This is a genomic window from Thalassospira lucentensis, from assembly GCF_050516545.1.
Taxonomy (GTDB): domain Bacteria; phylum Pseudomonadota; class Alphaproteobacteria; order Rhodospirillales; family Thalassospiraceae; genus Thalassospira; species Thalassospira lucentensis_C.
Genome location: NZ_CP191544.1, coordinates 3659354 through 3773768, shown reverse-complemented (window position 1 = coordinate 3773768; position 114415 = coordinate 3659354). Strand labels below are relative to the sequence as shown.

The window sequence follows — 114415 nt, the reverse complement described above, 5'->3', positions numbered from 1 at the left end:
ACTGCGTTGGCAAGGAAATGAATGTGCTGTTGGAACGGTTTGGCAAACTTGAAGGCCAGCTTGTTGGTAAAAGCCCTTATATGCAGCCGGTTCATGTCAGCGGATTGCCGGAATCGGCAATGGGCCAGATCGTGCGGTTGAAAATTACTGAAGCGCTGCCTAATTCCCTTGGTGGCGAACTGGTCGATACCCCGAAAAGCGACCAGAAATCTGAAAGGAACGTTGCGTGAGCGGCACTTCTGCGAAAACCACCAAACCAAAAGTCGCGACCAAAAAGCCCACACCGAAAAAGATTGCGACCAAAGACCAAGATAAAATTGAGTTTTCAGATAATGCGCTTGCGCAAATCCTTTATGGACCACAGGCCGAGAACCTGACCCGCCTTTCTGAAGGAACCGGGGTGCAGGTTTCAAGCCGTGGCTTGGTTGTGACCTTAACCGGTGACGCCCAAAAAGTTGCCCAAGCCAAAAAGGTTCTGGCACAGCTTTATGCGCGTCTGCGGGAAAAGGAAATTGATCTGATTGATGGTGAAACCGTCGATGGCGCGATCCGTTTGTCCGAGCCCGATGATGAAGATCCATGGAACGGCCAGACCAAAGATATGTTTGGCGGATCACGACTGACCATTCAGACCAAAAAACGCCGGATTTCGCCGCGCTCCAAACGCCAAAAAGATTATGTCGAGGCGATCCTTGATAACGAGCTGATCTTTGGCATTGGTCCGGCTGGTACGGGTAAGACCTATTTGGCGGTCGCCATGGCCGTTCAGGCCTTTATCCTTGGCCAGGTGGATCGCATTATCCTGTCGCGTCCGGCGGTTGAAGCTGGCGAGCGGCTTGGTTTCTTGCCCGGTGATTTGAAAGACAAGGTCGATCCGTATCTTCGTCCGCTTTATGACGCTTTGCATGACACGCTTCCGGGCGATGTCGTGATCAAGCGCATGGAAAGTGGCGAGATTGAAGTCGCCCCGCTTGCTTTCATGCGCGGACGAACGCTTGCACATGCTTTTGTCATCCTTGATGAAGCCCAAAACACCACGCCGATGCAGATGAAGATGTTTCTGACCCGTCTGGGCGAAGGATCGCGGATGGTGATTACCGGTGATATGACGCAGGTCGATTTGCCCGACGGGACAAAGTCGGGTTTGCGCGATGCACTTGAAACCATTGGTGACGTCAAAGGTGTTGCGACGATCAAGTTCGATCAGCGCGATATTGTCCGTCACCATTTGGTGACCAAGATCGTTCAGGCCTATGACGCGGCGGACGAATTGCGCGAACGGCTGAAAAAAGGCTATCGCGGCAAAAAGGACGATGCCAACAAGGATGCGGACAATGACGGCACCGCTTGATCTTGATCTGGATGTCGAAGCCGGTGCTTGGCAAAAGGCCGAGATTGACGCGATAGAAGCGGCCGTGATTGCCGCCCTTGATGGGGCGCTGGCCGACGGTGCGCTTTGGGATGAAAATGCCGTTCCAACCGATGGCACGGCTGATGAAGGCGACGGTGCGTCGCTTTTATCTGTTGCCCCGGTGGTTGAAGTGGGCGTGCGTCTTTCTGATGACGCATCGGTGCAGATCCTGAACCGGGATTACCGCGATAAGGATAAACCAACCAATGTGTTGTCCTTTGCCGCCCTTGAAAGCGCGGATGATGCCGATGCCTTCATGATGGCACCTGATATGCCTTTGATGCTTGGTGATATTGTCATTGCGCGTGAAACATGTGCCCGCGAAGCGATCGAGCAGAACAAGTCTTTGAAAAATCATCTTGTTCATCTTGCCGTTCATGGCACGCTACATCTTGTCGGTTACGATCATATGGTTGATGATGAAGCCGAAGAGATGGAAGAACTTGAACGACAAATTCTTGCAGGCCTCGGGATTGATGATCCCTATGCCCCGATTGAAGATGAGCCGGTTTAGATAGGCCGGTCTAGATACAGCGTTCGTTTGAATTAAAGGATGTCGAACCCGACCCATGAACGATACCAGTCAACGCGACGACGACCACGACAGTATGCGCCCTCGCACTGGCGAGGATACAAATCAGGACGCCGAAACAGGCTCCTTATGGGGTAATATGGCCTCGGCACTGGGGTTCAAGCGTGGCAAGTCCCGCAATGGCGAAGCATCGCTGAGCGATACGCTTGAAGAACTCGCCGAGCGGACCGAAGAAGACGACGAGCCGGTTTCGCTCCACGAACGGTCCCTTTTTGAAAACATCATTGCCCTTCGCGACATGACGGCAGAAGACGTCATGATCCCGCGTGCCGATATCGTGGCGGTTGCCAAAACCATCGAACTTGAAGAACTGGTCGAGGTGATGGTCAAGAAGGCGCATTCACGTCTGCCGGTCTATGGCGATACGCTTGATGATATTGCCGGCATGGTTCACATCAAGGATGTGTTGGGTTGTGTTGCAGCGGGACGGGAATTTAGTCTGCAGGCGCTGTTGCGCCGGGTCTTGTTTGTCTCCCCGGCGATCCGTGTTTTGGACCTTTTGTCGGAAATGCGGTTGTCACGCACGCATATGGCGCTTGTCGTTGATGAGTTTGGCGGCATTGATGGTCTGATCACGATTGAAGATCTGGTCGAGGAAATCGTTGGTGAGATTGATGACGAACACGACATTGATCAAACGCCCAAACTGATCCGTCTTTCAGATGGATGTTACATTGCCGATGCGCGCTATGAGGTCGAAGACCTTGAAGAAAAGCTGTCCTTTGGCTTGCTTGACGAAGATGAAGACGAAGATATCGACACGCTTGGCGGGCTTGTCTTCTCGCTTGCCGGACGGGTTCCGGCCCGCGGCGAGCTGATTGATCATCCAAGTGGTATCCAGTTTGAAGTGCTTGATGCTGATCCGCGCCGAATTCGCAGATTGCGCATTCATATGGTGCGTCAGGACACGCTCACCCCGGCGGATGAACATAGTATTCAGGCAATTCAGGAAAAATTGGATGATTAAGACGGTGGCGACGCGTCTGGCCGGTCTTTCTGGCTGGCGCAGGCGTTTTGTCTGGTTGATCGCCGGGGCGGTTGCGGTGTTGGCGCTGCCGCCTTTCTTTTTGATCCCCGTTTTACCGGTCTGCTTTGCGATCCTGCTTTGGAGCCTTGAAGGTGTCCGGTGCAACAAGGGTGCGTTGTCGGCAGGGTGGTGGTTTGGCACCGGACATTTTGCCGCAGGGTTTTACTGGATCAGTCATGCCTTTTTGGTTCAGCCGGAAATTTACGGCTGGATGATCCCGTTTGCCTTGCTTGGGCTTGGCGGCGGACTTGCGATTTTTCCAATGTTGGCCGTTTGGGCAAGCTGGCGTTTGACAGATGGTCTGGTGCGGCGCGCCGTGTTGCTTGCTGTGTTTTGGGCGGTTTCTGAATATTTGCGTGGTCATATCCTGACCGGGTTTCCATGGAACCTGTTGGGTCATATCTGGGCAATTGATCCAGCCCCGATGCAATTTGCATCCATTGTCGGGGTCTATGGATTGTCATTCGTCACGGCATTGTTTGCGACCCTGCCTGCGGCGATGATTTCGGGAAAAGGGGGGCGAATTGTCGCCTTTTCCGGTGTTTTGATTGCGGCGATGCTTTGGGGTGGCGGGGCCTTGCGGTTGTCACTTGTTGGTCCGGTTGGGTCAGACGTTGCACTTTCAGAGCTGTCCCCGGACGTGCCGGTGGTTCAGGTTGTTCAGCCCAATATCGCGCAACGTGACAAATGGCGCCCGGAACTGCAAAACCAGCATTTCACCAAGCTTATTGAAATGTCGCAACGCCCTGAGGGCATGAGCCCGTCCCAAAAACGTATTGTCATCTGGCCAGAAACGGCAGCGACCTTTTTCGTTGAAACCCAAACGACGGCCCGAATGCAGATGGCAGAGACGTTGGGACCAGACGATATCCTGATTACTGGCGCACCCAGAACCTATCCCCGTGATACGGATGAATACAAGGTGTGGAACGCCATTCAGGTGATCGATGCCAGTGGCGAGATTGTCGCGAGTTTTGACAAATTCCATCTGGTGCCGTTCGGCGAATATGTGCCGTTCCGATCCATTCTACCCCTGCCAAAATTGACAGCCGGCGGGACAGATTTTTCAGCCGGTCCAGGGCCACAGACCCTTTCGGTCAACGGGATGCCCAGCTTTTCGCCGCTGATTTGTTATGAAATCATTTTCCCCGGAAACGTAGCGGATGATGAAAATCGACCCGATTGGCTGTTGAATGTGACCAATGATGGTTGGTTTGGTGACAGTGCGGGCCCATATCAGCATATGGCAGCAGCGCGTTTTCGCGCGGTCGAAGAAGGGCTGCCATTGGTAAGGGCGGCCTATACCGGTGTGTCGGTTTTCTTTGATCCGTATGGGCGTAAACTGGCCGACCTGCCCTTAAGAACAAGGGGGGTAATGGTTCACCCCCTTTTGAGTGATAAAAACCATACTACAGTATATTATTTGTGGCGGGATATTCTATTTTACGGTATTGTTACCTTCTTCGCCGTTCTCGTTATGGGATATAACCGGGTGTCAAAATCCCTCTAGACGGCTGTGAAACGCACCAAACCGTCCAGAGATTGTCCCATCTCAATAAGGACGGGTAGGTCGGAGTGAGAGAAGGAACAACTTTATGTCGCCCAAGGATGAAAGCACGATGGTGAAAAACACACGTGGTCGTGGCCGTGGCCGGACTGCAAGTGGTAAACCAAATCCTGTCGATATACATGTTGGTGCGCGTGTGCGCCTTCGCCGAACCCTGCTTGGCCTGAGCCAGGAAAAACTGGGTGAGGCAATTGGCCTGACGTTCCAGCAAGTCCAGAAATATGAACGTGGTGCCAACCGTGTTGGTGCATCGCGTCTTTATGATTTATCGCGTGTTCTTGAAGTGCCGGTATCGTTCTTCTTTGACGATATGCCTGACGAAATTTCGTCGAAATCGGTCCATGAACGCCGCGAAATGTCCGAAAGCCCGGATCCGTTTGACAATGATCCGATGAATAGACGCGAAACGCTTGAACTGGTGCGCGCCTATTACCGGATAACCGATCCCAATCAGCGCAAGAAAATTTTTGAACTGGTCAAGTCAATGGGTGCTTTGCAAGCAACTGATTCTGATCAGAAATAAATTTCCCGTGCAGCAGGTTAATCAAAGACGCATTTCGTAGGTTACGAAATGCGTCTTTTCTTTTGGCGCAACATGGCCGCCTAGCTATGCAATTAGTCGGTTACGAATTTGCGACGATGATGCTTGACCTTCAAATTGTGATCAGGCAAAAGCGACATGCAGTTTGAAACATAGCTGCATCATGTGGACGGATTTGGACCGCTTGCCACCACACAAAAAAAGGCTAAGTGGGCGCTATCGATACATTAGAATGTATCGGGAGCCCTCCGGTCCAGTTTTGGAAACCCATTACCGGAGAAGGTCTTAATGTCTCTTTCCGAATATCTTTTTACCAGTGAATCCGTCTCGGAAGGTCATCCGGACAAAGTCTGTGACCGCATTTCCGATTCCATCGTTGATGCATTCCTTGCTGCGGATGAAGATTCGCGCGTTGCTGTTGAAACGCTTGCGACCACCAACCGTGTGGTTCTTGCCGGTGAAGTACGTGGCCCTGAAAGCGTGACCAAAGAGGTCATGATCGAAAAGGCACGTGAAGCCATCCGCGCAATTGGCTACGAGCAGGAAGGCTTCCACTGGAAGACCGCCGAAATCGAATGCCATGTGCATGAACAGTCTGCCGATATCGCGCAGGGCGTTGATTCTGCTGGCGAAAAAGACCTCGGTGCTGGCGATCAGGGTATTATGTTTGGTTACGCTTGTAACGAAACCGATGAATTGATGCCTGCCCCAATTCAGTTTTCGCACCGTATTTTGCGCGCAATGGCTGAAGACCGTCATTCGGGCAAATCTGCCCAGTTCGGTCCGGATGCCAAAAGCCAGGTAACCCTGCGCTATGTCGACGGTAAGCCGGTTGGCGCGACGTCGGTTGTGGTTTCGACCCAGCATGCTGATGGCATGAGTCAGGATGATGTACGTGCACTGGTTCTGCCTTACATCGAAGCGGCCCTGCCAGAAGGCTGGTTGCCGTCGGCTGATGAGATTTACATCAACCCGACCGGACGTTTCGTTATTGGTGGTCCCGATGGGGATGCTGGTCTGACCGGCCGTAAGATTATTGTTGATACCTATGGTGGTGCTGCACCGCACGGTGGTGGCGCATTCTCTGGTAAAGACCCGACGAAGGTTGACCGTTCGGCTGCTTATGCTGCGCGTTATCTTGCGAAAAACGTGGTTGCAGCCGGTCTTGCAGAACGTTGCACGATTCAGGTGGCGTATGCGATTGGCGTGTCCAAGCCGTTGGCACTCTATGTCAACAATCACGGCACGGGTAATGTTGATGAAGTGAAACTTGGCGGCGTTTTGCGTCAGTTGATGGATCTCAGCCCACGTGGCATCCGTGAACATCTTTCGCTGTGCCGTCCGATTTATGTTCCGTCCTCGGCTTATGGTCACTTTGGCCGTCAGCCGCAGGAAGACGGTCAGTTCTCTTGGGAACGTGCCGATCTTGTTGGCGAACTGAAATCCGCATTCGGCGCCTGATCATAAGGCAGCTGCATTGCAAAAGTGCGATTTGCCAAAGTCGCATGACGTGATATGAGGCGGGCGGCCCAGAAAATTGGGCCGCCCGCTTTGATTTTGTCGGTATGGCCATCTCGTTGGCGATGCTGCAATGACCGATTTGTCCCGACTCTGACCGGCTGATACGACCATGCGCAATAAAGACCGCCCGATTCCAACACCTGATCGTCCGAACTTTTATGGCCGCCGCGGCAGCCGGCCGCTGAAAGATTCGAGGAAGGCGCTGGTAGATGCCATGATGCCAAGCATCGGGATCAGCTATCCGGATGTTGAAGGTGTCGATCCCAACAGCTATTTCGATGGCAAACCTGATCAGGTGTGGCTTGAGATTGGCTTTGGTGGTGGAGAACATCTTGCGGGTCAGGCCGAAGCCAATCCAAATATTGGAATAATTGGTGCAGAACCGTTCATGGATGGTGTCGGCAGTCTGATGCGTCACCTCAATGAACGCAATCTGACTAACGTCCGGGTGGTCGCAGATGACTCGCGTCCGTTGCTCTATAAGATGGTTGATGCCTGTTTTGATCGCGCGTTTCTGTTGTTTCCCGATCCTTGGCCGAAAAAACGCCATTCAGAACGGCGCTTTATCGGGCCCAAGAATCTTGCCTTGCTTGCCCGTATTCTAAAAGACGGGGCCGAGTTCCGGGTGGCCAGTGATGATATGCAATATATCTCCTGGACCTTGCAGCATATGCACAACCATCCTGATTTCGAATGGCTGGCCGAAAGGCCCGATGACTGGCGTTTGCAGCCTGCCGACTGGGTTAAAACCCGCTATGAGCAAAAGGCGCTGGGTCAGGGCAAGAAATGCAATTATCTCCGCTTCCGCCGCAAACCGCGTCAGGCTTGATTGCCTTCTCAAACCGGTTTGACTGGTTTGGGCCGGGGAGTCGGTGTGATTGAGCCGTTTTGTGCAAGATGACGCACAAAACGGATGGTTCAGGGCAGCCGTGCGATCAGGGCATGGCTTATAATCGCGGTTTATGTGCGTCTTTATCGTTTCGTAAAGAATTCAGCCGATTGATGCGCAATGTCGCAATCCTTTGCATTTGAGGCGGGTGATGTTTGCCGATGTCGGTGGATTAACACCAGAAAACCAACGCTTTGCCTATGGCGGCGACATCCCGGATCGGGAATGTGGTTTGCGCATTCACGCCGAGATTCGGCGCGTAAGGCAAGGTGAAGTGATCAGGATTGCTGTCTTGTGCAGAATCCTTGGGTTGAATGGCTTGGTCCGCCTGTATCCCGACTTGATTTCTGCGCAAACCGACTGTATAAAGCGGCCAAGCTTTTTGTAAATTCTGACAAAGAGTGGGCCTTGCGCCCGCTCTTTTGTGCTTTTTGGGGTATGGCATCGCTACATGGCTGAGCTGATTGGACAAATGTTAAGAGACCCTTTGATGGCGAAAGTCACGGCAATTATCGAGCCGTCGATCAACGCGCTGGGTTTTGAACTGGTCCGTGTTTCCATGACGGGACAGGACCATAATATCCTGCAAATCATGGCAGATCGCCCGGGCGCGAAAGGCAGCATCAACGTTACTGAATGCGCCGAAATCAGCCGTACGGTTTCTGCCCTTATGGATGTCGAGGACCCGATTTCAGGTGCTTATCACCTTGAAGTCAGTTCCCCGGGGATCGACCGCCCGCTAACCCGTGCCACGCATTTCGATGTGTGGAAGGGTTTCGAGGCAAAGGTCGAACTGGTGATGGCTATTAATGGTCGTCGCCGTTTCAGCGGTTTGCTGGATGGGATTGAAGATAGTGCGGTCGCCCTGATTGTTGATGGCGAACGTGTCTTGTTGCCGCTGGCCGATATCGCAAAGTCGAAATTGGTTCTGACGGATGAATTGATCGCGCACGTCACCGGTGAACGCCGCGCTGACGACAACGCAGAATAGAGGTTGGATATGGAAGCCACTTCGGGAATGCCGCGGCCGGAACTTTTGCAGGTCGCTGATGCCGTTGCCCGTGAAAAGGGCATTGATCGTGACGAGGTTCTTGGCGCGATGGAACAGGCCATCCAGAAGGCTGGCCGTTCCAGATATGGTCATGAGCATGATATTCGTGCCCACATCGATCGTAAAACCGGTGAGATCAAACTCGCACGTTTTGTCGAAGTTACGGATGAAATCGAAAACGATTTTACCCAGATGTCACTCGAACAGGCGCGTATTCGCAACGAAAACATCAATCTTGGTGAATTCCTGATTGATCCGCTGCCGCCGATTGACTTTGGGCGTATTGCTGCCCAGACCGCCAAACAGGTCATCGTTCAGAAGGTTCGCGACGCAGAGCGTGAACGTCAGTTCGAAGAATATAAAGACCGTGCAGATGAAGTCATCAATGGCGTCGTCAAACGTGTCGAGTTCGGCAATGTTCTGGTTGATATCGGCCGTGCAGAAGCCATTCTGCGCCGTGAAGAACTGATCCCGCGCGAAACCGTGCGTCAGGGGGATCGCGTTCGTGCGTTTATCCTTGATGTCCGTCGTGAACAGCGTGGCCCGCAGATCTTCCTGTCGCGTACCCATCCGACTTTCATGGCAAAACTGTTTGCCCAGGAAGTTCCGGAAATTTACGACGGCATTATCGAGATCAAATCGGTTGCCCGTGATCCGGGTTCGCGCGCCAAAATCTCGGTTCTGTCTTCGGATACCTCGATTGACCCGGTCGGTGCCTGCGTCGGTATGCGTGGTTCACGCGTACAGGCCGTTGTTGCCGAACTTCAGGGCGAGAAAATCGACATCATCCAGTGGTCGGAAGACCCGGCAACCTTTGTTGTGAACGCATTGGCTCCGGCCGAAGTCACCAAGGTTGTGATTGATGAAGAAACCAACCGTATCGAAGTTGTTGTTCCAGACGATCAGCTGAGCCTGGCCATTGGCCGTCGTGGCCAGAATGTCCGTTTGGCATCCCAGCTGACCGGTTGGGATATCGACATTCTAACCGAAGAAGACGAAAGCGAACGTCGTCAGGAAGAATCACGCAAGCGCGCGGAAATGTTCATTACCGCCCTTGATGTTGACGAAGTTGTTGCACATCTTCTGGTCGCCGAAGGCTTTACCTCGATCGAGGAAGTCGGTTATGTGCCGCTGGCGGAACTGGCTGAAATCGAAGGTTTCGAAGAAGAAATCGCCGAAGAGCTGCGCACCCGTGCACGTAACTTCCTGTCGGAAGAAGCCGAACGTCTTCAGACGCGTCGTGAAGAACTTAAGGTTGCTGATGATCTGGTCGAATTTAACGGCCTGTCGTTGGGTGTCGTTGTTCGCCTTGGCGAGAACGAGGTTAAAAACCTTGAAGACTTCGCCGATCTGGCAAGTGACGAGCTGATCGAATATGTCGGTGATGCCGACAACATGACCATGGATCAGGCCAACGACCTGATTATGGCAGCCCGTCGCAAGCTTGGCTGGTTCGAAGGTCTTGAAGAAGAGACCGAAGAAACAGCTGAAGAAGCGGTTGAAGGCGAAGAGGCTTAAGGCCGATCGGAGGACACCATGTCGCACCGTAAAGGCGACAAGGTAGCCGAAGTTCCGGAGCGCCGGTGCATTGTCACCGGCGAGGTCCGGAACAAGGAAGATCTTCTTAGGGTTGTAATCGGACCGGATGGTTCGGTTGTTCCCGATCTTGAAGAACGGCTACCGGGGCGGGGATTATGGTTGTGCCCGTCGCGGGATGTGGTAAATACCGCCTGTGCAAAGAATACCTTTGCCCGGGCGGCACGGCAAAAAGTCGTGATCGACCCCGCGCTTGCTGACCGGATCGAGCAGCTGCTAACGCAGAAATGTCTTGATCTGCTGTCGCTTGCGCGACGTGCCGGTCAAGCCGTTGCCGGTTTCGAAAAAGTCCGGGCCCAAATAACTGAGGGCGCGGCAATGATATTGGCAGCACGCGATGGTGCTGCAGACGGAAAATCCAAGATCGAGGCCAAGGCCCGGTATCTGCCGATTTATTCCGTTCTGGATGCTGCTGAACTCGGCGCGGCTTTTGGTCGCGAAAAAGCAGTACATGTGGCCGTTGCGCCAGGAGGTCTGGCCACGCGGCTGGGTCGTTCCTTGACGCGGCTTGAAGGATTTCGCGCAGTCTGAGATCAGACATGCGCCGGACGGACAGGACAGGATCGGCATATAGGCTTGATCCCGCAGGAAATGAGGAAGTTGGACGGATTATGAGTGATCGCGATCAGGAGAAGAAACCGCTGAGCCTCAACAGATCGAAACTTGAATTGAGCAAGACGGTCGAGGCAGGGCAGGTTCGCCAAAACTTCTCGCATGGACGGTCAAAATCTGTGACCGTCGAAGTGCGTAAGAAGCGTACATTCGAAAAAAACGAATCCGGTCGCTTCCGTGAAGTGAAAAAGGATCTCGTTGCTGAGCAGGCAGCGGTAGAAGCACCAGCACCGGAAGTAAAGCCGGAGCCGGTTGAAAAGCCGAAGCCGAAACCGCGTCCGGTTGTTGAAGATCATGGCAACCTGACTGACGGGGAACGCGCTGCACGTATGGCTGCTTTGAAGGCTGCTGAAGAGCGCCGCAAGCAGGACGAAGCAGCTGCTGAAATCCGTGCCCGCGAAGACGCTGCACGCAAAGTCGAAGAAGACGCCCGCAAAGCAGAAGAAGCCAAAGTTGCTGAAGCTGCCAAGCAGGACGAAGCACCGGCCAAGGATGATTCTGAATCCATGTCGGTTGAAGAAGTCGAGAAAAAGCTCGCTGCTTCGACGGCAAAGGGCAAACCGTCCAAGCCAAAACCGGTTTCCAAACCGAAAGCTGTCGAGAACGTCATTCAGGGTGAACCAGCCGAACCGCTGGTCCCGGAAGAACGTCGTCGTACAGCACCGGCTGATGCGAAAGCAAAAAGCCGTAAGGAAATCGACGAAGAAACAGCGCGTCTTGCTGCGCGTAAGCGCGCCGAAGAGGAAGCAAATGGTGCCGCACGTGCCAAGACCAACGATGGTCGCCGTCGCGGCAAGCTTTCGATCAATAATGCAATGAGTGGTGATGAAGGTGGCCGTCGTCGTTCGATGGCATCAATCAAGCGCCAGCAGGCAAAAGCAAAGGCCCGTGCACAGGGTCCGCAGAAGCCAAAAGAAAAAATCGTACGTGATGTCATTATTCCTGACGTAATTACCGTTCAGGAACTGGCCAACCGTATGGCGGAACGTGCAGCTGACGTGATCAAATCTTTGATGAGCATGGGCGTTATGGCGACCATCAACCAAAGCCTTGATCCTGATACCGCACAGCTTGTTGTCGAAGAATTCGGCCATAACATGCGCCGCGTTTCGGATGCCGATGTTGAAGAAGCACTGGTAACTGCAGACGACAATGACGAGCAGCTGATTGCCCGTCCGCCAGTCGTGACCGTCATGGGCCACGTTGACCATGGTAAAACATCCCTGCTTGATGCCTTGCGTGCAACGGATGTTGCCGGTGGCGAAGCCGGTGGTATCACCCAGCATATCGGTGCCTATCAGGTCACCATGGCAACCGGTGCAAAGATCACCTTCATCGATACACCCGGCCACGCCGCATTTACCGAAATGCGTTCGCGCGGTGCGAAAGTTACCGATATCGTGATCCTGGTTGTTGCAGCCGATGACTCGGTCATGCCCCAAACGATTGAAGCCATCAGCCATGCCAAGGCAGCTGGTGTGCCGATGATCGTTGCGATCAACAAAATCGATAAGCCGGGTGCGGACGTAACCCGGGTTAAAACCCAGCTGCTTCAGCATGAAGTCGTGGTCGAAGAAATGGGCGGTGACGTCCAGGCTGTTGAGGTTTCTGCCAAACAGCGTACCGGCCTAACCGAACTTGAAGAAGCAATCTTGCTGCAGGCTGAGGTTCTTGACCTTAAAGCCAACCCGCAGCGTGTTGCCGATGGTGTGGTTGTTGAAGCCCGCATGGAAAAAGGCCGCGGTCCGGTTGCGACCGTTCTGGTTCAGCGCGGAACCTTGAAAACCGGTGATATCTTTGTCACGGGTGCAGAATGGGGTCGTGTTCGTGCTTTGGTCGATGACCATGGCAACCGTGTTGTCGATGCTATTCCGGGTGTACCGGTCGAAGTTACCGGCCTGAACGGTGTTCCGTCTGCAGGTGATGACTTCGTCGTTGTCGAAACCGAAGCCAAAGCCCGTGAAGTTGCTGACTTCCGTCAGCGCCGCATTCGTGAAACTCAGGCTGCTGCGATGAAAAAATCCGCGCTTGAGAACATGTTTGCTCAGAGCGGCGAAGTTAAAGAACTTCCGATCGTCATCAAAGGTGACGTGCAGGGGTCGGTCGAAGCTCTTATCGGGACCTTGCAGAAGCTTGGAAACGAAGAAGTTTCGGTACGTGTTCTGCATAGTGGTGTTGGTGGTATCAACGAATCTGACGTGACGCTGGCCCGTGCATCCAATGCACTGATCATTGGCTTTAACGTGCGTGCAAACCAGCAGGCCCGTGAACAGTCCCGCCGCGACAACGTTGATATTCGCTACTACTCGATTATCTATGATGTAGCTGATGACATCAAAAAGATGCTGTCGGGCATGCTGTCGCCGGAAGTTCGCGAGAAATTCCTTGGCTACGCAGAAGTCCGCGATCTGTTCACCATCTCTGGCAACAAAATCGCCGGTTGTATGGTTACCGAAGGGACCGTCAAGCGCGGTGCCGGTGTCCGACTGCTGCGCGACAACGTGGTTATTCACTCGGGCGAACTCTCGACCCTGCGTCGCTTCAAGGACGAAGTTAAAGACGTCCGCGAAGGTTACGAATGTGGTATGTCGTTCGCCAAATACAACGACCTTCAGGTCGGCGATATGATTGAGTGCTTCGAGAACGAGGAAATCGCCGTCGAACTGTAAGGCGGTGAGGATCTGAAATGGCGAAGCAACCAGCCAAAGCACCTAGTCAGCGACAGCTCCGAGTGGCGGAAGAAATCCGCCAGGCGCTGTCGCGGGCGTTGGAGCGTGGAGACATTTACGACCCGGAACTGACGCGCCGCCCGGTAACCATTACGGGTGTCAGTCTTTCTCCGGATATGCGCAATGCTATGGTATCCTTCACTCCGCTTGGGGGTGGTGAGGCCGAGACGTCGCTTAAGGCCTTGACGCGTCAGAAAGGACACCTGCGCAACCATGTGGCCCATACGGTTCACATGAAATATGTGCCGGCATTGCGATTTGTCGAAGACAAAAGTTTTGACGTCGCCGATCATCTGGGCTCCTTGTTACGTGATCCGCACGTTGCACAGGACCTTGTGGACGGCGAAACGGACAAAACCGGAAATGAGGACGACTGATGGCGCGTCGCCGTCGCGGTATAAGCATTCATGGCTGGCTGGCGGTCGACAAGCCTCTGGAGATCACGTCATCGACGGTGGTCAATCAGGTGCGTCGTCTGCTGGATGCCAACAAAGCCGGACATGGCGGGACACTTGATCCGCTGGCCTCTGGTGTACTGCCAATTGCCTTTGGCGAAGCAACCAAAACGGTTGCCTATGTCATGGATGGCAGCAAAAGTTATCGTGTGACGCTGAAATTCGGCGAAGCACGCAGCACGGATGATGCAGAAGGCGAGATTATCGAAACCTCTGAGCATCGTCCGAGCGCAGGCGAAATTAAGGCCGTGCTGAATGAATTCATTGGTGAAATTCAGCAGGTGCCGCCAAAGTTTTCGGCAATTAAGGTCAATGGTAAACGCGCCTATGATCTTGCGCGCCGCGATGAAGAGGTGGTGTTAAAACCACGTCCGATTCTGATCAAAGATCTTCGACTGGTCGACATGCCAGATCGTGACCATGCCGTGTTCGATGTTGTATCGGGCAAAGGGGCATATATGCGATCTTTGGCGCGCGATATTGCGCTGCGCCTTGGCACTGTTGGCTATATCGCCGCGCTTCGCCGAACTTCGGCGGGGCCATTTTCGGAGGTAAACGCCATCCGCTTGCAAGATTTGCTTGAGATGGACCCCGAAGAGGTGATGAAGAAACTGCTTCCGGTTGAGACCGCGCTGGACGACATCCCGGCGCTGGCCCTGACCGAAGTCGAGGCGCAACGCCTTTCCTCTGGCCAGTCCGTTGGACTGTTGGCAGTGGCAAAGCGCAATGCCCTTGAAACACCCGTCGTGCAGGACGAAATCGTCTGTGCCATGCTCCACGACCGCGCTATAGCGTTGGCGGAGATTAATGGTGGCGAGATCCGGCCTGTACGTGTTTTTAATCTCTAAAGGCGAAAGGATGCCTGATGTCGATTACTGCTGAACGCAAAGCTGAGTTGATCAAAGAATACGCTCAGAAAGATGGTGACACCGGTTCCCCCGAAGTACAGGTTTCAATCCTGACCGAACGGATCAAGAACCTCACCGAGCACATGAAAGAACACAAGCACGACTTTCATAGCCGTCGTGGTCTTCTTATGATGGTTGGTCAGCGTCGCCGCCTGTTGAAGTATCTGCAGCGCAAAGACCAGTCGCGTTACGAGAGCGTCATTGAACGCCTCGGTATTCGCCGCTGATTTCAAACTGCGGCGGGGGGTGACCTCCGCCGTCGTTTTTTTATTGTTTCGGTGGCTCGGAACACGAGAAGCAGGGTCGGATGGGCCGACCCAATGCTTGCGCCGGACCCATTAATTATGAAGCTGTTATGAAAGCCTCATAATTAATGTGTTCGGAACTCGTGTAGTATCTCGGGTCCGCCAGAGGTTTGTAAGAGGAAGAGAAAATAATGTTTAATGTCGTCCGTAAGGAAATGCAGTGGGGCAATGCCAAACTGACCCTTGAAACCGGTAAAATTGCCCGTCAGGCCGATGGTGCGGTTAAGGTCACTCTTGGTGAAACCGTTGTTCTTTGTACCGCTGTTGGCGCCAAGCAGCCGCGCCCGGATGTCGACTTTTTCCCGCTGACCGTTAATTATCAGGAAAAAGCATTTGCCGCTGGCAAAATCCCGGGTGGTTTCTTCAAGCGTGAAGGCCGTCCGTCAGAAAAAGAAACCCTTGTTTCGCGTCTGATTGACCGTCCGATCCGCCCGTTGTTCCACCCGCTTTATCGCAATGACACCCAGATCGTTTGTACCGTTCTGTCGCATGACATGGAAAACGATCCGGACGTGGTTGCCATGATTGGTACCTCGGCGGCTCTGACCATTTCCGGTCTTCCGTTCCTTGGCCCGATTGGTGCTGCGCGCGTTGGGTACAAAGATGGTGAATTCCTTCTGAACCCGACCCCGGAAGCAATCAAGGAAGGCGATCTTGATCTTGTTGTTGCGGGTACCCGCGATGGCGTGATGATGGTTGAATCCGAGGCATCCGAGCTGTCAGAAGACATCATGCTTGCTGCTGTTAAATTCGGCCATGAGCAGTTCCAGGGCGTTCTCGACCTGATCATTGATCTGGCAGAAGATGCAGCCAAAGAGCCACGTGCTATTGCTGAATTGCCAGAAGGCTATGATGCGCTGGTCGCAAAAGTTGCCGGTCTTGGTACCGACGTTCTGACCAAGGCATATGCCAACGTTGTCAAACAGGAGCGTTCAGCTGCTGTTTCTGCTGCCAAATCAGAAATCGTCGAGAAACTCGGCGATGATGTTCCTGATGGGCTTAAAGGCAAAGTTTCCTCGATCATTAAAGATCTGGAAAAAGACATCGTTCGTGGCGCGATCCTGAAAACCGGCACCCGTATTGACGGTCGTACCGGCGCAGACGTTCGCCCGATCCTTGGCGAAGTTTCGGTTCTGCCGCGTTCGCACGGTTCTTCGATCTTCACCCGTGGTGAAACTCAAGCACTGGCTGTTGTTACCCTTGGTACCGGTCAGGATGAGCAGATCGTTGACGCGCTTGACGGTGAATACCGTGAAAGCTTCATGCTGCATTACAACTTCCCTCCTTACTCGGTTGGTGAAGCTGGCCGTATGGGGTCACCGGGACGTCGTGAAATCGGTCACGGTAAACTTGCATGGCGTGCCCTGCATCCGTTGATGCCGACCAAAGATGCCTTCCCGTACACCACCCGTATCGTGTCGGAAGTAACCGAATCTAACGGTTCTTCTTCGATGGCGACCGTTTGCGCAAGTTCGCTTGCCATGATGGATGCAGGTGTTCCGCTGGTACGTCCGGTTGCGGGTATCGCAATGGGCCTGATCAAAGAAGCAGACGACTTTGCCGTTCTTTCGGACATCATGGGTGATGAAGATCACCTTGGTGACATGGACTTCAAAGTTGCTGGTACCGAAAATGGTATCACCTCGCTTCAGATGGACATCAAGATCACCTCGGTGACCGCAGAGATCATGCAGATTGCATTGAAACAGGCACGTGACGGCCGTCTGCACATCCTTGGCGAAATGTCCAAAGCGCTTCCGGAAGCACGTGGTGAAGTTTCGGGCAATGCTCCGACCATTACCCAGTTCTCGATCCCGAAAGACAAAATTCGTGATGTCATCGGTTCGGGCGGTAAGGTCATTCGCGAGATCTGCGAAGAAACCGGCGCAAAAGTCGACATCGAAGACGATGGTTCGATCACTGTCGCACATACCGATGGTGCAAAAGGCAAGCAGGCTGTGGATTGGATCAAATCCATCGTTGCGGAACCTGAATTGAATCATATCTATGATGGTAAGGTCGTTAAGGCAGTTGATTTCGGTGCGTTCGTAAACTTCTTCGGCGCCCGCGACGGTCTTGTTCACATCTCCGAACTGGCACCTGAGCGTGTCAAACAGGTTTCGGATATCGTGAAAGAAGGCGACGCAGTAAAAGTCAAAGTCATCGGTTTCGATGATCGTGGCAAAATTAAACTGTCGATGAAACGTGTCGACCAGGAAACCGGTGCTGATCTCGAAGAAGGCAGCGCCGAATAAGCAAACGGGATGCCGGACGACGATAAAAACACGACGTCGTCCGGCAGACTGAGCGGTGCATAGGTATCGCTGGCTAATTGCCGAATGGGAGAGACGAACTTGAAAGCCCTTAATCCGCTCGTCATGTCGGGTAAAGAAGTCTTGCCAGTTATTGAAGGTGGCAAAGGCGTTGCTGTATCGACGGGCAAAAGCTCCGGCGCATGGGCTGCTGCCGGCGGTATCGGGACTTTTTCCGCTGTGAATGCCGACTCGTATGACGAGAATGGCAACATGGTTCCGATCGAATATGCAGGGAAAACCCGCGGTGACCGCCATCAGGAACTGATTGCGTACGGTATCCGTGGTGGTATTGCACAGGCTCAGATTGCACATGAAATGCGGAACGGCGAAGGCCGTTTGCATATGAACGTATTGTGGGAAATGGGCGGTGCTGAACCGATCCTTGAAGGCGTTCTCGAAGGGGCCAAGGGCCTTATTCACGGGGTCACCTGTGGCGCAGGCATGCCTTACAAAATTGCCCAGATTTCAGCGCATTATGGCGTTCACTACTATCCAATCGTTTCATCAGCCCGTGCTTTCCGCGCATTGTGGCTGCGGTCTTATAAAAAGACCCCGGAATGGCTGGGTGGTGTGGTCTATGAAGATCCATGGCGTGCGGGTGGCCATAATGGCCTGTCGAATTCCGAAGACCCGTTGGTGCCCGAAGATCCGTTCCCGCGTGTCCGCGATCTGCGTACATACATGAATTCGGTCGGCCTTAATCATGTGCCAATCATTATGGCTGGCGGTGTCTGGTTCCTGCGTGATTTTGAAGACTGGATCGATAATCCGGAAGTTGCCCCGGTGGCCTTCCAGTTCGGTACACGTCCGCTTCTGACCAAGGAAAGCGAGATTTCCGACGAATGGAAACAGCGCCTGACCAGCTTGCAGGATGGCGACGTATCGCTGCATAAATTCAGCCCGACAGGTTTCTATAGCTCGGCTGTGCGTAATGCATTCCTTGAGGATTTGCATCAGCGTTCAGATCGTCAGGTCCGCTATTCGCGTACCGCAGAAGCCGATTTGCATGTTGGTATCCCGCTGGGCCGTCGTGGTCGTCCGATCTATGTTCGTGAAGACGATGCCGACAAGGTGCGTGCGTGGATCGATGCCGGTTATACCGAAGGCATGCCGACCCCGGACGACACCATGGTGTTTGTCACCCCGGAAAGCGCATTGACGGTCAAAAAAGATCAGATCGATTGCATGGGGTGCCTGTCGCAGTGCCAGTTCTCTAACTGGGAACAGCATAGCGGAACCACCGGCAAGCGTGCTGATCCGCGTTCTTTCTGTATTCAGAAAACGCTTCAGAACATTGCCCACGGTGCAGCAGTTGAGAACGAGCTGATGTTTGCAGGCCACAATGCTTATAAATTTGGCGAAGACCCGTTCTATGCCAATGGCAATATTCCGACGGTTAAGGAACTTGTCGACCGCATCATGGTCGGCGATTAAGTCCAAACGCGGCATACAGATTTTAAAGAAGGGTCGGTTTTTACCGGCCCTTTTTGTCTGTTTTGAACAATTGTCGTTCTTCTGATTGGAGTTGATTAAAATCAAAGTACGGCCTGTAAGTCTTGTCTAATCTAACCGTAGATTTAAAGGGGCACAGATGTTTGGCCCTGTTGGAATTGAAGGGCAAGCTTATGGGATACACGTCGCGTCCATATACCAACGCGCTCAACCGGCTTAAAGAAGCCGGTTTGCGCCCGACACGCCAACGTCTGGCATTGGCGCGGTTGCTGTTTGAAGACGGTCATCGTCACATCACTGCCGAACAGCTTCATTCCCAAGCCATGACCAATAATATCAAGGTCTCTTTGGCCACAGTCTACAACACGTTGCATCAGTTCACGGATGCTCGGTTGCTCAATGAAATCGTGATTGATTCCGGTCGGTCGTATTTCGATACCAACACCGTGCCGCACTATCATTTTTATTGCGAAGAAGACGGGATGCTTTCCGATATTCCTGCTGAAACCGTCCAGATTGCAGGTATTCCCAACATCCCCAACGGGACTGAATTGGCATCGGTTGATCTTGTCTTTCGTCTGCGTCGCAAATGCGCAGCGAAGGATGCAGCTTAAAGATCCGCTATGACCACCCAGTAATGGGTTGGAGCGTAACAGACTGATGAAATCAGATGCTGGGATGGTGCAAATTGCGCTTCCCTAGGTTGACGGCGGCGGATTTCACGACACATAAGAAGGCGACAGGACCTTGTGGTTTTGTGGCCTTTTTCTGACGTCTTTCGCCAGCACCGAGACATGCTGTGCGAACAATAATAAAGGACAGCGCACATGGCGCTTAAGGGAACGCGTACCGAGCAAAATCTACGCGCGGCTTTTGCCGCCGAAGCCCAAACCAATCGTCGTTATCTTTACTTTGCCCAACAGGCAGATATCGAAGGCCAGGTTGAGGCCGCCGAGCTGTTTCGCACCGCTGCCGAGGCCGAAACGGGCCATGCCTTTGGCCATCTGGAATTTCTCGAAACGGTCGGTGACCCGGTAACCGGCAAGGCGCTTGGCACGACCAAGCTTAACCTTGAAGCCGCGATCGCACTGGAAAAGAATGAGGCCGAGGCAAGCTATCCGGATATGGCCCGCATTGCCCGTGAAGAGGGACTTGAAGACGTTGCCGCATGGTTTGAAAGCCTGGCGCGCGTTGAAGCCGCCCATGCGGATCGCATTGACCGTTTGTTGTCCCAGATGACGGGAAAATCAAGCTGATCGAATGGTTTTCGGATCGCTAAAACGTGATTTGTCATTTGGTCCGGAACTGTCAATTTTTGGCCACAGACCATCCAGTTAACCCATTCCCGGATCCAAAGATGTTTGTTGTTTCGCTAAGTTATAAAGTACCGCTTGAACAGGTTGATGCCCATATTGAAGGTCATATCAGCTGGCTGAAAGCAGGCTATGCCAAGGGGATGTTTCTTGCATCCGGGCGCAAAGTTCCGCGCGATGGCGGGGTGATTTTGGCCAAAGGTAATCGCAAAGACCTTGAAGCCGAACTGACCAATGATCCGTTCCATCAACATGATCTGGCAGACTACACCATTACCGAATTTGATCCGGTGATGGTCGCAGACGGGCTTGAAGCGCTGCAGGGTTAAACAGATCGATCGGATCGAAAAAACCAAGGGGTGCAAACGATTGCGCCCCCTTTTATTTATCCATCGATCAAAAGCGTGTTGGATGAATTATCTTTAAGCGCCACACCCGAAAGTCCTAATTTGCGGGCTTCGATCATAAGATAGGCGATCTTTTCAGCCGCCTTTTTCGGGTTAAGTCCGGCAGGACGGATATTTGAAACACAGTTTCGATCCGCATTTGATCGGCCGCGTTTCGGTCCCCATGTCAGATAGGCACCAAGCGAATCGGCACTTGATAAGCCGGGGCGTTCGCCAATTAGCATGACAGTAAGCTTTGCTCCAAGTGCAGATCCGATTTCATCGCCTAACCCGACGCGGGACTGAGTGGCCAGTGTGACCGGGGCGACCGACCAGCTATCGCCCAATCGATCAAGGATCATGGACAGGGTTTCTGCACCGTGATCCTGTGTTGCACGGGCGGACAAACCATCGGCTAGAACGAAGGCAACGTCATAATCCTGCTTGTGCTGTGCCAAACTGTCGAACGACGCATCATCAAGCAACCGGCCAAGGTCGGGGCGTTGTAAATAGGTCGCCCGATCCGGCGCTGCGGAATGGACATCAAGAATGGGATAATCAAGCGCGCCAAGTTTGGCCCGGATGCTATTGGCATTAAACGGCATATGAACGGAATCGCGTGCGCGTGCGTGGGCCATCTGGAATTCAAGCAACCGTTCGGTCGGCAATCCATCCCCGACCCGGCCAAGGCCAATACGCGCATCGGTATGCACACGAAGCGCATTCCATGGATCAAGGCCAGTTGGGGTTTTCTTGACTGTCGAATTGCTCATCACGCGGCCCCCGACCATGCCAGAAGGTTCTGGGCAGCCTGCCCGTCAAGTTGCGGACGGGTCCGGCCGTTATGGTCAAGGATATCCATCTTGCGCAGCCATGCGGCAAATTCGGGTGCCGGTTCAAGGCCAAGTACGGATCGCAGATACATCGCATCATGGAAGCTGGTACTTTGATAATTCAGCATGATGTCATCGGCACCGGGCACCCCGATGACGAAATTACACCCGGCAACCCCCAAAAGGGTCAGAAGGTTATCCATATCATCCTGATCGGCCTCGGCATGGTTGGTATAGCAAACATCACATCCCATCGGTACACCAAGCAGCTTGCCACAGAAATGGTCTTCCAGACCGGCCCGGGTGATTTGTTTGCCATCAAACAGATATTCCGGGCCGATAAAGCCGACCACGGTATTGACCAGAAGCGGGGAATATTTTCGTGCAACGGCATAGGCACGGGCTTCAACTGTTTGCTGATCAATCCCTTCGTGGGCATCTGCCGATAATGCCGCCCCCTGCCCGGTTTCAAAATACATCACATTGTTGCCAACTGTGCCGCGCTTAAGCCCCTTGGCAGCGTCTTCGGCCTCGGCCAGCATCGATTGGGTGATGCCAAAGCTTTCATTGGCCTTTTGCGTCCCGGCAATGGATTGAAACACCAGATCAATCGGGGCGTTGCGCGCCATCACGTCAATGGCGGTGGTAACGTGCGAAAGCACACAAGACTGAGTCGGGATATCGATCCGTTCGCGGACTTCATCAATCAGTTTCAAAAGATCGATCATGGCTTCGGGGCTGTCGGTCGCCGGATTGATGCCAATCACCGCATCGCCACTACCATGCATCAGACCATCAAGGATCGATGCGGCAACACCTGCGGGATCATCGGTCGGATGGTTGGGCTGCAAACGGACGGAAAGGTGGCCGGGAAGCCCGATCGTATTGCGAAAGGCGGTGACGACATGGCATTTCTTTGCCACAGAAATCAGGTCCTGATTGCGCATGAGTTTCGAAACGGCAGCAACCATTTCCGGTGTCAGACCGGGGGCAAGGCTTTTAAGAACCTCGGGTGTTGCGTCGTCACTTAAAAGCCAATTGCGAAAATCACCAACGGTCAAAGATGCGACAGGTGCAAAGGCATCCATATCATGATCATCAATGATCATGCGGGTCACATCGTCATCCTCATAGGCGACAAGGACGTCGTTTAGAAACCGCTTAAGCGGCACATCGGCTAGTACAAAGCGCGCCGCCACCCGTTCTTCGTCCGATCCGGCAGCAAGACCTGCCAACACATCGCCAGATCGCAACGGGCTTGCCTTTGCCAGCAGGGTTTTAAGGTCGGGAAAGGTAAAATGTTCGAAACTAAATGGCGCGGCGGTCTGCACGTTCTGTCTCCTGAAGCGTCCAACACATTACCAAGTTTGTTTCCATATGTTTTTCGGGTTGCGACAGGTATTGATACCGACGCTATGGAATGTGCTTTATTCGGGGAACAATGGAAGCAGAAAAACCCGGAATTGCAAAGTATTTAATCGCAATCCCGGGGTGATCAATTAGTGAGCATGAAATGCTTTGAGAATCTCATCCGCCCGATCACCGGTTTTGACTTTCCAGTCATCAACAATCGGCTGGGCTGCTTCTGTCAGTTTTGCGGCAAGCAAGGTATCTACGCTTTCAAACACGGCCATGTCATGAGAGCGAAGCTCGTTATATTTTGCGGCCTGATTCTTGCGGATTTGTTCGGTGCGCCATTCGGTTGCTTCTTTGCCAGCCTGCATGACTGCTTTTTGAAGGTCGTTGGGCAATGCGTTAAAGGTATCGAGATTCATGTGTACGAAGGTCAAGGGCATAGCATAATTGATCTGGGTAAAGGTGTTAGTATAGTCCCAGAAATTTGCGGCAGCACCGCCATCAACACCGGTTAAAACAGCAGCAATCGAACCGGTTGCCAACTGCGGGACAACATCGGACCATGAAATTTGAAGCGGTGAAGCAGCAAGCGCGTTTAACACACGGGTCCCAGTCGCATCATAGGTGCGAATACGTAGGTTCTTAAGGTCTTCAACAGAACCGATTTCTTTGTTTGCCCAGACGCCTGACGGGTCGATCCAGCCTGCATGGATCAGTTTTTGACCATATTGTGCAAAGACATCTTCATAGTAAGGGCGTGCAATTTCCCACAGCTTGCGGGCATCGTCAAAATTCTTGGCGGTGAAAGGAAGTGAGCTCAGTAAAAAAATCGGATCAACGCCCGCCAGTGTGCCGCTGACGGTCGTGGCAATCGGCAATGCACCATCCGCAACGGCAAATAAATGATCCTTTTCGCGGAAACCAAGCGATGCGCCCGAGTGAATGGTGATTTCGATGCGACCATCAGACAGCTCGCTAAGGCGTTTGGCATAGAACTCATCGGTCTTTGTATTGACCGAGTTTGGGCCATATTCCGTGGACTGGTCCCATTCGAATTCAGCAGCATTTGCTATTTGTCCCAGGCAGAGTGATGCCAGGGCGGTGGCAGTAACTAGCATTGACCTGATCATTTTGAAGCCTCGTTTTTTGCTTAGTTAAACAGAATATTCGGGAGGTAAAGAACAATGTTCGGAGCGAAATAGAACACCGCGACGGATGCGCACATCAGGAAACAGAACGGCAAGGCGTACAGCGCCATGCGCGAAATCGGTACTCCATCAATGGCGTGTATGATCATCAAATTGAAACCGACAGGGGGCGTGATTTGGCCAACCTCGACCATGATCACGAGATAGATTCCAAACCAGATCGGGTCGATGCCGAGATTCTGGACGATGGAAAACAGGATCGGCAAAGTCATGACAATGATGGAAACGCCATCGAGAATCATGCCTAGGAAGATGAAGAAAATAGATGTCAGCAGGATGAACTGACCTGGCGAGATGTCGGCATCAACAATGAAGTTAGCAAGATCAGAAGGGATATGAAGATAGCCAAGTGCAGTCGAAATAAGCGACGCGGCAATCACTACGGTAAAGATCATGATGCTGGTATGAAGCGTGCTCATCAACGAACTGTGGAAAACTTCCCACGTTAAAGTACGCGTGACTACCGTCAGTGCCAAAACACAGAGCATGCCAATGCCTGCAGCTTCTGATGGGGTCGCAATGCCGGTATAGATCGAACCAAGTACAAGCGTGATGATAACGATAATCGGTGCCAGATCGCGCAGGCTGTCAAAAAAGCCGTACCCGTCCGGAACATCCGGTTCGGTTTGGGGGGGCAACGTTTTGCCTGGTGCTGGCTTTTCCCGGTCGCCCGAGACAAGACAGCTAATCCCGACATAGGCGGAAAAAACACCGGCAATGAATAGGCCTGGAAGCACACCCGCAGCAAACAAGCGGTCAATCGGGACTTCTGCGAGCACGCCATAAACAATCATAACAATCGATGGCGGGATCAAAAGACCGAGGCTGCCTGATCCAGCGAGGGAGCCCAGAACAAGGCTGCGGCGATAGTTCTTTTTGCCGAGTTCGGTGATTGTAATCTTGCCAACAGTTGCCGTGGTGGCGGCACTTGATCCGCAAATTGCTGAAAAGATTGTACAGCCGAAGACATTGGAATGGATCAAGCCGCCTGGAAGCATGCGCACAAATGGTCCCAGCCCGCGAAAAATACGGATGGAAATATCCGTCTTGAGGATTAACTCACCTAACCAGACAAATAGCGGAATGGCGGCAAGTTCCCATGATCCCGAACTGCGCAAGACAATGGAGCCATATATGTTCATGATCCGGTCGATTGGCATGTCGCCAAGAACCATGAGCGAGAATGTCGCGACCAATATCAGTCCGACGTAAATCCAGATACCTGATGCCAGCACCACAAGGATGGCGGCTAGGATGATTAGTGCTGTTGATAGCGGATCCATTAGACCTCACCTGCTAGTCAGCTGTTTTCAGCCGTTATCGATTTTTCGGCGTAAACCAGTATGTTGACCAGTAAACGCAGGATGTAGAAACCCAAGCCCGCAATGATGAAAATCTGCGGAATCCAAAGTGGGGTTTCGGAAAAGCTCGAACTGGTAATGCCAAAGCGCCAATTGCGTGTGAAAATGTTAAACAGCGCACCGAACAACAGCGTACAAGCCCCAAGAGCCGCTACATTGGCGATAACGTCAGCAATCGCTTGGCCACGGCGACTGATGGCGTTTCTGAGCAATTTGACCCGTATTAGCCGGTCTTCGGTGTGTGTCGCAGCAAGCGCCATGAAAATCATGGCGCCAAGCGCGTAACCGACGAACTCCTCCAGCACAAAGGTCGATGTATCGAAGAATGCGCGCAGCACAATTTCGGTAGAAATATGCACAAGCATGTAAACGATAAGCGACGCAGCAAACCAAGAAAGCCAGCGGCCAATCGTGGTCATGATGCGGTCGAGACGCGAAATGACGGAGGGGTTCTGAGTGCTCATTTTCCGGTGATCTCGTTCATGGTTTGCTTTGCAATGTTCAGGCCTTGGAACAATGCACCATGTTCCATGATCAGAACGGCGTGGCTTGCCCCATTTTTGGTGGAAAATTCCTTTTCTTCCGGGCTCCATGCTGGAAGAGCCCAGTCTTTTCCGGCCGCACGTGCCGCCGCCGCGACCTTGGCGAGATCGTCGAAATCGCCCGGTTTGCGGGAATAGGCACCACGCTCACGGCGCAATGATAGGTCCGATGGTCCGATAAATACGCCGTCAACGGTCGGCAATGCCAGTATTGCTTCAATTTCTTCGACCGCACCGTGGTCTTCGATCATTGGATAGCAGCGGGTCTTGCTGTTCTGCTGGGCGACCCAAGCGTCATCGAAACCGGCATAGTTAGAGGTGCGGCCTCCTGCAAAGCTGCGGTCACCAAGCGGGGGGAACTTGGTAAAGGCGCAAACTTCTTCGGCGTGGGTTTTACCCAAGACATGGGGAATGACGACTACATCAGCACCAAAATCAAGGGCTTGTTGAATCGGGCCGCGTTCCGGACCAAGAACCTTGGCAAGCACTTCAAATCCAATGGATTTAAGGAATGGAATGAACCGCTCCAGATCCGCAAGATCAAAGGCGCCATGTTCGATATCAAGGGTAATGAATTCATATCCGGCCAGACGCGCCATTTCAGCAGCGGCAAAACTGGGGGACGACATCCAGAAACCATGTTTTGGTAAAGACATTGTGTGGGGCTTTCGTATTGAGTGAAGGCTCGGCGACCCCGAAGGGCCGCCTGTCTGTGGTGGCAGGCGAGGGAGCATTAAGACGAAACGGCAACCGAGTAGATGTCGGCACGGCGATTGGTCAAAGCGGGAAGTTCTTCACGGGTTTTGGCCAGTTGCGCGAAATCAAGATCGGCAATGGCATAGCCGACATCATCACGCATGCAGGTCAGAACGGTGCCCCATGGATCAATAACCATGCTACGACCGTTGCAGGCACCTGCCGGTGGGTATGGTCCGACTTGACCCGGCGCAATGACAAAGCACTGGTTCTCGATGGCGCGGGCGCGCAACAGGGTTTCCCAGTGATCGCGGCCGGTATAAAGGGCAAAGGCCGCCGGAACGAACAGGATTTCCGCACCCGATAGAGCCATAAGACGATAAAGCTCTGGGAAGCGGACATCATAACAAACCGAAAGACCGACCTTGTGCCCGTCCACATCGCCGGTAACGATTTTGTTCCCAGGTTTGACGGTGTCGGACTCGCGATAGGTAATCCGTCCGGGCAGGTCGACATCATAAAGATGAAGTTTGTTGTATTGCGCATTGATCTTACCATCGCGGCCAAACAGCATGCTGCGGTTTGAGCAACGCTCAGACTCTGTGTCTTTAATACGGATCGAACCCAGCAAAATGGAAACACCAAGCTCCTTGGCCAGAGCCGAGAATCGCTGGGTGGTGGGGCCACCTTCTGCTTCCGCGGCTTCCATCGCGCCATCCTTGGGGCCTTGATATTCGGAATATTCCGGAAGAGCGATCAGATCTGCCTTGTCAGCAGAAGCTTCCCGCACAAGGCGTTCGGCAGTGGCAAGATTGGTTTTTTTGTCGTCCTGGGAATTGAGCTGGCACACGGCGACGCGCATTTCAAAAGCCTCTTCTGTTTTCGTTATTCTTCATGTATACATGACATGTACATAAAAAATATTTCATTGTCTAGGCTGAAATTCTTGTGTAATTGTGTGCGCAATAATTGATGCAACTTTACGAGGCACCATGTCTGATTTCGCCGAAAATGCCGAGAACATGACGGAAAAGTCCAAGCGTCCTGCCAAGGAGCTTGTCTATGACTATGTGCGTCGTAAAATTCTGAACGGAGAATTACAGGGCGGTGATTTCATCGAGGAAAAAATCGTATCCGAAGCGGTCGGCGTGTCGCGCACGCCTGTTCGTGAAGCGCTGCATCGGCTGCAAGGTGACCGCTATATAACCTTAACACCACGTCGTGGTGCGGTTGTCCGTCAGATCACGGCCAAAGAACTTACCGAGGTTTATGAAAGTAGGCGCCTGATTGAAATTCATGTCATGGAACGGATTTGCCGTGAAAGACGTGCAGTACCACCTGTCTTGCTCGTCCTTTACAATCAAATGTGTGAGACCAGCGAAAGTCAGGATTTTGTCCAGCGCGCCGAATATGATCAGGCATTTCATCGGGCAATTGTCGCAACGACGGATAATGCTGTCTTAGTCGAGCTTTATGATTCGCTTCAGGTCCGCCAGCAACGCGTCGCCATTGCGGCCATGCGCGTTCAACCGGCCAGAGCTGAAACGATTGATCAGGAACATAAACAGCTGATAGAGGCGTTGGAAAGGTTTGACGAAGAAGCTGCAGTTCAAATCATATCACAGCATCTTCGTCCGGTTCTTGATGTCGTGTCACGCTTGCCCGTCTGAGCGAGGCAACTGGCATTTTGTGGTGATGTCAAAGACTGCTCCGGTTGTTATTGAGCAGCCAGTGCTGTTTCTGCGGCTGGGCTATGCATCACGGCAGTTCCGTGTCTGCTATTTGTTTCATCACTTGGGCCGCGTAGGACAATATGGGGATGACCCAGCGAATTGCGTTCAACATGGCCATTAACCTGATAGACATCGCGCAACAAATCCCGGTCGATCACGTCTGCGCACGGACCGAACGCCACCATCTTGCCATCACGGATCGCCATTGCCTGATCACAATATTGAAGCGCGTGGTTCAGGTCATGAATGGCGATCAGGACAATGATGTTCTGGCCCTTGGCAACATCGCGCATGAAGGACAGCACTTCCATCTGGCGATGCAGATCAAGCGCCGAGGTCGGTTCATCCATCAAAAGGATTTCCGGATCCCGAACCAGCGTTTGGGCAATGGCAACCAGTTGGCGTTGTCCACCACTGAGCTCGCCCAGATTACGTCCGGCCAGATCTGAGATGCGCAAAGCTGCAAGAATGTCATCAATGCGGTCAAGTTCTTCGGCCTGTACGCGCAGGCTTGATCCCTGCTTGGCGGCAAGGATCACGGATTCATAGACCGACAGAACTGCGGTCGAACCGGTATCCTGTGGCATATAGCAGATGGTGTTGCGCTGCATGGACACCTGACCAAGGTCAATCTTGCCGCTGCCACGCGCCAATCCGGCAATGCGTTTAAACAAGCTGGATTTACCTGCCGCATTCGGGCCGATAACCGCGGTTACGGTGCCGGGCTGGATGACCGGGGTTGTGACCCCTGAAACCACCTGCACTTTGCCGTAACGGGTTCCGATATCTTCAAGACGAAGCGTTACCATGATTTCCTCCGACTTGCGAAAATCAGCGAGAAGAAGAACGGGACACCGACAAGGGCCGTAATCACCCCGATCGGAAGGATTGCACCGGGGATCAGCATTTTCGACAGAACCGATGTGGCCGACAAGATCAAAGCCCCGCACAGGACCGATGCCGGCAGGAAGAAGCGTTGATCTTCACCGACCAGCATTCGTGCAATATGCGGTCCGACCAGGCCGATAAAGCCAATGGTGCCGACAAAGGAGACCGGGATTGCCGCCAACAGGCTGACGATCAGCATGGTCCGCAGGCGAAGCCCCTGCACATTGACGCCAAAACTTTCCGCCTTGGCATCGCCAAGTCGAAGAGCGGTAAGCGCCCAAGCCTGACGTGCAAACAACGGAAGGGCAATGACCACAACGGCGGCGGTAACGGCAACCTTTGTCCAAGTTGCTTTCACCAGGCTGCCCATGGTCCAGAAGACAACGGCGGCCAAGGCCTGCTCGCTGGCCAGATACTGCAACAACGCCAACAACGCGTTGAAGGTAAAGACCAGCGCAATGCCAAGCAAAACAATGGTTTCAACCGTCACACCGCGCAGGCGGCTGAAGAAATGAATGATCAATGCGGCGCCCATCGCCATGATGAAGGCATTGATCGGAATGATGAAATCAACAAAGGCGGGCAGGAGAGCAACACCCAGAACCAGCGCCAAAGCCGCGCCAAATCCGGCAGCGGCCGAAATGCCCAGCGTGAAGGGGCTGGCAAGCGGGTTGGCAAGGATGGTTTGCATTTGCGCCCCAGCCGTTGAAAGGGCAGCCCCCACCGTCAGCGCCATCAGGGCAACCGGCATGCGGATATCCCAGATAACCACGCGCATCTGATCGCTGGCCGACCACGGATCAAGCAGCGTGGCAATCACGTCCGATAGCGGATAGTTCGCCGGTCCGGTTGCCAGATCGACGGCAAAAGACAAAAACAAGGCCCCGCTCATTCCGAGAAGGATCAAGAAACGACGCAGGGAGCGTGCCTTGTAATGCACGCTCCCGGCTTCGACAGAAATCTGTTTGGTTGTCATCAATTTGTGGCGGTATCACTGATTGAGATGAAATAACCCGGCTGGTAATCCAGCGGCAGGAAGCGATCATGCAGTTCCTTGAACGTTGCTTCCGGGTCGAGATCGGTAAACAGGTCCGGGTGGAACCATTTGGCCATCTGTTCAATCACAACAAACTGATATGGGCTGTTGTAAAACTGATGCCAAACCGCATGGACCTGTTTGTTTTCAACAGCTTTGATACCGGTGAAGGCCGGACGTTCCATCAGGCCAACCAGTTTACGACGGGCTTCGGTCATGTCTGCATCCGGACCAAGGCCAACCCATGCACCACCCGGCGAGTAGGCTTCCCAGCTTGCGCCCGTACCAACGAACTGATCTGGATTGGATGCAACAACCTGTTCAGGGTTGATCGTGCCAAACGTGCCCGGAATGATGGATGCAGCGATGTTTACGCCACCGGCCATCTCAACCATGGTGCCGAAGTTTTCATTACCAAATGACATGCAGCATTCTTCTGAATAGCCTGCGGCACGTTCAATAAATACCTGCGGCTTTTCCGGGTTTGCCTTGGCAATACGATCGGTCACGTTCTTGATGCTGTCAGAACGGAACTTGATAAATTCAGCAGCACGATCTTCCTGACCGGTCAGCAGGCCAAGAATGTTCATGCTGGTATCGGTGTTTTTGATCGGCGCTTCGCGGAAATCGATATAGACCAGCGGAATACCGACAGCGGCCAGTTTTTCGTCAAAACCGCCATCTTCGGTAGCACCCTTGGCTTCAAGGTTCATGATGACGACATCTGGATTGACCGAAATTGCCTGTTCAACGTCGAACGTGCCGTCTTTCATGCCGCCAAAGGTCGGGATATCGTCAATGTTCGGATATTTTGATGCATAGATGTCGTAAGTCTGCGGATCGGCCTTTTTCAGGTCGTCGCGCCAACCGACAACGCGTTTGAACGGATCTTCGCTATCAAGTGTTGCCAGACCATAAATCAGGCGGCCTTCACCCAGAATAACGCGCTCTACCGGCAGTTTGACCGATACTTCCCGTCCGGCAACATCGGTTACCGTCACCGAGTCTGCTGCCTGTGCGCTTCCTGCGATCAGCATGGTCAGCGCTGCAAATGCACCGAATAATTTCATTCCCGTTCCCTCAAAATAGGATTGCCTGCCGGAGGGATTATCAGGTATTGAGAATGCAAATCAATATGTTTCGCAATGAAAGTGCAAATCAGTAGCATGTTTTTCTAATTGAATGTTCGGTAATAAAGCAGGAATAACCTGTAACTACCGCAGTTTTCCGCCAAAGAGAGAGACCCGCCTACCATGCAACAGACGAGCAATTACAATCTGCGTGAAGAGATCAAGGAATATTGGTCAATGCGCGCTACGACCTTCGATGAGCAGCCCGGTCACGAGATTTTTTCCGATGCCGAACGGCTGGCATGGCATGGGTTGTTTGAGCGTCATTTTGGCAAGGGTGACGGCCGAAAGGCACTTGATCTGGCAAGTGGTACCGGTGTGATCAGCCATCTTATGCATGATCTTGGATTCGCCGTGACTGGTATGGACTGGTCCGAAGCCATGCTTGAAAAGGCGCGTGCAAAGTCAAAATTGCGCGGCTCGAACATTCGGTTCTTGCTGGGCGATGCGGAAAGAACACTTGAAGAAGATGACAGCTACGACGTGATCGTTACCCGCCATCTGGTGTGGACGTTGGTTGATCCTGCGGCTGCCTTTGCCGAATGGTTTCGCGTTCTTAAACCGGGCGGCAAGCTTTTGGTGGTGGATGGCGATTTTGTGTCATCGACCTGGGCGAGCAAATTCAACAAGGCAATGGCAGGGTTCCTTGAACAGCTTGGTTTGCGCAAACCCTTAGACGGGGTGCCGCATATGCAGACACACCGCGATATTCTTGCACGGGTGCATTTTTCCAACGGTGCGCGGGCGGACGAAGTTTCAAACCTGCTTGAACGCACCGGATTTGACCCGATTGTCGTTGATTTCGATCTGAAAAAAATTCATAGCGCCCAGAAAAAACATATCAGTTTCGCCAAGGGGCTGGAACGTGGTGCGCAGCATCGCTATGCCATTTGTGCGCAGAAACCAGTGGCGGGTTAAGGTTTCTAAACCGGTTCAACCGTGATTTCGGTCTTAACCGAATTGGCCAGAAAACAGGCTTCATGGGCGCGGTGATGCAGATCGGATTCAAGGCCGGCGTCGGGCGGATTGCCGCCATAGCTGACGTTTGGCTTCAGGGTGACTTTCGTGATCATGGTCTTGCCGTCGATGGTCGCCATATCACCTGTGGCTTGGTCGCTATAGCTATCAACAACCAGACCGCTATCGGATGCGAAATGCAGGAAGAACAACATGTGGCAGCTTGAAAGAGCAGCAACAAAGGCTTCTTCCGGGTCGACATTGTCCTCAACCGAATAGGGAAGCGGCACGATATGCGGCGATGACGACGCGGGAACTTCCACCCCGCCGTCAAACCGCCAGACATGCCCGCGTGAATATCGTCGATCGGTAAAGATTTCGGATTCCGAACGGGTCCAGACGATTTCGGCACCAAAGCTGCTCATATGGGGTTCCTGATGGGGGATGCAATTACGCTTGGTCAATCGGAATCGGGATCAAGGTTCCGGCCGTTACCCCGATATGGGTGGCAAGGATTTCTGTGGCGCTGGTGATGTCATTGTCGTTCAAGGCATCAAGGATTTTCTGGTGTTCGTCATAAAATGCACTGCGCGGGCGTGATCCTTTGGGCTGCAAGGAATAGGCGCGTTTTGCCTCACCGCGCAGATCGGCAATCATGGTTAGCAGCCGGTCATTGCCACATGCGCCATACAGGGTCTGGTGAAAATCCCGATCGAGCGCCGCGAGAATTTCCGGGTCTTCTTCTTCATACAGGTCTTCATTTAACCGGCGTGCCTTCCGAAGGGCGCTTGCGGTTAAATGCGGGGCAGAAAGCCGCAACGCAGTTGTTTCAAGCGAGATGCGAATTTGGCAAAGCGCACGCACGTCTTCGGCCCGCAAATGCGTGACGGCAAGGCTGCGATCAGCGCGTTTTTCAAGCAGGCCTGATGCCCGCAATCCTTCAAGAGCATGGCGTATCGGTTGGCGACTGACGCCGAACCGTTCTGCGAGTTCTTCCTGCTTAAGAACGGAACCGGGAACAAGAACCCCGGTTTCGATTTCATCGCGCAGTGTTTGGGTAATCAAGTTTGGATCCATGGATCCAAACTATGTTGATAGAAGGCATAGGTCAAGTATGATCGTGGGTGTGGGTGTGGGTGTGGGTGTGGGTGTGTGTGGAAGTCGGAGCAGCGTTACTCCGCCGAGATGGCGCTGCTCTGCTCCATCGGGGCGGCTGCGTGCTGTTTGACAAACCTAATGATCCGGTCATGTGCCCCATCGATATCTTCATTCACAATGCCATGCCGATCTGATTTCAGGACTTGGACATCGATTTCCGCAGCGTTGGTCGCAAGCCTTTGGATCATGGTGGCACTGGCCGGATCAACCACCTGATCGCCATCGCCCTGCAGGATCAGGGTCGGGCATTTAACATCCTTTAGGCGTTGCTGCATTTCGGCCACGGCCTGACGTAACTGATGCAGGCCGCCAATCGGGATATTGCGGTAATTGATGTCGGGATGTTCCGATTCGTTTGGCCGGAAGCTCAGCAGTTCCTGAGCGGATGGCATCCACCCCATCAGCTTGTTTGCCCCATACAGCAATGGCACAAACATCAGATTACGGTTGCGGAATTTAAGCGGCGTGCTTGCAAGGACAAGCCCGGAAAGCTTTTCAGGTTGGTCAGCCGCCTGAAGGACGGAAAGTGCGCCGCCTGTGGAAAAACCAACCATCACCACCTGATCGCAGAAGGGGGCAAGTATTTGATATCCGCGGCGGACAGATGCGTGCCAGTCGCTCCATTTGCGTTTTTGCAGTTCATGGGGGGATGTTCCGTGCCCGGCAAGGCGGACCCCCATCACGGCATAGCCGAGGGCCGAAAATTTTTCGCCAAGCTGACGCAGTTCAGCCGGGGATGCCAAGAAGCCGTGAACAAGTAAAATCCCGCAGGAAAACTGAGTCTGACCATTGGGCAGCAGCAAATAGGGGCTGCTATCCGCGGTTGCGGTTTCCTGTTGGTTGATGGCGTCGTATTTGGCGTCTTGGTATTTTGTCCGGTTCCATTGCCATGCGCGGATTTCATCATCAAACCGGCGGTGGGCAATGTCGATATCGCTGAGATGATCAACCTCGACCCGGGCCTTTTCCAGTGCCTGCCAGGCGGCATGGATCGGGGCCATTTCATTGGCATAGACCATGATCGGATTGTCCATGCGGATCTGATCAAAATTGGCCTGCTCCTGCAGCTTGGGCAGGAAACAATATTTGTGATCGTTACGTTCAATCAGGCCAAGTTGAACCGCATTGTCGATAAAGAACCGGATTTGCGGGCAATTCAGTTCAAATATCCCGATATAGTCGGCCGGATTCCGCATGCCGCGATGCAGATGAACATTATCGGCCTGCTGGATGTTTTTGATCGCCAGATAAAGCGTTCGGTCAAAATGGCTGATATCTACCTTGGTCACGCCATCAGCCAGCCACATCATGATCAGACGCGATGCAAGGTGGCTGACATTGATCGTCAGGTTGGAATACATCACCGCCATGCAATGATTGCGAAGCGGGCTGATATGACGCGTCAGGGCGTATTGCGTCACCCGCTCAGTTACTTTTTCAAGGGTGCGGGCCGGTTGGAATAGATCATCAATGCAGCTGGCCTTTTGCACCCGCCGTGCCAGCAAACGGCGATCAAGCCAGTTGAACTGTTTGCGCGGGTCAACCGGATCGCCAAGCCGGATATCCATATCCGTCTTTTTGAACATCAGGTTGCCTTCAATGATCATTTCTTCGGCCATTTTGGGGCTGAGCCCGCCGGTGAACATATCTGCGGCCCAGGCTAAAAGATTCTGATCAACCCGCAAGGGGTGGAAGGTGATGTTGGCCGGAAACATCAGGGTCGGTTTTGCCATTGTCGCCAAAAGCACGTCTGTGTCGCGTTCAAGAATATCTGCCCAGCGTTTGAGTTCATCCGTGTTCCCGTCCTTGGTCAGGGTGGAAAGCCCGATTTTAAACCCGTCGATACATAACCCCAAAAGGGCCGCACCCGTATGGTGGGCGCGTCTGGCATCGGCTGAACGTGAATAGATGCTGTAATCGGGGCGTTTGGGATGGGGACGTTCGTCGGTGAAAACGCGGCGGTCCTTGACCATTCCGCCTTCGGGAAAGACAACGACCTTGCCACCGCGCAGGACTTCCTCGGCAAGGAACGGCAAAAGCCGTTCGTAATTATTGGGCACACCGCCGAGGGCGCGTAAATAGCGCGAAAACGTATTGTCTTGGGCAAAAAACTCGCCCGATGCGATGGATCGGCAAAAGACCCCGGTTTCAAGTGCGATCAGAAATTGCGGGATAAAGGTTTCAAACCGGGCGAAATGGTTGAACATAAAAATATCGCCCTGTGCCAGATGGTCGCGCGGGCCGTGCATTTTGATATTGATATCAAGATTGGCCCGCAACGCGGTCATCGCGCGAATGGTCCATTCGCACGTTTTGGTGTTGATCGCGAACTTTTCACGTTCAATATCGCGGAAAGTCTGGTCCATCTGATACGATCCCCGGCGGGTCTAATATGCTGGTTTCAAGGGCGTTTCATCGGTTCAATCATCGGTTTTATCCGATGCGTTTATTCACTTTGATATGTGTCTTTCCAAGTGCATTTGGAAGGTATGCTACAAGTGAATTACGAAGAATTAATGCCAAGATGCGTTGTCTTTCGTATAATCACGTAGCGGACGATCAACCCGTCTTGCTTTCTTTTTATCCATCACCGGTATTGTTGCGTGTTTGCCACCGCTTAGCGCGATCAGCCAATTGCCGTCCCCTGCTGCCAAGATTGGTGAATGGATAATCACCCCTGCCCGCTTCATTCAACGGAGGCCGCGTGCCAACATCTGCCCCAGAAGCCCAAATGCCAGATAAGGCGCATGATGTTGATGGCAAAACGCAGTCGATCTTTTCAGATCGCAATTTCATCCTGTTTCTGGTTGGGCAATGCATCACCACCCAAGGATTATGGATTCAGAAAATTGCCATGTCATGGTTGGCATGGTCGCTGACCGGTTCGGCATTCTGGACCGGTGCGATTGCGGCTTTGAATTTTGCCCCGGCCTTTTTTCTCGGCCCGATCTTTGGCGTGATGGCCGATCGGGTTGATTTGCGCCGAACGGCAATGCTGATCAATCTTGGACAGGCTGGGGTTTCGTTTCTGCTGATGGGGCTTTCCTATGCCGACATGATGACACTGCCCTGGATGGTGGTGTTGGCCGGATCGATGGGCATATTGGGCAGTGCCATGACCCCGGTGCGGCTATCACTGGTCCCCGTCATCGTCCGGCGCGAATTTATGAGCCGGGCTGTGGCCTATGCGGCGATGAATTTTAATATTTCACGTCTGGTGGGGCCGGCGATTGGCGGGGTGGTGATTGCCACATGGGGCACGGGTGTTGCCTTTATGATCAATGCGCTGAGCTATCTTCCGATGATCTTTGTGATTTCGGTGGTGACGATCCATATGGAACGCGCATCCGATGCCAAAAGCAGGCGCATCTGGGCGTCTCTTGTTGATGGCGCACGTTATGCGCTTCATCACCCCATGATCCGGTCTGTTCTTGCCCTGTCCTGTTTTGTGTCCTTGGTCGGCACAGGCATGATTGAATTGATGCCGGTCTTTGCCGAGGCAGTTTATGAACGCGGTGTCACCGGACTTGGCATGATGGCATCGGCCGGCGGGATTGGCGCGGTTGCATCGACCTTTATGCTCTCACGCGTTAAATCCAAACCGGAAGACTTTCAGCGCATTACCGTTATCGGGGCCTTTTTCGCCGCGATTGGCATGTTCGGGCTTGGATTCTCGCCTTGGTATGAGCTTGCCGTTGGCTTGGTTGCACTAACCGGGTTTGGCCTGACGGCCGTGGGGGTTGGGTCACAAACGGCCTTGCAATTAACAGTCGAAAATCGATTGCGCGGGCGGGTGATGAGTTTCTGGAGCGCGACCAGCTTTGGCGGTATGGCGCTGGGCGGGACGTTGCTTGGTGCGATTTCTGAAGCCGGGAATATTCAATATACCGCGCGCGGCTCGGGTGTTTTGATCCTGTGTGCGGCCTGCGTCGGGCTTTGGCGATTGCATAAGATTGGCGCACTTGGACGCCGCATTGCAGTTACTTCGGACGGGTCGCGGTAAAGGATTGTTAAGGCATCCCACACTAAGCTGCCGTCTTCGTGAGAAAATTGGGGAACTTCAGATGCGTTTGGTTGGCATTGTGGCACTGTGTTTGCTGCTTTCGGCGTGTTTTAGCACGGGTAACTCAGCAACACGGGCAACTGGCCCGATGCCAAGTGATACGGTTCAAACGCTCACACATGTAAGTGTTCCGGGTTCGCGCCTTAACAATTTTGCCCCGACCAGCAAGTTCCTGCAATGCGTGCCCTATGCCCGTGAAGTATCGGGGATCGAAATTTATGGCGATGCCTGGACATGGTGGGGACAGGCTGGCAAAAAGCATTTCCAGCGTGGCAACCGCCCGCAAGTCGGTGCTGTCCTTGCGCTTCGTAAAACATCGCGCTTGAAGCTTGGCCATGTTGCGGTCGTCTCAGCCATTCTTGATAGCCGTAAAATCATGGTCAATCACGCCAATTGGGGCAGCGATTCGCGCACGCGCGGCAAAGTCCATTATCGTCAGCCGGTTGTTGATGTATCGCCCAATAATGATTGGTCGGAAGTGCGCATGATGAACACCCAGGGCACATTCGGCAGTGTTTATCCTGCCCATGGCTTTATCTATCAGCCGCAGGAAACAGCAGAGGCCAATTGACCCGATTGGGCGCAGACGTTCTTTGCGCTTTGCGAAGTTCCCTCTCCAAAAAAGTGGCGAAGCCCCCTGGATCAGGAGCTTCGCCAATTAAACCCGTGCGGGCGGCACGGGTTCGGGGGTTGAACTGTTGTTGATTGCGATCTCTTCAGGCGGCAATCGGGCCAAGGGCATTGAAAAGTGCTGTATCGCTGTCTTCTTCGGGGTTTGGTGTCGTAAGCAGCTTTTCACCGTAAAACACCGAATTGGCTCCTGCCATCAGGCACATTATCTGTGCCTCGCGGTTCAGGTTTGTGCGACCGGCCGACAGGCGCACCATTGATGCGGGCATTGTGATACGCGCAGTCGCAACCATGCGCACCAGCTCCAACGGATCAATCGGCTCAAGATTGGCAAGCGGCGTGCCTGCGACCGGCACCAATGCGTTGATCGGCACGCTTTCGGGGTGGGGGTCAAACCCGGCCAGAACATGGAGCATCGAAGCACGATCGCGGATCGTTTCCCCCATACCGATGATTCCGCCACAGCACAGATCAATGCCCTGACTGCGCACGGCTGCCAAGGTATCGAGCCTGTGCTGATAAGTGCGTGTGGTAATGATCTGGCTGTAAAATTCCGGGCTGGTATCGAGATTGTGGTTATAGGCCGTCAGCCCGGCATCCTTGAGCTGCCGGGCGTGGTGCGGTTCAAGCATGCCAAGGGTGACGCAGGCTTCCATACCCAGACCCTTTACCCCACGTACCATTTCAAGTACCGCGTCAAAGGCAGCACCATCACGCACGCGCCGCCATGCGGCCCCCATGCAAAACCGGTCTGCTCCGGCATTCTTGGCGCGCTCCGCCATTTCAATTACCGATGCCGGATCAAACAGTTGCTCTTTGCCCAGCTTTACTTCGCGATGATGCGCGGATTGTGGGCAATAGGCGCAATCTTCCGGGCAACCACCTGTCTTGATTGAAAGCAGGCTGGCCTTTTGGATGCGGGCGGGGTCAAAATGGTCGCGATGTACTGCGCAGGCCCGGCCCAACAATTCCAAAAGCGGGCTGCGATAGATCTCCTCGATCTCGTCAACGCTCCAATTGTGGCGGATATTGCCATCGACGGGTTTGTCGGGATCGGGCATTTGGTTGTGATATGCAGTCATTGGCCTAGACCGCGTCATGCGAGTTGGATGATCTGCGCGCTTTCAGGCGCATGATCGCGCCATAGCCAAGGGCGACCAGTGCAATCTTTATGGTGTCGCCCAGAACAAACGGCGTAAGGCCAAGGGCGAGAACTTTTTCCGACGGGACAAAGGCGGAAAGCCCGGCCAGACCCAAAAGATAAACCGGCACCATTCCAATCATCATGGTGACGAACTTCCCCAGAGTTCCGCGTCCGCGGGCCAAAATACCAACCAGACCTGCGGCAACAAGATACCCCACAAGATAACCACCGGTCGGTCCCATCATATAGGCAAGGCCAATTCCGCGTTCGGGTGTGCCGGCAAAGACAGGCAAGCCCATTGCACCGGCGGCCAGATAAGCCAGCATGGTTGCGATTGCCATACGCGGTCCCGTGGCCAGAGCAATGGCCATGATGGCCATGGTTTGCAATGTCATCGGGACAGGCCAGAACGGAACAGTGATCTTTGCACTTGCGGTAATCAGGGCCACACCCGCCAGAACCACGAGGCTGAATTTCATGGCTGACAAAACCGGATTGGCAAGTTGGGCGGTATTTTCTGTGGGGGCCGGATAGATCATGGTGATGTGCTCCTTATGACCGAAATCCAAAATTATCTATAAAAATGAATCTGATCTATTAATTACGCCGTCATCTCACGGTGAAATCAATCCCAAAAATCACGCATGGCGAAGTTTTCAGTCTACTTATAGAGCGTATCCAGTTAAGCTAATGTTTTATATAGCTAAAAATTATCTATAAAAATATGGTTTATGCACAAAATTGTTGCGTTCATGCCCCGCAAAGCGGGTGCATCGCAATCATCAGATCAGAAATGATGGTGCTTTGGGGTCAGGATACCGGTTTTTTCAAATTGTTTTTGCCGGGCTTGGTGCCAATCCATTTGACATGGCGGGCAAGTGTTGCGGCAGCAACATCAAACTGATGTTCGTGTAAAGCACGCAGAATTGCACGATGATCCTGATCGGTGGGGGCTTCCCATTCCATGCGGAAGCCTGCAAACAGAAACCGTGCGCTGGCAGCATGCAAATCGTCAATCGTCGCCATCAGGCGCGGCATGTTGCACGGCTCAAGAATGATCCGGTGAAAAGCCTTGTTGGCATCTTCCCATACGCGGACATCCTTGGCGTTTTCGCCTTCGCGGTTGATGTTTTCGGCTTCGTCCAGAATGGCACTGGTCAAATGTGGTGCGGCATGACGCAAGGCCAACACTTCCAGCGAGGCCCGCATTTCAGCCACTTCGCGGATTTCGGAGACGTCAAAACTGGCAACCCGGACACCCCGGCGTGGTTCACTGACGGCCAAACCCTGGGCCTCAAGACGGCGAAAGGCCTCGCGGACGGGAACGTGGCTTGCGCCAAATTCTTCGGCGAAATGGTCCTGACGCAGTTTGGTGCCCGGCGCAAATTCACCGGAAATAATGCGATCCGCCAAGGCGCGTGTGATGCGACCGGCAACAGTGGTGTCTGTGCTGCTGTTTTTCATGTTTTATAGATAATTTGATGAGGCCGGTTTGTCGACAAGATTGATCGATGTCGCAATGCCAATCGGATTATTCTGTTCCAGTAAGCAGGGGAAGTAACCGGGTTTTGCGGCTGAGTGGTTCACATATACCGGAAAAGAAAAAGCCGGACCCGTCAGGTTCCGGCTTTGGATGCTGTTTCTTGGCAAGACGGCTGATTATTTGTCCGTCTGGTCGCAATGTTCATCGGGCATATCGGCAAAGGCATCGCGAAGGGCATTCGACCAGGCATCAGAAAGGGCACGGAACCCCATATCTTCTGCCTCGATCCGGCGCAGTTCGGAAAATTCGCAGCTATCATCGGGCAGGACGGCAAGATCAAGCGGCATACCAACCGACAAGTTCGATCGCAGGGTTGAATCCATCGAAAGCAAGACGGCCTTTACCCCGTCCTTGATCGGCGTATTAGGTGTGATCACGCGATCAAGGATCGGCTTGCCATATTTGTGCTCGCCAATCTGAAGATACGGCGTGTCTGGCGTTGCCTCGATAAAGTTACCTGCGGCATAGACCAGAAACAGGCGCTGTTCCCCGCCTTTGCGCTGGCCACCAATCATGATCGAGGCCGCACTGCTTTCGTGATGCTGTTCAAGCGTGTCGTGGTATTTCAGCTGAACCTTTTGCATGGCCTGCCCGACCAGTTCGGCAACCCGAAACAGGCTTGGTGCACTTAAGATGCAGTCACCCGGTTTGGTTTCCGGGTCGTCAATGGCTTCATGCAGGGTGCTCATCACGGCCTGAGTAATGGCAAGATTCCCAGCCGAAAGTGCCACAATCGCGCGGTCACCGGGAACTTCCCATGTGAACATCTTGCGATAGCGTGAAATGTTATCAAGGCCAGCATTGGTCCGCGTATCCGAAAGGAAAACCAGCCCTTCGTTAAGCATCAAACCGACACAATAGGTCATTTCTGTTTTGGTCCGGCTATTGTTGTGATTGCGCGATGACGACTGTTACATCCAAATTCTCATTCCCGCCACCAGTATGTACGCCCCGTATAGGTGTAGCCACCTGACCATCAAGTCCAGACCCCAGACGAATATAAAAATCGGTTGGGCAACATTTATTTGCCGGATCAAAACCAAGCCAGCCAAGTTCAGGCAAATGCAGCTCCGCCCAGGCATGAGATGCCTCATGGGCGGCACCATGCTGATCGGCAAACAGATACCCTGATACATAACGTGCCGGGATACCAAGATGGCGGGCCGCAGAAATCAATACATGGGCGTGATCCTGACACACGCCTTCGCCATCGGCCATCGCATCGGCAGCCGTTGTGTGAACATTGGTGGTTCCGGGTGCATATTTAACCGCATCTGATACTGCTTCTGCCAAACCATGCGCACATTCCAGAAGCGTTCCACCCTTGTGCTTTTTCGCGACCTTGTCGGCCATTTTCCGGATCGCGGCACTGGATTTGGTCATGGGGGTTGAGCGCAGGAAGACAGCCGGAAATGCACGTTCCTTATGTCCGCGTAAGACGCCGGTGGTATCGGTTGTTTCGATCTCGCCCTTCACGACGATTTCGATGGATTCCATCGGTCCATTGGCGGTCAGGGTGCTGATGATGTCGCCATTGCCATCGGTGAATTCCGATCCGATTGTGCATCCCTCCGCGGAAATCGACCAGCTGAGCATTTTCTGTCCATCAAACTGTGCAGGCGTCAGTTTCAGACTTTGCACCGCATGATGGGCGAGTGTCTCATAGCGATAATGGGTTCTGTGTTCGACCGTTAGACGCATCTTACTGTCCCCCGAAATAATAAGCTTCACCAATGGCATTCGAAAGTGCCCGGTTGCGTGCCTGAAAATCGGTCAGGAATTCATGCAATCCGTTCGAAAAGATTTCGTCCATCTCGCTTTGAGTCAAAAGCGAATACATTTCAACTGCTTGCCCGTGCACGCGATGGCGTTGGCCATAATGACGGGCAAGGCGTTCAAGATGCTGGGTGATCTGTTCAGAACAATGGGCCAGTGAGCGCGGGCTGAAGGGATTAAGGATCAGAAAATGCGCGATACGATGGGGTGAATAGTCATCACGATACACCCAGTGGAAAGCCCGCAAGGATGAGGCGGCACGCAAAACCGTGGTCCATTGATAGTTATCGACACCATCGCCAACCATGCTGGTTTCCGGCAACAGGACGTAATATTTCACATCGAGCAGGCGGGCAGTATTATCAGCACGTTCGATAAAGGTGCCCAGACGAATAAAGTCATACCCGTCATTGCGCAAAAGGGTGGAATCGGTGGTGCCTCGGAACAGGGATCCTTGCTTTTTCACCCAGTCGATGAATTCAGGAAGCTCGTTCTTGGCCAGATTGTGCATTGAAGGACGGCGCAGTTCCATCAAGGCATTGTTCAGTGCTTCCCACATTTCTGCAGTAATGGCGGTTCGCATTGCGCGCGCACTGGCCCTAGCCGCTTCAAAGCAATTTAAGATGGATGACGGATTATCCCGATTAAAGATCAGGAAATTGGCCACCTCTTCCTGACGAAGGGGGGCATCCGGGTCATAGGAAGCGGCACAACCCGAGGACGACAAAACTGATTCCCATTCGGATCGGTTGCCGTCAACAACAGAGGGCATCAGCGCCATGCGATAGCCCATTTCCATCAGGCGGGCCATGTTTTCGGCCCGTTCAACATATCTCGACAGCCAGAAAAGGTTGTCTGCGGTACGACTAAGCATCTCTCAACCCTTTCCTTGATTAATCACTCATGATCCAGGTGTCCTTGACCCCGCCGCCCTGCGACGAGTTCACGACAAGCGATCCTTCCCGCATGGCCACACGGGTTAAGCCCCCCGGTGCCAATCGAATGTCATCACCGACAAGGCAGAATGGCCTGAAATCGACATGACGTGGGGCGATGCCACTTTCAACAAAGGTCGGGCAGGCAGATAAGGCCAAGGTCGGCTGGGCAATGAAATCACCCGGATCGGCCTTGATCCTTTCGGCGTAGGCGGCTTGTTCTTCCTTGGTCGATGCCGGTCCGACCAGCATGCCATAGCCACCGGATCCATGGACTTCCTTGACCACCAGTTCACCAAGATGTTCGAGAATATATTTCAGATCATCTGGTTTGCCGCATTTCCAGGTCGGTACATTGTTTAAGATCGGCTCCTGCCCAAGATAAAACCGGATCATATCGGGGACATAGGTATAAACCGCCTTGTCATCGGCAACACCGGCACCGGGTGCCGAGCAAATTGCCACCCCGCCGGACCGATAGACATTCATCAGGCCGGGAATGCCCAGAACGGAATCGGGGCGGAAACACAGTGGATCGATATAGGCATCATCAATTCGGCGATAAATCACATCCACCCGGGCCGGACCGCGTGTGGTGCGCATGTAAACCCGGTCTTCGGAGACAAACAAATCCTGTCCTTCGACCAGCTCAACCCCCATTTGGTCGGCAAGGAAGGAATGTTCGTAATAGGCACTGTTCAACGCACCGGGGGTCAGAACCACAATATTGGGTTCGCGATCACATTTGGGCGGTGCGATGCTTTTAAGCGTCTTAAGCAGCATGTCCGGATAGCTTTCAACCGGCTCAATCCGCAGGCTTTTGAAAAGATCGGGGAACATGCGCATCATGATTTCACGGTTCTCAAGCATGTAAGATACGCCCGATGGTGTTCGGCAGTTATCTTCAAGAACATAGAAATCTTCGGGGCCGGTGCGCACGATATCGACACCGACAATATGGCTGTAAACCTTACGCGGTGGATCAATGCCAATCACGGCCGGTTCAAACGCATCATTTTTGAAAATCAGATCAGCGGGGACAATCCCGGCCTTGATGATTTCAGCGTTGTGATAGACGTCATATAAAAACAGGTTAAGCGCACGGGCACGTTGCTTGACGCCCCGGTCAAGTTTGCGCCATTCGCCTGCTGTGAAAATACGGGGAATCAAATCAAACGGTATCAGCCGTTCAGGATCGCCACCTTCGCCATAGACGGCAAAGGTAATGCCGATTTTGCGAAACAGGGTTTCGGCTTCAAGGCGTTTTTGTTCGAGAACCTCGGGGCCGCTTGCTTCCATCCAGTCAACCAGTGCGCGATAAGGTTCTCGAACCTGGTCGTCCATCTTCATCTCGTTGAACATGCATACTCCCCTTTGTGACCCTTTGATTAAAGGGGGCCAGACAAGGGGCGGTCAAGGATGTTCACGGTTGAAATGGCAAATTTTTCAGCAAACTACTGATCTGATGAAAAAATAAACTTGGTGCATAGCCGGTTTGACCAAAAAACGGGCGGGCATGATGCCCACCCGATCCGATTATGTCTTTGCCGGGCGAAGCACATGGGTATGGTCGGCGGCATAAAGGCGGGAGTCGGTAAAATCTTTGCGTCCGAAAACTTCGCCAACCATGATCAGAGCGGTACGGGTAATGCCGCTGCCTTTGACCTTGGCGCGGATATCACCAAGGGTGCCAAAGATGTATTGTTGATCGGGCCATGTTGCGCGATAGGCAATCACCACAGGACAGTTTTTGCCATAATGCGGGGTCAGATCGCGGACCACATTGACCAGATTATTGATCGACAGATGCACGGCCAATGTCGCACGGGATTTACCAAGTTCGGCAAGGCTTTCGCCTTCTGGCATGGCCGATGAGCGCATTGTCGTCCGGGTCAGGATCACGGTCTGTGAAATATCGGGAAGGGTTAGTTCCGCCCCGATTTCAGCCGCGGTCGCGGCATAGGCCGACACACCGGGTGTGATGTTATAGGCAATACCAAGTTCATCGAGGCGGCGGATTTGTTCGGCAATCGCGCCATAAATTGACGGATCGCCTGAATGAACGCGCGCGACATCCTGTCCTTTGGCGTGGGCGCTCTCGATTTCGACCATGATTTCATCAAGGTTCATCGACGCGGTATCAATCACACGGGCACCTTCTGGGGCGGAGGAGACGATTTCTTCTGGTACCAGTGATCCGGCATAAAGGCAGACCGGGCATTTTTCAATCAGACGCAAACCGCGCACAGTGATCAGGTCCGGGGCGCCGGGACCGGCACCAATAAAATGAACAGTCATTATTCTGCCTTGTCGTTTTTGGGGGTGTCAGTCGTGCTATGGACCGGTGCCTTGGCCGCATCCGGGCCTTTTTTGGCATAGCCACGCGGGGTATAGACCCATTCATTCTCGCCGCGGGTGATATGGCGGCTGTTGCTTGACCCGACCAGAACCGTGGTCAGCATATCGACCATATCGACTTCCAGTTTCGCAAGCGGAACGACCGTAATTTCCTCGTCCGGGCGGCCAAGCTGACGGCCCAGCACCACAGGTGTATCTTCCTGACGATGTTCCAGCAGGATATCACGCGCCTTGGCCAGCAAATCGCGGCGGCGCTTGGATACCGGATTATAGAACGCGATGACGAAGTCACCTTCGGCAGCCGATTTCAGACGACGGAGGATATCTTCGCGCGGGGTCAAAAGGTCCGAGAGTGAAATCGCACAAAAATCATGCCCCAATGGCGCACCAATGCGCGATGCCGCGGCCTGAAGGGCGGAAATGCCCGGTGAAACCTGCACGGCAACCCGGTTCCAGTCCGAGCGGTCTTCACGATCAAGCAATTCAAAAACAAGCGTTGCCAGGGCATAAATGCCCGCATCACCCGACCCGATCAGGGCAACATCCTTGCCGGTTGCGGCAAGTTCAAGCGCGTGACGCGCACGGGCTTCTTCGGCACCCAGATCGGAATGGTGGCAATCTTTGCCATCAATCAGCGGACCCAACAGATCAAGATACATCTGATAGCCGACAATATCGGACGCGCGGCCAATCAGGGCACTGGCCTCGGGGCTGCGCCAGCCAACCTGACCCGGTCCAATACCAACAATCGACAGCCTGCCCTGCGCCTTGCCGACCCCATCAGGGATGATGTCATCTTGTGACAGGGCGACGGCACAGGTCGCGCGTTTGGTTTTATGCTTGGGGACGATCAGTTTGCCATGCGGGCCGACAGCAGCAAGGGCGGCACCCTCGGCAACGCCATGACATCCGGTTTCGGCAAAGACCACGTCAGATGGGGTGACAAGACGATCTGCCTCTGCCTCAAGCGTTTGGGCATCAAAGAACCGTGCCGGAACGTCAAGGCGTCGCGCCAGTTCATGGACGCAGGCTTCGTCGGCCTTAAGATCGATTGAGGTCACACAGGCAATTGACTTGGGGCTAAGGCACTGTCCGGCAAGTGTTTCCATCACAAGATCGTACAAATCATCAATCGGACAGCCGCGCTCGCATCCCACACCCAGTGCAAGTACCGGCGGGTGATAGGTGATGGCGGTTTCGGCGTTGTTGCTGATCGCATCCTCATTGGCATCTTCACGGGCGGTTGCCGTGATCAGAATTGTGCCGTCATCGTCCTGTGCAATCGCGCTGTTGGTCAGCCATGCGGCTGATCCTGCCTCAATCTCAAATCGGGCGGATGCGCCGGCCAAAAGGGCCGCAGTTGCGGGTTTGACGGTTTCGGGTGTGCCGAGTTTCCAGCTCGCCGGCGGTTCATCAAGCGCAAGTCCCAGCATCGCATCACCCGGTGTGGTGATGGCAGCTATACCGCCAAGCCGTTCAGCCAAATCACGGGCCAGTCGATTGCCGCCGTGATGACCGCCCAAAAGCGGGATAAAGGTCGATCCGGCCTCATCAACGGCAAGCACTGCTGCGTCCTGCCATTTCCCGGCCAGAAGCGGGGCAAGTGCGCGGATCAGGATGCCCGATGCACAGACACCAATGATGACATGGTCCGAAGAAAAAGTTTGTTGCAGATGCGCAATGGTATCATCAAAGGCGACATCAACATCATTGATCGAGACCCGGGTGCGCAGGCCATGAACGCTTGCCCCTTCCAGGCTTGCGGCGATCTTGCGCGCGGTCGGAAGGGAACGCTGTGTCAGGCAAATCACCGCAATCGGGGCGATCGGATTGGTCGGCAATGCCGGACTGTTTGAACTGTTCTGGGCGGTCATCGCCATGCGTCTCCGCGACGGTGGATCAGGATCATGGAAAAATACGGTGCTTTGGCATCCGCCGGAAGATCGGCCAGTGGCACCATCTTTTGCGTTTCAAGGGTCGCACGTTCGATATAGCGCGCCCGATCGGTCAGGCCGAGTTCATTGATAACACCACGGACTTTGGCAAAGTGACGGCCAAGCTTGATGATGGCGGCAGCATCGGTATTGGCAAGCTGTTCGCGCAGCCGATCAGCATCCAGCGGGCCGGGAATGACCTGAAGGACGTCATTTTTGGCGGCCAACGGGGCGCCAAGCTGTGCGGCACAGGCCATCATGGAACTCACACCGGGTACGGTTTTCACCGGGTGGCCGGCTTCGGCCAGACGACCAAACAGATACATGAAGCTGCCATAAAAGAACGGATCGCCTTCACATAGCACAGCAACGGTTTTGCCCATCGCCAAATACTTACCGATTTCAATCGCGGCGGCGTCATATATCGGATCTGCGGGCTTTCCCATTTCAATCCGGATGGCAATCTCGATGCGGCCTTCGGGGATGTGGGGATCAACAATCTGACGGGCAAGGCTGACACCATCCTCAAGGGCGGGATAGGCAATGACATCTGCCTTTTGCAGGATGTTATAAGCCTTTAGCGTGATCAGATCGGGCTCGCCCGGTCCAATGCCAAGACCATAAGCCGTTCCGGCAACCGGAAGGCTTTCTGCGGATGGAAATTCCGCACTGCTCATGCTTTTACTCCGAGGTAATGGGTGACAGGGGCAAGGTTGCTCCAGCCTTTGAAGCTGCCGCGCGGGACCAGTCGGGTAATCGACAGGCGCGACAGGGTGCCACCGTTTTTATTGTAGAAACGTAATAATTTTTCTTCGCCTTCAAGTGTCACCGTATTGGCGACCAGCCGACCATGCAGGGGCAGCATGTCCCAACAGTGTTCAAGCAAGCCATCATTGGTGATGCCCCCACCGATAAAGATCGCATCGGGCTTGGGCAAACGATCAGCAAAGGCAAGGGCTTCTTCGATGGATTTTGGCTCGATCACAAGGGTCGGAACCCCAAGGCGGATGGCATTTTTCTTGATCATTGCGCAGCGTTCAGCGTCGCGTTCAATCGCAACGGCGTGACCGCCCATACGCATCCATTCGATTGAAACCGATCCACATCCAGCACCGATATCCCATAAAGCACCGCCGTTAAACGGAGCAAGGGAAGATATGGTTTGCGCCCGGATTTCCGATTTCGTGATCATGCCATCATGGATGAAGGCATCATCAGGAAGACCGGGGCCCTTGGGCAATGGTTTGGCGTTTGGCCCGGCTTCGAGATCAATCATGATCAGATTAAGCGGATCAATCGGTTTGATGTCCGGCATTGAGGTCGCCGTGGCCTGCCATGTCTGGGCGGTTTGAGTGGTGATGCGTTCTTCAGAACCGCCAAGACGTTCGCAGACCGACATGCGGCTTTGATCAAATCCGGCCTCACACAACATTACTGCGACCAGTGCCGGAGTTGTGCCATCGGCACTTAGCGCAATCAGCTTGCCATGCGGGCGCAGATGGGCACGTAAAGTTTCCGGGGCGCGGCCATGCAGGGTTATCACATCGCATTCCGCCAATGGCCATCCCAAACGTGATGCGGCCAGCGAAATGCTTGAAGGGGACGGGATTGCATATATAGGTTCGGGTCCGAAATATTTAATCAGCGTGTTGCCGACGCCAAAATACATTGGATCCCCGCTGGCCAGAACCACCGGGTTTTGTTCAAGGCAATCTTCGATCAACGGCAGGTTGGCTTCAAATGGTGTGATCCATTTGTTCTGGGTCGCGGTGTTTGAACCCGGCAACATGGCAATATGACGCAATCCGCCAAAAACAATGCGCGCATTCTCAAGGATTTGGCGGGCGATTGACGACAGGCCGTCATAGCCGTCCTCGCCAATACCAATCACGGTTATGCGACCCTTAAGCGGGGCTTGTTCATTCATGATGGATCCCCTGCCTTGCGATCACGCGTGCCATCGGGTGTCGTGGCATCATCACGGGCAAGGCGTGCCAGTGCATTCACGGTCGCTGCCGTCACCGCACTGCCGCCAAATCGTCCCCGCAGCGTGATGAACGGAACATCCCCGGCATGCGTGATCAGGGCTTCCTTGCTTTCGCGTGCACCAACAAACCCGACCGGCATGCCGATGATGGCGGCTGGTTTGGCCAATCGGCCTGTCTGGATGGCTTCAAGCAGATGGAAAAGAGCCGTCGGCGCATTGCCAATGGCAATTATTGCACCTTCGATATGATCTGCCCATGCTTCAACCGCAGCAGCCGAACGGGTTGTTGTCATTTGGCTGGCAAGCCCGTGGGTATCGCTATCATTTAAAGTGCACAAAACCGGGTTTTCGGCCGGAAGCAAACGGGAAATAATGCCGTGACGGACCATTTCTGCATCACACAGGATTGGTTTTCCAGCCCGCAAAGCCACCGTGGCAGCAGCAATGACATCACCACCAAATGCGATCTGATCGGCCATTTCCACCATGCCACAGGCATGAATGATGCGTATGGCAATGGGCCGCTGATCTTCTGAAAAGCGGGCAAGGTCGGCCTCGGCTTCGATGGTGGCAAAGCTTTGGGCATAGATTTCCTGCGGATCACGCAGATAGTCAAACATTGCCGCGCCTTTCAGAGGGTCGGGATCGACCGGTTATGAACCGGTCGGCTTTTTTGCATCATCATGAGAATGGGAATGGCCGTGATCGTGGCTGTGCCCGTGGTCATGACTGTGTCCATGATCGTGATGATGTCCGTGGCTGTGCCCATGACTATGGCCGTCCGTCCCGATGCCCATCACATGATGATGATGGCCAACCTGCGGGGTGGCAACATCGCCTTCATAGCCAATGATCTGTTCGCGATATTTACACAGCTGACAGTTCATATTGTTGTCGCCGGTATCAATTTCGGCCAGACGCTCAGCAAAGCTTGCAAGCACCATCGGGTGATCCTTGAGATAGGCTGCCTTGATGAATTCGACATCGCCAAATTCAGCGGCGACTTCATCCGTATGGGTGTAAATCCGGTCGATCAAAATCCCAGCGAACAGGAAGTACGGGAACACGACAACCCGTTTGTACCCCAGTTTCATGGCTTCGCGCAGGCCCGCATTAACCCGCGGATGGGTAACCCCGGAATAGCTGATTTCGGTGCGTCCGAAACCAAGGCCTTCCTGAAGCATGCGCGCGACCTTATAGACATTTGAATTGGCGTCCGGGTCGTTCGTGCCACGTCCGACAACCATCAAAAGTGTGTCTTCACGCGCAACGCTGTCATTAACGGTGGCAAGGGCTTCTTCAATGCGGTCTTTGGCGGCACTCAGCAATTTTGGATCAATTGCCAGATCGCGGCCGAATTTAACGTCGATATCGGGATTTTCATGCGCGAAATTGTTGACTTCGCTTGGCAGGTCGTTTTTGACGTGACCGGCGGCAAACAGCATACCCGGAAGGGCATAAATCTTTTTATGGCCTTTGGCTTTGAGTTTTTCAAAACCGTCACGCAGGATCGGGTGGGCAAATTCGAGGAAGCCGCTTTCGACATCATAGTCGGCAAGGTGGGTCTGTTTCATCGTTTCAACCATGGCGTTGAACTGTGAAACCGCGCGTTCGTCGCGCGAACCATGACCGCAAATCATTACTGCGCCTTTGGGGGACATAAAAGGCTGCTCCTTTGTCTCTCTCTGATGGTGTTCATCGCGACGCGCGTTTTGCGCAATCGCGGTACCCGATGCCACCCCCGTTTTCACCGATTGGCCTGCGGAATGCAAGCGGCAGGTAACAGAAGATGTATGGCAAGTCGCATCGGCGGCGAAAATACTACTTATTGTGGTCAGGAAGACCTTCGATATCGAATATGTTGTGGTTGGCTTTATATCATTCGGGTTTCATCTGACATGTTCTACGCATGGAAAGTCATTGTGGATGGTTTGGCTTTGCCCGATCAGTATGGGTATGACGAAATTAAAATTCGTATGAAATTGTTGTAACAAAGCCATTTCAAAATGGCAATTCCTGTTGCCGATATAGGGGCTTAACATTGCACGCTACGCATTCTGATTGACGGTGTCGTCCTCACGCCGCAAATTGCGGCCATGGAACCAAGCTTCATCGATTTTCTGATCCCTGCATCCGGATTCTCCGGACCACTTTTCACAATACTGGTGCTGGCACTGGTGTTGGATGGGCTATTTGGCGACTTTCCCTGGCTTTTCTCGCGCATTTCCCATCCGGTGGTCTGGATCGGAAACCTGATTATCTGGTTCGAAAAGCGCTTGAATAAGTCTGATCGCGGACACGCTGATCTGATCTTGCGGGGAACGCTGACAAGTTTGGCGGTGATTTTTGCCGCTGGTGCGATGGGTAGCGTTGTTCAGTTTGTGTCGTCATTTGGCGACGTGTTCTGGCTGTTTGAAGTCCTGTTGGTCGCAATACTGATTGCGCAAAAGGGCCTGTATCAACATGTCAAAGCGGTTTCGGTTGCGCTTAAAAAAGATGGCCTTACGGGCGGGCGCAAAGCCGTTTCCATGATTGTCGGGCGGGATCCCGATACTCTGGATGAAGCTGGCGTCAGCCGGGCAGCGATTGAAAGTTGTGCAGAGAATTTTTCGGATGGCGTGGTTGCTCCGCTGTTTTTGTATGTGGTTGCCGGTCCGGTTGGCATTTGTGTCTATAAGGCGATTAACACCCTTGATTCCATGATTGGTCATCGTAATGCGCGCTATTTGTATTTCGGGCGTTTTGCCGCACGACTGGATGATGTGGTCAACTTCATCCCCGCCCGGATAGCGGGTGCTGTGATTTGTCTCGCAGCGATAATCGGGTCCAAAACCAAAGGCAAAGCGGCATGGCAAATAATGCTAAGCGATGCCAAAAAGCACAAATCCCCCAATGCCGGATGGCAGGAAGCGGCCTTTGCCGGGGCGTTGGACTTGTCACTTGCCGGTCCACGGCAATATGGCGATGAAATTGTCGATGATCCCTATATCGGTGTCGGACGGCGCGATGCAGGTGCTGCCGATATTGATCGGGCCTTGTCGCTTTATACGACCTCATGTCTGATCAATGCAGCATGGCCGATTGTGCTTAAGCTTCTTTGGGTTGGCTTATGAGCACGGGGTGCCCGATCGATCAGATGCCCAAGGGACCGGAATTTCTCGATTACGTCCTACAGAACCACTTCAACTCTGTAATTCTTGACCGGTTTTCGCAGCTTGGCTTTGAGGATTGGTGGCTGACGGCGGGATGCTTGGCCCAATCGGTATGGAACGGTAAGGCTGGAAAAGCCCCACATACTGATATCGCGGATTACGACGTTTTTTATTTCGATCCCGACACAACCTGGCAGTCTGAGGATCACGTGATCCGTCAGGGTCTTGAATTATATGCGGATTTGCCGGTCGGCATCGAAATTCGCAATCAGGCACGTGTGCCGATCTGGTATCCGAAAAAATATGGTTTTGATTATGGTCCGGTTTCTTCGGCAAGTGACGGCATTGATCGGTTTGCTTATCAAACCACCGCAATCGGACTTCGCAAAGAGCGGAATGGCGACTATCGGATCTATGCCCCGTTTGGGCTTGATTTTGTCCTAAACGGAGAGGTCATTCCCAATGATGTTTTGCCCATCCGGGGTGTCTATGAGGCCAAAGTCGCGCGCTGGCATAAAATATGGCCGGATTTAAAAGTCACACCTTGGCCGGATGTGGACAAAAAACTGCATTCCGTCCAAACGGGTGTCAGGCCTTAGTTCTTGTCTTTATTCATCCGGGCAATGGTTGATGTGGTTGAAAAGCCATCTTCAAGATTGGCCAGAACCACTTTGCCGCCATAGCCATGGACGATATCGGCACCAACCACCTTATCAATGGTGTAATCCGCGCCCTTTACCAGAATATCGGGCTTGATGGCCTCGATCAGTTTGACCGGGGTATCTTCGCCAAAAATCACCACGCCGCTGACGGTTTCAAGCGATCCAAGCACGGCAGCCCGGGCGGCTTCGGACTGGATCGGGCGGCTTTCACCTTTAAGCCGTTTGACCGATGTATCGGAATTCAACCCGACAATCAGGCGGTCGCAATTTGCGTGTGCCTGCTTTAGCAGGCTGAGATGGCCGGGATGTAAAAGATCAAAGCAGCCATTGGTAAAGCCGACTTTACATCCTTTACGGCGCCAGCGTTCAGCGCGGTCCACCATGCGATCAAGCGGCATCAGTTTGGCTTCGCCAATCATCAAGTCATGATGATGCAAGGCAGAAACCAGTTCATCCGGATAGACAATCGCTGTGCCGATTTTGCCAACAACAATGCCTGCGGCAACATTGGCAATCCGTGCGGCATCAGCCAGACTTGATCCGGCGGCAACTGCCGATGCAAGGCAGGCAACAACCGTGTCGCCAGCACCTGAAACGTCAAACACTTCGCGCGCTTCGGTCGGCAGGTGAATGGCCTCGCCATCCTTGGTGACCAGGGTCATGCCATCCTGGCTACGGGTTAGCAGAACATTGTCGATCCCACATTCGGTGATGATTTTGGTTGCGGCGGCAACGGCGTCTTCATCGCTGTTAACTGTAATACCGGTTGCGGCCTGTGCTTCAGCGCGGTTGGGGGTGACAACGGTTGCCCCACGATAAATGCTGTAATCGCTGCCTTTTGGGTCAACAATTACCGGTTTACCGGCACTGCGGGCGGCATTAATAGCGGCAGCGACCACATCGGCATGCAAAACACCTTTGCCATAGTCCGAGAGAATGATTGCTGCGACATCCGATGCCAGTTGCCCGGCAAGGGCTGAGAGGTTGCTGATTGTCTCAGGTGCGATATCTGCCGTGGTTTCATTGTCAGATCGCAACAATTGCTGTCCGCTTGCAATATAGCGGGTTTTGATCGTGGTCTGCCGGTTGCGCTCGGTCTGGATATAGGGTTCAACACCCTTATCATTGGCAACATATTCCATGACCTCACGCCCGGAAATATCATCGCCGACCAAGGATAGAAACTGGACAGACGCCCCAAGTGCTGTGGCATTGCGCGCCACATTGCCCGCACCGCCAAGCATTGCGCTTTCGCGTTCGACCCGGATGACCGGGATCGGTGCTTCGGGCGAGATGCGGGTAACAGAACCATAGACAAACCGGTCAAGCATCACATCGCCAATACAGAGAACCTTGGCATTGCTAAGTTCTTCAACCTGTCGGGCCAAATGGCTGAGATCAATCATGGTATCTTGTCTTTGTTCTGTCGTTTGCTTTGGTGGGTATCGGGAGTGGGTATCGGGACCGGTCGCTTACTTCTTGGTCAAGCCAAGCGTATGTTCAAGCGCACCAACCAGCATCTGACCAAGCTGGATGTGCATTTCCTGAATGCGTGCAGTGGTGTTGCTTGGGACGATCATGATTGGATCACACAAATCAACCATATCGCCACCGGTTTTTCCGGTCCAGCCGGTCGCAATCAAGCCCATCTCACGCGCCTTGGCCAAACCAAGATTGACGTTTTTGCTGTTGCCAGATGTTGAAATGCCAATCGCGACATCATCCGGGTTGCCCAGTGCTTCGATCTGGCGCGAAAACAGGTAATCAAACCCAAAATCGTTGCCAATTGCGGTTAAGGCCGAACTGTCGGTGGTCAAGGCAATTGCCGGAAGGGCGCGGCGGTCATTGATATAGCGAACGGTAAATTCGGTCGCGATATGCTGGGCGTCTGCTGCCGACCCGCCATTGCCAAACAACAGCAATTTATTGCCGTCATTCAAGGCATCGGTACAGATTTCAACCAGCTCGACAAATGCGTCGCGGGTGGCTTCACGGGTCTTGTCGACCAGATCAAGATGCTCGTCAAACTCGGCATCGAAAAAGGCATTGATATCCATAGCGTATCTAGTCCTGAAATGTCGTGTTAGCCGTGTTTCGCAATCAAATCGCGGAAATAATCGATGGTCGAACCTTGACCGGTTTCAAAGGCGATAGAGACGACACCTTTGAACAGAATCCGCTTGCGTCGCAACATATCGTTCTTAACCCAGATCGATCTGATGTAAAATCGGGCTGAAACTAGCAGCTTGGATGGCGGAAAGCTACGACTTATCTTTTTGTGGGATGTGTGAAAATGTCCGATTTTCGCGTTTGGTTTCAATAGCCATGAATGCTAAATACATAACCTGTTAATCGACAGGCTCTATGCTGGGACTGACAGGCTATCGGCTCCGTTTCTGGCAAAACAATAATCTGGTCATTGCATTTATGTCTGATAACGCACTTCCATCACCTGAAGCCTTCCTCGTTGACTATGTGCGACGCCTAGAGCGGCGCAAGGACGGCGTTGGTGCGATTCATGTGCATTTTTCAAAATTGCTGGCGTTTAACCGCCGTGATCATCATATCCGCACGGCCATTGCCGCTTTTGAAGAAATCGTGCCGGAAGTCACCGGTCGTATCTTTACCCTGTCAAATCAGGATCTTATTTTCATTTTCGACGCTGCGGAAATGGATGAGGTCAATGCCGTCATTTTCCGTCTGAAATTCCTGTTTAACGACGATCCGTTAATCGGAGAAAACAAGGATGAAAGTGGCGCACCTGCCAATTTCACCGATTACTTCGATGTTGGTCAGCAATACAAAGATTTCCTGCACCTGACCCAGATGCTGGTGCGTTCAAACGCCAATCGCCCGCGGGTGGTGAGCAAGGCGGCCGAACGTCATAACGATCATCCCGAATATGGCGATGACCGGCAGCCTCTGACGCCCAAAATTCTTGGCCGCATTGATGAATCGCTGCGGCGTGCGGATTTGTCCAACCTGATGCGCAGACAGGCGATTTGTGCCGTGGTGGGTGATGCCAACCCAACGCCGGTTTTCCACGAATTATTCATATCGATCAAAGATTTGCAGGAAACGCTGCTGCCGGACGTCAATGTGCTTTCAAACCGCTGGCTGTTTCAGCACCTGACCGAAATTCTTGACCGTCGGATGTTGTCGCTTTTGACCCGAAGCAATGATGCGTCGGTTACCGGATCGGTCAGTATCAATTTGAATGTATCGACCCTGCTATCACCGGATTTCCTGACATTCGATAGCAATGTTAAGGCTGGGCAACGCGGTACCATTGTGCTTGAATTGCAAAAGATCGATATTTTTGCGGACCTTGGGGCCTTTTTCTTTGCCCGTGATTTCTGTCGTGACCGTGGGTATCGCATCTGCATTGACGGGATAAGCCATCTGTCTCTGCCCTATATCAATCGTAATAAAATCGGCGTTGATATGATCAAGATGATCTGGGATGTCGAGATGGAAAACATGGATGAAGAACACCGCGAAGCCATGCGTGCCGCCGTTGCCGAATCAGGCGATACCCGCGTGATCCTGTGTAGGTGTGATGACGAACGGGCGATCAAGTTTGGTCACTCGGTCAATATCACCATGTTCCAGGGCCGCCATGTCGAACACCTGATGAACGAGCGGACAAAAAAATAGCGCCAACTTGATTGGCACTATTTTCCATGGCGGTTAAAACAAGCGTGTGTTCCAGCCGTTTTATTCCTTGCCGTCGATCCCGGCTTTTTCAAAGGTTGCCATGCTGTTGTGGCATTCCGCCGCCGCCCGCAAAAGCGGAATGGCAAGGGCTGCACCTGATCCTTCACCAAGGCGCATCCCGAAATTGATCAGGGCTTCTTTGCCAAGTTTTTCAAGCAAGCGTTCATGACCGGGTTCAGCGGATACATGCCCGACCAGGCAGTGATCAAGCGCATCGGGGCGCATGGCGGCCAGAACTGCTGCCGCCGCACAGGAAACATAGCCATCCAGTAAGACAGGCACGCGGGCAAAGCGCGCGGCAATGATTGCCCCGGCCATGGCGGCAATTTCGCGTCCACCAACACAGCGCAGAATGTCAAGCCCGTCATGCATCTGGTTTTTATGCAAAATGATGGCATCGCCTACAACGCGGGTTTTAAGGATTAAGGTAGCGTCATCAATCCCGGTCCCGCGACCGGTCCAGTCCGCAGCATTTCCACCATAAAGCGCGTGGGAAATGGCCGCAGCTGCCGTGGTGTTGCCAATGCCCATTTCGCCGGGCACAAACAGATCAAGACCCTTTTCAATTGCACTCATGCCAAAGGCCATGGCTTCGGCACAGCCTTCGTCATCCATGGCCGGTTCCTGACTGAAATCATTGGTCGGGATTTCAAGGGCGACTTCCATGACACGCAGTTCGGCATCGACCGATTTGCAAATCTGGTTGATGGCAGCACCACCATTGATGAAATTTTCGACCATCTGATGGTTCACGCTGGCCGGGAAAGCCGACACACCCTGTGCGACAACACCGTGACTGCCGGCAAAGACGGTGACGCGCGGGCGTGTCATATTCGGGCGTGAACTTCCCTGCCATCCGGAAAGCCACAAGCTGAAATCTTCCAGGCGGCCAAGAGATCCCGACGGCTTGGTCAGGGTCGGTTCGCGTTTACGCACAGCGGCCTGCGCTTCGTCATCAACGGCCGGCAGGTCGGTCAGAAGGGTGCGAATTTCTTCAAGGCTCTGGGGCGGGTGCTTGGGATTGAACATGCTGGTCTCCGGCTGCGGCAAATCGATGAATGCCTGTTCCGCTTGGCTTATCTGGTGGTTAAGATTAGGTTCTAAAACCAATTGCTTGGTGCGTTTTACCTTCCGCCGTTTGCCAGAACATGACGGGCATTTAAAGTATAACGGACCAAGAAATCAGCCTGACCCTAGGCTCATGCGCAACAGATTGCCAGTTCGAAAATCGGAATTTGATGGTACCCGAAGATCATAATCAAAACGAAACAAATATGCAAAGTCCGGATGAACGGCGCGATGCGTCAGAGGGTTCTGCTGGTTCAACTGCAACGACCTATGCCAGCACGTCGGTAATGTCGGATTTTTGGCGTGCGATGGCGCTGCTGAGCCGGGTACCCGTTTTCGACATTGACGATTTTCGCCCGGTCATGATTGCGCGGTCGGTTTGGTGTTGGCCGCTGGTGGGCTTGTTTTTGGCAGGACTGGCCCTTTTGCCGGCCATGCTGGTCAATTATTTGACCGAAAATACCATGATCTTTGCCATCGTTGCGGTGGCATCAATGGTGCTTCTGACCGGGGCGATGCATGAAGACGGGATGGCCGATTGCGCCGATGGTTTTGGCGGTGGCGTGGAACGATCGCGTAAGCTTGAAATCATGCGCGACAGTCAGATCGGGACATACGGGGTTGTTGCCTTGATCCTGTGTCTCAGTTTACGTCTGACCTTGCTGTATACTGCGGCAAATATCGGTCTGGCGGCGACTTTGTTGCTTTGTACGGCGGTTATGTCACGCGCGGCAATGCCGATTGTCATGCGCGTTTTGCCACCTGCTCGCGATAACGGGTTGGGCAAAGGGGCGGGTCAACCGGGCCTGCTGCCAATGGTCATCGGATTTGTCATTGCGATCACAATCGTTGGGGCGTTGGCCGGGATTACAGCCACTTTGGCGATTTTTTTGGGAACTGTAATCGCCATTTTCATCGTTGCTTTGGTTGCCAGATGGCAGATTGGTGGGCAAACGGGGGACGTGCTTGGTGCAACTCAACTCAGTGCTGAACTGTTTGCCGGGATTGCATTTATCGCGGTGATGGGTGGGGTCTGATGCTATGATGATCGCGCATTCAAAATTACCCTGTTGGATGTCGGCGGCGGATCAGTTCCGAGGATGGCATGATTAAACCTGAAACAACGCGTTGGTGGCTGGTGCGCCATGCACCAGTTGAGAATCCAGAAGGTTTGGTTTACGGCCGCAGTGACATGCCGGTTGATTTGTCTGATGAAAAGGCCTTGCGGGCCGTGGCGCGTCATCTGCCCCGTGATGCCGTCTGGGTGACAAGCCATTTGTCGCGCACCCTTGATACAGCGTTGAAGCTTCAGGAACTCATCGACGAAGACGTCATCCCAACCCGCGAAAGCGGCTTTGCCGAACAGCATTTTGGCGCGTGGGAACTGCAACACTGGAATGATCTTCCCAAAGGTGAAACCACACAATTCTGGACGGACTTTGCCCGTCAACAACCACCAAATGGCGAAAGTTTTTCAGATGTGGTTGACCGCGTCGGTCCGCTTTTTTCCCGTTTGAACCGATATTGGGTCGGGCGCGATATTGTCGCGGTTATTCACGGCGGCACAGTGCGGGCGATTATGGCCAATGCGCTTGGTCTGTCGCTTGAAGCGGCCCTGTCATTTCACATTGATACGTTGGGTTTGACCAAGCTTGAATATATCACGGGCGTTGAGGAGCCGGGTTGGCGGGTGACTGCCGTTAATCAACGCTATTAATCGTCATCACAATCGCCAACACGACAACGGTACCAACCGCGCACGGATTGATGCCGTTTGGATCAGATGAGATCCCCTTATCTGGACTTACGCAGTTTGCAGTTCCGGTTTCGCCGCGAGATCCCGCAAGGCATCTTCTGCCAGATATCGGTCAAGCATATCTGGTGTAATGTCATGTTTCTCACAGATCGCGGCGACATCCTGAAGATAGGCTTCATAATAAGGCATTGGTCGGCTGCGCGATTTATTGCGCAGTTTGGTGACATTCGGGAAGTCTTCGGCCAGCGGCGTGTTTTCAATCGCCTGAATGACATTGTCGTCAATGATCGCTGCCGTCATCCCGCGATAGGTCTTGCCACAAGCCGAAAGCATCTTGCTTGCCGTCGGGACCGAGATGCCGGGCTGAGCCAGCAATTCGTTCAATTCTTCTGCGCCGAAGTCTGAAATCGACATCAAGGTGATCAATGTCGGTAAGTCGCGGACAAGCAGCGACAAGGCATTGACGCGGATGCCGCGTGCATGGGACCAGATAATGGTCGCAATCACACCCTTTGAAGCATCCAGAGCAAAGATATCGCGAACGTCGCGACGGGCCAGTGTGATGTCACTATCCGTTGCGTATTCTTCCAGAAAGTTCTGAAAAGACCGGTTGTCTGAATTCAGACGGTCCAGCAGCCCAAGCCACATCTCCTTGCGTGATGATGTGATCCAGGTTGGTGTGTTCAGCTTTCGGATTTTCGGTAAGTGCGCATTAATTGCCATTGGATTTTGCAAAATTCCAGTTAACCCCAAGAGTTTCATGTCGCAGCTTTCTGCAACCAACCGGGTGTGTTTGTTTTATTCCCGGCGACCATCACTGACGGGCGGTTTTTCCGCTTTCCTATTCCAGCGTGATAATATGATGTTCTCTTAAACAAGGGCTGCCCTCAAGCAGGCAATTCTTACAAATACTGACCATCCGGCTAGGGTCCCTGATCTGATGGAGAATGCCCTTTGGCTTAAAGGGCAAACCTGCTAGGTTCGGCACGCCATTCGGTGATGGGAAATCGGTGCAAAGCCGATGCTGCCCCCGCAACTGTATCGGGTTGGGCGATCCAGGTGTGTGCATTGCACGACACCAGCCACCGGGAAACCGGGAAGGCGGATCGCTTTCATGCCCGCAGCCAGGAAACCAGCCGAAGGTGTCACTTCCTGATCGGGGTGGCGACGCAATCGGGCCTCGGTGGGAGGCCATGGCGAGGAACTTATGGAATGAGCCAAGCAGAACCGCTTATCGGGATACATTTGATCCTTGGGGGCGCTCGATCCGGCAAAAGCAGGTTTGCCGAAAACATCATCAATCAGGCAGGTGGCGGGATCTATATCGCGACCGGGCGGGCCTGGGATGATGAAATGGCCAACCGCATTGACCTTCACAAACAATCACGCGGCGATCTTTGGCACACAATTGAAGAACCGACCGATCTTTGCGCAGCTCTTCGCACCTGTAATGTGCAAGAAGGCAAGCCGGTATTGGTTGATTGTCTGACCTTGTGGCTGACCAACCTGATGCTTGAAGACCGCGATATCGATGCTGAAATCACAATGCTTTGTGATCTTGTACCGGTATTGGACATTCCGGTTCTTCTGGTGTCCAACGAGGTCGGTTTTGGAATCGTGCCGGAAAATGCGATGGCACGGGCCTTTCGCGATCATGCCGGACGGCTGCATCAGCGCATTGCCGAACTGGCAAACAGGGTGACCTTGGTGGTCGCGGGCATACCGATGCAGGTCAAATAGCAACATAAATAATTGAAATTTAAGGATTTTAAAGATGGCACAAGTGGGAAAAATCCCGGCAACCGTCATTACCGGTTTTCTGGGTGCGGGCAAGACGACCATGATCCGCAATATGCTGGAAAATGCCAATGGCAAACGTATTGCTTTGATCATTAATGAATTTGGCGATCTTGGTGTTGATCGCGGCATCATTAATGGCTGTGGCATTGAAGGCTGTGCTGAAGATGATGTTGTTGAACTTGCCAATGGCTGCATTTGCTGCACGGTTGCCGATGATTTCCTACCAACCATTCGCGCACTGATTGATCGCGAAACCCCACCGGATCACATTGTTATTGAAACCTCTGGGCTGGCATTGCCAAAACCGTTGGTCAAGGCGTTTAACTGGCCGGAAGTCCGGTCGCGCGTGACGGTTGATGGTGTGGTTGCGGTTCTTGATGGTGCTGCTTTGCGCGATGGCTTGTTTGCCCATGATCATCATGCGGTTCAGGCCCAGCGCGAAGCGGATGACAATCTTGACCATGAAAGCCCGCTTGAAGAACTGTTTGAAGAACAGCTTCATTGTGCCGATATCGTCATTTTGAACAAAACCGATCTTTTGACGGTCGAAGAACGGGCCAAGGTCGAAGCTGATATCCGTGCCGAGTTGAAAAAGCCGTCTGTCAAAATCATCGCGACCGAGCATTCGCGCGTCGAAAACGCTATTTTGCTGGGCCTTGGTGCTGCTGCAGAAGATGATCTTGATAGCCGCCCGTCCCATCACGATGATGGGCATGAACATGATCATGATGATTTCGACAGCTTTGTTGTCTCGCTTGATGCGATTGACGATCCGGCTTCTTTGGAAAAGCGTCTGGTGGATGTTGTGCGTCAATTTGACGTGCTGCGGATCAAAGGATTCCTGGATGTGCCGGGCAAACCGATGCGTCAAGTGGTTCAGGGTGTTGGCGAACGGTTCCAGCGGTATTTTGACCGTCCATGGTCGGATGGTGAAACCCGCCGGTCCGAACTGGTGGTGATTGGCCTGCATGGCCTGGACCGTGCCGCGATTGAGACGGCGATCAAAGCCGCCTGAGGACAATCAAAGCCCAAAAGGGCAGAATTTCAGATACCGGATGGCATTGATCATCCGGTATCTGTGCATCTTACGACTTAAAGAAGACGGAAAATCCAGATGCATTTACTTGCAGCCCAACCCGGACTGGTGACAGATGGCAGTGAGGCCGTTGACCTTGGGCAGCAGCCCGGCGACGTCGTGATCTTATCTGCTGCCGAGTCCGAGCTTGCCTGTCTGGCCGGGGCGCAAGCACGCCTATGCGATGCATTTGGGGCAGATGTGCCATCCTTGCGTTTGGCAAGCCTTCTGCAGCTTGGTCACAATATGTCGGTCGATCTATACGTCGATGACGTGCTTAACGATGCCAAATTCATCATTGTCCGCATTCTTGGGGGGCGCGGATATTGGGAATATGGCATCGAACAATTGGTTGCCTTGGCCCGATCCAAAGACATCCCGTTGGTCTTGTTGCCGGGCGATGATCAACCCGATGCAGAATTGCTGTCGCTTTCAACGCTCAAGGGCCGCGAATATCAGAAAATCTGGCGCTATCTGATTGAAGGTGGCCCGCAAAATTCCGAAAATTTACTTCTCCTTATATACGAAAAATTAAATTTAAAGGTGAGCTGGAAATGGGGACCTGCCGCACCATTGGTAAAAGCGGGGGGATATTGGCCGGGAAAATCACAGGCCAGCTTGGATGATGTGCGTGCGGAATGGATTGAAAATCAACCGGTTACGCCGATTATCTTCTATCGTTCATTGGTGCAGGCGGCAAATCTGGATGTCATTGATGCGCTGGTTGAAGAGCTTCGTGCCAATCACTTGAATCCGCTGCCAATTTTTGTCGCAAGCCTCAAAGATCCGCTGGCGGCAGCTTTGGTCAGTGACTGGCTTGCGGAAACCAAGGCGGATTTGATCCTTAATACCACGGGCTTTGCGCTATCCGTTCCGGGTTCAGAACGAAAAGATGGGCCGTTTGATGTCGTCGATGCACCGGTATTTCAGGTCGTGCTTTCGGGCGGTGGCGAAGAAGCTTGGCGCGATGGCGTCAATGGGCTTGCCGCACGCGATATTGCGATGAATGTCGCCCTGCCCGAAGTGGACGGGCGCATTTTGGCACGGGCAATATCGTTTAAGGGATCGGCGGGTAAGGATGATCTGACCCAGATTGATCTGGTGAAATATATCCCTGTCCGGGATCGCGTGGCTTTTACCGCCAAATTGTCCGCCAATTGGGTGCGTCTGCGCAAAACCGATGCCGCCAGGCGCAAGGTGGCGATGGTCATGGCGAACTATCCCAACAAGGATGCAAGACTTGGTAACGGCGTCGGGCTTGATACCCCGGCCGGGATGATTGAAACCCTGCGTGCCATGCAGGATGATGGTTATCGGATCGATAATCTGCCGCTTGATGGCGATGCGCTGATTGCAGCGGTTAAGGCCGGGCCAACCAATGATTTCAAATCACTCTCGGATCGTGAAATCCGGGTGACATTGCCATTGGCGGCATATCAGGCGGCATTTGATGCCCTGCCGAAATCGGTCCGCGATCAGGTGATTGATGCATGGGGCGATCCGAAAACTGATCCATTTTACCTAAGTGATTCTGAAAGCTTCGCGCTGTCGATCCTGCCAATGGGCAATGTCGTGGTCGGGTTACAGCCGGCACGTGGCTATAATATTGATCCACTTGAAAGCTATCACTCGCCTGACTTGGTGCCGCCGCATAACTATTTCGCGTTTTATATCTGGCTGCGTCATGAGTTTGGTGTCGATGCGATCATTCATTTTGGCAAACACGGCAATATGGAATGGCTACCGGGCAAATCATTGGCCCTGTCCGAAGATTGCTTCCCCGAAGCGGTTTTGGGTCCGACCCCGCATTTCTATCCGTTTATCGTCAATGATCCGGGCGAAGGCACACAGGCCAAGCGCCGCGCACAGGCCGTGATCCTTGATCATTTAACCCCGCCTTTAACGCGCGCTGAAAGCTATGGCCCGCTTAAAGACCTTGAAGCACTTGTTGATGAATATTACGAGGCAGCCGCGGTTGATCCACGGCGCTTGGTTATCCTAAAGCGCGATATTCTCGAACTTGCCATTCGTATTGGGCTGGATCGTGATTGTGGGATCGAAGCGGGTGAAGATGAAGAAAGTGCGCTTGCCAAGCTTGATAACTATCTATGTGAACTAAAAGAACTTCAAATCCGCGATGGTCTGCACATCTTTGGTAAGGCACCCGAAGGTGATCTTTTGACTGATCTTTTGGTCGCACTTTCCCGCCTGCCACGCGGGGCGGATCATGGGCCAAAGGCATCGCTTCATCGCGCAATCGCCAAGGATATTCTGGGCGATGCGGGGTTTGATCCGCTTGATTGTGCGTTTGGCGAATTTTGGACGGGGGCAAAGCCCGCCATTCTTGACCATTATGATGTTGGGCCGTGGCGAACCAGTGGCGATACGGTGGAACGGATTGAATTATTGGCCAGCGATCTGGTGCGTGGATCTGTAAAGTCTGATCCTGCATGGACATCGGTCTGTGAAGTTATTTCTGATATCGAAACGAACATACGACCAGCCGTAACCAATTGTGGGGCCGCCGAAATTTCCGGTATGTTACGCGGTCTTGCCGGTAAGTTCGTTGAACCCGGCCCATCGGGGGCACCGACCCGGGGTCGCCCGGACGTTTTGCCGACCGGGCGGAACTTCTATTCGGTTGATACCCGAACAATCCCGACCCCGGCTGCGTGGCAGTTGGGGTGGAAATCGGCTGAGTTGCTGCTTGAACGTCATGTGCAGGACCATGGTGAATGGCCCAGTGCCCTTGGCCTTTCGGTTTGGGGAACCAGCAATATGCGCACCGGCGGCGATGACATCGCACAGGCACTCGCCCTGATGGGGGTACGCCCGACATGGGATAGCGCATCGCGCCGGGTGACCGGGTTTGAAATCATGCCGGCATCGGTTCTGGGTCGGCCGCGTGTAGATGTGACCTTGCGCATATCGGGTTTCTTCCGCGATGCATTTCCCGGTTTGATTGATCTGTTTGACAGTGCAGTGCGTGCAGTCGCCCATCAGACGGATGAGCCCGCTGACATCAACCCGATTGCCAAACGCGTTGCCGCCGAGGCCGAAAAACTCCGTGGGCAGGGTGTCAGTGCAGAAGAAGCCGACCAACAGGCAGGCTTCCGTGTCTTTGGCTCCAAACCCGGGGCATACGGCGCCGGGCTACAGGCCATGATTGATGAAAAACTGTGGGAAGACGAAGACGATCTTGCCGATGCCTATCTTGCATGGGGAAGCTACGCCTATGGCAACGGGGCAGAAGGCACGGCTGCCCGTGGGTTGTTTGAAACCCGGTTATCGAAGGTCGATGCGATTGTCCATAATCAGGATAACCGCGAACATGATCTGCTTGATTCCGATGATTACTATCAGTTCGAAGGCGGAATGACGTCTGCTGTGCGCAGTCTGTCGGGCAAACAACCGACCGTTTATCACAGCGACCATTCCCGCCCCGAAAGCCCGAAAATTAGAACACTGGAAGAAGAAATCGCCCGTGTGGTCCGGGCCCGGGTTGTGAACCCGAAATGGATCAAGGGTGTGATGCGCCATGGTTATAAGGGCGCATTTGAAATCGCTGCGACGGTGGATTACCTGTTTGCCTTTGCCGCAACGGCACGCTGTGTGGCCGATCATCATTTTGATCTGGTCTATGATGCCTATCTTGATGATGCCGAGGTACGCGATTTCATCGAACAGCATAATCCCGATGCACTTCGCGATATTCAGGACCGCCTGCGCGAGGCCATTGAACGCGGACTATGGCAGCCACGCCGCAACAGCGTTGCAACGAACCTGATCGATCAAGCATAAGCCGCCCGGGTAACACACCGGATTCACAAGAAGTTTACTGTCGGAACAATAGTAGGAGTTGAAACGTTACGTTTTCGCACCATATCTCAATTAACCAACTGTTAATAAGTTGTGAGGGACGGGGCACCCCTTTCGGACACCTGCCGGGAAGCAGGTTGATCCAGATGATAGGAGGCCGCGATGGAAAACAAGACCAACGTTCGTTTGCCTGACTATTTGCAAACGCCTTTGCCTGCCCACAAAGGGCACGCAGACGCAATTGACTTCCTGATTTCTGACTGCGACATGCCAGACTGGCTGCGGGCTGATTTGCACGGACAGGGCCGTTATCGTCCTGCACGTGGGGCCATCCGCGCGGTTCTGGATTTGCGTGAACGCTTCAACGGTGTGCATCGCCCGGTCAGCTTTGATGAATTTAGCGACGGCATGACGGAACTTGCCCGTCATCTTCCCGGTCCCGACCAAACCAAAATCGAGATCGAGGCAAAGGTACGGATTTACTGGCGTTACCTTCAAGGGGTCGAATGTCAGGTCTGGCGCACCGCCATTTCTGTCGCCCATATTGCCCTTGATCATTTCCCGGTGGTTCGCGAATTCAAATCCCTGATCGAAAATGTTGTGATCAGTCGCGATTGGCTTGAACGTCGCCTTGAAGTGGTCGAACGCAGCTTCCAGACCCCGGTTCATGCCCGAAACGAAGCCGTGCGCACCGCCTTGATGCGGTTGCGCCGGATGTCTCCGGGCGATCGGTTGCAACTGTTTAACAAGGCCCGGATGCGCCGACCGGAACTGCGCAATATTGATATGCGCGAACCCGATAAATGGGCCGATCTGGTGACCGGGGATCTTGGTCTGTCCCCGCATCAGGGTGCGATCTGGTAAGGTGTCAGGACAAGATTATTGCCAACCCGTTTCCATGGGTGGGGAGAAACCGCCAAAGGGCGGAGAAAAGTGCGGTCCATGGGGCCGCACTTTTCGTTTGTGGTTACCCGGTTCGAACGGACTGGAAACCGTAAAACAGTCTTGATCCCAAGGGTGATTTCGCCGCATTGTGGGGGCGAAATTCAAAGGGATAAAACCATGACCGATAAAAGCCAGCCAGACGTCGATATCAATGCGCGCCATGACGAGAAAATGAAGAAAATCAAGGCCGCGCGCGACAAAATGATGGCCCAAAAGATCGATAAAAAAGGCCTGATCATTGTTCATACCGGCAAGGGTAAGGGCAAATCATCGTCGGCTTTTGGCATGGCGATGCGCTGTGTTGGTCACGACATGAAGGTTGGTGTGGTTCAGTTTATCAAGGGCGGTTGGGAAACCGGCGAAGCCAAATTGCTGAAAAAATTTCCCGATCTATGTGAATTCCATGCCATGGGCGCGGGCTTTACCTGGGAAACCCAGAACCGTGCACAGGATATCGCCCTTGCCCGCGAAGCCTGGAACAAGGCCTTGGAAATGATGCGCGATCCAAGCTTCTCGATGGTGATTTTGGACGAGATTAATATCGTTCTACGCTATGACTTCCTGCCGCTTGAGGATGTTTTGGGCGCATTGGCTGAAAAGCTTCCTGATCAGCACGTGGTTCTGACCGGGCGCAATGCCCCCGATACCTTGATCGAGGCGGCCGATTTGGTCACGGAAATGACCATGATCAAACATCCGTTCCGTGAACAAGGGATCAAGGCGCAGATTGGCGTCGAATTCTGATCGCGGAAATTGGCAAGTCACCCTGACTTCGCTTCTGACAAGAAGGTTTTGAAACCGCAATGAATGCGCAATCTGTTCCTGCCCTGATGCTGCAAGGTACCGGCTCGGATGTTGGGAAATCCTTGTTGGTGGCCGGATTGTGCCGTGCATTTACCCGTCGTGGTCTGCGGGTGCGCCCGTTTAAGCCGCAAAATATGTCCAACAATGCCGCTGTCACCGATGATGGCGGTGAAATTGGCCGTGCTCAGGCACTTCAAGCCCGTGCTGCTGGTGTGCAAACGACGGTGCATATGAACCCGGTTTTGCTCAAACCCCAAAGCGACATTGGCGCACAGGTCGTGGTGCAGGGCAAAGTCCTGACCAGTGCCAAGGCGCGTGATTATTACCGGCTGAAACGTGATATCCTGCCCAAGGTGATCGAAAGCTTCGAGATCATGGCAAAGGATGCCGATCTTGTGTTGGTTGAAGGGGCCGGATCCCCCGCCGAGGTCAATTTACGTGCCGCCGACATTGCCAATATGGGCTTTGCCGAGGCTGCCAAAGTCCCGGTTATTCTGGTTGGGGATATTGATCGTGGGGGTGTGATTGCCTCCATCGTTGGGACATATGCGCTTTTGTCTGACGGCGATCGGCACTGGCTAAAGGGATATGTGATTAACAAGTTTCGCGGTGATGTATCCCTGTTTGAGTCGGCCACCGACATTATCGCTGATCAGTGCGGGTTAAAAAGTTACGGTATCGCAACATATTGGCTTGGAGCCTATAAGCTCCCGGCGGAAGACGGTGTTGCACTGGAAAAAGCCGCGAAATATCAACGCAATAATGACGCGGATGCAGGTGCAACCATTCGCATCGCTGTTCCCCATTTGCCGCGTATTGCCAATTTCGATGACCTTGATCCATTGGCGGCCGAAGATGATGTTGAACTTCTGATTATTAAGCCCGGTCAGGTGATCCCGGCAGGCTGTGATTTGGTGCTGTTGCCCGGATCAAAATCAACCTTGGCTGATTTGCGTTTTTTGAAAGACCAAGGCTGGGATATCGACATTCTGGCCCATCATCGGCGTGGTGGGCATGTGATCGGTATTTGTGGCGGTTATCAGATGCTGGGCAAGATGGTCCACGACCCGCATGGGGTCGAAGGCGCACCGGGCAGTGAAGCAGCTCTGGGCTTGCTTGATGTTGAAACGGTTATGGCCGGTGACAAGACACTGCGTAAGACCGGTGGCGCCACCTGTGGTCCGCCAAACGGTGATACTGGCCCGATTGCTGCGGATATTGCGGTGTCAGGCTATGAAATCCATATGGGGCAGACAAACGGCCCGGATCGGGCGCGGAGCTGGCTGGCCCTTGATGGTGTTTCAGGCGGCAGTTCAGATGACCGAACAGATGGCTCGGGCGTGAACAATGATGGCGCAATCAGCGCCGATGGTCGGGTTTTGGGCTGCTATCTGCATGGCTTGTTTGGCAGTGACGATTTCCGCCACGCCTTTTTGGCAATGATCAGTGCAAGGGATGTAAATCGGGGCACGCATTTCGAAGCTGGAATCGACGCAGCCCTTGATGAATTGGCCGATCATCTGGAATCCTGTCTGGACCTTGACGGTATGTTTGAACTGGCCAAAACTCGCGGGATGTAATCGGTCTTTTGGATTTGCGACACACGTTCGGGTCAAAACAGTGAAAATCGTGCGTTTGGCGGTAAGAAGGTCTTTACTTCAAACCGGCTGCGTGGTTTTACAGATTTTGCAATTCCGGGTCTGAAACGACCCGTAATGAAGTGCCGTTTTCCGCGTATTTGTTTTACGATTTTCCCCGCAAACATTGCGGGTCTTTGCGAAACGTTCATCCTTGGTCGGGTATCCTCACGTCTATGCGTCAGTTACATCATTTTTGGCTCTCACCGTTTTCGCGCAAAGTGCGCCTGGTTCTGGCCGAAAAAAAGCTCGATTTTGAATTAAAGGCCGAACCTGTTTGGGAACGGCGTGATGAATTCCTGCTGATTAATCCAGCGGGTGAAGTTCCGGTTCTTGAAGAAGAAGACGGCACGGTTCTGTGTGATTCGACAGTAATTTGCGAATATCTGGACGAAGTCTATCAGGATGCGCCCAAGCTTTTTGGTGATAACCCGAAAGAACGCGCTGAAATCCGCCGTCTTGTCGCGTGGTTTGATGGCAAGTTTAACCGCGAGGCCACCGACCATTTGCTGGGTGAGAAGCTTCTGAAACGGTTTTTTGCAACCGGCACCCCTGATACCAAGGTTCTGCGCGCCGGTCGAAGCAATGCCGCCTATCATCTTGATTATATCGGCTGGCTGTTTGAGCGCCGGAACTGGTTGGCAGGCGATCACTTGACCATGGCCGATCTGGCAGCCGCCGCACAGGTATCCGTGATCGACTATATGGGCGATATCAACTGGTCGAAACATCCACGCGCCAAAGACTGGTATATGCGGATTAAAAGCCGCCCGGCCATGCGCGATATTCTCGCCGATCGACAGGCCAGCTTCCCGCCATCCAGCCATTATGCAGAACTTGATTTTGAATGATGCATTCATCCAGTTTTGATGAATTCTATCCCGAAGGCGGGCTGAATACTGCAAGTTACGATCTGCGGGCCGATCTTGACCGCAAGATTTTCGAAGACCCCATTCCGTTTTATACCAGATTGGCCGAAAACCTGGCTTCTGATGGCGGTTGCGTGCTTGAACTGGGTTGCGGTACGGGCCGGATCAGCAGTGCGATTGCCGATCTGGGCATTCCGGTCGAAGGGCTTGATTTGTCATCCGCGATGCTCGATCAGGCTCGGGCAAAGTACCCTGATCTGACATGGCATCAGGGCAATATGTGTGACTTTGATCTGGGGCGGCAATTTGATCTCGTGATCATTCCGTTTCGCGGGTTGCAGGAAGTCACCGATGCCAACGATCAACGTCGTTGCCTTGAACGGGCCTATGCCCATTTAAAACCCGGCGGGATGATTGCCCTTGATCTGATGGATCCTGACTTGCGCTATTGTCTGCCAGAAGGCGATCTTGAAAGCGTCGAATTACCACTTTTCCCGATGCCAGAAGGTGTTGGACGGCCCGGAAGCCGTTTGCGGATCACCGCAATGGAACGCATCAATAACCCCCTGACCCAGCGGTTTGACGAACATTGGCGGTTCGAAGAAATCGATCCAGACGGTGCTGCCATCCGGGTTGAAGATGGCTGGCACCAATTGCGTTGGGTACATCGCAGTGAAATGCGGTTGATGCTGGAAGTTTCCGGGTTTGTTTCGATATCGGAATTTTCTGATTTCCAAGGGAACCCGCCGAAATACGCCACCAATCAGGTCTGGATGGCAAAACGGCCGGACTGATGTCCGGCCGTCAAAATCAACTTTGAGATGATAGAAGTCAGTTGTCGGCGAACTTGGCGGCCTGTGCCAAGGTGTTTTGGCGTTCGTCGTTTGTAAGCGGGACCATACCATTATTGGCAAGTAAGCCATCATCGCCTATCACTCCGTCCGTCACATAGACGGAAACAAAATCACCAAGCGATTGAACAAGCTGCTGATGGGCGTCTTTGACATAAAGATAAAGCGCACGTGACCCCGGATAACTGCCGTCAAGGATGGTTTCATAATCGGGTTCAATACCGTTGATGGCAATGCCCTGAAGCTTGTCACGGTTCCGTTCCAGATTGTTAAAGCCCATCACCCCGTAAGAGGTCGGGTCTTTTTCCAATTTGTTGATCACAAGGCGATCATTTTCACCGGCTTCGATATAGGCGCCATCGTTGCGGATGGTACGGCACAAAAGACGGAAGCTGTCAGGATCAGATGATTCAAGGCTGGCGATATCGGAAAATGTCGAACAGCCTTTATCAAGCAAAAGCTGCCCCATCAAATCACGCGTACCGGATGTTGGCGGCGGGCCATACACACGGATTTTAAGATCCGGCAGGCTTGGATCAATATCTGACCATTTTTCATTCGGGTTGGGCACACTGGCACCCTTGACCGGAATGGTCCGGGCCATCGCCAGATAAAGCTGACGCGCGCTAAGCTCCATACTCGGGGCGTTGCGCGATCCCAAAAGGACGATACCGTCATAGCCAATTTTGATTTCGCTGATGTCGTGTACCGAATTGGCGGCACAAATCGCGGTTTCCGATCCGGTGATGGGGCGCGATGAATCGACGATGTCAGGAAATTGTTCCCCGATACCACCACAAAACAGTTTGAATCCGCCACCTGATCCGGTGCTTTCGACAACCGGTGCCGGTGCATTGGTCGATTTGGCGAAATGTTCCGCGACCTTGGTGGTCAGCGGAAAGATGGTCGATGATCCGACAATCCGGATTTGATCACGTGCCTGTGCGACAGGTGCGGCTGAAACAAGCGCAATCGATGCGGCTATGGCAGTCAAGGCAAGCGTGCGACGCATTTCGTCCCCCAAAAACTGTCCGGTTATGATCCGGCAGATTATTCGACCGGTTCATATACAAGCAAACTGGTCACAGCGAACCTTAGTTCGATTCAGTGTGAACATCCATGTTCTCTATATTCGCTTTTGCCGCATCAGCAACAGGGGTTCCGTTTGAATTTTCTATGACATTTAACCAATCCCGGCGTGCCAGATCCTTTTTGCCAGCAATGAGATAAAGCTTTCCGCGCTCAAAAAGGGCCTGAACATTGTTGGGTTCAAGGTTAAGCGCATTTTCAATATCGCTCATCGCCAGATCATAACTTTCAAGCATTCGCCAGGCCGATGCCCGATAGATCAGGACGTCTGGCTGATTCGGAGCAAGATCAAGCGCCTTGTTAAGATCATCAATGGCTTCCCAATATTCCCCGGCAAGCCCAAGCGCCATAGCCCGGTCGACCCATAGTTGCGCATTATTTGGCGCCAGTTCCAACGCACGGCTTTGATCACGCCAAGCAAACTCAAGATTATTGGCCATCATCCAGGCTTGTCCGGCTTGGGCCAACATTCCGGCGATAACGCCGGGTGCCGCCGCACTGTCTTTGGCAAGGGCATCCAGTCTGGTTGCGGCCTCTTCATATTTGCCAAGCGATATCAGGGCCACTGCAACGCAATGCCGGGCCGGTTCGCCACCGCCCATATCGCGCCAGGCAATCGCACTTTCAAACCCGTCTTCGGGTTTAAGTTGGGCAAGTTTGATGCAGTCTTGATATTGCTGACGTTCTTCGATGGTGATGCCGCCATTGCTGTCGGACTGGGCATAGACATCCGGTGCGGCCCAAATGCTGGCAAACCCCGCTAGAAAAAGCGTCGAGGTTGCGCGTGAAAATGTCGAAAGGCCGCAAAGTCGTGACATGGTTCAAAAATGCTCCGTTTTTGGCAAAACCGGGTCGCAAACAGCATAGGGATATGACCTGCCAAGCACCATGCCTGAATGCTCCAAATGCTAAAAAACAATATGAAAACGGCAAGATAATGATTGTCTGGCCCACCGGTGTTGCACCCGGATGATGTTTTCGCGATCACGTGATTGCCGCGTGTGGGTCAAAAGGTTTTGTCTGGATCGGGCCGGACCGCTACTGTGCGCGAAATAGCAATTTAATTGCCAATGATTACGATCAGATACAGGTGCCTTGATGACCAATAAGCTGTTTTGTTTCGGGATGGGATTTTCTGCACGCCTTGTTGCCGATCAATTGCGCGAAGAGGGCTGGCAGATCGCCGGAACCACCCGATCTGCTGATAAGGCCAATCAGCTTAAGGCAGACGGGATTGAACCCTTTATCTTTGCCGATGATCAGCCGATTGCCGATATTAAATCTGCCCTTAAGGACGTGACCCATGTTCTGATTTCGGCCCCGCCCGGTGGGCAAGGCGATCCTGTAATCCATCATCATGGCGGCGATTTGGCCCGTCTGGCTGAAGGCACATGGATTGGGTATTTGTCGACCACGGGTGTTTACGGCGACTATCAGGGTGCGACCGTTACCGAAGAAGATGAATTGCGCCCAAGTGGCAAGCGCGGTCGCCGCCGGGTTGCTGCGGAAAAGGCATGGTTTGATCTTGGCCGTCGCCATGGTCTGTGCGTGCAAAGCTTCCGTCTGGCGGGGATTTACGGACCGGGGCGCAATGCGCTTGAAACTGTGCGATCGGGTCGCGCCCGGCGGATTATCAAACCCGGTCAGGTGTTTTCACGCATTCATGTTGAAGATATTGCCCAAACGGTTCTGGCATCTATCAAACAACCCAATTGTGGGGCGGCCTATAATGTGTGTGATGATGACGCCGCCCCGCCACAGGACGTCATTGCCCATGCCTGCGGATTGCTTGGCATTGATCCGCCGGATGAAGAAGATTTTGCCACCGCAAAGCTAAGCCCGATGGCAGCAAGCTTTTACGAGGATAACAAGCGCGTTGATAACGCACGGATTAAGCAAGAATTGGGTGTAAAGCTGCGTTACCCGGATTATCACGCCGGTTTGATGGCGCTTTACGATGAAATATTGGCCAAACTCGCGTCTCAAGAAGAGATTGTTTAACAAAAGCACATTGTTGACGCGGGTTCGGCGTCGTATATAACCCAATGGGGTTTAGCCCCTTGCCTGCGGACAATCATATCGTCTTCTGTTTGGGCACAATATGATTGTCCACAGGATAACATTCAGATCGGGTCGGTCTCCGCAACCGGCCTTGAAGGTACCAAATGCTGGTATGGCGCGCAGATATTCCTGCGTATCGTGCCACCAGCAAGGAGAGAGCAAGCATGGATCGTCGTATCGTTACCGTCTTTGGCGGCACCGGATTTGTTGGACGTCACATCGTCAAGCGTCTGCTTGAACGTGATTTTATCGTCCGTGTTCCGACCCGAAGCTTTGAGCGCGTCAAAAAACTCAAACCGATGGGCTATCTGGGCCAAGTGGTTCCGATCCATTGCGATGTCCGTGACGAAGGGTCGCTTAAGGACGCGATCAACGGATCAGAAGTCGTGATCAACCTGCTGGGTGTGCTTTATGAGCGCGGTGGCAATAACTTCGTCAACATCCATGTCAAAGCTGCCAAGCGCATCGCCGAAGAAGCCAAGGCATGCGGCGTTAAGACGTTGTTGCATATGTCGGCATTGGGTGTGGATAAAAACCCGTCTTCAAACTATGCCACGTCAAAGCTGGCGGGTGAAAATGCCGTTCGCGAAGCCTTTGCTGATGCCGTGATTTTCCGCCCGTCGGTGGTCTTTGGTCAGAACGACAATTTCCTCAATAAATTCGCCACTTTGGCGCGTTTCTCGCCGGTACTGCCGGTGATTGGTGCGCCGGGCCTGCCGAAAGTTGATCTGGGCGAAGGCAAGGTCGATATTCTGGGCGATGGTGGTCCGAAATTCCAGCCGGTCTATGTTGGCGATGTTGCTGATGCCTTTGTTGCCGCAATCGGCAACAGCAAAGCAGTCGGTAAAACCTATGAGCTGGGTGGGCCGGAAACCTATTCCTTTATGGGTCTGTTGCGCGACATGCTGCACATCACACGTCAAAGTGCGATTTTGGTGCCGGTTCCGTTCTGGCTGGCATCGATCAAGGCATTCTTCCTGCAATTCCTTCCGGTTCCGCCACTAACACCTGATCAGGTTCGTTTGTTGAAAACCGACAATGTTGTTTCCGAAGGTGCTAACGGCTTTGCCGATCTGGGGATTACACCCAACAGCCTCGAAGCAGTGGCACCAGCCTATTTGAAACGCTTTTGCCCGCCGCGTAAATCGGGCGAGTTCCGCCGTTTCGTCTAAGACAACGACACTTACACTCACGGATAAAATTTCAAAACCCCGCCGGTCATTCGGCGGGGTTTTTTGATGTGCGGAAAATGAAGCTGGCAGAATTGATGCGGACTATGGCTGCGCAAGAAACGTTCGAATATGTTCAACGATCATAGCGCGACTGGGCGCTTGGGTGACCGGTGCACCGCCGGGGCGTTCGATCATGATCACCGGAATGCCGAGGTTTCTGGCCGCTTCGATCTTGGCAAAGGTCGCATCCCCGCCGCTGTTCTTGCAGACGATCACATCAATCTCGCAGCGTTCTAAAAGCTCGGTCTCACCCTCGACGCTGAACGGCCCACGGGCAAACAGCCATTCCCCATGCGTAAGATCAAACGGATCGCGCGGGGCATCGACGGTGCGAACCAAAAGCCACGTCTTTTCAAGATTGTCAAAGGCATGAAGGTTTTTCGCTCCGCTTGCGATCAACGCACGTGTGCCGTGTCTGGATAAAATGCTTGCCGCTTCTTCAATCGATTTTACGCTGATCCAGTTGTCGCGTTCGGTCTTTTCCCAGCTTGGGCGATGATACTGAATGCAGGGCATCGCAACTGCGTGACAGGCTTGGGCAATGTTGCCGGAGATCTGCGTCGCATAGGGATGTGTCGCATCAATCACCAGATCAATCTGTTCGGTTTTGAAATGCGAAATAATGCCTTCTGGTCCGCCAAATCCACCAATGCGGACGGGAACGCCATCGGGGATGCTTGGCGCACTGGTGCGACCGGCAAGAGACAGTTGAAGGCGGATATCGCGGCCAAATTCATGCATCAGGTCTTCGATAATTCGGTTCGCATCCCCTGTACCGCCAAAAATAAGAATATGTTTCGGACGTGTGGCCGGCTGGGAAAGCGACATGGGCAAATTACCTTGTTTTTTGTCGACCTGTTTTGGTCCGTTGGTTCGTTATGTACTGCGGCGGGCAGTGTATCAGAGGTTCATCAGACCGGTGTAACCGGCTTGAATTGGTCAAAGTCGCCAAATCCATGACGAGCAATGATCAAGCCAGCCCGATCCGTGATCACGATTTCAATCGCATTGGCACCGTCAAGGGTCGCGCGGGCGGACTCACAGGCCTGACGGGCGATGGTGTCTGCTATATTAACGTTTGCGGCCTGACAAAGTTCCAAAACCTGTTTGGCCGTGTTGGCTGTGCGCGTCTGATGTTGAAGGTTTTCATCGCCGCCTGACAGGGCAATTGTTTCAGCCAGCTTGTTAAAATCAACCTGTGACCGGCTGCTGTGCAGGTCAAGATGACCTTGGGCTAGTTTGATCAGTTTGGCGAACCCGCCGGAAATGCTGACAAATTCGACCGGGTTCTTACGCAGATATTTCAACATCCCGCCCACAAAATCGCCCATATCAAGGATCGCTTCATCGGGGAGGTCATAAAATGTCCGAATGGCGGCCTCAGACGTTTTCCCCGTCGCCCCGGCAACATGTTGTCGGCCGGTTGCACGGGCAACATCAATCCCGCGATGGATGGAATGAATCCACGCTGAACAGCTAAACGGGATGACAATCCCCGTGGTGCCCAAAACCGAAAGCCCGCCAACAATGCCAAGGCGCGGGTTCCATGTTTTGGTGGCAATTTCCTGACCGCCGGGAATGGAAATTTCGATCTCAACATCTGGTGAGACATCAAATTTCTCGGCAAGTTCGGCAATCTGCCCAACCATCATTTCACGTGGTTTAGGGTTAATTGCCGCCTCACCCGGTGGCAAAGGCAATCCGGGTTTGGTGATGGTGCCCACCCCGTCGCCCGCATGAAATGTAATGCCATTTCCCGGTTTGGCACGGCGGACAGTGGCAATGATTTCAGCACCATGGGTGACATCCGGATCATCCCCTGCATCCTTGATCACACTGGCCCGTGCCCAACCTTCGCCCGTTTCGGCCTTTACCAGTGAAAAGGACGGCGTTTCCCCCCGTGGCAGGGTGATGGTAACCGGATCAGGAAAATCGCCAGACAAGATCGCCTGCCACGCAGCACGGGTCGCAGCGGTGGCACAGGCCCCCGTTGTCCATCCCTTGCGCAGCGGTCCGTCTGGTTTTCTTGCCATCGGTCGATTTTTTCCTGTCAATCTCGCGGCGGGTCCCGCTATTGAAGGCAGGCATTTACCTTGCAGCGGGACGTCTAATTAAACATCGTTAATGATGTTGTTTATTAATTAATACGATAAATTTCCGGTAATATGTTGAACGTATCGTTTGATTGCTGTTTAACATATCCTCTTGATGCGGTCCTGCACAGATGGACCGAAATTGATAGAACAGAAGTATTTTACGATGACGAAACTTGGTCTTGATTTTCCGGTATTTGAGCCGGGTTGGGTATGGCTTGTCGGTGCAGGACCGGGCGATCCCGGTTTGCTAACACTCCATGCAGTCAATGCCATGCAACAGGCCGATGTCGTTGTTTTTGATGCACTGGTCGATGAACGAATTTTGAACCTTTTGCGACCCGATGCACAGCGTGTCTATGCCGGGAAACGCGGTGGGCGTCCGTCTGCCAAACAAACCGATATTTCGCTTCAACTGGTTGATTTTGCCAAGCAAGGCTTGCGCGTGTTGCGCCTTAAAGGCGGTGATCCGTTTGTCTTTGGCCGCGGTGGCGAAGAAGGCATGACCCTTGTGGACCACAATGTACCGTTCCGGGTTGTGCCGGGGATTACGGCCGGGATTGCCGGGGCGGCTTATGCCGGTATTCCTACCACGCACCGCGATTGCAATGCGTCGGTAACGTTTGTTACCGGCCATGGATCAAGTGGCGAAGTGCCCGACAATATCAATTGGGGGGCACTGGCCAAAGGTGCGCCGGTTTTGGTGATGTATATGGCGATGAAACATCTGCGCCGGATTTCAGCAGAACTGATGGCGAATGGCCGTGCGGCTGATGAACCCCTTGCGGTGATCAGTCAGGCCACCACGCCACAGCAGGGCATTTTAATCACGACGCTGGAAAAGGCGGCCGATGATGTTGAACGTGCCGGGGTTGAACCGCCTGCGGTTTGCATTTTGGGCAAGGTGGTTGGATTGCGCGATAAGTTAAATTGGTTGTCGCCGCAAGATGACGTCAAATCGGTGCGTAATGTCCCGTTTGAACAGGTCCTTGACCTGATTTCGACCCCGTCTGATCCGCTGAAAGATTAGGGCCTGAACCTAACCACAGATCATCTTTCAAAATTTACCAGCAATCGATTGATTTATATCGTTGTCGCCCTGCGATGTGCTTGTCACAATCGCCCGCATTGAAGTAAGCGGTCAGGTGATGGACGAACAACAGATATTGATCCGCATCCTTGAAAGCGGCTGGGCACAATGTGCTGAAATCCTGCGCGATGATGGCGGGGTTCTTTTGACTGCGCTGATTGCCGGTTTGGTCGGCAGTGTCACCCATTGTGTCGGCATGTGCGGGCCGTTCGTGATCAGCCAGGTCACCAGCCGGATGGAACAGCTTCCCCTTGAAAAAATGAACGAGTTTCGCCGTCTGACCGGGGCGGCTTTATTGCCCTATCAGTTCGGGCGGCTAACGACATATTGCTTGCTGGGTGCAATGGCCGGGTATTTTGCTGATGGGATCACGGCTCTGACGCAAATCTGGTGGATTGGCCCTGTGCTGTTAAGCCTCGCCGGGGTGTTTTTCCTTGTTTTTGGAATTATGGGATTGATGCCCCATCTTGGCAGTCTGTTGCCGCCATCAGGCGAAACGCGGTGGTGGAACCGCGTGTTGGGGGATTATATGCGCCCGCTATTTACCGCCCCGTTTGGCTGGCGGGGGTTTCTGCTTGGCGTGATGTTGGGCTTTATTCCCTGTGGCTTGGTATATGGCGTACTCATCATGGCGGCGGCTTCGGGGGCGGCCTTAAGCGGGGCGGCTGTGATGGGTGTCTTTGGGCTTGGAACCGTTCCGATGTTGTTTGTCACCGGATTTGTCGGGCAATATGCCGCACAGCGGTTCCGCACCTTCATGGTGCCGGTGGGACGCGGGCTTATGATTGTAAACGGCTTGATCCTGTTTGTGTTGGCGGCCAAAACCATTGCATGAAACGCAAATCTTGCAGCGAACCAATGATTGGAAACCTGTTGTGATTTCATGATTTATCCATTGGTGTGAGCATTCACACAACCACTGCCCTTGCATGATTGTAATGGGCATTTATAGTGCCGACACGGTTTGTAACGTAAAAAATGGCCCGGATTGGGCGACGAAAACGAGGTAGGTCGCGTGAGCAAAAAGACGCTTTTGGCAATTTTGGCAATTGCCCTGGTTCTGGGAATTGGTTTGACCTATCGCCTGATGATGATGGGGACTGAAACCCAGTCATCTGGTACGGCTTCCATCGGCGGTCCGTTCGAACTTGTGAACCAGAATGGCGAAACCGTGACTCAGGCCGATTTCAACGGCAAATATATGATGACGTATTTCGGCTATACGTTCTGCCCGGATGTCTGCCCGACCGAATTGCAGGTCATGGGCGATGCGCTTGATCTCATGCCAGACGACATTGCCAATGAAATTACACCGGTGTTTTTCACGGTCGATCCGGAACGGGACACGGTTGATGCGATGAAGGCCTATGTGCCGCATTTCCATGACCGGATGGTGGGTTTGACCGGGACGGTTGCGCAAACGACTGCTGCGGCAAAAGCCTATCGGGTTTACTATGCCAAATCGATCCCGGAAGGCGAGCCGGATAACACGGATTCTTACCTGATGGATCATTCATCCTTTGTGTATCTCATGGATCGCAAGGGTCAGTTCATCCGCCATTTCAATTATGGTACCACCCCGGAAGACATGGCCAAGGGCGTTGCAGAAGCGGTCAAAAAGAACGGCTAAACTGGGTTGTTTGCGCTAACATGATGCAAACCAGAATGCCGGGCACCGGAGACCTTACCAGATGCAATCCACCCGACCGACCCCACCGGGCATCATGATTGCTGCCCCGTCGTCAAACAGTGGCAAGACCGTCATAACCTTGGCCTTGCTGAGGGCTTTGACGCGCAAGGGCCATGCAATTGCGGCGGCAAAAACCGGCCCTGATTACATTGATCCGGCCTTTCAGTCCGCCGCATGTCACGGGGTTTGCATTAATCTTGATCCGTGGGCGATGAGCCCGGCGCAGATCAGATCGCTTTCAACAAATCATGGCGCGGATAAATCCTTCCTGATGTGTGAAGGTGTGATGGGCCTGTTTGATGGTGCGGCAAATGGCAGCGGATCGACCGCCGATCTTGCCGCCATGACCGGATGGCCGGTGGTTCTGGTCGTTGATGTAAAGGGGCAATCGGTATCTGCTGCCGCCCTGATTTCCGGCTTTGCGTCGTTCCGCGATGACATCAATATCGCGGGTGTCATCCTGAACCGGGTTGGAAGCGCGCGGCACAAACAAATGATTGTAGATGCCTGTGCCAAGCATCTGCCCGATATCCCGATCATTGGTGCTGTGCGCCGGAATGACGCGTTGTTGTTGCCCGAACGCCATCTTGGCTTGGTCCAAGCCGGGGAGCATCCCGAACTTGAATCATTTCTCGATCACGCAGCAGATATCATTGCCGAGGATATCGACCTTGATGCCTTTGTTGGCTTGATCAAGGCGAAAAATGCACTGATGTCTGAACCGGCTATGGCTGCTGCCGCATCTCATGATATTGCCCCACTGGGGCGCCATATTGCCATCGCCCGTGATGCGGCTTTTGCCTTTAGCTATGCCCATCTTCTTGAAGGCTGGCGGCGCGCAGGGACGGAAATATCGTTCTTTTCACCCTTGGCAGATGAAACCCCGAATTCTAACTGTGATGCGATTTATCTGCCTGGGGGATATCCTGAATTGCATGCGGCTAAATTGGCCGCGGCGGGGGCCTTCAAAGCATCCCTTCGCACAGCCGCAGATAACGGCGTTGTGATTTATGGCGAGTGCGGGGGCTTTATGACCCTTGGCACGCATCTGACCGATGGCGATGGTTCATGCCATGAAATGCTGGGTCTTTTGCCGCTTGCCACCAGTTTTGCGACGCGTAAGCTGCATCTGGGATATCGCGAAGCCACACTTGCCATTGAAACGCCATTCGGTCCGATGGGAACTGTTTTACGCGGTCATGAATTCCATTACGCCACGACTTTGACCCAAACCGGATCGTCATTTTGTCAAATGCGCAACGCGACGGGGGATGATCTTGGTCCGGCCGGGCTGGTGCAAGGCCGGGTATTCGGATCGTTCTTTCACATGGTGGCACAAGGCTGATCTGCCGGTTTGGCCGTGGGATTGCGATGGGATTGGCTTGATAGGTAAAGTCCGATTACACTATACCCATCAAGATTGACCGCCCGCATGAGAGAGAGAATGACAAAGAACGATACCGTCGCACGTTCGTCGGAACGATTTTGGGAAACCAAGAAGCTTGCCGAAATGTCGCGAGATGAATGGGAATCCCTGTGTGATGGCTGTGGCAAATGCTGTTTGCACAAGCTGCAGGACGAATATGATGACTATGTCTATTTCACCTCGGTTGCGTGCCTGTTGCTTGATTGCGAAACATGCCGGTGCAAGGACTATCACAACCGCACCAAACACGTTCCCGACTGTGTTCAGCTTTCCATGGACAATGTTGACGCCCTGTCATGGATGCCCTCGACCTGTGCGTATCGATTGATATCAGAAGGAAAAGGTCTTTTTGATTGGCATCCGCTTGTGACCGGTGATCAGGAATCCGTTTTTGCCGCCGGTCAGTCTGTGCGTGGCAAGGCAATTCCCGAAGAAGAAGCCCATCCTGATCTCAGCCGCTATATCGTTAAATGGCCTGCCTGACCTCGCGGTTTAAATGAACCGTAGTCTGTAAGATAACCAAAAAAACGTCGCCGGGACTCGGGATGCTTGTTGCACCGAAACCATGAAGGTTGCATCGGATCCGAAAATTTTTAAGCCATGATTCGGATTTGCGCAGGTTTTGGGCGATAAATTTTCACGCAAGACGAGTATATCAAAATAATCAGATTAATGGCCTGTCGGCGTTTTGAAAAGACCGTATGGAAGTAAGAATTGTACTTACGGTTGCGGATGGTCAGCATATCAACATACACAAAGAAGCTATTGAACTACCATAATGTATATGTATATATCCGGCGATCAACTGTTCTTGGATCGGACGATTGATCGTTTGTAATCAAGTTGCAGAGTTCTTACCTATCAGATTGGTGTAACCAAAACAGTCGTGAGAGAAGCTTGCTTTCAGCGATATTTATTTTATAAATCTCTAATTTAATGCAATAAAAACATAATATTACTGTGTTTTTCACCTGTATTGGCATCTGCTAGTTAAGTGTTTTGGGTTGATAAATTTGCGTGTCGGTTAACGAGGCACTCCTCAAAAGTAGCGATTTTCGCACGATAGAAATTCAACTTTGCGTCTGGTCAGTGCGCAGGTTTTGAGAATTTTACTTCCTATACAAAGGTGGTAAATTTTGTAATCCGCTCTTCTGGGAAGTAGGGCGACAAGGGCTCGGGATTGAGCGGATCGGAAGGATGTTAGAAGTGGGTTTTGGTTTTTTTGAGAATGGTAAACGCGCGCAGGCCGAAGAACAGGTTGCAGCTGCGTTAAGCCGGTCGATGGCACGCATTGAGTTTGATGCGCAGGGCAATATTCTGTGGGCGAACGAAAACTTTCAGAAGGTTATGGGATACGAATTGTCTGAAATTGTTGGCAAACATCACGCGATGTTCGTCCCACAAGAAATCGTCAATACAGCTGACTATCAGGCATTCTGGAAGAAATTGGGCACAGGCGAGTTCGTGAGCGGTGCCTTTCCCCGCAAACGCAAAGATGGTCGGCTTTTGTGGCTTGAATCGACCTATAACCCGGTCTTTGATGGCAAAGGGAAACTGATCAAGGTCGTCAAATTTGCCAGTGACATTACCGAGCGTCGCAATGAACGCGCACTGCTGCAAAGTGTGTTTGAAGCAATCAGTGTCTCGCAGGCCGTGATCGAATTTGACCTTGATGGACATATTTTGAATGCCAACGAAAACTTTCTGTCAGTTATGGGCTATGGACTGGACGAGATAAGAGGCAAGCACCATTCAATGTTTGTCGCAGGCGATTATAGCAAGTCGGTCGAATATCGCACGTTCTGGCAGAATCTTAATCAGGGGAAATTCCAGGCCGGTCAGTTCAAACGGGTTGGCAAGGGTGGTAAGGAAATCTGGATCGAGGCATCCTATAACCCGGTTCTCGATGGTGTTGGTAATCCGATCAAGGTGATCAAATTTGCCACGGATATTACCGAACAGACCAAGCTTCTTTTGAACCTGAAACAAATGATCGACGGTAATTTTGCCGAAATCGAAGGCAACATCGCCGAGCTGAACGAACGCACAATCCACAGTGTTGACGTATCGGCCGGGACCATGGAATTGACCCGGTCAGTTGCTGCCAGTGCTGAACAAATAGCAGCATCGATCTCAGAAATTTCGCGCAGCATGACCCAGTCGCAATCTGAAACCGAACGTGCTTTTGATCAGACCGAAACAGCCAACGAAATGACCCAGCGCATGACCGGTGTGGTTGATGAGATGGGCAATATCGTCGAAGTCATCCGCAATATTGCCGGGCAGATTAATCTACTGGCCCTGAATGCCACGATCGAAAGTGCGCGCGCGGGTGAGGCGGGCAAAGGCTTTGCCGTTGTCGCGAACGAAGTCAAAAATCTTGCCAATCAGGCGGCCCGCGCGACCGAGGATATTTCGCAAGAAATTACAGGTATTCAGTCGATTTCTGCAGAAGTTGCAGGCGCTCTGCAGCTTATTCGCGGATCAGTCGAAACTGTTCGCAATGATGTCACCAATATCTCGTCAGCTGTCGCAGAGCAGAATACTGTTACCGACGATGTCAGTGCGAATATGCGCAATATGGCCCAAACCGTCGAAGATTTGTCCCATGATCTAGAAGCAATTCGCGCAACCAGTGATGTGGTTGCGGCATCGGTTCACAAAACCCGCAAAGCCGCCGAAGTTCTCGCACGCTGATCGCAAAACAGATTTAAAAACAATACTCTGCAAACATTGTAAAAAGGGTGGAACCAATGGGTTCCACCCTTTTTACTTACATGACAGTTTGAAGATGTTGCCATTGGTTAATTCAGAACCACTTGCGTTATGTGAACCGAATCCGCAAAAATACCCGCCTCATTTGATGCATTTGGCGATCAAAGCGGTAAACGGGGTGGGGTCATGACAAGCGATTACATGCGCATTGATGTTTTAGGGGTGGGCGAAGCATTTGACCCAAACCTTGAAAACTCATCCGTTGTGGTGACAGCAGATGGTTATCGTTTGCTGATCGATTGTGGGGCGACGGTTGCCGGTCAGTTGATGGGAAAATTTCCCGACCCGGATGCGATTGACGCGATCTATTTCACCCATATGCATCCCGACCATATATTTGGCCTTGTGCCGGTGATGTTGAACTGGCGCGATGATGGTCGCTCAAAACCCTTGCAAATCCTGTGCAGCCCGCAGTTGCGGACCCATCTTGAAAAACTGATGGAGCTTGGCTTTACCGGTTTGGGATCGGCATGGCCGTTCGAGATTTCCTGGCATTCAATTGCCGAGACCGAAACGATTGGTCCGTTCGAGTGCAAATTCGCACGTTCTGACCACAGTGTTCAGAACCATGCGATCTTGCTGCGATTTGCCAACAAGGGATTTGCCTATTCCGGTGATGGCAATGTCACGGCTGATACCGCGGCCCTGTTTACCGGTGCGGATCTTGTATTTCAGGAAACCTATCTTCCCAAACATGATCCGCAACATGCAGCCCATTGTGATCTGGAAACCGTGATGCAATTGGCATCCGATATGCCCGGTGCGCGTTTTTGGCTGTATCACATTAAACGCGATGCCCGGGCAGAAATGGCCAAGATCATTCAGGCGAATGAACAAGTGCGCATGGCTGTACCGGGCGAAGTGATCGAAATTCGCTAGGTCTTGCGCATGACATTGCGGCAGTTGGGAAATCACGATAAGGATGGTTTTCGGTGCCCGGATGACCGGGCACACGATCATGATCGGTTGTAGTCGCCTTAATGGACGGCGCGGGGTTCCATGTCGTGCTGACGAATTGCCGCATTGGCAACAGCATGACTTTCAAACGACGCGATATGGGTGCCATCCGCGGTAAAGACGCCAAAGACCAGTTCGTCTTTGTCTTCGTCGGTGTTGGGAACCTGCCGGATATAGGCAAAGTCATGAATGCCCAACATGGCGAAATCAACATTCGACAACAGGCCGGTATCCTTTGCGTCACGCTGGGTGACTTTTGTTTCGTAGTTGGCTGTGCGGTCTGTCATTTGAACCACTCCTTAGGTTAGGCCTTGCCGTTTTTGTCATCGGCATTGCTGTCTTCATCTTCAACCTTCATATCGATGGTACGTGATGAAACAGCTTTCTGTTTATTAGAGCCAATTGCGATTTCACGCACAACCGGTTCTGGCAAAGGTCTGTTCAAATCAACGTGCAGCAGGCCGTTATCCAGATGCGCGCCAACAACTTCGATGCCCTCGGCAAGGACGAAAGAACGCTGGAACTGCCGGGACGCAATGCCCCGGTGGATATAGACACGCTCGCTGTCGTCATCGGTATGCTTACCACGAATGATCAGCTGGTTGTCTTCTGTGGTTACAGACAAATCTTCTTCAGCAAATCCTGCGACTGCGACCGTAATGCGCAATTTGTTTTCGCTGATTTGCTCGATGTTATAGGGCGGATACCCTTCGGCTTTGGTCTTTGACACTTGATCAAGAACACGTTCGATCTGATCAAAACCCAAAAGCAACGGGCTGTTAAACATAGAAATCCTAGACATTTGCAGCACCTCCTCCGTCAGAGCGAGTGTGATAACTATTCAGACCCCGCGCAGAATGCGCATTTGGGCATCCATTTTGTCCGGCCCGCAAAATCTGGCACCGAACAGTCACATATAATGGAATAAATGTGTTTTTTACCGCGATAGTCAAGAGTTCCCTGCGTGTTTGCGCCTGTGATGTTGCTTTGATGCTGCTGTGAAAAACGTATTCACAGGCAGCCAACAAGGTCGTTTGGCGCGATTGAAACGAGTCACCGCTTGGTCTGTGTAAGATCGGGCATGGCATCCAATGCATAATATGCAACCGACTGATCCTTACCACGCAGGGCAACTTCATGAAGAACCGCATTTTCCGGTAAGGGAATCGGCCCATGATCAAACAGTGTTTTTGAAATCACCAAGGGCACCCCATGCCCCTTGGTCTGGGCTTCAAGTCGGGCTGCTGTGTTGATTGTATCGCCAATCGCACTGATGTTTTCGCGGCCGGGGGGGCCCATTTCTCCGACAATGGCCTTGCCCATATGCATACCGATGCCAATCCGCAGCTTATGGGGCAGTTCGGATTTCAGATGTTCGTTTAATCCTTCGATCCGGCGGAGCATCTCGGCGGCCCCTTCGAAGGCCTGCAAGATGGTGTTTTCGGTATCTTCGCTGTCATGCCCGTAAAGTGCCATCAGGCCATCGCCGGTAAATTGCGCGTAATAGCCCCCGGTCGCACGCAGGGCTTCGGTCATCTCGGCGAAAAACTGATTAAGGATGAACAAGACGTCATAGGGCATCTTAAGTTCGCCAAGCCGGGTCGAATCGCGCAGATCAATAAAGATCGATACGACTTGTCTCTCGCTCCCCGATAGGCCGCCGGGGCGCCTGCCATCCCGCGCCGTTGCATTTGGCGGCATCAATGGCGCAATCGCAAGATCATTTTGCGGCCTGATCTGACAGGCAAGACGCATGCCACGCGGGGCCTGAATGCTTTTAAGCGCCGCGGCTTCGATCTCGCCCGGTGCTGCAAGTTGATCGGTGCCCGATCCGCAATGCAAACGGCAGGTCGTGCAACGACCATGCCCACCACAGACCGATGCCATGGGAATGCCCGCATCACGAAGGGCCTCAAGGGCGGTGGCCCCAGGTGGCACACGCACAAACCGCCCATTGGGCAGGCTCAACATCGGGCCACGTTTGGCGCGATCAATGGTCTGGCGAATTTGCCGAACGCCAAATGGGGCCAATGCTAGTGCGATCGTAAAGATCGTGCAGGGGATTAAGGCATTTTCATAAAAATCGATTGCCGCCTGATTAACATCGGCGGCTTCAAGAACACCAAATATGTATTTTTGTCCGCCTTCTTCAGCACGGCGGATGATTTCTGCGGCGGCAGCACCATATCCCGCCAATGACATGGTCGGGATCAGGATGGCAAATGTACCAAGGGTGCCACGCCATTTGGGATAGAACGGTTTGACCCGCAACCAGAAATGAATACCGATACAACCATGTGTCCAGACAACGATGACGGTGACGGCCTGCATGATGCCCTGAAACGGGACGAAAATGGCAAGGTCAAGCAAGACCCGTTCATAGGGGGCGCCGACGTCAAATCCGATATCAATGATGCGGGTTGCAATGATATGACGAAACAACAGGAACGGAATGCAAAGGCCCAAAATCATTTGCACCCATTCGGATTTACGAAGGCGTAAGGATCGACGGGTTGTCAGACGTCCGGTTGCCAAAATGAAATGGACAACAAGTGACAAAAGCAAAAGGATTTCAAGCGGGGGAAACTGCCAAATCTCGGTAGAAAACGCGTCAATCGTTTCCATGAATTCCGGCGACACGATCCCGGCTGCATGATTAAGCAGATGGGTCAGGACATAGGCAAACATGGTTAGTCCTGAATACAGACGTAAATTCTGGATCATCTTGCAGGGTGCTCGTCGCTGTTGTCGCTGGTCGTATCCATGGCAAAACCGACATTTGCGTCGATCATGATTTCATGGGCTGAACTTGGTCCTGTTTGAGCAGGATTATACAATACCCTTAATTGATAAAGGGTTTTAGGGTCAGGGCCCATTAGTTTGTTTCGACTGGACCCTGACGCTTAATGTTTCGGGCACGAAAAAAGCCATCAGGTTTTGCTGATGGCTTTGATTTGGTCTGGTGATGATTTGGAAAAAATCAGGCGGCGTTTTTAACTCGCTTTTGGGTCAGGAACTTGACAATCGATGTCGCAAAATCCGTGCTGGAGATCGGATTTTCCAGCGAGTCCATTGCCGCCTTGTGGATATCTTCCGGGATCAGGTCATTGCGGGCTTCCAACAATGCCTGTTCATAAGGGCGCATGAATTCCGGGTGCGGCTGAATGGATGCGGCATTTGCACCATATTGCAAACCGGCATAGGGGCAGAAATCCGAACTTGCCCAGACCGTCGCGCCTTCCGGAAGCTCTACAACCTGATCTTGATGGAATGCATTGATGCGAATGGTTGGCGCACTGTTGGCCAGCCAGTCACTGTTGCTTGCATTGACATCATATTGATGAACGCCAACACCCCATCCCTTGTCGGATTTAACGACTTTGCCGCCAAGGGCGGTGGCAAGGATCTGGTGGCCAAAGCACACCCCGAAAACCGGCAATTCCGCCGATACGGCGTCGCGCAGGAACTGCTGCAGTCGGATCATCCACGGGGCGTTTTCATAAACGCCATGTTTGGAACCGGTAATAACCCAGCCATCTGCATCGCGAATGGATTCAGGGAACGCCGCTTCGTCAAGAACCGTCCAGGTTTCAAATTCCAGACTTGGATCAACAGTGCCAAGCAGCGTTTCAAACATGCCCGGATAGCTTTGGAATTCATCGCGGAGTTCTTCCGGGGCAAGCCCGGTTTCAAGGATGCCGATCTTCATGGAGAAACCTTCTAAGACTTCAAATGGCGCTGTTGCTCAGGTATGGGATTTTAGCGCTAAAAACAAGCCCGGTGCTGCGAGAATTGCCGTAATTTTTAACCGGAAATGCGAAACCGCCCGGCTTTTTAGCACGGGCGGTTGCGTGGTCTGCGTCAAAAGCCGTCACAAAGCGGTGTGTAATGACACCCTTACTATAACGGCTTGGTCTGGCTTAAGCGTTCAGGCGCATCATCTTTGCCGCGGCCATCCCGGCAAGCATGGCAATGACGAAAATTATCGTATCAAACTGCCCAAAGGCCAGCGCACTTATGGCTGGTCCGGGGCAATAGCCAACCAAACCCCAGCCCGTGCCAAACAACACGCCACCGATCATAAGTTTTTTACTGATTGCGCGGTTGGTCGGAAGATTCATCTCACCGCCACATATCGCCTCGCTCCGGGATTTTGCAAACCAGAAAATCGGCATGGCGACAATCAGGCCACCCCCCATGACAAAGGCAAGGCTTGGGTCCCACCCGCCATCAGCAATCGCCCAGATATCAAGAAAACCAAGCACCTTTTGCGGATTGATCATGCCCGAAATGTAAAGCCCTGCGCCAAACAGCGTGCCGCAGATCAAAGAGACAAGAATACGCATCATGCTACTCCGATCAAATGACGGGTGACAAGAACGGTCAGGAAACCGGCCATCATGAAGCTCAGCGTCGCGACCAACGATCGCAGCGAAAAGCGCGACAACCCGCAAATGCCGTGGCCACTGGTGCAGCCACTGCCAACTGTCGTGCCAAACCCGACAAGAAGCCCGCCCGCAATGATAACCGCCACCGGGCTTGTCACGATGCTTTGGGCCTCAAGTGACGTACCCATCATCAGGACAAGCGGGCCAAGGACCAATCCGGCAATAAAGGCTGCACGCTCAAGCGGGGCGGAGCCACCTTTGCTTGGCGATAGAAGCCCGCCGACAATGCCGCTGATTCCGGCAATGCGCCCATTTAGCAAAAGATAAAGTCCCGAAGCCAAACCAATAAGGCCACCGCCCAGCAAGGCGGAAAAGGGGGTAAAGTTTTCCATCTGACTTTCCGTGATATGGGAATTAATATTAAAATATTCGCACTTATCAATATAATCAATAGAAATCGCGGATCATTGGTGGATTTGTCCATCTGAACGCGAGGAATTGTAAGAAATTGGACTGGGGACGTCGAGGTAAACTGACGAGGGATTGGCATGCTGCGTGGTTCAGTATGACTCTATTGCGGTCTCTGGCATCTCATTATCCTAATTCTCGCATTAGGATAGGGGCACATAGCCACCAAAACCTTGATACACAGATCAATTATGCGAATAATTCGCAAAACAATTTGCATATAACTTTTGCCGGTGCTACCTCAATCTGGCCTAATCGAACGTGGTGTTTAGGGGGGATTGAACAATGAAGATTATCTGGCAAAAAATTGCCCGGCGCAGCATGTGTTGGCGGTGGGGCATTGTGTCAGTATTTTCCTAAACCATCCGTTTGAGAAATGTCGATATGACAACCGGGACATCTAGTGTGAGCGCAGATCAAGACATTTACGTTGCCTGCATAGGGCCTGATAAAATGGCACCGTCACTTACTGATCGGGCGCAGTTTGCACCGGTGGTGTTTGAGCGGGTCGATCAGTACGATTTGCCCGATCAGGATTTGTCACGCTTTGCGGCATTGGCGGTTTCAATCCATACCGACCTGCGATTCTTACTGTCGCAAAAAGATGCAATTGCCCGTTATCTTGATCAGGGCGGCATTGTTTTGTGGAGCGGCCCGATGGCTTATCGGGTGATTGACGGTGTCGGCGAGTTCACCCCGCGGCCAAAGCGTAATCTGGCTGGATTGACGGTAACCCGGCTGGCGGGTCATCCGCTTTTTGACGGCATTACCGGTCAGGATCTGACTTTCCGCAAAGGTGTGGCTGGTTTTTGGGGGCGTGGGCATAACCCGGCACCCAAAGATGCGTTGTTGCTCAATGGGCTGGATACTGACCCGGAAAATGCCCCGGTTGACTGGATATGGAACCGCCCGGATGGCGGGATTATCATAAGCCATGCGGGCAATGATTTCCTGACATTTGCGCAATCTGGTGTTGGAACCGCAGCCGATCAGTTGGCACCGAACTTTGCCAAATGGCTTACCAGCCACGTGATGGCGCTGCAGGAAGAACGGGTATGACGATGGCAAAAAAGCGGCCCAAACTGATCGCCCTTGATGGCGGAACGGGCTATCACAAGGCGACCTTTGATGACCCGGAAATTGCCCGACATATTGATGATCTGATCTATATCCGTGACTTTTTCGACGATGATCTGGTGGGGGCTGCGGGGCTGATCATTCCGTGCCGGACCCCGCCCGAAGTCATCATTCCCCATGCTGAACGCATTCTGGCGTTTCTCAACCGCGGTGGTTTGGTGGTGGCCATGGGCGATACCGGACAGGAACACTGGCTACCCGGTATTTCGCTTGAACCGGTTGAAACCAATTTCTGGTGGTGGCTGGAACCCGGTGCTGACTTGGGGTTGGAGATTGCCGCACCTGACCATGATCTGTTTGCCGATCTCGGTAAGGATGATGTCAGCTGGCATTTGCATGGTCTGTTTGATGTGCCCAAAGGCGCACGGTCGCTGATTGATTATCGTGACGGACGGTCTGTACTGTATGAAGACACCCGGAACTATAAGGGGCGGCTGGTCGTGACATCGCTTGATCCGATGTATCATCACGGCGCCTATTTCATGCCAGCGACAACGCGGTTTTTACGCGGTTTTATCCCGTGGGTACGTCGATCCCTTGATCAGCAGATATAGTTTTCGTTCTATAAACCAGCAGCTTAACAGCAACTGCTTGAAATAACGTGATTTTATCTATCTTGCCAAACGCCGAAAACCAGTAGATATAGCACTGTCTTTGGCTGTGGTTCTGGTGTTTTCACCAAAACCCTTTTCGGATTTCAAAACATAGATGAGTAAAGACCGCCTGTCGGCAAGTCGGCGACTTGATGTTGCATTGGCCCTCGTGTCGCAGGCCGATTATGTCGCTGCTGCCGATGTTGCGCGTGCGGCCATCGCTGCCGACCCGGATTGGGACGAAGCCCATTTCACGCTTGGCGACATCTATGAACGGGCAAACGAAACCGAAAACGCGATTGAAGCCTTTCGCCAATATCTGATTCTCGATCCGCTTGATCGTATGGGGGGCGAAGTCCGCCTGACCCTTTTGGGGGCGGCCGCCATGCGCGATCGCTTGCCGCCCGATTATGTCCGTGCCTTGTTTGACGATTATGCCCCGCGCTTTGAAATCAGCCTGCGCGACCGTCTGGCCTATCGCGGCCCGGAATTGCTGTTAGAATCCGTGCGGACCTATTTGAACGCGATGGCTGAACCGGTTGAAGTCCTTGATCTGGGCTGTGGCACCGGGCTTGTCGGTGAAGTGTTCGGTGGAAATTTTGCCGCCATTGATGGCATCGATCTGTCCCCGCGCATGATCAACCGCGCACGGGCCAAGGGGATTTATCGCACCTTGGTCGCGGGCGACATTACCGACATGCCGGATGATCTTGGTACGCAGTACAGCCTGGTTGTTGCTGCTGACGTTTTAAACTATCTCGGCGATCTGGCCCCGGCATTGCGTGCTGCACAGGCCCGCATGAAGCCCGGCGGCTTGATGGTCTTTAGTTTGGAACACGGCGGTGTGTTCCCTTATGACCTTGGCCCCGGCCAACGTTTCCGCCATCACGAACAGGCCATAAATGAATGGTTACGTGAATGCGGCTTTACCGTCCTGTCCGATGCCTATGGCACCCTGCGTCAGGAAAAGGGAAACCCGGTCGAAGGACGTATCATGGTGGTTAAAGCAACCGACGGGCTGGGTGTTCTGACGGGCGACGTCGCAAAACTGCTTGAATCCGATCTTCTGGCCAAGCAATCCGTTCACTAAGCGGGGCGTGCGCCGACGAGTTAAATCTTGATCGGTGTTCCGCGAATGACGGCCACTTCATGATACAGGGCAACTTCCGGATCCATATCGATCAAGGCTTGCGCATCGGTCGAGGATAGTTGTTTTTTGCCGTCCGGGTCCGCATAGAATTTGCAGACAAGTTGCTTTTCAAGGTTCGTGCTGCTGAGCGCCTTTTCAAGGGTGACGAAGAACGAAATATCGGTCCCGGCATGCTGGAGCACGATTTTCGATGCGAGCTTTTCCGGGCGATAGCCATTGGCCTCAAAACATTCAAAAATGATGTCTGTGCCGATGCGACACCCGAAATTCATCACAAGATCTGCCTTGGGTGCGTATTCCCGAACGCGGCGCATAAGTGCCTCATTTAATCCCAACCCGACAGCGTTATAGGGATAGTCGTCAAAAAGCGTCCAGGGATAGTAATGCGCGATATGGTCTTCGGCTTGCGCGTCTGCGCCGTCGGCAAGCACGACCGATTGTGCTTCGCGAAAGGCGGTAAGCCGCGCGTCATTTGGCTCGCCAACTTGCGGGATACAGGCAATCACCACATCGGCTGTGGCAACTTTGCTGCGTGCTTCGTCAGTATCGACAAGGCTGACACAGCCATGAACGGGGTGGAAGAGTTCGGCATGTTGCGGCGAAAGGCTGCGCAGATTGCGCTCTGCCAGAACGACAAGGCGCGGATCAAGATCGCTGCCATAGGCACGCGCCGCGCCACAGGTCCGCAAGATAAACGCAAGGTTGATGCCCGTGCCAACCCCGACCTCATAAATGGTTTTGCCCTTTAGATCGGCCCGCTGTAGTCCCGCCTGAAAGGTTTGGGTCCATGGGTCGTTCGGGTCAAATGCGAAATCTGGCCTTTCGGGAGATGTGGCGTATTTGTTGGGGGTTTCCAAGGCATCGTTGGCGGGGTCTTCAAACATAATGCTTCCTGTTCTTGGCGCATCGACCTGTCACTCAGCAGTCACCGGGCCGTCTCGTGACACCGGGTAGAAAGCGCAACGTCATCGCCAAGGGCGCGACCCCGTTGAACCGGTGTGATGATACCAGCGTGGCCGTGTGGGCAGCCTTCGTGAACCTACTTACGCCGGTATGCGTCTTAAATCCTTGCGGCGAACGGGGTGGATCGACGGGTAACGGTCGAAACCCCCGCGCCGATGCGTGAGGGCGTTATTTTGCAAGTACTGCCACCATGCCACCCGTTGGACTGACGTGACGCTATGACGGCGTCTGAATCGGGCGGGTGCGCGTTAAACGATGCCTGTTAATTGATCGTCGCAAACTGACGAACGTCACTTGCCAGATGGACGTCATCGGCGAGCTCGCCCAATGAAACGGCAAGATGTTTGCAATTGCATTCTGCCCCAACCAGAACATTCAGCGGCAAGTCGGTGTCTGTACGTCCCACAAGTGCCTGCATGATCCGCAGAACGGTCGGGGCTGGCGACAGGCCGTTACAATCGATTGTGTCTGATACTTGCATGCCATGTTCTCCTTGTCTGGCGAGTAGGAACGTCGGCAAACCGTCGTGGGGCGACGGTGATAGATTGTCGGTGCAATACGTGTTCCAAGCCCGAAACAGGGCATTTGAAGGAACACGTTCGATCAATGCGCAAAACCGGCTTATCGAAATCACCTTAAACACACGCTTAGGGTGTGACAGGGAACCTGTCAGAGACGATTGTGACTGCCGGAGGTCATAAGGGCTGATTTTACCAACCAACCCGTTCTGGTCTTTAAATTCATCCCGCATTATGTCTGTTGCGCATCCACTACAAGACATTTAATTTCAATGCAGTAGGTCTGAAAAAGCGTTTTGTGAATGCTGCCAAACCGGGACCAAAACATGCCGAAAATGTCTTCGGCCTGACCTTTGTTACGTCCAATCGTATGGAGGCACCGGGTGGGTGTCAAGGCGATATTTGATTACAAATTACGCACAATAAAAATCAGATTAAAATTTAACCATTCATGGCGCGGCGTCAGTTCATGCTCTGCGCCGCACAAAATAAGGGCTGTGCCATGTTGCAATGCGCCAAAGCAACCCGGTCTCATTTGGTGGAATAAAAATCGGCCTAACGCAAAGGTCTAATCACGAAAACCCGGGTCGAGACGTTCAGCAAGACGCATCTGTGCATCCCATTCAAGAACAAGGTCGCCATCGTCATAGGCCATCTGGCTGAATTGTTCGGACACCCGTTTAATGACCGCATCATCGATTTGCCGAAGCGGGCGGCCCATCGCCAGCGTCGATTCCTGAATTTCGCAGGCCCGGTTAAGGTAAAACATGTTCGAAAACATCTGTCCGGCACTTTCGCCAACCGTCAAAAGCCCATGGTTGCGAAGGATCAGGGCAACATTCTCGCCAAGGGCGTCAACAATCCGGGCACGTTCTTCAAGATCAAGCGCGATGCCTTCATAATCGTGATATCCGATCTGCCCGTAATATTGCAGCGCGATCTGGTTCAGCGGCATCAATCCTTCTTCAAGGCAGGACACGGCGAATCCGGATCGTGTATGTGTATGCATCACCCATGCGGCACTGTGGCGGCCCATATGAACCGCGCTATGAATCGTAAAGCCCGCCGGGTTCACCCGGTGCGGGCTGTCCCCGACTTTGTTGCCAACGACATCGATTTTAACAAGCGATGATGCGGTGATTTCTTCCCACATAAAGCCGTATGGATTGATCAGGAAATGCCCCGGCTCATCGGGCACGCGGGCGGAAATGTGAGTATAGATGGTGTCGGTCATTTTGTAATGCGCAGCCAGCCGATAACAGGCGGCAAGTTCAATGCGGACCTGCTTTTCAGCTGCGCTCATGGTGGTGGGCGTTCCGGCATTTTTGGGGTTGGCAATATTCATCTCGTCCTCACCTGATCTAATCAAACGGCTTTACTCTTTGATATACAATTGTTTAACTGACCTTCACAGGTAAGCGCAAACTTTCTTGTTGTGATCGGCCACAATGACCGATGAAAGAATAGACAAAAAAGCATGCTTGTTCCTGCACTGGGCTTATTTTCGGGGGTGATTGATGGCGACCGCAGCGCGGATTTACGGCGTTCTTCTAAGCGAAACGATGGACCTTAAGAGTTATTACGCCCTCGATTTCGGGGTCGATGCGCCCGATGTTTGCCTGCTTAATCCTGATGAGGTGACACATCCCGAAGAAATTCGGTTTGCCGCTTGCTGGTTGCCGGGGCCGGATGCCTTTGTCCCCTATCCTAATCTGGAAATGGCGATGTCGGTCGGGGCGGGGGTTGATGCGTTGCTCAATCATGCAGGGCTTAACGACAATGTTGCGATTTGCCGGGTACGCGATCCCAAACAGGCCGACTTGATGGCGGGCTATGCAGTCCATGAAGTGGTTCATTTCGAACGTGAATTTACCCAAATGCAGCGCAACCAGTTGGCGGCAACTTGGGCGCCTTTGCCGATAGGCGCACCAAGTGACCTGAACGTTACGGTTCTGGGCAATGGGTCTATGGGGGCGGCCATTGTGCGCGCTCTTGCTGCGGTGGGGTTCTCGGTCTTTGTTGCCTGTCGCCGTTCGCCGCACGATCCGATTGACGGGGTGACTTATTTCACCGGGGATAGTTCGGTTACCGGTGCGGTTGCCGAGGCAAATGTCGTGATCAACACCTTGCCACTGACTGCCCATACCGAAAACGTCCTGAATGCGGATCTGTTTAATCGGCTGGCACCGGGGGCCTGGCTTGTCCAGATCGGGCGCGGTGAACATCTTGTTGAGGATGATCTTATCGCGGCTCTTGAAAGTGGTCAGCTTGCCGGTGCGACGTTGGATGTGTTTCGCCAAGAACCGCTTCCGGTTGATCATGCGTTTTGGCGTGATGACCGTTTGCGCATCACCCCGCATATCGCCAGTGACACCATGCCCCATATTGTAGCCGCGCAAGTCTTGCAGTCGGCTCGGGAATTACTTTCGGGCGCTCCGCTTAGCCTGTCGGTCAATGTGGCACAGGGTTATTAATCCCGCCCGGTCTTGATTATGATTTAAAATTAATCAATTGTATAACAATACATAGATCAGTCGAATACCGACATGCCATTCGGGAACCGATGATGAGCAGAAAAACGTTTCAGCGCCTTTCACTTGATGATCGCCGCCGCAGTTTGATGGAGGCGACACTGTCATGTGTTGCCCGCCACGGGCTGGATGGTGCGACGGTACGCCGGATTACCGAAGAAGCCGGGGTGACCGTGGGCTTGGTGCGCCATTATTTTGGCAATAAGGACGACATGATCCGAAATGCTTATGCCTATCTTGTCGGGCAACTGACTGCACAGGCGAGCGAAAGCGCAAACCGCACGGCAGGCGCCCCGGAAACGCAGCTCGCCCATTTCCTGCGTGCGAACATGACCGCCCCGAACATGTCCGAAGAAAAGATTTCGCTGTGGGCGACATTTGTCGGGCGTATTCGTCAGGACAGCTATTTTGCCGAAATCCATCGCGACGGGTATCGCGAGTTCCTTAATCTGATTGAAGCCTTGATCGAGCCGGTCCTGATCAACCATCAGCAGCCCAGCAGTGTCGCGATCTGTAAGCGTCATGCGATTGCGCTCAATGGATTGATTGATGGTTTGTGGATGGAAGGGGCGCTTAATTCCGGGCTTTATCGGCAGGATATTCTTCCCGATCTGATCATTGAATCGGGGGAGCGTTTACTGGGCCTTCCGGTCGGCGTGCTTGCTAATGCCCAAGAACCTTCTCAGTCCCAAGCTTCGCAACATTCCGCGCAACAACAAAGTAAAGCCTCATGAGATATGCCAAGATAACCGATCGTCTCGCCGAACTGGGTGGGGCGAAATGGGCCGTTCACAATGCGGCGCGCGATCGCGGTGCCAATGGCGCCCAGATCATTGAGCTTACCATTGGGGAGCCCGATATTTCGGTTGATCCGGCTTTGATTGATGCATGCGAAGCCTCAATGCGGCGCGGCCGCACCCATTATTCCAATGGCCGGGGTGAAGTCGGGCTGCTTAACGCACTTGTTGATAAATACAAACCTGTCTGGCCGGACATCACGCCGGAAAATGTGCTGTGTTTTCCGGGGACCCAAACTGCCCTTTATACTGTGATCACTGCATTGGTGGATGCCGGCGAAGGTGTTCTGGTCGGGGATCCATATTACGCGACCTATGCCGGTGTGATCCGCGCATCAGGCGCGCTGCTTCAACCCGTGCCGCTTGGGATTGAGCATGGCTTCATCATGCAGCCAGATGATCTGCGCGCAGCTGTTACCAAAGACAGCCGCGTGCTTTTGCTTAATACCCCGCACAATCCATCGGGTGCGCTGCTTGATCACGCAACACTGGTCGAATTGGGCAAGATCGCGATCGAACATGATCTGTGGGTTGTGTGTGATGAGGTTTATGAGGATCTGGTCTTTGAGGGCAGGTTTGCATCCCCGCTTGAAATCGACGCATTGCGGGACCGGACAATTGTTGTGTCCTCGATCTCGAAAACCTTTGCGGCGACCGGCTTTCGCAGTGGTTGGGCTGTCGGCCCGGCTGAGCTTTGCACCAAGGTTTTACCGATTTCCGAAACCATCCTGTTTGGCAATCAGCCCTTTATCGCCGATGCGACCGAGGTGGCCCTTCGTGGCACGTTCGATACCGCAAAGCGCATGTGCAAAAGCTATGCAGGTCGCGTCGATCTGATTGAAACCGAGTTTGCCGGTTGCCCACACCTCAAACCCGGTAAGGTCTCGGGCGGTATGTTCGCCATGATTGATGTTGGTGCAACCGGGCTTGATGGCGAAGGTTTCGCATGGGGCCTGCTAGATGATCAGAACGTTGCCGTCATGCCTGGCGCATCTTTTGGCGAGAATGCAAAAAACTTGATCCGGGTGGCACTGACCGTGCCTGACGAAGACCTTCGCGAAGCCATAAAACGCATTCGGGCGTTCGCCGAAGCACAGGCGTAGGAAAAGAACCGGGCTCTGATCCTATGCCTTTGGCATGTCGCCACGGATGATATAGGCCAGTGCGGCAACCACCTGCTCGGGCTCGCGTGCCACACCATGGGCGGCACCGTCGACTTCTTTAAGCGCGTGATCATGCTCGGTCGGATGCAGGGTAATATACGGGATGCCAAGTGCGGCTGCTTGCCCCGCATCAAAGGCAGCATTCCATTGCTTGTATTTCTCGCCAAACCGGATGACCGCAAGATCGGAACCGGCCAGCAAGGTCTTGGTGCGCATGGCGTTAAGCTGCGCCCCTTTGCGGTCATGCCAGAATTTATTGACCTCTGGCCCGAACACGGCGACGCCGCAATCATCTGAATCTTCATGCATCGTGATCGGGGCGACCAGCTCCACCGGAAGGTTCGCGGCCTTAACACCGGCAGCGATCCGTTCGCGCCAGTCGCTATGAATTTCACCCGACAGATAGACCGTCCAAACCTTGCTCATTGTGTTCTCCCTATATGATCATTGTGCGGGGCTGATCTGCCCGGTTGCGTCTTGATGCGGCAGGTTACTGCATCATCGCTGTTGGGTTCAACCAAGCCCGGAAAAGGGGTGTTGGTTCAAACTTTTCCAATTTGATCTTCTGGGGTGGTTATTGGAAATGTGCGATCTGCTGTCAAGCATGACCCCGAAACGACAAAACCCGTTGCCAAAGGCAACGGGTTTTGAATGGTGGAGCCGATCAGGATCGAACTGACGACCTCTACAATGCCATTGTAGCGCTCTCCCAACTGAGCTACGGCCCCACTTTGTCCGCGTCGCAGTGATACCGAAGTAAGCCCTGCGGCGCGGCGCATATTTAGAAGGTTCACCAAATATTGGCAAGACCTAATTTCTAAAAAATCTTAGGTGTCGTCGTCGTCTGATTCGACATGCTCATAGACTTCACCAAGATCATCATCGTCTTCGCCAAGATCAGAAGCATCTTCAAGAATGTCTTCATCGATATTCGTGTCGACATCATCATCAAGATCGTTGACGTCATCGACGTCTTCATCTGCTTCCGGTGCTGGTTTGGCAACCGCGGCTTTCTTGACCTTTGTCACACCATCAGGTGTGGCGCATTTTGGGCAAACAACCGGGGTCCGGTTCAAATCATAATATTTTGTATCACAGGCGAGGCAGTGACGTTTCTTACCGCGTGCTGACATTACGGCAAACCCTCTTAATTACCGTTATCATCCAAGAAAAAGACTGTTCGTCGCAACGTGCTGCAAAGCAGCGCATAAGCAAGTATTCTGAAAGGCCCAATTGCCATCTTGTTGCGGCCTTGTCAAAAGGAAATTAATCGTTTTTTCCTTCGAGTGGCCGAAGAGGTAAATGTGCCCCATAAATGTCGATATGCCTAAGCCAAAAATCGGGTTCGATACTGGTGCGTCACAATCGCTTGTGCTAGAGCTTTCCACCGGCGATTAAATGCCTCGTGAGCGCCTGAAAGGACGGCTGCACCGCGATGCTTTTCAAACCCGCTTGTGATCAAGATAAACAGTTACTGACAGGGATGGCTCAATGAGTTCTTCGCAGACCAAACGTCCGCTTGCCGCGTCCAAATCAGGACCACTTTCGGGCGATATCCGGGTTCCGGGTGACAAATCAATTTCCCATCGTTCCCTGATGTTTGGTGGCCTGGCCATTGGCACAACCAAAGTAACCGGCTTGCTTGAAGGCGAAGACGTTCTGGCAACAGCGGATGCCATGCGCAAATTGGGCGCAACCGTGACCCGTGAAGATGACGGCACTTGGTATGTCACCGGCGTTGGTGTGGGGGCCTTGCGTGAACCCGATAGCGTCATTGATATGGGCAATGCAGGAACCGGCATTCGTTTGATGGCGGGCATTGTTGCCACCCATCCGATCACGACGTTCTTTACCGGCGACGCATCGCTTTGCAAACGCCCGATGGGTCGTGTTGCCGATCCGTTGGCGGAATTCGGCGCGAAATTCATCACCCGTGACCGGGGTCGTCCGCCGATGGCCGTGATTGGAACCGACGAAGCCAAACCGGTGACCTACACCCTGCCAATGGCCTCCGCACAGGTGAAATCGGCTGTGATGTTGGCCGGTCTGAACACCACCGGCACAACCACAGTCATTGAACCAAAACCATCGCGCGATCATACCGAACGCATGTTGCGTCACTTTGGTGTCGCTGTCGATGTGAAGGTCAATGACGATGGGGGCCGCACGGTCAGCCTGACCGGGCCCGCGGAAATGAAGGCAGCCGACATTGTGGTGCCGACCGATCCAAGTTCGGCGGCCTTCCCGTTGGTCGCAGCCCTGATCAATCGGGACTCAAACATGACCATTCGCGATGTTTGCCTGAATCCGCTTCGCACCGGATTGATCACCACCCTGATTGAAATGGGCGGGGACATCACGATTACCAATGAACGCGAAGAAGCCGGTGAAACCATTGGTGATCTGATTGTCACGGGCAAAAACCGCCTTAAGGGCATTGTGGTGCCAGCCGACCGTGCACCGTCCATGATTGATGAATACCCGGTTCTGGCGGTGGCTGCGGCCTATGCGGATGGTGAAACCCGCATGTGCGATCTTGAAGAACTGCGCGTCAAGGAATCCGATCGTTTGGCCGCGGTGGCAGCCGGCCTTGCCGCCAATGGTGTTATTCACCGGATCGAAGGCGATGATTTGATTGTAACCGGCGGTGTTGTTCCGGGTGGCGGGATGGTTGAAACCCATCTGGATCACCGGATCGCAATGTCGTTCCTGATCCTTGGTCTGGGTGCGGAAAACCCCGTTGCGGTCGATGACGCCAACCCGATTGCGACAAGCTTCCCGAACTTTGAAAAATTGATGGGCGATATGGGCGCAGTTTTTGCGCTACAGTCGTGATTCGTCCGACCCAATATATAAAGCAATACACAGCCGATATATAAACAGGGAGCGAAACAAATGATCATCGCCATTGATGGGCCGGCAGCGTCCGGCAAGGGGACTTTGGCGCGTCGAGTCGCAGACGCAATGGGCTATGCCTATCTTGATACCGGTCTTTTATATCGTGCCACGGGTGCGAAAGTTTTGGCGCAAAGTGCCGATCCTGCCGACGAAGCAGTTGCAGTAAAGGTGGCTGAAAATCTCGGTCCCGATGACTTGTCGGGCGAAGAGCTTCGCAGCGAAGAAGTCGGTACTGCTGCCTCAAAAGTTGCAGCGATTCCAAAGGTTCGCGCCGTATTGCTTGATTTTCAGCGCAACCTTGCAAGCAACCCGCCAGGGGGTAAGCGCGGGGCTGTTCTCGATGGTCGGGATATTGGAACGGTCGTTTGTCCCGAAGCCCCGATCAAGTTTTATTTGACCGCAAGTGTAGAAGAACGTGCAAACCGTCGGTTCAAACAGTTGCAGGAAAAAAATCCCGCTGCTATATACGAGCGCGTTCTCAAAGAGCTTGAAGAACGGGATGCCCGAGACAGTGCCCGCGATGTCGCACCGCTCAAGATGGCAAAAGACGCAATCCACATAGATACGGACCGTCTGAATGCCAATGCAGTGTTTGATGCCGTTATGGCGCATATCCATACTCATATGAGTGCGGATGACTGATCAAAGGGCGTTTTAACCGTCAGGCGATGAACGATCCCGAGGTGCCGGTCTTACGACCTGTCCCTAAGGTGAACGACTTGTGCGTTCACCTTTTCGCGTATGGAAGGTTCGCCTTTTATAAGTGTCCGGGTTTGAATTGCGCCTGATACGATCGCCGCGATTTTGCGGCTAAGACCACCGGATACAACCGGTTGGCCAGAATATTAGTGACGATACTCGAAAGGAAGTCTGGTTTATGACCACCGCTGAAGAAGCACTATTCTCGACCGGCGAAGATTTTGCCGCTCTGTTGGCTGAAACCCTTGGTTCTGAAGACGAAGGTTTTGTTGGCCGCGTAATGACCGGTTCGGTCGTTAAGAAAACTGACGACGATGCAATCGTTGATGTCGGCCTCAAATCCGAAGGCCGCGTACCCCTTAAAGAATTTGGCGCAGGCGAAGTAAACATTGGCGATACCGTTGATGTTTATGTCGACCGCTATGAAAACAAAGACGGCTTGATCGTTCTGTCGCGTGAAAAAGCGCGTCGCGAAGAAGCTTGGGTTGAACTTGAAAAACAGTTCTCCGAAGGCAAACGCGTTGACGGTACCATCTTTGGTCGTGTTAAAGGCGGCTTTACCGTTGACCTGTCGGGCGCCGTGGCATTCTTGCCGGGCAGCCAGGTTGACATCCGTCCGGTACGTGACGTTACCCCGCTGATGAACAACCCGCAGCCGTTCCAGATCCTGAAAATGGATCGTTCGCGCGGTAACATCGTGGTTTCGCGTCGTGCAGTTCTCGAAGAGACCCGTGCAGAACAGCGTGCTGAGCTGATCCAGAACCTTCAGGAAGGTCAGATCCTTGACGGCGTTGTCAAAAACATCACCGATTACGGCGCATTCGTCGATCTTGGTGGCGTTGATGGCCTGTTGCACGTTACCGACATTGCTTGGAAACGTATCAACCATCCGTCCGAAGCTCTGCAGATCGGCCAGACTGTTAAAGTCCAGGTTATCCGTTTCAACAGTGAAACCCAGCGTATCTCGCTTGGCATGAAGCAGCTTGAAGCAGATCCGTGGGAAGGTGTCGAAGCCAAATACCCGGTCGGTTCGAAATTCGAAGGTCGTGTCACCAACATCACCGATTACGGCGCATTCGTCGAACTCGAAGCTGGTGTCGAAGGCCTGGTCCACGTTTCCGAAATGTCTTGGACCAAGAAAAACATCCACCCGGGCAAAATCGTTTCGACCTCGCAGGAAGTCGAAGTCATGGTGCTCGACGTCGATGCACAGAAACGCCGTATCTCGCTTGGTCTCAAGCAGTGTACCTCGAACCCTTGGGATGCATTCGTTGCAGCTCATCCGGTTGAGTCCGAGATCGAAGGCGAAGTCAAGAACATCACCGAATTCGGTCTGTTCATTGGCCTTCTGGGCGGTATCGACGGTATGGCTCACCTCTCGGACCTGTCATGGGACCGCGCTGGTGAAGAAGTCATCAAAGAATACAAAAAAGGCGACATCGTCAAAGCCAAGGTTCTTGACGTTGACGTTGAAAAAGAACGCATCTCGCTCGGCATCAAACAGCTTTCGGGTGATCCGTTCAAAGAAGCCGTTACCGGTATCAAACGTGGCGAAGCAGTCACCTGTGAGATCACCGAAGTCAATGATGGCGGCATCGAAGTTTCTGTTGGCGACACCGAGCTGAAAGGCTTCATCCGTAAAGTTGAACTGGCGCGTGAGCGTTCAGAACAGCGTCCGGAACGCTTTGCAGTTGGTGAAAAAATCGACGCACGTGTTACCGCGATCGATGCCAAAACCCGCAAAGTCAGCCTCTCGGTCAAAGCTCTTGAAGTTGCTGACGAGAAAAAAGCTATGGCGGATTACGGTTCGGCAGACAGCGGTGCATCGCTCGGCGACATTCTCGGCGAAGCTCTGCGCAAGAAACAGGAAACCGGCGAATAAGCCAGTTTTCCACGAAGACCGATCTGTTCGCAGATCGAAAAGACGGGTCGCGCACTTTGCGCGGCCCGTTTTCTTTTGTCTGATGGGTAATGTCTCTGTGGCGCTCAGTCTGACAGGTAGTGTCGCGACGCTGCCACCAGCATGGCCTGAGATCGTTACCTTACCCGACCAGCTACCATGCATGTCGCCTACAGACACCTGTAATCGCAGAGGCACCGTCTATCTTCCCGCGACGCCCCTCATCCCCAAGGCTGAACCCTTAAACCCCACTGGGTATCGCATCCGTGAAGCCCATCCGATGCAAGCTTCTAGATTCTCTGTATAGGGTGTTCGGTGCCTGCGTTTCTCGCCGGGCGAGGTTGGCTATGTCGTGGAATTCTCAGTTAAAAATTTTCTACCATCCATGATTCGGGGTGCGAATCCGTGGCGTGGTGCGATTTATCGTCAAAAATCGCGAAAATTTTGATTTTAAACGCTTTTTCTTCTTGCCTTCTGTGCCCAGAAAAACCATTTGAAAAGACAGGTTTAGGGGTAAGCTCCTTTCTAAGTATCTGATTGAACAATTATAACCGGGACACCATTGATGGCGCTTGATGCCGATATCCTGCTTGATCGACGTCGATTAAAGAAATCCGTCTTTCGCTGGCGTGTGCTCGCCGTGATTGCTGTTGTTGCCGTGATTGTCATTGGCTTGGCGGGAACCGGCGTTCAGGACAGTGTGCTTGGTGTGAGAGGTCCCAAAATTGTCGAGATCAATATCGAAGGTGTGATCACGGAAGATCCCTATCTTCTCGATGCGCTTGATGCGATTGAAAAGGACAGCGACGTTGTCGGCGTGATTGTCCATATCAACAGCCCGGGCGGCACCATGGTCGGTGGCGAAACGCTTTATGAAGCATTGATGCGGATCGGCGAAACCCGACCCATCGTTGCCGAAATGGGCACCGTTGCCGCATCCGGCGGATATATGACCGCGATTGCTGCAGACCATATCATTGCGCGTCGCGGCACGATTACGGGGTCTATCGGCGTCATTTTCCAGTCGATGAACTTCTCTGGAACGTTGGAAAAGCTTGGCGTAGAGCCGCTTACGGTTAAAAGCGGCCCGCTTAAAGCAGCACCAAATCCGTTCGAACCGGTTGATGACGCTGCAAAATCGGCCATGCAAGGCCTGATTTCAGACATGTTTGATGTGTTTGTTGGCATGGTTGCAGAACGCCGGGAAATGCCGGTTGCGACGGTGAAAACCCTGGCCGACGGTCGGGTCTATACCGGACAGCAGGCCCTGGCCAATGGATTGATTGATGAATTAGGAGGCCGTCGTGAAGCCTTACGCTGGCTTGAAGATGAAGCTGGTGTCACGCCGGAAGCGGAAGTTGTACCGCTTGAAATCGAGTACCCGGAAGACGATTTGATGAGTGCACTTCTTGAGGGAAACCTTGGAAAAATGCTGTCATCTGAGGGGCTTAAACTTGACGGTTTGCTGGTGGTCTGGCAACCTGAGTGAGAGTTACCCTAGAATATAATCGAATCCGCGGTTGAGTGAGACTGTCAGCACCAACAGGATGGGGCCTGGAAATGACGAAATCTGAATTGATTGCCCGGCTCGCTGAAATGAATCCGCATCTTTATCAGCGAGACGTCGAACGGATTGTGGCAACGATCTTTGACGAAATCACCGACGCGCTTGCCCGCGGAGACCGGGTCGAGCTTCGCGGATTCGGTGCATTTTCCGTCAAGCAGCGAGATGCTCGTGTTGGCCGCAACCCGCGTACAGGTGACGCGGTCCCGGTCGGTGAGAAAAAGGTTCCCTATTTCAAAACCGGCAAGCAGCTCCGCGAACGTTTGAACTAATTCCCGCGTGATGGACAGATAGCCAACGACGCGGCTTTGGCAGTGTTGTTGTGTCAGGTCACCCATGGTGCAGAAATCTGTGCCGCTGGTGGCATGGCTTTTATCTGACTCTTGCCCCATACTGTCGCTCTGAATATCAAACGTGACCTGTTGCCTGATTGTGCTGCGGTGGATTTCCAACGCAGCTGATCTGGCACAAGGAGCTAAGAATGCGCTTCCTTTACTGGATTATCTCGATACCGCTTGCGGTTTTAATCGCTGTATTTGCCGTGTCGAACCGAACCGCAGTGACGCTTTCACTATGGCCATTGCCCTATGAGGTTGATCTGCCGTTGTTCCTGCCGATTATGGTCGCTTTATTGATCGGGCTCGGTGTTGGTTTTGCCTATGAATGGCTGGTACATGGCAAACATCGCCGTGCCGTGCGCCGCATGGATAGCGAACTTAAACGCATCAAAACCGACGACGAAACGCCAAAAACCGATCAAAAGGCACTTGGCCACAGCTAACGCAGATCAAGGGCTCCTTTCAGGGGCCCTTTTGCTGTTTGGGGCCGGAATGTCGGGCGCGCAGCGCAATATTGTCGGCATAAGCGGCTATTTGGCGTTGGCCTTTGGGGATAAATCGGCTAATCCATGTCCGGTCCGCGCATGAACATGTGGGCCATGACCCCAATGCCAGCCCGCCGGAGGACATCATGACCCAGACACTTTCCCCCAAAGACCGCATCTTTTGTGCGATCGATACCACGGATCTTGATCACGCGATCGATCTGGCATCGCGCCTGTCTGGTGTGATTGGCGGGGCAAAGCTTGGCAAAGAGTTTTTTGCGGCCCACGGACCACAAGGTGTCCGGGCGGTTGCCAAAACCGGCATGCCGATCTTTTTGGATGTCAAATATCACGATATTCCCAATACCGTTGCCGGGGCCATTCGTGCAGTGACGCCGCTGGGGCTCAAACTCGTCAATGTCCATGCCGCTGGCGGGATCGAGATGATGAAACGTGCCGGTGAAGCCGCCCGCGAAGCGGCCGACAAGGCCGGGGTCGCAACCCCGTGGGTGATTGCGGTAACCATCCTGACCAGCATGGATCAGGGCGATCTTGACGATGTCGGCCTCAAAGGTCCGATTGAAGACCGGGTTGTCAAACTGGCCGAACTGACCAAAAAGGCGGGCCTTGACGGTGTTGTCTGTTCGGCACAAGAAATCACCCCGGTGCGCAAGGCACTTGGCCCGGACTTCAAACTGATCACACCGGGTATTCGTCCGGCCTGGGCATCAAGTGATGATCAAAAACGCATCGTCACCCCGGCAGACGCCGTCACGATGGGCAGTGACATTCTGGTAATTGGCCGCCCGATCACCAAGGCCGATGACCCGATCGAGGCCGCAAAACGGATCGTTGCCGAGCTTGCCTGATCAACACCCGTGACCGCGAATTGCATCTGATTGTACTAAGGCCCGATCATCATCGGGCCTTTTCCATGTCTGGTTAGGTGTGCGGAGCCGTGATCAACAGGCATGCTGCCATGCGGAAATCGCGGTGGTGAGGACGGCATTTTTATCTCAGAATTGAATCGTTTCAAATCTTCGGGCATTATGATCTTCTCGCAGGTGCACAATTTTGACCTGCCCCTGACGACCGCTTATCTGGATATTCCTGACATGACCACTGTTGCCACCCGCCCGGGATTGCTCGGGAACTTTCCGATTCTGGCTTTGGCGCTTGCATCCTTTGGCATCGGTACAACCGAATTTGTCATTATGGGGCTTCTGCCCGATGTCGCACGTGATCTTGGGGTCAGCATTCCGGATGCCGGTTTGCTGGTGACGGGCTATGCACTGGGCGTGACATTTGGCGCACCGTTTCTGGCCATTGCCACGGCACGGATGGACCGCAGGCGCGCATTGTTGTTGCTGATTGCGATCTTCATCCTTGGCAACTTCCTGTGTGCGATTGCCCCGGATTACTGGTTATTGATGGCGGCCCGTGTGGTCACGGCCTTTTGCCATGGCGCGTTCTTTGGTCTGGGTGCGGTTGTCGCATCCAACCTTGTCCCGCCCCATAAACGGGTTCAGGCGATTGCCTTGATGTTTTCAGGGCTCACCCTTGCCAATGTGCTTGGTGTGCCCTTCGGCACCGCCCTTGGGCAGGAACTTGGTTGGCGATCAACTTTCTGGGCGGTTGTTGGCATTGGTGTTGTCGCGGCATTTGCGCTTTATCTGGCCCTGCCGCGTAAGATCGCAGCATCAACCGGAAGCCTGTGGCGGGAGGCAAAATCACTTGGCAAGGTTCAGGTTCTGTTTGCCATGCTGATTTCTGTTCTGGCATCCGCCAGCATGTTTAGCGTCTTTACCTATATCACCCCGATGTTGACCGACATTACCGGCATCACCCCGCGACAGGTCACCTATGTCTTGTTGTTGTTCGGGGTTGGTTTGACCTTGGGCAACTATATTGGCGGGCGTTTGGGCGATTGGCGTTTGATGCCGGCCATCATCATTTCTTTCGTCATGTTGATCGTAATTCTGGCCCTGTTCACCGAAACAGTGACCGCCCTTGTTCCAGCCGTGATTACCGTGATGCTGTGGGGTGTTGTTGCCTTTGCACTGGTTTCCCCGCTTCAGATGCGGGTGGTGAACGAGGCATCAGAAGCGCCCAATCTGGCCTCAACCCTTAATCAGGGGGCGTTCAATCTGGGCAATGCCGGTGGGGCGTGGTTTGGCGGTCTTGCGATTACGCACGGTGTTTCCTATCAGCATATCCCCTGGCTTGGTGCCGGGATTGCCGTGCTCGCGCTTTTGTTCACGGTCTGGAGCCATTTGCTCGATCGTGGCGATGAGGTTTTGGCGCAGGGCCGTGCGAGCGCCTGATTGCGAAACGCCTGACATCCTGAAAAACAAAACCCGTCAGCTTCATGCATGACGGGTTTTTCTTTGTCTCAATTGCGGCGGGTCTAACCGATCCAATGCCGCATCTGATCCCAGCTTTGGCTCAGGATCGGGCCATATTGATCAATGATCAGTTTGATCGAAATCCCGATAGAGGTCACCACCAAAAGCGGGCGGACCAAACGTGCGCCAACCTTCATCACCAGATGCGATCCGATCTGTGCACCAACCAATGCGCCAACCGCCATTACCGCACCGACAACCCAGACAACCTCGCCGCCAGCAATGAACATCACAAGGGATGCAAAGTTCGATGTGAAGTTCAAAACCTTGGTGTGGGCCGTGGCCTTGGTCATGTTAAAGCCAAGCAAGGCGACAAAGGCGATGGAAAAGAACGATCCCGTGCCGGGGCCAAAGAACCCGTCATAAAAGCCAATGCCAAAACCTGCGGTAAAGGCAAAGGTGGCTTTGCTGATGATTTGATGCGCGTCGATATCGCCGACACGCGGTGAGAACAGGAAATAAAGCGCAATCAGAATCAAAAGACCCGGCAGGATCGTCATCAGGATGCTGGCATCAAGCATCTGAACCAGAACCGTGCCAAGTGCCGATCCGGCAAATGTCAGAACAATCGCCTGAACCATATCGCGCGGATGGACATGGCCTTTGCGAATGAAGTTAAGCGATGCGGTAAAGCTGCCAAAACTTCCCTGCAATTTATTGGTGGCTAGGGCTTGTGCCGGGGTAACCCCCGCCCAAAGCAGGGCCGGGATCGTGATCAATCCACCACCACCGGCAATCGCATCAACACATGCTGCAACGGCCGCAACGGCAAACAGGATCGCAAGAAGATCAAAACCAAATTCCATGGGGCGACTTTCAGAAAATCACGAAACCGCAAAGGTGGGCGCAAAGCCGGTTTCAAACATTATTGGCAGGCGGATCGGGTGGGCCGTGCCTGCAGGTTAAAAGGCGGCGCAATCATAAGAGCTTTAACCGCGTCGTCCATCGGCAAGTTGCAGGTGCATTGCAAGAACATGGCAACGTAATATGACCGGTAAAATCACACAGCTTGCCAATTATTGGTACGAGCCCTAGATAAGACATCCTGCTTATGAAAAGTGAGTCTCAAGATGCCCGAATTGCCAGAGGTCGAAACAGTTACCCGTGGTCTGACCCCCGTAATGGAAGGCCATATTGTCGATCATGTGGTGCAGCGTCGCCCGAATTTGCGGTTTCCGTTTCCCGAAGGATTCGTTGATCGCATGGCGGGGCGTAAAATCAATCAACTGACGCGCCGGGCGAAATACATTCTGGGCTATCTTGACGACGGGCAGGTTTTGCTGATCCATCTGGGCATGTCCGGGCGCATGACCATCCATAATGATCCGTCTGTTGATGTGCCCGCCCCCTTAAAACATGACCATGTTGATTTCGTCATGCAGGGCGGTGCGGTGGTGCGGTTTAATGATCCGCGGCGTTTTGGCGTGATCACGCTGATTGCGAGCGATGAAGTTGCCAGCCACAAAATGCTGGCCGGGATCGGGCCAGAGCCACTTGGCAACGGTTTCAATGCGGCGGTGCTGGCAGAAGGTTTGGCCAAACGCGCAAGCCCGATCAAGACCGTGCTGCTGGATCAGAAACTGGTCGCCGGTCTTGGCAATATATATGTATGCGAAGCATTGTTCCGTTCAAACATCTCCCCGACTCGTCTGGCAAAGGATTTAAAACCCGGCGAGATTGATCGTTTGTACCGCGAAATTCGTCTTGTTCTTGAAGATGCCATCGCAGCAGGCGGATCAAGCCTGAAGGATCATCGTCAGACCAATGGCGAGCTTGGCTATTTTCAGCATAATTTCCGCGTTTATGGCCGCGAAGGCGAAATCTGCAGTGCCGATAGCTGTGACAGCACAATTGAACGGATTGTGCAGGCCGGACGGTCGACATTCTTCTGCCCGACCTGTCAGAAATAAGATCGGCTCCGGGTGCCACACGGCTGGGTCGCATCCGGTTGGATATCGCGCGCCGAATCGATGCTTAATCCACGATGAGGCATCCCGATACACACGGTTGGTTGCGGCCTGTGCATAAAATCGGTAAAACAGTATCAAAATATGGTTTCAAGCAAATTGGCCGGGAAATGACCGGGCCAATGGCGAAAAAGGATCTCAAGGCATGTCATACGAAAACATCATCGCCGAGAAAAAAGGCAATGTCGGGCTTATCACGCTGAACCGTCCCAAGGCGCTGAATGCGCTGTGTGAAGCACTGATCAAGGATGTCGGTGCGGCCCTTGATGATTTCGAATCCGATGAAGATATCCGCGCGATTGTCATTACCGGATCGGAACGGGCCTTTGCGGCCGGGGCCGATATCAAGGAAATGGCCGATTACGACTATATGGATGTCTATAAGGGCGACTTCATCACCAAAGGCTGGACCCGTGTGGCAAGCTGTCGCAAGCCAACCATTGCGGCCGTTGCCGGATTCGCATTGGGCGGTGGCTGTGAAATGGCAATGATGTGCGACATCATGCTGGCGGCCGATACCGCAAAGTTCGGTCAGCCGGAAATCACCATCGGCACCATCCCCGGTGCTGGCGGTACGCAGCGCCTGACCCGCGCGGTTGGTAAGGCCAAGGCCATGGAAATGTGCCTGACCGGGCGGATGATGGATGCCGAAGAAGCCGAACGCGCCGGGTTGGTTGCGCGAATCGTCCCGGCCGACTCGCTGATGGAAGAAGCCATGAAACTGGCCGAAAAGATCGCGTCCTTCTCTGGTCCGGTATCGATGAAGGTAAAAGAATCGGTCAACAAGGCCTATGAAATGACCCTGACCGAAGGCCTGATGTTCGAACGCCGCGAGTTTCATTCGACCTTTGCGCTCGAAGACCGCGCCGAGGGCATGAAAGCCTTTGCAGAAAAGAGAAAAGCCGATTTCAAGCACTGCTGATTGCGCGGTGATCAGGATAAGTTGCCCCCTGATTCCGGTGCCGCATATCTGTGTTGCAGGGAAAATGAGTCCCTAGCCGCCGGAAATGGAGGATTTAAGCGGTATCGGGGGTTGACGAGGGTTTCGCTCGGCGCTATAAGCCGCGCTCCGAATTACGTAACATTTGTTTGAAGAGACAGGTTCGCAATGGCTCACCATAAATCGGCCAAGAAGCGCATTCGCCGCAACGCCGCACGTGCAGAAGTAAACGGCGCACGCATCGGCAGCATTCGTACCTTCGTTAAGAAGGTCGAGGCAGCGCTGACTGTTGGCGATAAAGATGCTGCTCTGGCTGCGATGAAAATCGCTGAGCCGGAAATGGCGCGTGGCGCACAGCTCGGCGTTCTGCATAAGAACACCGTTGCTCGCAAAGTTTCGCGTCTTACCGCTCGTATCAAGTCGCTCTAATTTATCCCTTACGGGATGGCGAGTCGAAGGCCGCACCTTTGGTGCGGCCTTTTCGCTGCCCGGATTCCGGAGAATCACCTTTTGTTCCTTGATTCCGCAGGTGCAAGAAACCGCAGAAAACAAGGACCGTTTTGGTGCCGTAATCCTTTTAACGTTCTGTTAAAGATCGCCTTGCCTGATGCGGGTCGCATCAGTACAGTGTTTGGTCTTCGCTAGGTCGCGCAAAGCGATCAGTGACGAAGAACCAAAAAAACAAAAGGCGCGAGTACGCTTCCAAGATTTTGCGGAAGACCAGCGTGTTGATTGCGAATGTGATCAACGCGGGACAGTACTATTTTGTCTTTTGCAGTCTTGTTGGTGTGGAAATTGGGATAGTGGGGAAAGGTTCTAACAGTGCAGCACGCCGTAAGGGGAACGCAATCGGCACTCGGGCAATCCAGTGGGGGAATGTCGGGTGACCAGCAGGCAGCACTTGATGATCATGTGGTAGCAATCTGGCAAATCGTACGTGAAAAGCTGCGCGCTGAATTTGGCGCGACGGCGTATCGTTATTGGCTTGAACCTGTTGCCTTGATC

Annotated in this window: 112 protein-coding genes, 1 tRNA gene and 1 riboswitch (2 of these 114 cut by a window edge); of the genes, 65 read left to right on the top strand and 48 right to left on the bottom strand. The window is 53.2% G+C overall.

Annotated features, from left to right (window positions below):
- The 8 genes from miaB to trmB form a co-directional block, all read left to right on the top strand.
- Positions 1–230, top strand: the end of a protein-coding gene (gene miaB / locus ACQ0MK_RS17260; RefSeq protein ID WP_430473655.1) for a tRNA (N6-isopentenyl adenosine(37)-C2)-methylthiotransferase MiaB. It extends 1162 nt beyond the left edge of the window; the window shows 230 of its 1392 coding nt (coding positions 1163–1392); its start codon lies off the left edge, out of view; it ends in the stop codon at positions 228–230.
- A gap of 62 nt (positions 231–292) precedes the next feature.
- Positions 293–1351 (top strand): PhoH family protein, encoded by a 1059-nt coding sequence (locus tag ACQ0MK_RS17255; RefSeq protein ID WP_430476041.1) that lies wholly within the window; start codon positions 293–295, stop codon positions 1349–1351.
- Positions 1335–1925 (top strand): rRNA maturation RNase YbeY, encoded by a 591-nt coding sequence (gene ybeY, locus ACQ0MK_RS17250; RefSeq protein WP_350045135.1) that lies wholly within the window; start codon positions 1335–1337, stop codon positions 1923–1925. Before ACQ0MK_RS17255 ends, ybeY begins: the two co-directional genes overlap by 17 nt.
- Positions 1926–2019: 94 nt before the next feature.
- Complete coding sequence (locus ACQ0MK_RS17245; protein ID WP_430476040.1) at positions 2020–2970, top strand: hemolysin family protein; 951 nt, start codon at positions 2020–2022, stop codon at positions 2968–2970.
- Positions 2963–4540, top strand: a complete 1578-nt coding sequence (lnt, locus tag ACQ0MK_RS17240) for an apolipoprotein N-acyltransferase (protein WP_430473654.1) — start codon at positions 2963–2965, stop codon at positions 4538–4540. Before ACQ0MK_RS17245 ends, lnt begins: the two co-directional genes overlap by 8 nt.
- An 85-nt stretch (positions 4541–4625) precedes the next feature.
- The gene (locus ACQ0MK_RS17235; RefSeq protein ID WP_430473653.1) at positions 4626–5120 is read left to right on the top strand and encodes a helix-turn-helix domain-containing protein; all 495 of its coding nucleotides are present in this window, start codon (positions 4626–4628) and stop codon (positions 5118–5120) included.
- A 306-nt stretch (positions 5121–5426) separates the two neighbouring features.
- On the top strand, positions 5427–6599 hold the full coding sequence (gene metK / locus ACQ0MK_RS17230) for a methionine adenosyltransferase (protein WP_430473652.1): 1173 nt from the start codon (positions 5427–5429) through the stop codon (positions 6597–6599).
- Positions 6600–6768: 169 nt separating this feature from the next.
- Positions 6769–7488: a tRNA (guanine(46)-N(7))-methyltransferase TrmB gene (trmB, locus tag ACQ0MK_RS17225; RefSeq protein ID WP_430473651.1), complete on the top strand. Its 720-nt coding sequence runs from the start codon at positions 6769–6771 to the stop codon at positions 7486–7488.
- A gap of 232 nt (positions 7489–7720) precedes the next feature.
- On the opposite strand, the gene ACQ0MK_RS17220 is transcribed toward trmB, so the two are convergent.
- Complete coding sequence (locus tag ACQ0MK_RS17220) at positions 7721–8020, bottom strand: hypothetical protein (RefSeq protein WP_430473650.1); 300 nt, start codon at positions 8018–8020, stop codon at positions 7721–7723.
- Between the two features lie 18 nt (positions 8021–8038).
- On the opposite strand from ACQ0MK_RS17220, the gene rimP reads away from it, so the two are divergent.
- From rimP to ACQ0MK_RS17160, 12 genes are all read left to right on the top strand, one after another.
- Positions 8039–8539 carry a ribosome maturation factor RimP gene (gene rimP / locus ACQ0MK_RS17215; protein WP_350040976.1) on the top strand — a complete coding sequence of 167 codons (501 nt, stop codon included), beginning with the start codon at positions 8039–8041 and terminating at the stop codon, positions 8537–8539.
- Between the two features lie 9 nt (positions 8540–8548).
- Entirely contained in the window at positions 8549–10117 is a 1569-nt protein-coding gene (nusA, locus tag ACQ0MK_RS17210) for a transcription termination factor NusA (RefSeq protein WP_350040975.1), read from the top strand.
- Positions 10118–10135: 18 nt separating this feature from the next.
- Positions 10136–10726 carry an RNA-binding protein gene (locus ACQ0MK_RS17205; protein WP_350040974.1) on the top strand — a complete coding sequence of 197 codons (591 nt, stop codon included), beginning with the start codon at positions 10136–10138 and terminating at the stop codon, positions 10724–10726.
- An 80-nt stretch (positions 10727–10806) separates the two neighbouring features.
- Positions 10807–13476 (top strand): translation initiation factor IF-2, encoded by a 2670-nt coding sequence (infB, locus tag ACQ0MK_RS17200; protein ID WP_430473649.1) that lies wholly within the window; start codon positions 10807–10809, stop codon positions 13474–13476.
- Between the two features lie 17 nt (positions 13477–13493).
- On the top strand, positions 13494–13913 hold the full coding sequence (gene rbfA, locus ACQ0MK_RS17195; protein WP_350040972.1) for a 30S ribosome-binding factor RbfA: 420 nt from the start codon (positions 13494–13496) through the stop codon (positions 13911–13913).
- Complete coding sequence (gene truB / locus ACQ0MK_RS17190) at positions 13913–14839, top strand: tRNA pseudouridine(55) synthase TruB (RefSeq protein WP_430473648.1); 927 nt, start codon at positions 13913–13915, stop codon at positions 14837–14839. Before rbfA ends, truB begins: the two co-directional genes overlap by 1 nt.
- 17 nt (positions 14840–14856) lie before the next feature.
- Positions 14857–15126 (top strand): 30S ribosomal protein S15, encoded by a 270-nt coding sequence (rpsO, locus tag ACQ0MK_RS17185; RefSeq protein ID WP_350040970.1) that lies wholly within the window; start codon positions 14857–14859, stop codon positions 15124–15126.
- Between the two features lie 209 nt (positions 15127–15335).
- Entirely contained in the window at positions 15336–17459 is a 2124-nt protein-coding gene (gene pnp, locus ACQ0MK_RS17180) for a polyribonucleotide nucleotidyltransferase (protein WP_350160711.1), read from the top strand.
- 99 nt (positions 17460–17558) lie between these two features.
- On the top strand, positions 17559–18953 hold the full coding sequence (locus tag ACQ0MK_RS17175) for an NAD(P)H-dependent flavin oxidoreductase (RefSeq protein WP_350040579.1): 1395 nt from the start codon (positions 17559–17561) through the stop codon (positions 18951–18953).
- A 191-nt stretch (positions 18954–19144) separates the two neighbouring features.
- Positions 19145–19585 carry an iron response transcriptional regulator IrrA gene (irrA, locus tag ACQ0MK_RS17170; protein WP_350040509.1) on the top strand — a complete coding sequence of 147 codons (441 nt, stop codon included), beginning with the start codon at positions 19145–19147 and terminating at the stop codon, positions 19583–19585.
- Between the two features lie 213 nt (positions 19586–19798).
- Positions 19799–20227, top strand: coding sequence for a rubrerythrin family protein (locus ACQ0MK_RS17165; RefSeq protein ID WP_430473647.1), 429 nt, complete (start codon positions 19799–19801; stop codon positions 20225–20227).
- A gap of 101 nt (positions 20228–20328) precedes the next feature.
- Complete coding sequence (locus ACQ0MK_RS17160; protein WP_350160713.1) at positions 20329–20613, top strand: YciI family protein; 285 nt, start codon at positions 20329–20331, stop codon at positions 20611–20613.
- A gap of 56 nt (positions 20614–20669) precedes the next feature.
- Here ACQ0MK_RS17160 and eutC read toward each other — a convergent pair whose 3' ends face one another.
- From eutC to ACQ0MK_RS17125, 7 genes are all read right to left on the bottom strand, one after another.
- The gene (gene eutC, locus ACQ0MK_RS17155; RefSeq protein WP_430473646.1) at positions 20670–21443 is read right to left on the bottom strand and encodes an ethanolamine ammonia-lyase subunit EutC; all 774 of its coding nucleotides are present in this window, start codon (positions 21441–21443) and stop codon (positions 20670–20672) included.
- Complete coding sequence (locus ACQ0MK_RS17150; protein WP_430473645.1) at positions 21443–22834, bottom strand: ethanolamine ammonia-lyase subunit EutB; 1392 nt, start codon at positions 22832–22834, stop codon at positions 21443–21445. The genes eutC and ACQ0MK_RS17150 overlap by 1 nt, the downstream gene beginning before the upstream one ends.
- A 168-nt stretch (positions 22835–23002) precedes the next feature.
- The gene (locus ACQ0MK_RS17145) at positions 23003–23977 is read right to left on the bottom strand and encodes a TRAP transporter substrate-binding protein (protein WP_430473644.1); all 975 of its coding nucleotides are present in this window, start codon (positions 23975–23977) and stop codon (positions 23003–23005) included.
- Between the two features lie 32 nt (positions 23978–24009).
- Positions 24010–25350: a TRAP transporter large permease gene (locus ACQ0MK_RS17140; RefSeq protein WP_430473643.1), complete on the bottom strand. Its 1341-nt coding sequence runs from the start codon at positions 25348–25350 to the stop codon at positions 24010–24012.
- Positions 25351–25367: 17 nt separating this feature from the next.
- Positions 25368–25892 (bottom strand): TRAP transporter small permease subunit, encoded by a 525-nt coding sequence (locus ACQ0MK_RS17135; protein ID WP_430473642.1) that lies wholly within the window; start codon positions 25890–25892, stop codon positions 25368–25370.
- Positions 25889–26626 (bottom strand): HpcH/HpaI aldolase family protein, encoded by a 738-nt coding sequence (locus ACQ0MK_RS17130; RefSeq protein ID WP_430473641.1) that lies wholly within the window; start codon positions 26624–26626, stop codon positions 25889–25891. The genes ACQ0MK_RS17135 and ACQ0MK_RS17130 overlap by 4 nt, the downstream gene beginning before the upstream one ends.
- Positions 26627–26703: 77 nt before the next feature.
- Positions 26704–27528, bottom strand: a complete 825-nt coding sequence (locus ACQ0MK_RS17125) for a carbon-nitrogen hydrolase family protein (protein ID WP_430473640.1) — start codon at positions 27526–27528, stop codon at positions 26704–26706.
- A 130-nt stretch (positions 27529–27658) separates the two neighbouring features.
- On the opposite strand from ACQ0MK_RS17125, the gene ACQ0MK_RS17120 reads away from it, so the two are divergent.
- Positions 27659–28336, top strand: coding sequence for a GntR family transcriptional regulator (locus tag ACQ0MK_RS17120; protein ID WP_430473639.1), 678 nt, complete (start codon positions 27659–27661; stop codon positions 28334–28336).
- A 47-nt stretch (positions 28337–28383) separates the two neighbouring features.
- Here the strand turns inward: ACQ0MK_RS17120 and ACQ0MK_RS17115 are convergent, their stop codons facing one another.
- The 3 genes from ACQ0MK_RS17115 to ACQ0MK_RS17105 are packed head-to-tail and all read right to left on the bottom strand — an operon-like array spanning position 28384 to position 31393.
- The gene (locus ACQ0MK_RS17115; RefSeq protein WP_430473638.1) at positions 28384–29208 is read right to left on the bottom strand and encodes an ABC transporter ATP-binding protein; all 825 of its coding nucleotides are present in this window, start codon (positions 29206–29208) and stop codon (positions 28384–28386) included.
- Positions 29202–30263 (bottom strand): FecCD family ABC transporter permease, encoded by a 1062-nt coding sequence (locus tag ACQ0MK_RS17110; protein WP_350040515.1) that lies wholly within the window; start codon positions 30261–30263, stop codon positions 29202–29204. The genes ACQ0MK_RS17115 and ACQ0MK_RS17110 overlap by 7 nt, the downstream gene beginning before the upstream one ends.
- Positions 30263–31393 (bottom strand): ABC transporter substrate-binding protein, encoded by a 1131-nt coding sequence (locus ACQ0MK_RS17105; protein WP_430473637.1) that lies wholly within the window; start codon positions 31391–31393, stop codon positions 30263–30265. Before ACQ0MK_RS17105 ends, ACQ0MK_RS17110 begins: the two co-directional genes overlap by 1 nt.
- A 183-nt stretch (positions 31394–31576) precedes the next feature.
- On the opposite strand from ACQ0MK_RS17105, the gene ACQ0MK_RS17100 reads away from it, so the two are divergent.
- The gene (locus ACQ0MK_RS17100; RefSeq protein WP_430473636.1) at positions 31577–32371 is read left to right on the top strand and encodes a class I SAM-dependent methyltransferase; all 795 of its coding nucleotides are present in this window, start codon (positions 31577–31579) and stop codon (positions 32369–32371) included.
- Between the two features lie 5 nt (positions 32372–32376).
- Here the strand turns inward: ACQ0MK_RS17100 and ACQ0MK_RS17095 are convergent, their stop codons facing one another.
- From ACQ0MK_RS17095 to ACQ0MK_RS17085, 3 genes are all read right to left on the bottom strand, one after another.
- Positions 32377–32835, bottom strand: coding sequence for an OsmC family protein (locus ACQ0MK_RS17095; RefSeq protein WP_430473635.1), 459 nt, complete (start codon positions 32833–32835; stop codon positions 32377–32379).
- 25 nt (positions 32836–32860) lie between these two features.
- Positions 32861–33475 carry a GntR family transcriptional regulator gene (locus tag ACQ0MK_RS17090; RefSeq protein WP_430473634.1) on the bottom strand — a complete coding sequence of 205 codons (615 nt, stop codon included), beginning with the start codon at positions 33473–33475 and terminating at the stop codon, positions 32861–32863.
- Positions 33476–33582: 107 nt separating this feature from the next.
- Positions 33583–35934, bottom strand: coding sequence for an alpha/beta hydrolase (locus ACQ0MK_RS17085; RefSeq protein ID WP_430473633.1), 2352 nt, complete (start codon positions 35932–35934; stop codon positions 33583–33585).
- A gap of 338 nt (positions 35935–36272) precedes the next feature.
- Between ACQ0MK_RS17085 and ACQ0MK_RS17080 the strand changes: the two genes are divergently transcribed.
- Complete coding sequence (locus tag ACQ0MK_RS17080) at positions 36273–37571, top strand: MFS transporter (protein ID WP_430473632.1); 1299 nt, start codon at positions 36273–36275, stop codon at positions 37569–37571.
- Positions 37572–37632: 61 nt separating this feature from the next.
- Complete coding sequence (locus ACQ0MK_RS17075) at positions 37633–38202, top strand: CHAP domain-containing protein (RefSeq protein WP_350040522.1); 570 nt, start codon at positions 37633–37635, stop codon at positions 38200–38202.
- Between the two features lie 145 nt (positions 38203–38347).
- Here the strand turns inward: ACQ0MK_RS17075 and bioB are convergent, their stop codons facing one another.
- From bioB to ACQ0MK_RS17010, 13 genes are all read right to left on the bottom strand, one after another.
- Positions 38348–39343 carry a biotin synthase BioB gene (gene bioB, locus ACQ0MK_RS17070; protein WP_430473631.1) on the bottom strand — a complete coding sequence of 332 codons (996 nt, stop codon included), beginning with the start codon at positions 39341–39343 and terminating at the stop codon, positions 38348–38350.
- A 4-nt stretch (positions 39344–39347) separates the two neighbouring features.
- Positions 39348–39944, bottom strand: coding sequence for a biotin transporter BioY (locus ACQ0MK_RS17065; RefSeq protein WP_430473630.1), 597 nt, complete (start codon positions 39942–39944; stop codon positions 39348–39350).
- A 271-nt stretch (positions 39945–40215) separates the two neighbouring features.
- Positions 40216–40869: a GntR family transcriptional regulator gene (locus ACQ0MK_RS17060; protein WP_430473629.1), complete on the bottom strand. Its 654-nt coding sequence runs from the start codon at positions 40867–40869 to the stop codon at positions 40216–40218.
- Between the two features lie 195 nt (positions 40870–41064).
- A complete protein-coding gene (locus ACQ0MK_RS17055; RefSeq protein ID WP_430473628.1) occupies positions 41065–41814 on the bottom strand; it encodes a peptidase in 750 nt (249 codons plus the stop codon).
- A 16-nt stretch (positions 41815–41830) separates the two neighbouring features.
- Positions 41831–42649, bottom strand: coding sequence for a transglutaminase family protein (locus ACQ0MK_RS17050; RefSeq protein WP_430473627.1), 819 nt, complete (start codon positions 42647–42649; stop codon positions 41831–41833).
- Position 42650: 1 nt separating this feature from the next.
- Positions 42651–43598, bottom strand: coding sequence for an alpha-E domain-containing protein (locus ACQ0MK_RS17045; protein WP_430473626.1), 948 nt, complete (start codon positions 43596–43598; stop codon positions 42651–42653).
- Between the two features lie 19 nt (positions 43599–43617).
- Positions 43618–45021, bottom strand: a complete 1404-nt coding sequence (locus ACQ0MK_RS17040) for a circularly permuted type 2 ATP-grasp protein (protein WP_430473625.1) — start codon at positions 45019–45021, stop codon at positions 43618–43620.
- Between the two features lie 174 nt (positions 45022–45195).
- The gene (gene cobM, locus ACQ0MK_RS17035; protein WP_430473624.1) at positions 45196–45957 is read right to left on the bottom strand and encodes a precorrin-4 C(11)-methyltransferase; all 762 of its coding nucleotides are present in this window, start codon (positions 45955–45957) and stop codon (positions 45196–45198) included.
- Positions 45957–47891: a precorrin-3B C(17)-methyltransferase gene (gene cobJ / locus ACQ0MK_RS17030; RefSeq protein WP_430473623.1), complete on the bottom strand. Its 1935-nt coding sequence runs from the start codon at positions 47889–47891 to the stop codon at positions 45957–45959. Before cobJ ends, cobM begins: the two co-directional genes overlap by 1 nt.
- On the bottom strand, positions 47888–48628 hold the full coding sequence (cobI, locus tag ACQ0MK_RS17025) for a precorrin-2 C(20)-methyltransferase (RefSeq protein WP_430473622.1): 741 nt from the start codon (positions 48626–48628) through the stop codon (positions 47888–47890). Before cobI ends, cobJ begins: the two co-directional genes overlap by 4 nt.
- Positions 48625–49878 (bottom strand): precorrin-6y C5,15-methyltransferase (decarboxylating) subunit CbiE, encoded by a 1254-nt coding sequence (cbiE, locus tag ACQ0MK_RS17020; protein WP_430473621.1) that lies wholly within the window; start codon positions 49876–49878, stop codon positions 48625–48627. The genes cobI and cbiE overlap by 4 nt, the downstream gene beginning before the upstream one ends.
- Positions 49875–50558: a precorrin-8X methylmutase gene (locus ACQ0MK_RS17015; RefSeq protein ID WP_350045168.1), complete on the bottom strand. Its 684-nt coding sequence runs from the start codon at positions 50556–50558 to the stop codon at positions 49875–49877. Before ACQ0MK_RS17015 ends, cbiE begins: the two co-directional genes overlap by 4 nt.
- Before the next feature lie 33 nt (positions 50559–50591).
- Entirely contained in the window at positions 50592–51599 is a 1008-nt protein-coding gene (locus ACQ0MK_RS17010) for a sirohydrochlorin chelatase (protein ID WP_430473620.1), read from the bottom strand.
- Between the two features lie 132 nt (positions 51600–51731).
- On the opposite strand from ACQ0MK_RS17010, the gene ACQ0MK_RS17005 reads away from it, so the two are divergent.
- The 3 genes from ACQ0MK_RS17005 (at position 51732) to ACQ0MK_RS16995 (ending at position 53689) form a co-directional block, all read left to right on the top strand.
- Positions 51732–51929, top strand: coding sequence for a hypothetical protein (locus tag ACQ0MK_RS17005; RefSeq protein WP_430473619.1), 198 nt, complete (start codon positions 51732–51734; stop codon positions 51927–51929).
- A 105-nt stretch (positions 51930–52034) separates the two neighbouring features.
- Positions 52035–53051, top strand: a complete 1017-nt coding sequence (gene cbiB, locus ACQ0MK_RS17000) for an adenosylcobinamide-phosphate synthase CbiB (RefSeq protein WP_430473618.1) — start codon at positions 52035–52037, stop codon at positions 53049–53051.
- Positions 53048–53689, top strand: a complete 642-nt coding sequence (locus tag ACQ0MK_RS16995; protein ID WP_430473617.1) for a nucleotidyltransferase family protein — start codon at positions 53048–53050, stop codon at positions 53687–53689. Before cbiB ends, ACQ0MK_RS16995 begins: the two co-directional genes overlap by 4 nt.
- Here the strand turns inward: ACQ0MK_RS16995 and rfaE1 are convergent.
- Together rfaE1 and ACQ0MK_RS16985 are read right to left on the bottom strand one after the other, a co-directional pair.
- A complete protein-coding gene (gene rfaE1 / locus ACQ0MK_RS16990) occupies positions 53686–55158 on the bottom strand; it encodes a D-glycero-beta-D-manno-heptose-7-phosphate kinase (protein WP_430473616.1) in 1473 nt (490 codons plus the stop codon). The two genes, ACQ0MK_RS16995 and rfaE1, sit on opposite strands and share 4 nt — an antisense overlap.
- Before the next feature lie 66 nt (positions 55159–55224).
- On the bottom strand, positions 55225–55809 hold the full coding sequence (locus ACQ0MK_RS16985; protein WP_430473615.1) for a D-sedoheptulose 7-phosphate isomerase: 585 nt from the start codon (positions 55807–55809) through the stop codon (positions 55225–55227).
- A gap of 307 nt (positions 55810–56116) precedes the next feature.
- Between ACQ0MK_RS16985 and ACQ0MK_RS16980 the strand changes: the two genes are divergently transcribed.
- Complete coding sequence (locus tag ACQ0MK_RS16980) at positions 56117–57409, top strand: hypothetical protein (protein WP_430473614.1); 1293 nt, start codon at positions 56117–56119, stop codon at positions 57407–57409.
- Positions 57410–57469: 60 nt separating this feature from the next.
- Here ACQ0MK_RS16980 and cobT read toward each other — a convergent pair whose 3' ends face one another.
- Positions 57470–58498, bottom strand: coding sequence for a nicotinate-nucleotide--dimethylbenzimidazole phosphoribosyltransferase (gene cobT / locus ACQ0MK_RS16975; protein WP_430473613.1), 1029 nt, complete (start codon positions 58496–58498; stop codon positions 57470–57472).
- Positions 58499–58743: 245 nt separating this feature from the next.
- Between cobT and cobS the strand changes: the two genes are divergently transcribed.
- Both cobS and ACQ0MK_RS16965 read left to right on the top strand, forming a co-directional pair.
- Entirely contained in the window at positions 58744–59574 is an 831-nt protein-coding gene (cobS, locus tag ACQ0MK_RS16970; RefSeq protein WP_430473612.1) for an adenosylcobinamide-GDP ribazoletransferase, read from the top strand.
- Positions 59575–59642: 68 nt separating this feature from the next.
- A complete protein-coding gene (locus tag ACQ0MK_RS16965; RefSeq protein WP_430473611.1) occupies positions 59643–60254 on the top strand; it encodes a histidine phosphatase family protein in 612 nt (203 codons plus the stop codon).
- 87 nt (positions 60255–60341) lie between these two features.
- On the opposite strand, the gene ACQ0MK_RS16960 is transcribed toward ACQ0MK_RS16965, so the two are convergent.
- Positions 60342–61016 (bottom strand): hypothetical protein, encoded by a 675-nt coding sequence (locus tag ACQ0MK_RS16960; RefSeq protein ID WP_430473610.1) that lies wholly within the window; start codon positions 61014–61016, stop codon positions 60342–60344.
- A gap of 242 nt (positions 61017–61258) precedes the next feature.
- A riboswitch (cobalamin riboswitch) is annotated at positions 61259–61448 on the top strand.
- A gap of 57 nt (positions 61449–61505) precedes the next feature.
- Between ACQ0MK_RS16960 and cobU the strand changes: the two genes are divergently transcribed.
- From cobU to ACQ0MK_RS16920, 8 genes are all read left to right on the top strand, one after another.
- On the top strand, positions 61506–62033 hold the full coding sequence (gene cobU / locus ACQ0MK_RS16955) for a bifunctional adenosylcobinamide kinase/adenosylcobinamide-phosphate guanylyltransferase (protein ID WP_430473609.1): 528 nt from the start codon (positions 61506–61508) through the stop codon (positions 62031–62033).
- Positions 62034–62067: 34 nt separating this feature from the next.
- Complete coding sequence (gene cobW / locus ACQ0MK_RS16950; protein ID WP_430473608.1) at positions 62068–63108, top strand: cobalamin biosynthesis protein CobW; 1041 nt, start codon at positions 62068–62070, stop codon at positions 63106–63108.
- A gap of 99 nt (positions 63109–63207) precedes the next feature.
- Complete coding sequence (cobN, locus tag ACQ0MK_RS16945) at positions 63208–66969, top strand: cobaltochelatase subunit CobN (protein WP_430473607.1); 3762 nt, start codon at positions 63208–63210, stop codon at positions 66967–66969.
- Between the two features lie 180 nt (positions 66970–67149).
- Positions 67150–67851 (top strand): hypothetical protein, encoded by a 702-nt coding sequence (locus tag ACQ0MK_RS16940; RefSeq protein WP_430473606.1) that lies wholly within the window; start codon positions 67150–67152, stop codon positions 67849–67851.
- Positions 67852–68049: 198 nt separating this feature from the next.
- Positions 68050–68676 (top strand): cob(I)yrinic acid a,c-diamide adenosyltransferase, encoded by a 627-nt coding sequence (cobO, locus tag ACQ0MK_RS16935; RefSeq protein ID WP_430473605.1) that lies wholly within the window; start codon positions 68050–68052, stop codon positions 68674–68676.
- A gap of 59 nt (positions 68677–68735) precedes the next feature.
- Positions 68736–70316, top strand: a complete 1581-nt coding sequence (locus ACQ0MK_RS16930) for a cobyric acid synthase (protein ID WP_430473604.1) — start codon at positions 68736–68738, stop codon at positions 70314–70316.
- 233 nt (positions 70317–70549) lie between these two features.
- Entirely contained in the window at positions 70550–71224 is a 675-nt protein-coding gene (locus ACQ0MK_RS16925) for a glutathione S-transferase family protein (protein ID WP_350161029.1), read from the top strand.
- Positions 71221–72036 carry a class I SAM-dependent methyltransferase gene (locus ACQ0MK_RS16920; protein ID WP_430473603.1) on the top strand — a complete coding sequence of 272 codons (816 nt, stop codon included), beginning with the start codon at positions 71221–71223 and terminating at the stop codon, positions 72034–72036. Before ACQ0MK_RS16925 ends, ACQ0MK_RS16920 begins: the two co-directional genes overlap by 4 nt.
- 37 nt (positions 72037–72073) lie before the next feature.
- On the opposite strand, the gene ACQ0MK_RS16915 is transcribed toward ACQ0MK_RS16920, so the two are convergent.
- Both ACQ0MK_RS16915 and ACQ0MK_RS16910 read right to left on the bottom strand, forming a co-directional pair.
- Entirely contained in the window at positions 72074–73105 is a 1032-nt protein-coding gene (locus ACQ0MK_RS16915) for a substrate-binding domain-containing protein (protein WP_430473602.1), read from the bottom strand.
- A gap of 82 nt (positions 73106–73187) precedes the next feature.
- On the bottom strand, positions 73188–74000 hold the full coding sequence (locus tag ACQ0MK_RS16910; RefSeq protein WP_430473601.1) for a tetratricopeptide repeat protein: 813 nt from the start codon (positions 73998–74000) through the stop codon (positions 73188–73190).
- 280 nt (positions 74001–74280) lie between these two features.
- Between ACQ0MK_RS16910 and ACQ0MK_RS16905 the strand changes: the two genes are divergently transcribed.
- Positions 74281–75183 (top strand): SDR family oxidoreductase, encoded by a 903-nt coding sequence (locus ACQ0MK_RS16905; RefSeq protein ID WP_430473600.1) that lies wholly within the window; start codon positions 74281–74283, stop codon positions 75181–75183.
- A gap of 224 nt (positions 75184–75407) precedes the next feature.
- Complete coding sequence (locus tag ACQ0MK_RS16900) at positions 75408–76415, top strand: complex I NDUFA9 subunit family protein (protein ID WP_430473599.1); 1008 nt, start codon at positions 75408–75410, stop codon at positions 76413–76415.
- A gap of 102 nt (positions 76416–76517) precedes the next feature.
- On the opposite strand, the gene ACQ0MK_RS16895 is transcribed toward ACQ0MK_RS16900, so the two are convergent.
- Entirely contained in the window at positions 76518–77303 is a 786-nt protein-coding gene (locus tag ACQ0MK_RS16895; protein ID WP_430473598.1) for a cobalt-precorrin-6A reductase, read from the bottom strand.
- Positions 77304–77386: 83 nt separating this feature from the next.
- Positions 77387–78508: a cobalt-precorrin-5B (C(1))-methyltransferase gene (locus tag ACQ0MK_RS16890; RefSeq protein WP_430473597.1), complete on the bottom strand. Its 1122-nt coding sequence runs from the start codon at positions 78506–78508 to the stop codon at positions 77387–77389.
- Positions 78509–78734: 226 nt separating this feature from the next.
- Here ACQ0MK_RS16890 and cobA point away from each other — a divergent pair, with 226 nt between their 5' ends.
- From cobA to ACQ0MK_RS16855, 7 genes are all read left to right on the top strand, one after another.
- A complete protein-coding gene (gene cobA, locus ACQ0MK_RS16885) occupies positions 78735–79598 on the top strand; it encodes a uroporphyrinogen-III C-methyltransferase (protein ID WP_430473596.1) in 864 nt (287 codons plus the stop codon).
- Positions 79599–79659: 61 nt separating this feature from the next.
- The gene (locus tag ACQ0MK_RS16880; protein ID WP_430473595.1) at positions 79660–80493 is read left to right on the top strand and encodes a sulfite exporter TauE/SafE family protein; all 834 of its coding nucleotides are present in this window, start codon (positions 79660–79662) and stop codon (positions 80491–80493) included.
- A 180-nt stretch (positions 80494–80673) separates the two neighbouring features.
- Positions 80674–81288 (top strand): SCO family protein, encoded by a 615-nt coding sequence (locus ACQ0MK_RS16875; RefSeq protein ID WP_430473594.1) that lies wholly within the window; start codon positions 80674–80676, stop codon positions 81286–81288.
- A gap of 61 nt (positions 81289–81349) precedes the next feature.
- Positions 81350–82693: a cobyrinate a,c-diamide synthase gene (locus tag ACQ0MK_RS16870; RefSeq protein WP_430473593.1), complete on the top strand. Its 1344-nt coding sequence runs from the start codon at positions 81350–81352 to the stop codon at positions 82691–82693.
- Positions 82694–82792: 99 nt separating this feature from the next.
- Positions 82793–83257 (top strand): YcgN family cysteine cluster protein, encoded by a 465-nt coding sequence (locus ACQ0MK_RS16865; RefSeq protein ID WP_430473592.1) that lies wholly within the window; start codon positions 82793–82795, stop codon positions 83255–83257.
- A gap of 723 nt (positions 83258–83980) precedes the next feature.
- Complete coding sequence (locus ACQ0MK_RS16860; RefSeq protein WP_430473591.1) at positions 83981–85471, top strand: methyl-accepting chemotaxis protein; 1491 nt, start codon at positions 83981–83983, stop codon at positions 85469–85471.
- 204 nt (positions 85472–85675) lie between these two features.
- The gene (locus ACQ0MK_RS16855) at positions 85676–86428 is read left to right on the top strand and encodes an MBL fold metallo-hydrolase (protein WP_430473590.1); all 753 of its coding nucleotides are present in this window, start codon (positions 85676–85678) and stop codon (positions 86426–86428) included.
- Between the two features lie 98 nt (positions 86429–86526).
- Here the strand turns inward: ACQ0MK_RS16855 and ACQ0MK_RS16850 are convergent, their stop codons facing one another.
- The 6 genes from ACQ0MK_RS16850 to ACQ0MK_RS16825 form a co-directional block, all read right to left on the bottom strand.
- A complete protein-coding gene (locus ACQ0MK_RS16850; protein ID WP_350042022.1) occupies positions 86527–86793 on the bottom strand; it encodes a DUF1150 family protein in 267 nt (88 codons plus the stop codon).
- A gap of 17 nt (positions 86794–86810) precedes the next feature.
- Positions 86811–87308, bottom strand: a complete 498-nt coding sequence (locus ACQ0MK_RS16845; RefSeq protein WP_350042021.1) for an Hsp20 family protein — start codon at positions 87306–87308, stop codon at positions 86811–86813.
- 251 nt (positions 87309–87559) lie between these two features.
- Positions 87560–89230 (bottom strand): adenylate/guanylate cyclase domain-containing protein, encoded by a 1671-nt coding sequence (locus tag ACQ0MK_RS16840; RefSeq protein ID WP_430473589.1) that lies wholly within the window; start codon positions 89228–89230, stop codon positions 87560–87562.
- A gap of 256 nt (positions 89231–89486) precedes the next feature.
- The gene (locus ACQ0MK_RS16835; protein ID WP_430473588.1) at positions 89487–90215 is read right to left on the bottom strand and encodes a glutamine amidotransferase-related protein; all 729 of its coding nucleotides are present in this window, start codon (positions 90213–90215) and stop codon (positions 89487–89489) included.
- 211 nt (positions 90216–90426) lie between these two features.
- Complete coding sequence (locus ACQ0MK_RS16830) at positions 90427–90852, bottom strand: DUF6691 family protein (protein ID WP_430473587.1); 426 nt, start codon at positions 90850–90852, stop codon at positions 90427–90429.
- Positions 90852–91286, bottom strand: coding sequence for a YeeE/YedE family protein (locus ACQ0MK_RS16825; protein WP_430473586.1), 435 nt, complete (start codon positions 91284–91286; stop codon positions 90852–90854). The genes ACQ0MK_RS16830 and ACQ0MK_RS16825 overlap by 1 nt, the downstream gene beginning before the upstream one ends.
- Before the next feature lie 529 nt (positions 91287–91815).
- On the opposite strand from ACQ0MK_RS16825, the gene ACQ0MK_RS16820 reads away from it, so the two are divergent.
- The 3 genes from ACQ0MK_RS16820 to ACQ0MK_RS16810 all read left to right on the top strand — a co-directional run bounded on the left by ACQ0MK_RS16820 (position 91816) and on the right by ACQ0MK_RS16810 (position 94182).
- A complete protein-coding gene (locus ACQ0MK_RS16820) occupies positions 91816–92421 on the top strand; it encodes a hypothetical protein (RefSeq protein WP_430473585.1) in 606 nt (201 codons plus the stop codon).
- Entirely contained in the window at positions 92418–93053 is a 636-nt protein-coding gene (locus ACQ0MK_RS16815; protein ID WP_430473584.1) for a hypothetical protein, read from the top strand. Before ACQ0MK_RS16820 ends, ACQ0MK_RS16815 begins: the two co-directional genes overlap by 4 nt.
- 154 nt (positions 93054–93207) lie before the next feature.
- Complete coding sequence (locus ACQ0MK_RS16810) at positions 93208–94182, top strand: methyltransferase domain-containing protein (protein WP_430473583.1); 975 nt, start codon at positions 93208–93210, stop codon at positions 94180–94182.
- Between the two features lie 20 nt (positions 94183–94202).
- Here ACQ0MK_RS16810 and ACQ0MK_RS16805 read toward each other — a convergent pair whose 3' ends face one another.
- The 3 genes from ACQ0MK_RS16805 to ACQ0MK_RS16795 all read right to left on the bottom strand — a co-directional run bounded on the left by ACQ0MK_RS16805 (position 94203) and on the right by ACQ0MK_RS16795 (position 97068).
- Positions 94203–95126: a class I SAM-dependent methyltransferase gene (locus tag ACQ0MK_RS16805; protein WP_430473582.1), complete on the bottom strand. Its 924-nt coding sequence runs from the start codon at positions 95124–95126 to the stop codon at positions 94203–94205.
- 341 nt (positions 95127–95467) lie between these two features.
- Positions 95468–95686, bottom strand: coding sequence for a hypothetical protein (locus tag ACQ0MK_RS16800; RefSeq protein ID WP_430473581.1), 219 nt, complete (start codon positions 95684–95686; stop codon positions 95468–95470).
- Between the two features lie 605 nt (positions 95687–96291).
- A complete protein-coding gene (locus ACQ0MK_RS16795) occupies positions 96292–97068 on the bottom strand; it encodes a class II aldolase/adducin family protein (RefSeq protein WP_430473580.1) in 777 nt (258 codons plus the stop codon).
- Between the two features lie 172 nt (positions 97069–97240).
- Here ACQ0MK_RS16795 and ACQ0MK_RS16790 point away from each other — a divergent pair, with 172 nt between their 5' ends.
- From ACQ0MK_RS16790 to ACQ0MK_RS16780, 3 genes are all read left to right on the top strand, one after another.
- Positions 97241–98197: an NAD(P)-dependent oxidoreductase gene (locus ACQ0MK_RS16790; protein ID WP_430473579.1), complete on the top strand. Its 957-nt coding sequence runs from the start codon at positions 97241–97243 to the stop codon at positions 98195–98197.
- Positions 98198–98289: 92 nt separating this feature from the next.
- Positions 98290–98988, top strand: a complete 699-nt coding sequence (locus tag ACQ0MK_RS16785; protein ID WP_430473578.1) for a TetR family transcriptional regulator C-terminal domain-containing protein — start codon at positions 98290–98292, stop codon at positions 98986–98988.
- Positions 98985–100154 (top strand): pyridoxal phosphate-dependent aminotransferase, encoded by a 1170-nt coding sequence (locus ACQ0MK_RS16780; protein ID WP_430473577.1) that lies wholly within the window; start codon positions 98985–98987, stop codon positions 100152–100154. The genes ACQ0MK_RS16785 and ACQ0MK_RS16780 overlap by 4 nt, the downstream gene beginning before the upstream one ends.
- Positions 100155–100175: 21 nt before the next feature.
- On the opposite strand, the gene ACQ0MK_RS16775 is transcribed toward ACQ0MK_RS16780, so the two are convergent.
- The 3 genes from ACQ0MK_RS16775 to ACQ0MK_RS16765 all read right to left on the bottom strand — a co-directional run bounded on the left by ACQ0MK_RS16775 (position 100176) and on the right by ACQ0MK_RS16765 (position 101347).
- Entirely contained in the window at positions 100176–100640 is a 465-nt protein-coding gene (locus tag ACQ0MK_RS16775) for a YtoQ family protein (protein WP_430473576.1), read from the bottom strand.
- Between the two features lie 226 nt (positions 100641–100866).
- Positions 100867–100942: transfer RNA gene (locus ACQ0MK_RS16770), tRNA-Ala, on the bottom strand.
- A 99-nt stretch (positions 100943–101041) separates the two neighbouring features.
- Positions 101042–101347, bottom strand: a complete 306-nt coding sequence (locus ACQ0MK_RS16765) for an FYDLN acid domain-containing protein (RefSeq protein WP_430473575.1) — start codon at positions 101345–101347, stop codon at positions 101042–101044.
- Between the two features lie 358 nt (positions 101348–101705).
- On the opposite strand from ACQ0MK_RS16765, the gene aroA reads away from it, so the two are divergent.
- The 8 genes from aroA to ACQ0MK_RS16725 all read left to right on the top strand — a co-directional run bounded on the left by aroA (position 101706) and on the right by ACQ0MK_RS16725 (position 110422).
- Positions 101706–103049, top strand: coding sequence for a 3-phosphoshikimate 1-carboxyvinyltransferase (gene aroA, locus ACQ0MK_RS16760; RefSeq protein WP_430473574.1), 1344 nt, complete (start codon positions 101706–101708; stop codon positions 103047–103049).
- Between the two features lie 60 nt (positions 103050–103109).
- A complete protein-coding gene (cmk, locus tag ACQ0MK_RS16755) occupies positions 103110–103754 on the top strand; it encodes a (d)CMP kinase (protein WP_430473573.1) in 645 nt (214 codons plus the stop codon).
- A gap of 235 nt (positions 103755–103989) precedes the next feature.
- Entirely contained in the window at positions 103990–105693 is a 1704-nt protein-coding gene (gene rpsA / locus ACQ0MK_RS16750) for a 30S ribosomal protein S1 (protein WP_430473572.1), read from the top strand.
- A gap of 583 nt (positions 105694–106276) precedes the next feature.
- Positions 106277–107200 carry a signal peptide peptidase SppA gene (sppA, locus tag ACQ0MK_RS16745; protein WP_430473571.1) on the top strand — a complete coding sequence of 308 codons (924 nt, stop codon included), beginning with the start codon at positions 106277–106279 and terminating at the stop codon, positions 107198–107200.
- 71 nt (positions 107201–107271) lie between these two features.
- Positions 107272–107547, top strand: a complete 276-nt coding sequence (gene ihfB, locus ACQ0MK_RS16740; protein ID WP_044830114.1) for an integration host factor subunit beta — start codon at positions 107272–107274, stop codon at positions 107545–107547.
- 209 nt (positions 107548–107756) lie between these two features.
- Positions 107757–108056, top strand: coding sequence for a LapA family protein (locus ACQ0MK_RS16735; RefSeq protein ID WP_350042003.1), 300 nt, complete (start codon positions 107757–107759; stop codon positions 108054–108056).
- Between the two features lie 188 nt (positions 108057–108244).
- Positions 108245–108967 (top strand): orotidine-5'-phosphate decarboxylase, encoded by a 723-nt coding sequence (gene pyrF, locus ACQ0MK_RS16730; RefSeq protein ID WP_350161056.1) that lies wholly within the window; start codon positions 108245–108247, stop codon positions 108965–108967.
- A 246-nt stretch (positions 108968–109213) separates the two neighbouring features.
- Positions 109214–110422 carry an MFS transporter gene (locus ACQ0MK_RS16725; protein ID WP_430473570.1) on the top strand — a complete coding sequence of 403 codons (1209 nt, stop codon included), beginning with the start codon at positions 109214–109216 and terminating at the stop codon, positions 110420–110422.
- Positions 110423–110505: 83 nt separating this feature from the next.
- Here ACQ0MK_RS16725 and ACQ0MK_RS16720 read toward each other — a convergent pair whose 3' ends face one another.
- Positions 110506–111309: a TSUP family transporter gene (locus ACQ0MK_RS16720; RefSeq protein ID WP_430473569.1), complete on the bottom strand. Its 804-nt coding sequence runs from the start codon at positions 111307–111309 to the stop codon at positions 110506–110508.
- 264 nt (positions 111310–111573) lie between these two features.
- Between ACQ0MK_RS16720 and mutM the strand changes: the two genes are divergently transcribed.
- The 4 genes from mutM to dnaA form a co-directional block, all read left to right on the top strand.
- The gene (mutM, locus tag ACQ0MK_RS16715) at positions 111574–112413 is read left to right on the top strand and encodes a bifunctional DNA-formamidopyrimidine glycosylase/DNA-(apurinic or apyrimidinic site) lyase (protein ID WP_430473568.1); all 840 of its coding nucleotides are present in this window, start codon (positions 111574–111576) and stop codon (positions 112411–112413) included.
- Between the two features lie 202 nt (positions 112414–112615).
- The gene (locus tag ACQ0MK_RS16710) at positions 112616–113392 is read left to right on the top strand and encodes an enoyl-CoA hydratase (protein ID WP_430473567.1); all 777 of its coding nucleotides are present in this window, start codon (positions 112616–112618) and stop codon (positions 113390–113392) included.
- Positions 113393–113578: 186 nt separating this feature from the next.
- Entirely contained in the window at positions 113579–113839 is a 261-nt protein-coding gene (gene rpsT / locus ACQ0MK_RS16705) for a 30S ribosomal protein S20 (RefSeq protein ID WP_350042136.1), read from the top strand.
- Between the two features lie 393 nt (positions 113840–114232).
- Positions 114233–114415: the 5' end (the start) of a chromosomal replication initiator protein DnaA gene (gene dnaA, locus ACQ0MK_RS16700; RefSeq protein ID WP_430473566.1), read on the top strand. The gene runs 1377 nt beyond the window's last position; only the first 183 of its 1560 coding nucleotides appear in the window; it begins with the start codon at positions 114233–114235; its stop codon lies off the right edge, out of view.

Excerpts from the sequence above, each read along its gene's own strand:
- ACQ0MK_RS17120 (WP_430473639.1), top strand. The coding sequence starts at position 27,659 with ATGTCTGATTTCGCCGAAAATGCCGAGAACATGACGGAAAAGTCCAAG.
- rpsO (WP_350040970.1), top strand. The coding sequence starts at position 14,857 with ATGTCGATTACTGCTGAACGCAAAGCTGAGTTGATCAAAGAATACGCT.
- infB (WP_430473649.1), top strand. The coding sequence starts at position 10,807 with ATGAGTGATCGCGATCAGGAGAAGAAACCGCTGAGCCTCAACAGATCG.
- ACQ0MK_RS16710 (WP_430473567.1), top strand. The coding sequence starts at position 112,616 with ATGTCATACGAAAACATCATCGCCGAGAAAAAAGGCAATGTCGGGCTT.
- ACQ0MK_RS16980 (WP_430473614.1), top strand. The coding sequence starts at position 56,117 with ATGCTGGGACTGACAGGCTATCGGCTCCGTTTCTGGCAAAACAATAAT.
- ACQ0MK_RS16825 (WP_430473586.1), bottom strand. The coding sequence starts at position 91,286 with ATGGAAAACTTTACCCCCTTTTCCGCCTTGCTGGGCGGTGGCCTTATT.
- cobO (WP_430473605.1), top strand. The coding sequence starts at position 68,050 with ATGACCGATAAAAGCCAGCCAGACGTCGATATCAATGCGCGCCATGAC.
- bioB (WP_430473631.1), bottom strand. The coding sequence starts at position 39,343 with ATGACTGCATATCACAACCAAATGCCCGATCCCGACAAACCCGTCGAT.
- ACQ0MK_RS17115 (WP_430473638.1), bottom strand. The coding sequence starts at position 29,208 with ATGGTAACGCTTCGTCTTGAAGATATCGGAACCCGTTACGGCAAAGTG.
- ACQ0MK_RS16965 (WP_430473611.1), top strand. The coding sequence starts at position 59,643 with ATGATTAAACCTGAAACAACGCGTTGGTGGCTGGTGCGCCATGCACCA.
- ACQ0MK_RS17165 (WP_430473647.1), top strand. The coding sequence starts at position 19,799 with ATGGCGCTTAAGGGAACGCGTACCGAGCAAAATCTACGCGCGGCTTTT.
- cobM (WP_430473624.1), bottom strand. The coding sequence starts at position 45,957 with ATGACTGTTCATTTTATTGGTGCCGGTCCCGGCGCCCCGGACCTGATC.
- ACQ0MK_RS17015 (WP_350045168.1), bottom strand. The coding sequence starts at position 50,558 with ATGTTTGACTATCTGCGTGATCCGCAGGAAATCTATGCCCAAAGCTTT.
- ACQ0MK_RS16930 (WP_430473604.1), top strand. The coding sequence starts at position 68,736 with ATGAATGCGCAATCTGTTCCTGCCCTGATGCTGCAAGGTACCGGCTCG.
- ACQ0MK_RS17100 (WP_430473636.1), top strand. The coding sequence starts at position 31,577 with ATGCAACAGACGAGCAATTACAATCTGCGTGAAGAGATCAAGGAATAT.
- metK (WP_430473652.1), top strand. The coding sequence starts at position 5,427 with ATGTCTCTTTCCGAATATCTTTTTACCAGTGAATCCGTCTCGGAAGGT.
- ACQ0MK_RS17095 (WP_430473635.1), bottom strand. The coding sequence starts at position 32,835 with ATGAGCAGCTTTGGTGCCGAAATCGTCTGGACCCGTTCGGAATCCGAA.
- trmB (WP_430473651.1), top strand. The coding sequence starts at position 6,769 with ATGCGCAATAAAGACCGCCCGATTCCAACACCTGATCGTCCGAACTTT.
- ACQ0MK_RS17040 (WP_430473625.1), bottom strand. The coding sequence starts at position 45,021 with ATGTTCAACGAGATGAAGATGGACGACCAGGTTCGAGAACCTTATCGC.
- ACQ0MK_RS16940 (WP_430473606.1), top strand. The coding sequence starts at position 67,150 with ATGGAAAACAAGACCAACGTTCGTTTGCCTGACTATTTGCAAACGCCT.
- ACQ0MK_RS16865 (WP_430473592.1), top strand. The coding sequence starts at position 82,793 with ATGACAAAGAACGATACCGTCGCACGTTCGTCGGAACGATTTTGGGAA.
- ACQ0MK_RS16780 (WP_430473577.1), top strand. The coding sequence starts at position 98,985 with ATGAGATATGCCAAGATAACCGATCGTCTCGCCGAACTGGGTGGGGCG.
- ACQ0MK_RS16925 (WP_350161029.1), top strand. The coding sequence starts at position 70,550 with ATGCGTCAGTTACATCATTTTTGGCTCTCACCGTTTTCGCGCAAAGTG.
- ACQ0MK_RS16785 (WP_430473578.1), top strand. The coding sequence starts at position 98,290 with ATGAGCAGAAAAACGTTTCAGCGCCTTTCACTTGATGATCGCCGCCGC.
- ACQ0MK_RS16960 (WP_430473610.1), bottom strand. The coding sequence starts at position 61,016 with ATGGCAATTAATGCGCACTTACCGAAAATCCGAAAGCTGAACACACCA.
- ACQ0MK_RS17055 (WP_430473628.1), bottom strand. The coding sequence starts at position 41,814 with ATGACCTATTGTGTCGGTTTGATGCTTAACGAAGGGCTGGTTTTCCTT.
- cbiB (WP_430473618.1), top strand. The coding sequence starts at position 52,035 with ATGGAACCAAGCTTCATCGATTTTCTGATCCCTGCATCCGGATTCTCC.
- rbfA (WP_350040972.1), top strand. The coding sequence starts at position 13,494 with ATGGCGAAGCAACCAGCCAAAGCACCTAGTCAGCGACAGCTCCGAGTG.
- cobU (WP_430473609.1), top strand. The coding sequence starts at position 61,506 with ATGAGCCAAGCAGAACCGCTTATCGGGATACATTTGATCCTTGGGGGC.
- eutC (WP_430473646.1), bottom strand. The coding sequence starts at position 21,443 with ATGAGCAATTCGACAGTCAAGAAAACCCCAACTGGCCTTGATCCATGG.
- cobT (WP_430473613.1), bottom strand. The coding sequence starts at position 58,498 with ATGTTCAATCCCAAGCACCCGCCCCAGAGCCTTGAAGAAATTCGCACC.
- ACQ0MK_RS17245 (WP_430476040.1), top strand. The coding sequence starts at position 2,020 with ATGCGCCCTCGCACTGGCGAGGATACAAATCAGGACGCCGAAACAGGC.
- ACQ0MK_RS16820 (WP_430473585.1), top strand. The coding sequence starts at position 91,816 with ATGGCACCGTCACTTACTGATCGGGCGCAGTTTGCACCGGTGGTGTTT.
- cobJ (WP_430473623.1), bottom strand. The coding sequence starts at position 47,891 with ATGACCGCCCAGAACAGTTCAAACAGTCCGGCATTGCCGACCAATCCG.
- cmk (WP_430473573.1), top strand. The coding sequence starts at position 103,110 with ATGATCATCGCCATTGATGGGCCGGCAGCGTCCGGCAAGGGGACTTTG.
- ACQ0MK_RS16905 (WP_430473600.1), top strand. The coding sequence starts at position 74,281 with ATGACCAATAAGCTGTTTTGTTTCGGGATGGGATTTTCTGCACGCCTT.
- cobN (WP_430473607.1), top strand. The coding sequence starts at position 63,208 with ATGCATTTACTTGCAGCCCAACCCGGACTGGTGACAGATGGCAGTGAG.
- cobA (WP_430473596.1), top strand. The coding sequence starts at position 78,735 with ATGACGAAACTTGGTCTTGATTTTCCGGTATTTGAGCCGGGTTGGGTA.
- irrA (WP_350040509.1), top strand. The coding sequence starts at position 19,145 with ATGGGATACACGTCGCGTCCATATACCAACGCGCTCAACCGGCTTAAA.
- ACQ0MK_RS17130 (WP_430473641.1), bottom strand. The coding sequence starts at position 26,626 with ATGTCTTTACCAAAACATGGTTTCTGGATGTCGTCCCCCAGTTTTGCC.
- ACQ0MK_RS16765 (WP_430473575.1), bottom strand. The coding sequence starts at position 101,347 with ATGTCAGCACGCGGTAAGAAACGTCACTGCCTCGCCTGTGATACAAAA.
- ACQ0MK_RS16890 (WP_430473597.1), bottom strand. The coding sequence starts at position 78,508 with ATGGCAAGAAAACCAGACGGACCGCTGCGCAAGGGATGGACAACGGGG.
- ACQ0MK_RS16800 (WP_430473581.1), bottom strand. The coding sequence starts at position 95,686 with ATGCAAGTATCAGACACAATCGATTGTAACGGCCTGTCGCCAGCCCCG.
- mutM (WP_430473568.1), top strand. The coding sequence starts at position 111,574 with ATGCCCGAATTGCCAGAGGTCGAAACAGTTACCCGTGGTCTGACCCCC.
- ACQ0MK_RS16775 (WP_430473576.1), bottom strand. The coding sequence starts at position 100,640 with ATGAGCAAGGTTTGGACGGTCTATCTGTCGGGTGAAATTCATAGCGAC.
- pnp (WP_350160711.1), top strand. The coding sequence starts at position 15,336 with ATGTTTAATGTCGTCCGTAAGGAAATGCAGTGGGGCAATGCCAAACTG.
- ACQ0MK_RS16870 (WP_430473593.1), top strand. The coding sequence starts at position 81,350 with ATGCAATCCACCCGACCGACCCCACCGGGCATCATGATTGCTGCCCCG.
- ACQ0MK_RS17135 (WP_430473642.1), bottom strand. The coding sequence starts at position 25,892 with ATGAGCACTCAGAACCCCTCCGTCATTTCGCGTCTCGACCGCATCATG.
- ACQ0MK_RS17140 (WP_430473643.1), bottom strand. The coding sequence starts at position 25,350 with ATGGATCCGCTATCAACAGCACTAATCATCCTAGCCGCCATCCTTGTG.
- ACQ0MK_RS17205 (WP_350040974.1), top strand. The coding sequence starts at position 10,136 with ATGTCGCACCGTAAAGGCGACAAGGTAGCCGAAGTTCCGGAGCGCCGG.
- pyrF (WP_350161056.1), top strand. The coding sequence starts at position 108,245 with ATGACCCAGACACTTTCCCCCAAAGACCGCATCTTTTGTGCGATCGAT.
- ACQ0MK_RS16895 (WP_430473598.1), bottom strand. The coding sequence starts at position 77,303 with ATGTCGCTTTCCCAGCCGGCCACACGTCCGAAACATATTCTTATTTTT.
- nusA (WP_350040975.1), top strand. The coding sequence starts at position 8,549 with ATGGAAGCCACTTCGGGAATGCCGCGGCCGGAACTTTTGCAGGTCGCT.
- ACQ0MK_RS17045 (WP_430473626.1), bottom strand. The coding sequence starts at position 43,598 with ATGCTTAGTCGTACCGCAGACAACCTTTTCTGGCTGTCGAGATATGTT.
- truB (WP_430473648.1), top strand. The coding sequence starts at position 13,913 with ATGGCGCGTCGCCGTCGCGGTATAAGCATTCATGGCTGGCTGGCGGTC.
- ACQ0MK_RS17105 (WP_430473637.1), bottom strand. The coding sequence starts at position 31,393 with ATGAAATTATTCGGTGCATTTGCAGCGCTGACCATGCTGATCGCAGGA.
- ACQ0MK_RS16795 (WP_430473580.1), bottom strand. The coding sequence starts at position 97,068 with ATGAATATTGCCAACCCCAAAAATGCCGGAACGCCCACCACCATGAGC.
- ACQ0MK_RS16900 (WP_430473599.1), top strand. The coding sequence starts at position 75,408 with ATGGATCGTCGTATCGTTACCGTCTTTGGCGGCACCGGATTTGTTGGA.
- cobW (WP_430473608.1), top strand. The coding sequence starts at position 62,068 with ATGGCACAAGTGGGAAAAATCCCGGCAACCGTCATTACCGGTTTTCTG.
- ACQ0MK_RS16910 (WP_430473601.1), bottom strand. The coding sequence starts at position 74,000 with ATGTCACGACTTTGCGGCCTTTCGACATTTTCACGCGCAACCTCGACG.
- ACQ0MK_RS16840 (WP_430473589.1), bottom strand. The coding sequence starts at position 89,230 with ATGATCCAGAATTTACGTCTGTATTCAGGACTAACCATGTTTGCCTAT.
- ybeY (WP_350045135.1), top strand. The coding sequence starts at position 1,335 with ATGACGGCACCGCTTGATCTTGATCTGGATGTCGAAGCCGGTGCTTGG.
- ACQ0MK_RS16855 (WP_430473590.1), top strand. The coding sequence starts at position 85,676 with ATGACAAGCGATTACATGCGCATTGATGTTTTAGGGGTGGGCGAAGCA.
- ACQ0MK_RS17160 (WP_350160713.1), top strand. The coding sequence starts at position 20,329 with ATGTTTGTTGTTTCGCTAAGTTATAAAGTACCGCTTGAACAGGTTGAT.
- ACQ0MK_RS17075 (WP_350040522.1), top strand. The coding sequence starts at position 37,633 with ATGCGTTTGGTTGGCATTGTGGCACTGTGTTTGCTGCTTTCGGCGTGT.
- ACQ0MK_RS17050 (WP_430473627.1), bottom strand. The coding sequence starts at position 42,649 with ATGCGTCTAACGGTCGAACACAGAACCCATTATCGCTATGAGACACTC.
- ACQ0MK_RS16920 (WP_430473603.1), top strand. The coding sequence starts at position 71,221 with ATGATGCATTCATCCAGTTTTGATGAATTCTATCCCGAAGGCGGGCTG.
- ACQ0MK_RS17085 (WP_430473633.1), bottom strand. The coding sequence starts at position 35,934 with ATGGACCAGACTTTCCGCGATATTGAACGTGAAAAGTTCGCGATCAAC.
- ACQ0MK_RS17235 (WP_430473653.1), top strand. The coding sequence starts at position 4,626 with ATGTCGCCCAAGGATGAAAGCACGATGGTGAAAAACACACGTGGTCGT.
- ACQ0MK_RS16915 (WP_430473602.1), bottom strand. The coding sequence starts at position 73,105 with ATGCGTCGCACGCTTGCCTTGACTGCCATAGCCGCATCGATTGCGCTT.
- ihfB (WP_044830114.1), top strand. The coding sequence starts at position 107,272 with ATGACGAAATCTGAATTGATTGCCCGGCTCGCTGAAATGAATCCGCAT.
- cobI (WP_430473622.1), bottom strand. The coding sequence starts at position 48,628 with ATGAGCAGTGCGGAATTTCCATCCGCAGAAAGCCTTCCGGTTGCCGGA.
- ACQ0MK_RS17010 (WP_430473620.1), bottom strand. The coding sequence starts at position 51,599 with ATGTCCCCCAAAGGCGCAGTAATGATTTGCGGTCATGGTTCGCGCGAC.
- ACQ0MK_RS17145 (WP_430473644.1), bottom strand. The coding sequence starts at position 23,977 with ATGCTAGTTACTGCCACCGCCCTGGCATCACTCTGCCTGGGACAAATA.
- ACQ0MK_RS16805 (WP_430473582.1), bottom strand. The coding sequence starts at position 95,126 with ATGTTTGAAGACCCCGCCAACGATGCCTTGGAAACCCCCAACAAATAC.
- ACQ0MK_RS17125 (WP_430473640.1), bottom strand. The coding sequence starts at position 27,528 with ATGCGCGTCGCCGTGTGCCAGCTCAATTCCCAGGACGACAAAAAAACC.
- aroA (WP_430473574.1), top strand. The coding sequence starts at position 101,706 with ATGAGTTCTTCGCAGACCAAACGTCCGCTTGCCGCGTCCAAATCAGGA.
- ACQ0MK_RS17110 (WP_350040515.1), bottom strand. The coding sequence starts at position 30,263 with ATGACAACCAAACAGATTTCTGTCGAAGCCGGGAGCGTGCATTACAAG.
- ACQ0MK_RS16835 (WP_430473588.1), bottom strand. The coding sequence starts at position 90,215 with ATGAAGATCGGCATCCTTGAAACCGGGCTTGCCCCGGAAGAACTCCGC.
- ACQ0MK_RS17065 (WP_430473630.1), bottom strand. The coding sequence starts at position 39,944 with ATGATCTATCCGGCCCCCACAGAAAATACCGCCCAACTTGCCAATCCG.
- ACQ0MK_RS17005 (WP_430473619.1), top strand. The coding sequence starts at position 51,732 with ATGGCAAGTCGCATCGGCGGCGAAAATACTACTTATTGTGGTCAGGAA.
- ACQ0MK_RS16735 (WP_350042003.1), top strand. The coding sequence starts at position 107,757 with ATGCGCTTCCTTTACTGGATTATCTCGATACCGCTTGCGGTTTTAATC.
- ACQ0MK_RS16850 (WP_350042022.1), bottom strand. The coding sequence starts at position 86,793 with ATGACAGACCGCACAGCCAACTACGAAACAAAAGTCACCCAGCGTGAC.
- ACQ0MK_RS16810 (WP_430473583.1), top strand. The coding sequence starts at position 93,208 with ATGAGTAAAGACCGCCTGTCGGCAAGTCGGCGACTTGATGTTGCATTG.
- ACQ0MK_RS17060 (WP_430473629.1), bottom strand. The coding sequence starts at position 40,869 with ATGAAAAACAGCAGCACAGACACCACTGTTGCCGGTCGCATCACACGC.
- ACQ0MK_RS16725 (WP_430473570.1), top strand. The coding sequence starts at position 109,214 with ATGACCACTGTTGCCACCCGCCCGGGATTGCTCGGGAACTTTCCGATT.
- ACQ0MK_RS16720 (WP_430473569.1), bottom strand. The coding sequence starts at position 111,309 with ATGGAATTTGGTTTTGATCTTCTTGCGATCCTGTTTGCCGTTGCGGCC.
- lnt (WP_430473654.1), top strand. The coding sequence starts at position 2,963 with ATGATTAAGACGGTGGCGACGCGTCTGGCCGGTCTTTCTGGCTGGCGC.
- ACQ0MK_RS16815 (WP_430473584.1), top strand. The coding sequence starts at position 92,418 with ATGACGATGGCAAAAAAGCGGCCCAAACTGATCGCCCTTGATGGCGGA.
- ACQ0MK_RS16845 (WP_350042021.1), bottom strand. The coding sequence starts at position 87,308 with ATGTCTAGGATTTCTATGTTTAACAGCCCGTTGCTTTTGGGTTTTGAT.
- ACQ0MK_RS16830 (WP_430473587.1), bottom strand. The coding sequence starts at position 90,852 with ATGCGTATTCTTGTCTCTTTGATCTGCGGCACGCTGTTTGGCGCAGGG.
- ACQ0MK_RS16995 (WP_430473617.1), top strand. The coding sequence starts at position 53,048 with ATGAGCACGGGGTGCCCGATCGATCAGATGCCCAAGGGACCGGAATTT.
- ACQ0MK_RS16790 (WP_430473579.1), top strand. The coding sequence starts at position 97,241 with ATGGCGACCGCAGCGCGGATTTACGGCGTTCTTCTAAGCGAAACGATG.
- cobS (WP_430473612.1), top strand. The coding sequence starts at position 58,744 with ATGCAAAGTCCGGATGAACGGCGCGATGCGTCAGAGGGTTCTGCTGGT.
- rimP (WP_350040976.1), top strand. The coding sequence starts at position 8,039 with ATGGCGAAAGTCACGGCAATTATCGAGCCGTCGATCAACGCGCTGGGT.
- rfaE1 (WP_430473616.1), bottom strand. The coding sequence starts at position 55,158 with ATGATTGATCTCAGCCATTTGGCCCGACAGGTTGAAGAACTTAGCAAT.
- rpsA (WP_430473572.1), top strand. The coding sequence starts at position 103,990 with ATGACCACCGCTGAAGAAGCACTATTCTCGACCGGCGAAGATTTTGCC.
- sppA (WP_430473571.1), top strand. The coding sequence starts at position 106,277 with ATGGCGCTTGATGCCGATATCCTGCTTGATCGACGTCGATTAAAGAAA.
- cbiE (WP_430473621.1), bottom strand. The coding sequence starts at position 49,878 with ATGAATGAACAAGCCCCGCTTAAGGGTCGCATAACCGTGATTGGTATT.
- rpsT (WP_350042136.1), top strand. The coding sequence starts at position 113,579 with ATGGCTCACCATAAATCGGCCAAGAAGCGCATTCGCCGCAACGCCGCA.
- ACQ0MK_RS16985 (WP_430473615.1), bottom strand. The coding sequence starts at position 55,809 with ATGGATATCAATGCCTTTTTCGATGCCGAGTTTGACGAGCATCTTGAT.